This is a genomic window from Halorubellus litoreus (assembly GCF_037081675.1).
Classification (GTDB): Archaea; Halobacteriota; Halobacteria; order Halobacteriales; family Natrialbaceae; genus Halorubellus; species Halorubellus litoreus.
Genome location: NZ_JAZAQL010000004.1, coordinates 173,015 through 288,357 on the forward strand (window position 1 = coordinate 173,015; position 115,343 = coordinate 288,357).

87 protein-coding genes and 5 pseudogenes (1 of these 92 cut by a window edge) are annotated in these 115,343 nt (G+C 59.7%); 64 read left to right on the forward strand and 28 right to left on the reverse strand.

What is annotated here, in order from left to right; translation table 11 throughout:
- Positions 1-192 precede the first annotated feature (192 nt).
- A complete protein-coding gene (locus VYJ16_RS18500; RefSeq protein ID WP_336351804.1) occupies positions 193-1,248 on the reverse strand; it encodes an alpha/beta hydrolase in 1,056 nt (351 codons plus the stop codon).
- 1,347 nt (positions 1,249-2,595) lie between these two features.
- On the opposite strand from VYJ16_RS18500, the gene VYJ16_RS18505 reads away from it, so the two are divergent.
- On the forward strand, positions 2,596-3,975 hold the full coding sequence (locus tag VYJ16_RS18505; protein ID WP_336351805.1) for a Cdc6/Cdc18 family protein: 1,380 nt from the start codon (positions 2,596-2,598) through the stop codon (positions 3,973-3,975).
- A gap of 141 nt (positions 3,976-4,116) precedes the next feature.
- On the opposite strand, the gene VYJ16_RS18510 is transcribed toward VYJ16_RS18505, so the two are convergent.
- From VYJ16_RS18510 to VYJ16_RS18520, 3 genes are all read right to left on the reverse strand, one after another.
- Positions 4,117-5,352: an RNA-guided endonuclease InsQ/TnpB family protein gene (locus tag VYJ16_RS18510; RefSeq protein ID WP_336351806.1), complete on the reverse strand. Its 1,236-nt coding sequence runs from the start codon at positions 5,350-5,352 to the stop codon at positions 4,117-4,119.
- Positions 5,349-5,738: an IS200/IS605 family transposase gene (gene tnpA / locus VYJ16_RS18515; RefSeq protein ID WP_336351807.1), complete on the reverse strand. Its 390-nt coding sequence runs from the start codon at positions 5,736-5,738 to the stop codon at positions 5,349-5,351. Before tnpA ends, VYJ16_RS18510 begins: the two co-directional genes overlap by 4 nt.
- A gap of 257 nt (positions 5,739-5,995) precedes the next feature.
- On the reverse strand, positions 5,996-6,820 hold the full coding sequence (locus tag VYJ16_RS18520; protein ID WP_336351808.1) for an alpha/beta fold hydrolase: 825 nt from the start codon (positions 6,818-6,820) through the stop codon (positions 5,996-5,998).
- A gap of 700 nt (positions 6,821-7,520) precedes the next feature.
- Here VYJ16_RS18520 and VYJ16_RS18525 point away from each other — a divergent pair.
- Positions 7,521-8,582, forward strand: coding sequence for a GNAT family N-acetyltransferase (locus VYJ16_RS18525; protein ID WP_336351809.1), 1,062 nt, complete (start codon positions 7,521-7,523; stop codon positions 8,580-8,582).
- A gap of 122 nt (positions 8,583-8,704) precedes the next feature.
- Here the strand turns inward: VYJ16_RS18525 and VYJ16_RS18530 are convergent, their stop codons facing one another.
- Positions 8,705-12,352, reverse strand: a complete 3,648-nt coding sequence (locus tag VYJ16_RS18530) for a transcriptional regulator FilR1 domain-containing protein (RefSeq protein WP_336351810.1) — start codon at positions 12,350-12,352, stop codon at positions 8,705-8,707.
- 238 nt (positions 12,353-12,590) lie between these two features.
- Here VYJ16_RS18530 and VYJ16_RS18535 point away from each other — a divergent pair, with 238 nt between their 5' ends.
- The 14 genes and pseudogenes from VYJ16_RS18535 (at position 12,591) to VYJ16_RS18600 (ending at position 36,017) form a co-directional block, all read left to right on the forward strand.
- Positions 12,591-14,069, forward strand: a complete 1,479-nt coding sequence (locus tag VYJ16_RS18535; RefSeq protein WP_336351811.1) for an AMP phosphorylase — start codon at positions 12,591-12,593, stop codon at positions 14,067-14,069.
- A 321-nt stretch (positions 14,070-14,390) separates the two neighbouring features.
- A pseudogene (locus VYJ16_RS18540) lies at positions 14,391-14,792 on the forward strand (zinc ribbon domain-containing protein); the annotation flags it as partial.
- Between the two features lie 228 nt (positions 14,793-15,020).
- A complete protein-coding gene (locus tag VYJ16_RS18545; RefSeq protein WP_336351961.1) occupies positions 15,021-17,867 on the forward strand; it encodes a hypothetical protein in 2,847 nt (948 codons plus the stop codon).
- Between the two features lie 392 nt (positions 17,868-18,259).
- On the forward strand, positions 18,260-18,526 hold the full coding sequence (locus VYJ16_RS18550) for a hypothetical protein (RefSeq protein WP_336351812.1): 267 nt from the start codon (positions 18,260-18,262) through the stop codon (positions 18,524-18,526).
- Positions 18,523-19,008, forward strand: coding sequence for a DUF7985 family protein (locus VYJ16_RS18555; protein ID WP_336351813.1), 486 nt, complete (start codon positions 18,523-18,525; stop codon positions 19,006-19,008). The genes VYJ16_RS18550 and VYJ16_RS18555 overlap by 4 nt, the downstream gene beginning before the upstream one ends.
- A gap of 330 nt (positions 19,009-19,338) precedes the next feature.
- Entirely contained in the window at positions 19,339-21,159 is a 1,821-nt protein-coding gene (locus VYJ16_RS18560) for a DUF8186 domain-containing protein (RefSeq protein WP_336351814.1), read from the forward strand.
- 4 nt (positions 21,160-21,163) lie between these two features.
- Positions 21,164-22,072 (forward strand): hypothetical protein, encoded by a 909-nt coding sequence (locus tag VYJ16_RS18565; RefSeq protein ID WP_336351815.1) that lies wholly within the window; start codon positions 21,164-21,166, stop codon positions 22,070-22,072.
- Between the two features lie 3 nt (positions 22,073-22,075).
- Positions 22,076-23,854, forward strand: coding sequence for a TrbL/VirB6 family protein (locus VYJ16_RS18570; protein WP_336351816.1), 1,779 nt, complete (start codon positions 22,076-22,078; stop codon positions 23,852-23,854).
- Positions 23,854-27,624 (forward strand): VirB4 family type IV secretion system protein, encoded by a 3,771-nt coding sequence (locus VYJ16_RS18575; RefSeq protein WP_336351817.1) that lies wholly within the window; start codon positions 23,854-23,856, stop codon positions 27,622-27,624. Before VYJ16_RS18570 ends, VYJ16_RS18575 begins: the two co-directional genes overlap by 1 nt.
- The gene (locus VYJ16_RS18580; RefSeq protein WP_336351818.1) at positions 27,624-31,676 is read left to right on the forward strand and encodes a hypothetical protein; all 4,053 of its coding nucleotides are present in this window, start codon (positions 27,624-27,626) and stop codon (positions 31,674-31,676) included. The genes VYJ16_RS18575 and VYJ16_RS18580 overlap by 1 nt, the downstream gene beginning before the upstream one ends.
- Entirely contained in the window at positions 31,673-32,542 is an 870-nt protein-coding gene (locus VYJ16_RS18585) for a DNA primase (protein ID WP_336351819.1), read from the forward strand. Before VYJ16_RS18580 ends, VYJ16_RS18585 begins: the two co-directional genes overlap by 4 nt.
- A complete protein-coding gene (locus VYJ16_RS18590) occupies positions 32,539-34,068 on the forward strand; it encodes a primase-associated protein (RefSeq protein ID WP_336351820.1) in 1,530 nt (509 codons plus the stop codon). The genes VYJ16_RS18585 and VYJ16_RS18590 overlap by 4 nt, the downstream gene beginning before the upstream one ends.
- Positions 34,069-34,771: 703 nt before the next feature.
- Positions 34,772-35,170: a DUF8030 family protein gene (locus VYJ16_RS18595; RefSeq protein ID WP_336351821.1), complete on the forward strand. Its 399-nt coding sequence runs from the start codon at positions 34,772-34,774 to the stop codon at positions 35,168-35,170.
- Between the two features lie 172 nt (positions 35,171-35,342).
- Entirely contained in the window at positions 35,343-36,017 is a 675-nt protein-coding gene (locus VYJ16_RS18600; RefSeq protein ID WP_336351822.1) for a helix-turn-helix domain-containing protein, read from the forward strand.
- A 71-nt stretch (positions 36,018-36,088) separates the two neighbouring features.
- Here VYJ16_RS18600 and VYJ16_RS18605 read toward each other — a convergent pair whose 3' ends face one another.
- Both VYJ16_RS18605 and VYJ16_RS18610 read right to left on the reverse strand, forming a co-directional pair.
- On the reverse strand, positions 36,089-36,901 hold the full coding sequence (locus tag VYJ16_RS18605; protein WP_336351823.1) for a DUF6036 family nucleotidyltransferase: 813 nt from the start codon (positions 36,899-36,901) through the stop codon (positions 36,089-36,091).
- Positions 36,898-37,821, reverse strand: coding sequence for a helix-turn-helix domain-containing protein (locus tag VYJ16_RS18610; RefSeq protein WP_336351824.1), 924 nt, complete (start codon positions 37,819-37,821; stop codon positions 36,898-36,900). The genes VYJ16_RS18605 and VYJ16_RS18610 overlap by 4 nt, the downstream gene beginning before the upstream one ends.
- A gap of 388 nt (positions 37,822-38,209) precedes the next feature.
- On the opposite strand from VYJ16_RS18610, the gene VYJ16_RS18615 reads away from it, so the two are divergent.
- Entirely contained in the window at positions 38,210-38,581 is a 372-nt protein-coding gene (locus VYJ16_RS18615) for a hypothetical protein (protein WP_336351825.1), read from the forward strand.
- Complete coding sequence (locus VYJ16_RS18620; RefSeq protein WP_336351826.1) at positions 38,578-39,147, forward strand: hypothetical protein; 570 nt, start codon at positions 38,578-38,580, stop codon at positions 39,145-39,147. Before VYJ16_RS18615 ends, VYJ16_RS18620 begins: the two co-directional genes overlap by 4 nt.
- 56 nt (positions 39,148-39,203) lie before the next feature.
- Here VYJ16_RS18620 and VYJ16_RS18625 read toward each other — a convergent pair whose 3' ends face one another.
- Both VYJ16_RS18625 and VYJ16_RS18630 read right to left on the reverse strand, forming a co-directional pair.
- Positions 39,204-39,500 carry a DUF3006 family protein gene (locus tag VYJ16_RS18625; RefSeq protein ID WP_379762811.1) on the reverse strand — a complete coding sequence of 99 codons (297 nt, stop codon included), beginning with the start codon at positions 39,498-39,500 and terminating at the stop codon, positions 39,204-39,206.
- Positions 39,491-40,942, reverse strand: a complete 1,452-nt coding sequence (locus VYJ16_RS18630) for a lamin tail domain-containing protein (RefSeq protein ID WP_336351828.1) — start codon at positions 40,940-40,942, stop codon at positions 39,491-39,493. Before VYJ16_RS18630 ends, VYJ16_RS18625 begins: the two co-directional genes overlap by 10 nt.
- Positions 40,943-41,155: 213 nt before the next feature.
- Between VYJ16_RS18630 and VYJ16_RS18635 the strand changes: the two genes are divergently transcribed.
- From VYJ16_RS18635 to VYJ16_RS18680, 10 genes are all read left to right on the forward strand, one after another.
- Positions 41,156-42,850, forward strand: coding sequence for a hypothetical protein (locus VYJ16_RS18635; RefSeq protein WP_336351829.1), 1,695 nt, complete (start codon positions 41,156-41,158; stop codon positions 42,848-42,850).
- A 106-nt stretch (positions 42,851-42,956) separates the two neighbouring features.
- The gene (locus VYJ16_RS18640) at positions 42,957-43,817 is read left to right on the forward strand and encodes a GIY-YIG nuclease family protein (protein WP_336351830.1); all 861 of its coding nucleotides are present in this window, start codon (positions 42,957-42,959) and stop codon (positions 43,815-43,817) included.
- Between the two features lie 1,159 nt (positions 43,818-44,976).
- Positions 44,977-45,972 (forward strand): single stranded DNA-binding domain-containing protein, encoded by a 996-nt coding sequence (locus VYJ16_RS18645; protein WP_336351831.1) that lies wholly within the window; start codon positions 44,977-44,979, stop codon positions 45,970-45,972.
- Between the two features lie 699 nt (positions 45,973-46,671).
- Positions 46,672-47,349, forward strand: a complete 678-nt coding sequence (locus tag VYJ16_RS18650; protein ID WP_379762772.1) for a nucleotidyltransferase domain-containing protein — start codon at positions 46,672-46,674, stop codon at positions 47,347-47,349.
- Positions 47,342-47,830 (forward strand): DUF8154 family protein, encoded by a 489-nt coding sequence (locus VYJ16_RS18655; protein ID WP_336351833.1) that lies wholly within the window; start codon positions 47,342-47,344, stop codon positions 47,828-47,830. The genes VYJ16_RS18650 and VYJ16_RS18655 overlap by 8 nt, the downstream gene beginning before the upstream one ends.
- An 83-nt stretch (positions 47,831-47,913) precedes the next feature.
- On the forward strand, positions 47,914-48,897 hold the full coding sequence (locus tag VYJ16_RS18660; protein WP_336351834.1) for a replication factor A: 984 nt from the start codon (positions 47,914-47,916) through the stop codon (positions 48,895-48,897).
- An 87-nt stretch (positions 48,898-48,984) separates the two neighbouring features.
- Positions 48,985-49,593, forward strand: a complete 609-nt coding sequence (locus tag VYJ16_RS18665; protein ID WP_336351835.1) for a DNA-binding protein — start codon at positions 48,985-48,987, stop codon at positions 49,591-49,593.
- A gap of 260 nt (positions 49,594-49,853) precedes the next feature.
- Positions 49,854-50,783 (forward strand): transcription initiation factor IIB, encoded by a 930-nt coding sequence (locus VYJ16_RS18670; protein WP_336351836.1) that lies wholly within the window; start codon positions 49,854-49,856, stop codon positions 50,781-50,783.
- A 53-nt stretch (positions 50,784-50,836) separates the two neighbouring features.
- Positions 50,837-51,451 carry a hypothetical protein gene (locus VYJ16_RS18675; protein WP_336351837.1) on the forward strand — a complete coding sequence of 205 codons (615 nt, stop codon included), beginning with the start codon at positions 50,837-50,839 and terminating at the stop codon, positions 51,449-51,451.
- A 126-nt stretch (positions 51,452-51,577) separates the two neighbouring features.
- Positions 51,578-51,922 (forward strand): hypothetical protein, encoded by a 345-nt coding sequence (locus VYJ16_RS18680; RefSeq protein WP_336351838.1) that lies wholly within the window; start codon positions 51,578-51,580, stop codon positions 51,920-51,922.
- 18 nt (positions 51,923-51,940) lie between these two features.
- Here VYJ16_RS18680 and VYJ16_RS18685 read toward each other — a convergent pair whose 3' ends face one another.
- Complete coding sequence (locus VYJ16_RS18685; protein ID WP_336351839.1) at positions 51,941-52,144, reverse strand: exodeoxyribonuclease VII small subunit; 204 nt, start codon at positions 52,142-52,144, stop codon at positions 51,941-51,943.
- A gap of 14 nt (positions 52,145-52,158) precedes the next feature.
- Complete coding sequence (gene xseA, locus VYJ16_RS18690; RefSeq protein ID WP_336351840.1) at positions 52,159-53,403, reverse strand: exodeoxyribonuclease VII large subunit; 1,245 nt, start codon at positions 53,401-53,403, stop codon at positions 52,159-52,161.
- Between the two features lie 56 nt (positions 53,404-53,459).
- Here xseA and VYJ16_RS18695 point away from each other — a divergent pair, with 56 nt between their 5' ends.
- The 3 genes from VYJ16_RS18695 (at position 53,460) to VYJ16_RS18705 (ending at position 55,295) form a co-directional block, all read left to right on the forward strand.
- On the forward strand, positions 53,460-53,726 hold the full coding sequence (locus VYJ16_RS18695) for a hypothetical protein (RefSeq protein WP_336351841.1): 267 nt from the start codon (positions 53,460-53,462) through the stop codon (positions 53,724-53,726).
- 253 nt (positions 53,727-53,979) lie between these two features.
- Entirely contained in the window at positions 53,980-54,504 is a 525-nt protein-coding gene (locus VYJ16_RS18700; protein WP_336351842.1) for a winged helix-turn-helix domain-containing protein, read from the forward strand.
- 5 nt (positions 54,505-54,509) lie between these two features.
- The gene (locus VYJ16_RS18705; RefSeq protein WP_336351843.1) at positions 54,510-55,295 is read left to right on the forward strand and encodes a hypothetical protein; all 786 of its coding nucleotides are present in this window, start codon (positions 54,510-54,512) and stop codon (positions 55,293-55,295) included.
- A gap of 43 nt (positions 55,296-55,338) precedes the next feature.
- Here VYJ16_RS18705 and VYJ16_RS18710 read toward each other — a convergent pair whose 3' ends face one another.
- Together VYJ16_RS18710 and VYJ16_RS18715 are read right to left on the reverse strand one after the other, a co-directional pair.
- The gene (locus VYJ16_RS18710; RefSeq protein ID WP_336351844.1) at positions 55,339-56,268 is read right to left on the reverse strand and encodes a hypothetical protein; all 930 of its coding nucleotides are present in this window, start codon (positions 56,266-56,268) and stop codon (positions 55,339-55,341) included.
- A 29-nt stretch (positions 56,269-56,297) separates the two neighbouring features.
- Positions 56,298-56,579 (reverse strand): hypothetical protein, encoded by a 282-nt coding sequence (locus VYJ16_RS18715; protein WP_336351845.1) that lies wholly within the window; start codon positions 56,577-56,579, stop codon positions 56,298-56,300.
- 323 nt (positions 56,580-56,902) lie between these two features.
- Between VYJ16_RS18715 and VYJ16_RS18720 the strand changes: the two genes are divergently transcribed.
- The gene (locus VYJ16_RS18720; RefSeq protein ID WP_336351846.1) at positions 56,903-57,628 is read left to right on the forward strand and encodes an Nmad3 family putative nucleotide modification protein; all 726 of its coding nucleotides are present in this window, start codon (positions 56,903-56,905) and stop codon (positions 57,626-57,628) included.
- A 215-nt stretch (positions 57,629-57,843) separates the two neighbouring features.
- On the opposite strand, the gene VYJ16_RS18725 is transcribed toward VYJ16_RS18720, so the two are convergent.
- Positions 57,844-59,355, reverse strand: coding sequence for a CBS domain-containing protein (locus VYJ16_RS18725; protein WP_336351847.1), 1,512 nt, complete (start codon positions 59,353-59,355; stop codon positions 57,844-57,846).
- A gap of 260 nt (positions 59,356-59,615) precedes the next feature.
- On the opposite strand from VYJ16_RS18725, the gene VYJ16_RS18730 reads away from it, so the two are divergent.
- The 11 genes from VYJ16_RS18730 to VYJ16_RS18780 all read left to right on the forward strand — a co-directional run bounded on the left by VYJ16_RS18730 (position 59,616) and on the right by VYJ16_RS18780 (position 69,073).
- On the forward strand, positions 59,616-60,482 hold the full coding sequence (locus VYJ16_RS18730; RefSeq protein ID WP_336351848.1) for a DNA polymerase sliding clamp: 867 nt from the start codon (positions 59,616-59,618) through the stop codon (positions 60,480-60,482).
- Between the two features lie 196 nt (positions 60,483-60,678).
- A complete protein-coding gene (locus tag VYJ16_RS18735) occupies positions 60,679-61,548 on the forward strand; it encodes an ArdC-like ssDNA-binding domain-containing protein (RefSeq protein WP_336351957.1) in 870 nt (289 codons plus the stop codon).
- A gap of 520 nt (positions 61,549-62,068) precedes the next feature.
- Complete coding sequence (locus VYJ16_RS18740; protein ID WP_336351958.1) at positions 62,069-63,238, forward strand: pentapeptide repeat-containing protein; 1,170 nt, start codon at positions 62,069-62,071, stop codon at positions 63,236-63,238.
- Positions 63,239-63,597: 359 nt separating this feature from the next.
- Complete coding sequence (locus VYJ16_RS18745) at positions 63,598-64,182, forward strand: hypothetical protein (protein WP_336351849.1); 585 nt, start codon at positions 63,598-63,600, stop codon at positions 64,180-64,182.
- Between the two features lie 75 nt (positions 64,183-64,257).
- On the forward strand, positions 64,258-65,136 hold the full coding sequence (locus tag VYJ16_RS18750; protein WP_336351850.1) for a hypothetical protein: 879 nt from the start codon (positions 64,258-64,260) through the stop codon (positions 65,134-65,136).
- A gap of 177 nt (positions 65,137-65,313) precedes the next feature.
- Entirely contained in the window at positions 65,314-65,985 is a 672-nt protein-coding gene (locus VYJ16_RS18755) for a helix-turn-helix domain-containing protein (RefSeq protein WP_336351959.1), read from the forward strand.
- Between the two features lie 116 nt (positions 65,986-66,101).
- Complete coding sequence (locus VYJ16_RS18760) at positions 66,102-66,692, forward strand: DUF7342 family protein (protein ID WP_336351851.1); 591 nt, start codon at positions 66,102-66,104, stop codon at positions 66,690-66,692.
- A 3-nt stretch (positions 66,693-66,695) separates the two neighbouring features.
- Positions 66,696-67,178: a toxin-antitoxin system TumE family protein gene (locus VYJ16_RS18765; RefSeq protein ID WP_336351852.1), complete on the forward strand. Its 483-nt coding sequence runs from the start codon at positions 66,696-66,698 to the stop codon at positions 67,176-67,178.
- 250 nt (positions 67,179-67,428) lie between these two features.
- The gene (locus tag VYJ16_RS18770) at positions 67,429-67,734 is read left to right on the forward strand and encodes a hypothetical protein (protein ID WP_336351853.1); all 306 of its coding nucleotides are present in this window, start codon (positions 67,429-67,431) and stop codon (positions 67,732-67,734) included.
- Positions 67,735-67,753: 19 nt separating this feature from the next.
- Positions 67,754-68,821 (forward strand): hypothetical protein, encoded by a 1,068-nt coding sequence (locus VYJ16_RS18775; RefSeq protein ID WP_336351854.1) that lies wholly within the window; start codon positions 67,754-67,756, stop codon positions 68,819-68,821.
- A 6-nt stretch (positions 68,822-68,827) separates the two neighbouring features.
- Positions 68,828-69,073 carry a DUF8129 domain-containing protein gene (locus tag VYJ16_RS18780; protein ID WP_336351855.1) on the forward strand — a complete coding sequence of 82 codons (246 nt, stop codon included), beginning with the start codon at positions 68,828-68,830 and terminating at the stop codon, positions 69,071-69,073.
- Here VYJ16_RS18780 and VYJ16_RS18785 read toward each other — a convergent pair.
- Positions 69,052-69,264, reverse strand: coding sequence for a hypothetical protein (locus VYJ16_RS18785; protein ID WP_336351856.1), 213 nt, complete (start codon positions 69,262-69,264; stop codon positions 69,052-69,054). The genes VYJ16_RS18780 and VYJ16_RS18785 overlap by 22 nt on opposite strands.
- 119 nt (positions 69,265-69,383) lie before the next feature.
- Here VYJ16_RS18785 and VYJ16_RS18790 point away from each other — a divergent pair, with 119 nt between their 5' ends.
- The 5 genes from VYJ16_RS18790 (at position 69,384) to VYJ16_RS22255 (ending at position 72,372) form a co-directional block, all read left to right on the forward strand.
- Positions 69,384-69,653 (forward strand): hypothetical protein, encoded by a 270-nt coding sequence (locus VYJ16_RS18790; RefSeq protein ID WP_336351857.1) that lies wholly within the window; start codon positions 69,384-69,386, stop codon positions 69,651-69,653.
- A 26-nt stretch (positions 69,654-69,679) separates the two neighbouring features.
- The gene (locus VYJ16_RS18795) at positions 69,680-70,558 is read left to right on the forward strand and encodes a phage NrS-1 polymerase family protein (RefSeq protein WP_336351858.1); all 879 of its coding nucleotides are present in this window, start codon (positions 69,680-69,682) and stop codon (positions 70,556-70,558) included.
- Positions 70,559-70,629: 71 nt separating this feature from the next.
- The gene (locus VYJ16_RS18800; RefSeq protein ID WP_336351859.1) at positions 70,630-71,664 is read left to right on the forward strand and encodes a DUF6610 family protein; all 1,035 of its coding nucleotides are present in this window, start codon (positions 70,630-70,632) and stop codon (positions 71,662-71,664) included.
- A 97-nt stretch (positions 71,665-71,761) separates the two neighbouring features.
- A complete protein-coding gene (locus VYJ16_RS18805; protein ID WP_336351860.1) occupies positions 71,762-72,058 on the forward strand; it encodes a PadR family transcriptional regulator in 297 nt (98 codons plus the stop codon).
- A gap of 182 nt (positions 72,059-72,240) precedes the next feature.
- The gene (locus VYJ16_RS22255) at positions 72,241-72,372 is read left to right on the forward strand and encodes a DUF8139 family protein (protein ID WP_464379816.1); all 132 of its coding nucleotides are present in this window, start codon (positions 72,241-72,243) and stop codon (positions 72,370-72,372) included.
- Between the two features lie 1,497 nt (positions 72,373-73,869).
- Here VYJ16_RS22255 and VYJ16_RS18810 read toward each other — a convergent pair.
- Positions 73,870-74,019 (reverse strand): annotated as a pseudogene (locus tag VYJ16_RS18810) (IS6 family transposase); the annotation flags it as partial.
- 173 nt (positions 74,020-74,192) lie between these two features.
- Here VYJ16_RS18810 and VYJ16_RS18815 point away from each other — a divergent pair.
- Complete coding sequence (locus tag VYJ16_RS18815) at positions 74,193-74,822, forward strand: Cdc6/Cdc18 family protein (protein WP_336351960.1); 630 nt, start codon at positions 74,193-74,195, stop codon at positions 74,820-74,822.
- An 894-nt stretch (positions 74,823-75,716) separates the two neighbouring features.
- Here VYJ16_RS18815 and VYJ16_RS18820 read toward each other — a convergent pair.
- Positions 75,717-75,998, reverse strand: a complete 282-nt coding sequence (locus VYJ16_RS18820; protein ID WP_336351861.1) for a hypothetical protein — start codon at positions 75,996-75,998, stop codon at positions 75,717-75,719.
- Positions 75,999-76,399: 401 nt separating this feature from the next.
- On the opposite strand from VYJ16_RS18820, the gene VYJ16_RS18825 reads away from it, so the two are divergent.
- Positions 76,400-76,972: a hypothetical protein gene (locus tag VYJ16_RS18825; RefSeq protein WP_336351862.1), complete on the forward strand. Its 573-nt coding sequence runs from the start codon at positions 76,400-76,402 to the stop codon at positions 76,970-76,972.
- 157 nt (positions 76,973-77,129) lie between these two features.
- Here VYJ16_RS18825 and VYJ16_RS18830 read toward each other — a convergent pair whose 3' ends face one another.
- The 4 genes and pseudogenes from VYJ16_RS18830 to VYJ16_RS18845 all read right to left on the reverse strand — a co-directional run bounded on the left by VYJ16_RS18830 (position 77,130) and on the right by VYJ16_RS18845 (position 81,172).
- Entirely contained in the window at positions 77,130-77,804 is a 675-nt protein-coding gene (locus VYJ16_RS18830) for a hypothetical protein (RefSeq protein ID WP_336351863.1), read from the reverse strand.
- A complete protein-coding gene (locus VYJ16_RS18835; RefSeq protein WP_336351864.1) occupies positions 77,804-78,331 on the reverse strand; it encodes a hypothetical protein in 528 nt (175 codons plus the stop codon). Before VYJ16_RS18835 ends, VYJ16_RS18830 begins: the two co-directional genes overlap by 1 nt.
- A gap of 170 nt (positions 78,332-78,501) precedes the next feature.
- Positions 78,502-79,174, reverse strand: a pseudogene (locus VYJ16_RS18840) (IS6 family transposase).
- Positions 79,175-79,768: 594 nt separating this feature from the next.
- Positions 79,769-81,172 (reverse strand): hypothetical protein, encoded by a 1,404-nt coding sequence (locus VYJ16_RS18845; RefSeq protein WP_336351865.1) that lies wholly within the window; start codon positions 81,170-81,172, stop codon positions 79,769-79,771.
- A gap of 324 nt (positions 81,173-81,496) precedes the next feature.
- On the opposite strand from VYJ16_RS18845, the gene VYJ16_RS18850 reads away from it, so the two are divergent.
- Entirely contained in the window at positions 81,497-82,672 is a 1,176-nt protein-coding gene (locus VYJ16_RS18850; protein ID WP_336351866.1) for a PD-(D/E)XK nuclease family protein, read from the forward strand.
- 366 nt (positions 82,673-83,038) lie between these two features.
- Here VYJ16_RS18850 and VYJ16_RS18855 read toward each other — a convergent pair whose 3' ends face one another.
- Together VYJ16_RS18855 and VYJ16_RS18860 are read right to left on the reverse strand one after the other, a co-directional pair.
- Positions 83,039-84,169: a DUF4332 domain-containing protein gene (locus tag VYJ16_RS18855; protein ID WP_336351867.1), complete on the reverse strand. Its 1,131-nt coding sequence runs from the start codon at positions 84,167-84,169 to the stop codon at positions 83,039-83,041.
- A 357-nt stretch (positions 84,170-84,526) separates the two neighbouring features.
- Positions 84,527-89,239 (reverse strand): DUF3320 domain-containing protein, encoded by a 4,713-nt coding sequence (locus VYJ16_RS18860; protein WP_336351868.1) that lies wholly within the window; start codon positions 89,237-89,239, stop codon positions 84,527-84,529.
- Between the two features lie 817 nt (positions 89,240-90,056).
- On the opposite strand from VYJ16_RS18860, the gene VYJ16_RS18865 reads away from it, so the two are divergent.
- Both VYJ16_RS18865 and VYJ16_RS18870 read left to right on the forward strand, forming a co-directional pair.
- On the forward strand, positions 90,057-93,851 hold the full coding sequence (locus VYJ16_RS18865; protein WP_379762814.1) for a helicase-related protein: 3,795 nt from the start codon (positions 90,057-90,059) through the stop codon (positions 93,849-93,851).
- Between the two features lie 160 nt (positions 93,852-94,011).
- Positions 94,012-97,614: an Eco57I restriction-modification methylase domain-containing protein gene (locus tag VYJ16_RS18870; RefSeq protein WP_336351870.1), complete on the forward strand. Its 3,603-nt coding sequence runs from the start codon at positions 94,012-94,014 to the stop codon at positions 97,612-97,614.
- 193 nt (positions 97,615-97,807) lie between these two features.
- Here VYJ16_RS18870 and VYJ16_RS18875 read toward each other — a convergent pair whose 3' ends face one another.
- A complete protein-coding gene (locus VYJ16_RS18875) occupies positions 97,808-98,068 on the reverse strand; it encodes an ArsR family transcriptional regulator (RefSeq protein ID WP_336351871.1) in 261 nt (86 codons plus the stop codon).
- 266 nt (positions 98,069-98,334) lie between these two features.
- On the opposite strand from VYJ16_RS18875, the gene VYJ16_RS18880 reads away from it, so the two are divergent.
- From VYJ16_RS18880 to VYJ16_RS18910, 7 genes are all read left to right on the forward strand, one after another.
- Positions 98,335-98,637: a hypothetical protein gene (locus VYJ16_RS18880; protein ID WP_336351872.1), complete on the forward strand. Its 303-nt coding sequence runs from the start codon at positions 98,335-98,337 to the stop codon at positions 98,635-98,637.
- The gene (locus tag VYJ16_RS18885) at positions 98,634-99,128 is read left to right on the forward strand and encodes a hypothetical protein (protein WP_336351873.1); all 495 of its coding nucleotides are present in this window, start codon (positions 98,634-98,636) and stop codon (positions 99,126-99,128) included. Before VYJ16_RS18880 ends, VYJ16_RS18885 begins: the two co-directional genes overlap by 4 nt.
- Positions 99,129-99,338: 210 nt before the next feature.
- Positions 99,339-99,764 (forward strand): hypothetical protein, encoded by a 426-nt coding sequence (locus VYJ16_RS18890; RefSeq protein WP_336351874.1) that lies wholly within the window; start codon positions 99,339-99,341, stop codon positions 99,762-99,764.
- Positions 99,761-100,711: a hypothetical protein gene (locus VYJ16_RS18895; RefSeq protein ID WP_336351875.1), complete on the forward strand. Its 951-nt coding sequence runs from the start codon at positions 99,761-99,763 to the stop codon at positions 100,709-100,711. The genes VYJ16_RS18890 and VYJ16_RS18895 overlap by 4 nt, the downstream gene beginning before the upstream one ends.
- A 722-nt stretch (positions 100,712-101,433) precedes the next feature.
- Complete coding sequence (locus VYJ16_RS18900) at positions 101,434-102,363, forward strand: hypothetical protein (RefSeq protein WP_336351876.1); 930 nt, start codon at positions 101,434-101,436, stop codon at positions 102,361-102,363.
- The gene (locus VYJ16_RS18905; protein ID WP_336351877.1) at positions 102,360-102,911 is read left to right on the forward strand and encodes a hypothetical protein; all 552 of its coding nucleotides are present in this window, start codon (positions 102,360-102,362) and stop codon (positions 102,909-102,911) included. The genes VYJ16_RS18900 and VYJ16_RS18905 overlap by 4 nt, the downstream gene beginning before the upstream one ends.
- Positions 102,912-103,290: 379 nt before the next feature.
- On the forward strand, positions 103,291-103,971 hold the full coding sequence (locus VYJ16_RS18910) for a hypothetical protein (protein WP_336351878.1): 681 nt from the start codon (positions 103,291-103,293) through the stop codon (positions 103,969-103,971).
- 136 nt (positions 103,972-104,107) lie between these two features.
- Here VYJ16_RS18910 and VYJ16_RS18915 read toward each other — a convergent pair whose 3' ends face one another.
- The 3 genes and pseudogenes from VYJ16_RS18915 to VYJ16_RS18925 all read right to left on the reverse strand — a co-directional run.
- On the reverse strand, positions 104,108-107,923 hold the full coding sequence (locus tag VYJ16_RS18915; RefSeq protein ID WP_336351879.1) for a UvrD-helicase domain-containing protein: 3,816 nt from the start codon (positions 107,921-107,923) through the stop codon (positions 104,108-104,110).
- Entirely contained in the window at positions 107,923-110,982 is a 3,060-nt protein-coding gene (locus tag VYJ16_RS18920) for a PD-(D/E)XK nuclease family protein (protein ID WP_336351880.1), read from the reverse strand. The genes VYJ16_RS18915 and VYJ16_RS18920 overlap by 1 nt, the downstream gene beginning before the upstream one ends.
- A gap of 334 nt (positions 110,983-111,316) precedes the next feature.
- Positions 111,317-111,610 (reverse strand): annotated as a pseudogene (locus VYJ16_RS18925) (IS6 family transposase); the annotation flags it as partial.
- Between the two features lie 172 nt (positions 111,611-111,782).
- Between VYJ16_RS18925 and VYJ16_RS18930 the strand changes: the two are divergent.
- The 4 genes and pseudogenes from VYJ16_RS18930 to VYJ16_RS18945 all read left to right on the forward strand — a co-directional run bounded on the left by VYJ16_RS18930 (position 111,783) and on the right by VYJ16_RS18945 (position 114,591).
- The gene (locus VYJ16_RS18930; protein ID WP_336351881.1) at positions 111,783-112,274 is read left to right on the forward strand and encodes a DUF7995 family protein; all 492 of its coding nucleotides are present in this window, start codon (positions 111,783-111,785) and stop codon (positions 112,272-112,274) included.
- A gap of 3 nt (positions 112,275-112,277) precedes the next feature.
- Positions 112,278-112,640 (forward strand): annotated as a pseudogene (locus VYJ16_RS18935) (DUF7568 family protein).
- A 75-nt stretch (positions 112,641-112,715) separates the two neighbouring features.
- Positions 112,716-113,111 carry a DUF7567 family protein gene (locus tag VYJ16_RS18940; protein ID WP_336351882.1) on the forward strand — a complete coding sequence of 132 codons (396 nt, stop codon included), beginning with the start codon at positions 112,716-112,718 and terminating at the stop codon, positions 113,109-113,111.
- Between the two features lie 85 nt (positions 113,112-113,196).
- Positions 113,197-114,591 (forward strand): GIY-YIG nuclease family protein, encoded by a 1,395-nt coding sequence (locus tag VYJ16_RS18945; protein ID WP_336351883.1) that lies wholly within the window; start codon positions 113,197-113,199, stop codon positions 114,589-114,591.
- A gap of 313 nt (positions 114,592-114,904) precedes the next feature.
- On the opposite strand, the gene VYJ16_RS18950 is transcribed toward VYJ16_RS18945, so the two are convergent.
- On the reverse strand, positions 114,905-115,343 hold the final stretch of the coding sequence (locus tag VYJ16_RS18950; protein WP_336351884.1) for an FtsK/SpoIIIE domain-containing protein. 5,192 nt of this gene lie beyond the right edge of the window; only the last 439 of its 5,631 coding nucleotides appear in the window; its start codon lies off the right edge, out of view; it ends in the stop codon at positions 114,905-114,907.

Sequence of the window (115,343 nt, forward strand, 5' to 3'; positions counted from 1 at the left end):
ACAGATTCTGGAGATGTGAGAGGAAAACTAAGGGGTGACCTATTGCAATCGCTCCGCGCATCTGAGGGCAGCGGCGTCAACTGGGTCGTGTTCGTACGCTACGATCACGACACCGGCGCCGTCGGCGTAGACAGATGAAGCCCTCTCGAAGGGGTCACGTGAGTTGATGGTGGTTCGTGGGTCAGGGCGGAGTCAGTCTACGAGGAACTCGAGGAGTATCGACTGGAAGCGTTCGGGACGTTCGATGTGTGGGGAGTGGCCGACGGCTTCGAAGCGTTCCTCGTGGTAGGTGCCGCCGGCGTCCGCGTAGGCGTCGAGGACGTCGCGGGTCTGTGCGGTCATCGGTTGTGGTGGGTACGCGTCGTCGCCGGGCCAGTCGGGGAGTTGGCCGGCTTGGCCGAGGAAGCCGGCGTCGAAGAACGACGTGTCGGAGACGATCTGGTCGCTGTCGCCGTGCACCCAGAGGATCGGTGGCTTCTGGTCGATGTCGACGAGGTCGGTGGTGTCGAAGTACTTCGGTGAGACGGCGTTGAGGACGCCGTGGTCGCCGGGTGCGACGCCGGGCCAGTTGTCGGACGGTTCGGCGTCACCGGGGTAGTTGTCGTCGCCGACGGCGGTGGCGCACATCGCCTGGACGTAGGCGTCGGCGGTGGCGGGGTCGAACTCGTGGTCCGGGCCGACGTAGAACGATTCCATGACGGTGCGTGGCGACGCGTCGGCGGTGGCGGTGGTGTCGCCGACGGCGAGCTGGTCGACGAACTCGTCGTTCGCGAGACCGCCGCCGGTGCCGGCGTAGTCGGGTTGACACGGGCTCCCGTCGCGGGTGGTGCCGCCGAATCCGTACGGGGACATCGTGCTCTCGAGGCAGACGGCGGTGAGGCGTTCGGGATGGTCGATGGCGTACTGCATGGCGACGCCGCCGCCGATTGACCAGCCGACGAGCGCGATGTCGTCGAGGTCGAGGGCGTCGAAGAGCGCGTGGAGGTCGTCGCTGAAGTCGCGGACGCCGCGGGTGGCGTCGACGGGTTTGGTCTCGGAGTCGCCGTACCCGCGAAGGTCGGGGGCGATCACGCGGTAGGTGTCCGGGAGGTCCGTCATGAGCTCGGCGAAGAATCGCGACGAGGAGACGTTCCCGTGGACGAGGACCAGCGGGGTTCCGTCGGGGTCACCGGCGGTGAGGACCGCCGTGTCGAGGCGGCCTGTCGATACGCGGTCGGCTGTCACGCCAGCTGGGAGGTCAACGTCCATGGGGCTTGATACGGCTGACGGCCTCATCAAGTTACACGTTACCGAGACGCAAGTTCGGGGGTTGGTGCTTGAGAACGGCGTCTGGTTGGGGCGAGGATGGTAGGCGGCGCGGTGGTCGGGCGTGGGTGGATGCCAGCCCGACACCGGATTTCAAATGAATTTGTGCGACGGTGTGCCAAGTTGCTCGTGAGTGACCAGCGGGAAGTTCTGAGACCGTGGTCGAAAGGTCGGTGGGAATCGCTTGGACTGTGTCGGAGGTGACGCTCGAAGTGTGTCGGTGTCGAGGGATTCGGTGGTCGTGTTCTGGACACCCCCACACCGGATTTCAAATGAAATCGGCGTACTGTGTGGCGGTTCTGAGAGGCGGAATCCCCCAGTGATTACCGCCGATATAGCGAGCACGGGCGGTTGGACAGTCGTTTGTCGGGATTAATGGGTCTCGTGGGTAGGCGGGAGTGCTATGGTCGGTTCGAGTGAGTTGTGTGGGCGTTCGAAGCTGGGTGTGGAAGGGGTGTATTTGAACTCGACCGTCTGGGATTCTAGATCGTTCGGACTTGGTCGCTGTGTGGTCTGTACCTTCCCTTTCTTCTTCTTCTTCTTGCCTAGAACCCTAGTTATATAATAACGCGAGTATGGAACCGGGTTCCAGTTGAAGCTAATCGTCAGAAACCAGCAGCTAGATGAGCTATACCGCTGGAATCCCGTTGTAGAAGACGAGCGAAAGCGACCCCCAGCCCGACCCCCTCCCCTTCCATTAGAACCGATTTCATTTGAAATCCGGTGTGGGGGTGTAGTGAGTCATGCCACTCTCCCCCGGCAGTCTGGTGCCACCCGAGATAGCAAGCGTGTCATCGAGTCGCCGTCAGGCCAGCAGGGTGTCGTCACTGGAACGTGCTCGGTCTCGGTCTCGAACTTGGGCAGCCACTGTGTCGTGGTGGAGTGGCGTCTGTGTCGCGGTGGATTTCATTCGAAATCCGGTGTCCGTGACGCTGCGGTCTCGAGAACCAGCCGGGAATTCATTTGAAAGACGGTGTCGGATTCGAGACGGGCCTTTCTCATCCATGCAGCCGATACGGAGCCATTCGACACTGCGTGACAGGCTCCCAGTCCCGGTCCACTCGGCCCCACAACTCCGTTCCGCACGACAGAAATTCATCTGAAATCCGGTGTCAGACGCACGCCCCAACCACTCAGCATACACGGGGAATCATTCGAAACACGCCCCCATCCGCACCACACCCCCTAGGCGACCCTCACACGAGCCTCGAACCCGCGAACAAGGCCTCTACCGGAAGAATAGACGTTCGACGGAAAGAACTAAGGGCATTTCATTTGAAAGGTGGTGGTATGTCTACCGACGGTGACACGCTCGGGGATTTCGCCACCGCCCACGGCGCCGTCGCCCACTCGCGCGCCACCAGCCCACCCCGAGACGACCCTCTCTCAGTCCTCGACGAACCAGACCCCATCTTCACCGACGAAAGCCTCCTCGACCCCAACGTCGTCCCCGACGAAGAGAAGATCGTCGGCCGCAACGAACAGATCGAGACCGTCGCACACCGCCTCAAACCCGCCATCAACGGCGCCTCCGGCAAAGGAACACTCATCCTCGGCAAATCCGGGTCCGGCAAGACACTCGTCACGAAGTACGTCGGTCGGGAAGTCGTTCAACGCGGCCACGACGCCGACGTCGACATCGGTCTCGTCGTCATCGACTGCGCGCAACGCCGCAGCGAAACACAGACCGTCATCCGACTCGCCTCCCAACTCAACGACCCCACCAAGACCAACGTCACCATCCCCCACTCCGGCATCTCCACCGGCGCCTACTACGACCGCCTCTGGACCATCATCAACCAACTCTACGACGCCATCATCATCGTCCTCGACGAGATCGACCGCCTCGCCCCCAACGAAGCCCTCCAGAGCAACGTCACACCCGAGGAAGCCGACGACTCCAAACTCCTCATGCAGCTCTCCCGAGCCGGCGAAGAAGACGACATCGACGCCGGCCTCACCGTCATCGGCATCAGCAACGACCTCAAGTACGGCGACCGCCTCGACACCCGCGTCACCTCCAGCTTCGCCCCCGACGACCTCGTCTTCGACGCTTACGACGCCAACCAACTCCGCGACATCCTCAACCGTCGCGCCGACGCCTTCCGCGACGGCGTCCTCAGCGACGACGTCCTCCCGCTGTGTGCCGCATTCGCCGCCCAGGAACACGGCGACGCCCGTCGCGCCATCGACCTCCTCCGACTCGCCGGCGAGGTCGCGCGCGACGAAGGCACCGAGCAGGTCACCGAAGACCACGTCCGCGCCGCCAACGACGACGCCGAAGTCACTCGACTCCGCGACCTCATCCGCGGGTGCCCCACGCAAGCGAAGATCGCGATGGCCGCACTCGCAGCGATGGAGCACTTCACCGACCGCTCGTACTTCAAAGCCACCGAGATGTACCGCGTCTACCGCGCGTTCGCCGACGCGATCAGCGCCGACGCGCTCGGCCAGAAACGCATCACGGACCAACTCCGCGAATACGAAACCCTCAAAATCGTCGATATGAACCGGACGAGCGACGGCTACCGCGAAGGCACCCACCTCGAACTCTCACTCCTCGACGACCCCAGCCTCATCCTGCAATCCGTCGGCCTCGACGACCGCCTCAGCGACATCCCCATCAACGACGCCATGCAACACCGCATCCAACGCGCCATCGAATCCTGACAGCCAACGCGAACCACTGCACGGACTGATAGAACCGGAGCGAGACCACCCGCCACGAACCGATTGACCTCCTCCCGCGCCTGAAGACGCGGGAATCCCGCCACGGGATTTCAGGCCGAGCGTCTGCTCGGCCCTGTGGTTTCAAGACGCATATGGTCCAAGCGTCTCTTGCGTGGTAGCATCGGCTTGGCTGTCTTGTGGCGCGGCCAAACACGCCCCATCCTCAGCCGAGTCATCGTCGTTCTCGTGTTCTCTGGAACAACTCTCTCCACTGAGGTAGCGGTCTGCGATGTTCACCGCTCCGTTCACGTCCGCTTGATACTCGCCCATCCAGCATGCGTCGTTCGTACACGTGAACGTCGCCTGCTTCGGACGATACCCCACCTCACCGCACGCGTGGCACTCCTTCGACGTGTTGCGCGGATTCACCGTTTCGACGGGGATACCCTTCTCAACGGCTTTGTAGCGTATCTGCGCGTGGAGTTTGGCGAACCCCCATCCGTGGAGACGCCGGTTCATATACTCGCCGTAGTCCATCGACTCCCGTATGTACGTCAGGTCCTCCAGAACGAGGACGGGGTCCTCGACGGACTCGGCGTACTCCACGACTTCGCGGGTGACGCGGTGGAACACCTCGTCTATCCGCTTCCACAGGTCGTCGCCAAACGATTCAGAGATACGCTCACTTCCGCGCGTCTGGAGTCGTCTCGTGGCGGTGAAGTAGGTCTTGCGGAGCCGACGAACAGTCTTGCCCTCGTCGGCCCACAGTTCGGGATCGGTCGGAGAACCGTGCCCGTCGCGGTGACACACCGTGACGAGCGACGCTTCCCCGATATCCACTCCGATGGGCGTCCGTTCTTCGGCGGACACCTCGGAACCATCCTCAACGTCGCGGGTAGCGGTGACGTGGAGATACCACGTCCCGTCTCGCTCGAACAGCCGACCCTCGCCCATCGTGGCATCTCCCGCGTTCAACGCTTCCAACCAGTCACGCTGGTCGGGATTCGGTTGTGCTGGCAGCCAGAGGTGGTAGTCCTCATGGTGCGGAATCTTGACGTACCACTCGATTGCGTTCTCGGGCTTGTGGTCAAACCGTAGCCCCTCGTTCGTGAAGCGAACAGGGTGGTCGTCGTGAAGGTCGCCCGCGTTGTACGTCGTCGTGAGTTGCGGGACGTACTTCTTGAGCGCGTTCTTCGCATATCCACTCAGATCGTAGTTGACCACTATATCGTTCGCTTCGGTCTGTGTGGTACATCCGGCGTCGAAGGCGTGGTGAAGGGCCTGTTGGTACACTTCTCGTGTCTCGCAGAGTTTTCTCCGCTTGTTCGCGTTCGGCTCTACCAGTTTCAGTTCCAGCGTCTTCGTGAGTTCGGTCACGAATCGCCCTCCTTGTGTTGCTGGATATAGTTCTCGACAGTTTCACTAGATACGTTGCCCGCCGTTCCTGCATAGTAGCCTCGCCCCCATCGAATCTTCTCGCCGTCGTGGTCGGCGTATCTGTGGTTGTACTTCCGCGAGGAGATACCCTTGAACCAGTTGGCGAGAAGCGACGGCGCGTGCTTCGGTGGGCTACTGACGAACAGGTGGATGTGGTCGGGTTGTACGGTCAGGTCGAGTATCTCGAGGCCCTTGTCGTCGGCTATTTCGTAGAGGATGGTTCGCACACGGTCTGCGACTTCGTTGACGAGTACCGAGTTGCGGTACTTCGGCAACCACACTATGTGGTAGTTGAGGTTATATATCGCGTGCCGTGTGGTCTTCATCCGTATTGCACACTATAGGTCAAGTTGTGATAATACTGACGGTGAATCGGTTGGAAATCCAGCCGTCGCGTCGTCGCTGAGGGGTACGCTATTGTCCGCTTGACCCCCGCCTAAAGACGGGGGTATGCGCTCGTAACTTTATCAACGAAGCCGACGATGAGTTCCTGGATTTCGTCGTCGCCTCTCGCGAGCCCGGCTCTAGTACTTCGAAACCGATGACACGACCCGTAGCGAGCACCTCGACGACGATGTTGACCTCAATGATTGTCGAACCCGGAGTGGAACTCTTGTAGTTCCTCGATGATGAACTCGGGGTTGTCGACGTGCGAATTGTGGGTCGCATCAGGGATCTCCCTGACACGACACTCCTCGAGAACCGAATCGAGGTACTCAGTATGCCGGTCGATGAAGGGCTCGTTCTCGCCGTACATCGCAAGCACGGGGACGTCGATGCGGTCCCACTCCAATTGCGAACCGATATACGATTGGACGCCCCGCATCACCTTTTCGCGTTCGCTGGCCTGCATTTCCGGGGCATCGCAGGCGTGAGAGTCGCGTATCTCCTCGAGGTCGTCCATGTCGACGGTGGTACTGTCGCGGAAAAGCTGCTCCCACACCCAGTCGATGGTTCGCATCAGCCGGTCGTTCCCCATGATGGGGGTGAGAAGTTTCGCAACGTCGACTCTGGTGAGGCGTTCGCCGAGGGTGAACGTCTGTGGGGTTGGTGCGCCGACCGTGGCTAGTGCCGATAGCTGTTCTGGATAGTTGGCTGCAAACTGATACCCGATCATCCCACCCGTCGACAGTCCACAGACGGTCGGTCGCTCCAAACCAAGTGTGTCGATGAAGGCGGCGAGGTCGTCGGCGTAGCGTTCGATTGTGTATCTCTTGTGTGTCGACCCTTCTGACTGACCATGCCCGCGGAGGTCGTAGACGATTACTCTGAGCGAATCTGTGAGGGGTTGGAGTTGCTCGGCCCAGAGTTGATGATCGCTTGTTGCACCGTGAAGAACGACGAGTGGCGGCCCGTCTCCGTATTCTTCGTAGTACGTGGAGACACCGTTAATCTCGACCGAGGACATGGAAATCAAATCTCTATCCATTTACTTGTATGTTCGTAGACATCATGCAATCGTACATGGAAAGTCGGGAGTCCTGCCCGATGGTGGCACTCGCGGTTCCCCCGAACCGTGAGGCCACCTTGGGGTACGACGAATGGTGGGCATCCTGAGTTGAATGAAATCGCAATGCGACTCACAGATTGGTGGACCTGTGGCTCCAGATTGCACGCATGTGATTGCGAGACTTGGCGTTGCATGGGAGCTCATCGCCGGTGTGCGTGAGCGTCACGTGGAACGTATTCGTGGACGCGGCGTACCCGACGACGTGGACGTCGTACGCGGCGTCGCTGGGCGGGTCCAGCCGGATTTCGCAGTCATCTGCGCTCAACTCGGGCGAGGTGGCTGCACTCGCGGTTGCAGGCAGCCCGCCGAACACGAGACAGAGCACCAGACAGCCCACGATGATTCGCCGATGGCCAGCGTGTCTTGCTCCATACAACGGTCCAAGGTCGATCGACATGCAGTTCGATATAGTGGTGGAAGCCCCCTGGTTTCGAGCCGTGACCCGGTGGCTCAGGGAGTGAGCAAGGCAGGTCGAATCCACGACCCGGGGCTCGATCACCTATCAGTCGGTGTGACGGCTGATCGCTGCTGGCTCGGTCCGTGAGCCAGTGGGTCGTGGGATGATACCTCGGGATTTCCCGACGTCGTTAGGAGTGAAATGTCGATTGATTCCCAACCGGCTGACGATGCGTTCGACGTGCGACCGGCGACGGCTGACGACGGCGACGAGCTCGCGGCCCTCTACGCGAATAGTCCGGATACCGGCGACATCGGGATGGCGCCTCGATTCAAGATCGACCCCTACGTTGCCTACACGGAGATAGACCCGGCAACGGATACGCACGGCATCGTCGCCGAAACGCGAGACGGTGACCTTGCAGGTGCGGGATTCGTCTCCTTCACCGACGCCCGCGTGGGCGGAGAGATTCGGCCGATGGCCTACCTGGTCGGGTTGGCCGTTCACGAGGAGTACCGCGGGCGCGGTCTCGGGAAACGACTCGCTGCCGAGCGCGTCCAGTACGCCGAGGACCACCGTGGCGATGACTGCGTGGTGTTCGCCCAGATTCAGACCGGGAACGAACCGTCGAAGGCGGTTGCGGAAACGTGGGCCGACGGCTTCCCGTATCAGACGGTGATGGTTCCGATGCAACCGCTCGACGAAGCGCCGCGTCGAGACGAATACACCGTTCGACCAGTGACGGACGCGGAGCACGATACCGTCGTGCGGGAAACGGACGAGTTCTATGCGGACGCCGAGCTGTACGCGCCTCACACCGTCGACGAACTACGCCAGCGGTTGGCGGAGTCACCGATAGGGGAGCCGATAGCGGACTACTTCGTGGTCGTCTCGGAGGGGGAACTCGTGGCTGGCGCCGGCGTCATCAACTCGCACAAGCTGATGTGGAACAAGCTCGAGACCCTCCCGCCCGAACTCGAAGACGCGGACGAGCTCCCGCCGGCGTTCCCGGAGAGCCGTGAGATCAAGCCGACCGGTATCGCCGACCTCTGGTATGCGCCCGGTCACGAGGCGGCCGGAGAGGCACTCATCGAATCGATCCGGGCACATCCGGACGTCGGGAATCGTATCGGTATCGGTATCGACCCCGACGGGCCCGTCGGACGCATCGTCGATACTGGCGGCCAAACGTGGGATACCTACATTGCGGTTCGGGGCCTGGAAGACCCCATGGAGGAGACGTTCGTCGCGCCATCGATCTGACCGCAACAGTTCCCGGGCCTTCCGGAGATATCGACTGCCCATCGGTGACGACGCCTCGGTTCGAAATCCCATCGAGTGATGCGAACGGCGCTGATCGGGGACGGAGGAACTGACGAGAGTCGTCACGGGCTATCGGCTGCTGGATTGGTATCAAGAGCGGCGATGTCGTTCCTGATGGATTGAACTCGTTCCTCGTCGCCCAGTCGAGCGGCGATATCGAGGGCTGACTCGAGATGATTCCGGGCACTCTGTGGGTCCTGTCTCGTGAGTTCCAGACGAGCGAGAGCCGTGTGCAGTTCGGCGGTTCGAGTGACCACGCCACTCTCCTTGGCCGCCTCGAGCCCCGCCAGAAGGTAGTCTGCGCTGGATTCGATGTGGTCGCGTTCTAACGCTGTCAGCCCGAGTAGCCTGAGGCAGCCGGCAGCGTCGCTGGTCGTGTCGTACTCTCGGCACCGGTCGAGCGCTTGGCGAGCGTACTCTTCTGCTTCATCCTCCTTCCCACGCGCGAGTTCGAGGCGTGCGCGGAGCCGATTGCACTTGGCGGCCAACAACGGATTGTCGAGCGTTCGGCTCGCCTCTCTACACCGTACGAGGTGTGCTTCGGCGTCTTCGTAGCTGTCCTCGCGGAGCGCGATGCGAGCTAGCGTTCGCGAGACGTCGGCCATCTCGATTGGGGCTGAATCATCCGCTGCCGCTTCCAGGCCCTTCCTCGCGAGCGACTCAGATCTGTCGAGGTTGCCGCGGTCGAACGCCACGTCGGCCAATACGGCGTGGATTGGGGCGACGAGGGACGGAACGCCACGTCCGTGTTCTGACGCGCGCTCGAGGTGGCTCTCGGCGTCTTCCAGACGGCCTTCCAAGTGCGCAACCCGTCCGAGTGAGGCGTGGACTTGAGATTCCACCATCGAGGCTCCGGACGACCGACTGGTCGCCATTGCACGGCTCAGATGGGATTTCGCCGTCTCGAAGTCGTCTTCGACGATTGCGATTCGACCGAGATGGTATCTCGCTGACGCCTCTTCGGGGGTGCTGTCAGCGTCCTCAATACGGTCGAGGTACTCACGCAGTCGTTCCTTCGCCTGTTGGTGAGCTCCCTGCAGAAACGAACAGCGCGCCCCTTCCAATGCTGTCCCCGCATATGTTGGTGACTGGTGCTCGTCTGCCAGTTCTCGGAACCGTTCGTACTGTGCTTGTGCCTCCTCGAGGTTGTTACGCTCGATCTCGACGTGCGTGATGATGGCTCGCGCTTGGGCCATCTTCTTCACGTCCTCCAGTTCCTCCGCCAGCGCGAGGCTACGCCGAGCGTGGTCGATCGCCGTCTCGTAGTCGCCGTTGATAGCGGAGAAGTGCCAGATGCCGCCGTGTCCACGATAGCGGAGCCGTTTCGCTTCACGCTCGGTCAAGCCGTCGGGCGACGAGTCGGCGTCCAGCAACTGTTCTATCTCGGCTTTCCCTCGCCGGAGGTTCCCCTGGAGGCGGTTCATCTCTCCCCGCCAGTAGTGCTGTTTCTGTCGGATGAACTCTGAGCAGGCGTCCGGAACCGCAATCGTACCGTCGTCTGTCTCGCCGTACAACGGTGCGAGACCAGCATTCGTATGGCCGAGCCTGAAGATCCGTTCCACGAGTTCGTCGCCCCACCCGCCAGGGTCAGACTCGATCCGGTGAAGGTGGGGTGCCGTCCGGTTGAGTTGCCGCTCGATGCGGTTTCGTCGATCGGCGTCGTCGGCGAGCGACAACAGCCGAGAGGTACATCGGCCGAATATTGCTCGTGCGCGGTCCTCGGAGAGGAGTTCGAGGAACCGCTCGAGGAACCGCCGCGACCACGTCTCGTGGTGGGTGCGGTACTCCATCCTGGGAGCGGTCACGCCGCGATGCTCGAACAGGACGCGCCCCTCCAGGACGGAGATTGCGGCTTCGATATCGCCGCACCGGTCCGGTTCGGCGATGCCGTAGAGGTACTCGGTCGCGACGGGGATACCAGCGGCATTGCAGAGACTGGCCAGCACAGCGAGCTCCGTCGCGTACTCCGGGTCCGCATCGAGAAGCGACTGACAGGTCTCGCGGACGTCGGCGTCGAGCGCGTTCGGCACCGTACCGTCTGGGTCGGCGACCGTGTCGACGCGCCTGGAGAGGTGTGTCTGGGCGAGCAGGGCTCTTCCGGGAGGCCGCGTATCGGCGGGGGCGGATAGTGCACCGTCCGCCACCGCCGACTGGAGTTCCGTACCGGAGGCGTCGATGTCCTCGGCGATGAGCGACCGGAAGTGATCGACGAACCGTTCGCACCCGTCCGCGTCCAGTTCGGGGACGGGTACTTGCTCGACCGACCGTCGTCGATAGGCGTCGACACGCGGGTCACCCACGAGGTCGTCCGACGCGTTCCACTCGCTCGTTCGCGAGTCGAGCAGGAACGTCACGTCGTCTCGGCCCTTGAGCGACAGCATCACGTCGAAGATGCCGTTTGCTTCCGTCCGAATCGCGTCCTCGACGACGACGAGTGCGTGGTCGTCGGTCTGGCGGAGGTACGCTTCCAGGAGCGATGGCGACGAGAACTCCCCGCCAGCGCCGCGCTCGCGATACACGACCGGCCCGATCTGTTGGTCGTACCACTCGCACGCGACGGACATGCAAGCCGTACTCTTCCCGGCTCCTGGCGGTCCGAGAACGACGTGGTCGGGGCCTGCCTGTAGCGCCGAGAGCATCCGGTCGACGAAGTTCCGGTCCTCGTCGTCGAATCGGTCGACTGCGTGCCCCCCGCGCACTTCCGAGAGCGTGAAGCCAGTCCGCCAACTGACTTCGGGGCGGGCCTGCTCGCGTGACTCGAAGTACTCCTTCGAGAGGCGGGTGAAACCCTCTCGTTCGAGGTCCAGTGGCAGTGCGTGACCGGCGAACCCGCCGTCGCGTTCGAGGTTCCCGGTACGCGAGTCCGACGAGTCAGCCGGCTCGAGGTCCGACGGTCCGAGTTCGACGGCTCCGGCCAGCGCGTCGAACTCGGCTGTCACGGCCGATGCCGAGTCCTTGAGCCGTTCGAACCGGTCTCGCGCCCACTCGACGGCCGAGTCGGAGTCGTTGACGATCGCCCCCTTGACGCCGCTGTCGCCATCGTAGACCACGACCGACGCCGTGGCCGCGCCGCCCTTCGTCGTGAGAAGCAGCGCGTGCCGCGGCCCGTCCGCTGTGAACGCCGAGAACGCGTCCGCCGCGCCCATCTCCGCGAGCAACTGCGGATACTGCCCTTTTAGAAGCGTCAGCAGTTCCTCGTCGAAGAGCCCCACCGACTCCATACCTTCGGCTCGCACCTTCCGGTGCCAGACTCGCAGCAACGACGGATTCACCAGCGTCGGGAGATACGCCTGCACGGAGTCGGCCTCGCGGACTCGGCTCACTACCTCCTCGAGCGGCCTGAACGGCGCGGATTCGTCAGCGAGATACGTCTCGCCGCCGGTGAGGAACGCCGGGTCGAACTCGCTGGGGTCGACGAGCGGGTCGAGGAGCTCTTTCGCCCGCAAGATAGCTCGACTCGCCGCCTCGTGGCGTCGGAACTCCTCGACGGCCATCACACCCGTGACCGTCGCAGCGTACCCACCATCTCGATTTTCGACGAGCCCCGCATCGCAGAGTTCTCGCAGCGCCCGAGTGACCGTCGACCGAGAGTGGGCGAGCTCGTCCACGATGTCAGCTGGATTCAAAACCCCCTCGTCCTCGAGTAACTCGACGAATTCCGCCCGTCGGGCGACAGTCTCTCGCCGTTCTGCCACCTCACCCGGTTCCATACGTTCCCTTGACACAGACGGCGAGTACAAAAATACGGTGGCGGTGGCCGTAACCCCCGAAACCGCTTCCCTCGACAAGCACCGCCGCATCCTGCAATCCGTCGGCCTCGACGACCGCCTCAGCGACACCCCCTCAACGACAGCATGCACCACCGCAGCCAACGCGCTTCGTATGTTGACGACTCGAAGAGTCCCGACGACCGCGTCGTTCTATTATGAGTGAGCGTGACATACTCGTATGGAGCTCGTCGCCAAAGCGATCGATATCGGGACCCGAACGCACACGGTCCTCCTCAACTCGAGCGACGCGAGCGAACTGGGCGTGCACCCGCTCGACCGCATCCGCATCCGACACGATGACCGCGCCAGCACCGGCATCGTCGAGATCACCGACGAACTCGTCGCCCCGGGCACGCTCGGCGTCACCCGCTCGCTCGGACACATCACGGGCGACGTGGCGGTGTCCATCGCACCGCGCCCCGACTCCGTCGCGTACCTCACGAAGAAACTCAACGACGTCGAGCTCGAGATGCACGAGATCGGCGCCATCGTCCGCGACATCAACCAAGACCGACTGAACGACGTCGAACTCAGCGCGTTCGTCGCCGGCGTCTACGCCAATGGCCTCTCTCGCGAGGAGATAATGTGTCTCACCACCTGCATGGTGGACGTCGGCGAGACCATCGACTGGGGACGCGACCCGATCGTCGACAAGCATTCCATCGGTGGGGTGGCTGGGAACCGCGTCACGCCGATCGTGGTTCCGATCGTTGCGGCCGCGGGCCTCACCATCCCGAAGACCTCCTCGCGTGCAGTGACCTCCGCAGCAGGAACCGCCGACACGATGGAGGTCTTCTGTGACGTCGCGTTCTCCCTCGACGAGGTCAAAGCCATCGTCGACGAGACGAACGGCTGTATGGTCTGGGGTGGAGCGGTGAACCTGTCGCCCGTCGACGACAAGATCATTCGCGCGGAGACGCCGCTCTCGCTCGACCCACCCGGACAAGTGATCGCGTCCGTGCTCTCGAAGAAGAAGAGTGCCGGCGCGACCCACGTCGTCATCGACCTCCCTTACGGGGAGAGTGCGAAGGTCGAGAGCCTCTCGGAAGCCCGGGAGATGGCGGAGGACTTCAGTCGCGTCGGCACGAACCTCGGGATGCACATCGAGTGTGCCATCACGCGCGGCGAACAACCGATCGGACGCGGGATCGGACCGGTACTCGAAGCCCGCGACGTCCTCGCCGTCCTCGAAGGCACGGGCCCTCGAGACCTCCGCGTGAAAAGCGAGTGCATCGCACAGGTCTTACTGGACGAAGCAGGTGTCGACGAGACAGCGACCGAACTTCTCGAATCGGGCGACGCGGCAGCGAAGTTCCGCGAGATCATCGCCGCACAGAACGGCGACCCCGATATCTCGCTTTCGGACCTCACTCCCGGACGACGTCGGTCGACGGTTCACGCCTCCAACGGCGGTGTCGTCACGCACGTCGACAACCGCCAGGTGAACGAACTGGCACGACGAGCAGGAGCCCCGAAAGATCGAGCGGCAGGCATCGCGCTCCACTGCCAGCTCGGTGACGAGGTCCAGCGCGACGACTCGCTCTTCACGATTCACGCCGAGAAGGAGGAGAAACTTGAGCAAGCACGCTCGTTCGCAGACCGCTCCCGGCCCGTGCACGTGTTACCCCCGGACGAAGCGCTGGTCGAACAAGTGTGACTCGAATTTTGGTTCCATGGCGGTCGTCAGGTAGTGCTGGTTGAATGGGAACTTTGATGCGGGAACATATTGGAATAGTGATTAATGTCGAAGCCGCCTCGGTTGGTCGTTGATGCGCACGACGAGTGGAAGATTCGCGCGTCGTTCCCGAACCTCGCTACCGGTTCACCCTCCAACCCAGCGCCGAGACACTCCTCCGTGACGAGCTAGGGTATCAGGAGTCAGAGATTGGCCCCTGGCGACCATCCGTCTTTAGCGAAGAGAAGAACCGCAGTACAGCAGTAGCGTATCGAGGCTTCTTTTCGAGAGGAATGCGACTGCCACACACTCTCCAAACACGTCGTTCAGCGGTGTGTTGACGAGGGTGTTGGAACGATTGCCGTGGGCGACCTCTCCGGCATCCGTGAGGACGAGGCGAACGGTGAGTCGAAGAACTGGGTCAGGCACGGCAACCCCGATCTGCACTCGTGAGCGTTCGACCGCTTCACTGACTTCCCCACGTACAAGGCCGAGATGGAAGGGATCTCGGTTGAAGAAGTATCTGCGTGGGATACGTCGAAGTCGCGTTCGTACTGTGGTCGGAAGCGTGACGCAAACCGTGTTGAGCGTGGGTTGTACGTCTGCGATTCGTGTGATACGGTGGCGAACGCGGACGTGAATGGTGATGAGAACATTCGGCAGAAAGTATCTCCGAGTCTCGCCGGTGATGAGGGAGAGAGGAGTTACCGACTGACCCCGCGACCCCGTTCCACGATGAGGCGCCGGTGGCCGTGGCACCCTGCTGGCGTCGCCAGAACGCGGTGCGGGCGCTCGCGACCACGCGGTCGTCGCGGAGCCGCGTGCGCTCGTTCGTCGTTCGAGCCGCGTCCGAGGTCCAGAGCCGGTGGTGCGCCGTTCCTGGAGCCGATATCGTTAGGTGGCTCCCGGGAATATCTGGAACGAAACCGCTGTATGCAGGCGGACACCCGCCCACAGACGGACCGGGACGCGCGCCTCGCTATGACGAACGGAACCGATCGACAGCTGGACGTCCAAACCGCCGTCGCCGAGCTCGAAGCACGCCTCGACAAGGACACCGATGGCGTCCCGTTCACGCTCATCGAACAGCGGGACGCTGTTGCCGAACTCCGGGAGCTGGCACGGACCACCGGATTCACCGTCCAGGAGCCGACGCCACTCGCTGGCGAGCGCGTCCGCTCGCTCGTCGACGCGCTCGTGGGTACGTTCGAGAACGTGCACGGAAAGGGACCTGACTCGCGGGCGACGGCACTGTTCGACCTCGGACACCATGCGAAACAGCTCGAGGAGATGGTGGTTGCGTCGCTGGCGGAAATGTTCCGCAGTCGGGACGGGGTGACGCTGTCGACGCTCGCGGAGATCCCCGACGACCTGACCGGTTCAGTGGTCGGGGTCGGTCGCGTGGTGGCGCCACCGACTGCTGCTACCGTCCGTGGGTCGGCCCGCAGTGACCGCCGGCTGAACGCGCTCGTGGACGTTGCCAGCAGTGCAGTCTCGGCCCCTGTCTCGCCAGTGGCCGCCCGATGCGGCCTGTCGCTGCTTGGCATGCTGAGCGTCGTCGACCCGTGTCAGGTCGGCAACCACGAAGGCGCGTCCGTGCTCGTCCCGGATCTCCTGCGGGCGTACCGTGCGACGGACGAAGCGAGTGATCGGGTCGCGGCACTCAGGGCGGTTCGCTGCATCGTCGAGTACCACGAGTCCAATATTCAGGAGCCAGACACGCTGGTGAGCGTTGTCGAGAGTGCCTGCCAGGCAGAGGACTGTCTCGTCCGCGCCAGCGGGCTCGCCGTCGCGGACGCGGTCGCCGACCGGACGTCGTTCCCTGGCGACGCGACCCCCGCCGTGGCGGCTTCGGGAGTCGAAGCGTTCGTCGACTCGGTCGTCACGGGCCTAGAGTCGAACGAGTTCCCGGTGCAGGCGGCCGTGGCTTTCGCCGACGTGCTCGAGACAGGCGTCGTCACTGCGGTCACGGAACCGATGTGCCAGCGGATAGTCGACGTCGTCGCCGCCGACGAGAAGTGGACGGACGCCGACGATTTCATCATCAAGAAGCGGGAGTCGCGTGCAACCGCCCGTCGAATGGCCGTGGAGTGCATCCGGTTGGTGGTCGAGGCGGACGCAGTCCCGCCGTCGGCAACCCTCGACTGTGCCGGACTCGTGGCGGCGCTGTCGAACCGCAACCAGGGACACGAGACGTACGCGACAGCGCTCGCACGCCTCGTAGAGGGCGGCTACGCTGACCCGAGCCCCGAGCTGAGAACAGACGCCGTCGCCGCGATAACACAGAACGCCCAGCACCGGTTCGTTTCGACGGCCGCGCTTGGCCACCTGGTCGACGCCGGAATCGCATCGAGAGCGGACGTCGAACGGCTCCGCGACCGACTGATCGCGGAGACGGCGGCCGACCCCGGCCACGGGGCGGCGGACGTCCTCGACGAACTCGCTGCCGACTTCCCGCAACTCCCCGTTACCGACGCCATTCCGGTCGACGAACTCGTCGACGACGTCCAAGCACTCCGAGGGTCGGAGTCGGCTCGCGCCGCAAGAGCGCTCACCGTGCTCGTCGAGGAAGGCATCCTCACCGAGCCACTGGACGTCCCACTGGAGACGATCCGACGTGCCCGGCGGAGCGCAGAACTGGAGACCACGGAGGCGGCGCTCCAGTCGCTCTTGTTCACCCTCGCGGACGCAGGTGCGGAGCGTGAGTTCCTCCCGGCGGTCCGCCGCGAGTACGGGCACCTCGTCGGCAAAGATCCCGACCTGTCGCCCGCGGACGGCCTCGCCGCCATCGAGCGGCTGGCAGCCGACGTCGATCGGGCCGAGGGGAGGGTGGCGCTCGCTCGCGCCGCAGCAGCCGTCGTTCCGGTGGCGGCGCCGGCGGCACGCAAGCACGCCGCACGCATTGCAATCGAATGCGTCGGCCCTTCACTCGACGGCGTCGACGGAGCCCGAGTCGTCGACCCACTCGCCGCGGTGATCCCGGAGCTCCCTGCCCATTCGCGGCACGAGTCGTACGAGCTCCTGGTGACGCTCCTTCGGGCGGATTCCGGACGGGCCGACGCGGTACCAGTGTACCCGCTCGTCGACGACGTGCACGAGGGAGGGGGGCCGCGGAACTACGCCGCCGTGGAACTGCTCGCCGTCGTCGTCGACGCCGCATGCGTCGAATGCCCGATCTCGCTACTCGAATCGACGCTGCTGTACGCTTTGAACAACGTACTCGGTGGCAGAGAGCACGCGGTCGACGCACTCGTCGCACTCGCAGAACGGGAGTGGTTGTCGCCGGCCAGAGTCGCAGTCGGACTCGTGGCGGCAGCGGTTCGAGTCGACGAACGACGGCCCGATACGCTGGACGTCAGCTCGCACGCGTTCCGCGGTATCCGTGACCTAATCGATGCGAGGCTGCTGTGGACAGTTCCGGCCGCCGCCCGGGCGGCGCTCGTCGACATCTTCCGCGATGACGTCCACCAGCCGACGGCGAGCCTGCTGACGGCGCTCGTCGACGGGAACGCACTCGCACCGGCCGACCTGGCCGACCAGCTGGCCGTGAGCGACCACGATCGGTCTGGTGGAAGCCGCCCCTCGTGGCTGGAGTCACCGACGAGTGACGCGCTCGAGTTCCTGGAACTCGCGAGCGAACGGAAGCCCGGCGCGTTCGAGCGGTACGCCCCAGCGCTCCGTGACCTGCTCCGAACCGAAGCCCTCGACGGCAACGATCGATTGCTCGTCGTCCAGACCATTACACACATCACCAGGACCGCCACGGCAGCAGACCGGTGAGACGACATCGATTCTCCCCCCCGTCGTCCATCGCTTCGCCGCTACTGCGCTCTCGAGAGAAGTGGCGCTGTGACGTGCACGCTCCGTCCCCGGTGGGACCGACGTTCGTCGCTGAGGGCGGGTATCACGGTTACACTTCGAACACGGAGTGTGCGATCAGTGGCGAGACCGAGCAGACCTTCATAGTCAGGGACGAGTTACACCGTCGAACGTGCGGACGAGTCTGGACCTTGGCTTGCTATTTCTTTTCACGAGTGAATCTAACTAGCGCGATTCTTTGAAACCCGGTGAGGGGAGCGCCTACACATATTTTCACACACGAACAATACAACCAAAAGGGTTTAATGGCAATCTCCGATACCAATATTTCATAGAATGGATGTGAAATAAACATGGGTGGGGTGCCAGACAAGCAATCCACGACGGTCACGATCGACCTTGCAGACTACGTCTACCTCACCTGGGCAGACGACATCAACCGCTCCGGGCTCTTCCGCAACGCCGTCCGCCGACGCATGCGCGACGACGGCATCACACCCACACACCTCCAGGACCGACTCACCGACGCCCTCGACGCCGGCGTCACCAAGCAAGCGCTCCTGGACACGAACAACCAGTACGAACTCGACCGCCTCCTCTCAGACGAACCCAACGAATGACCCCGACACGCTCCACACCCAGTACCTCGAATCGAATCTACACCACAGCACTCATCGCGTGTATCGCACTCACTGCCGTCCTCGCACTCGCCGTCCCGGGCGTCGCCGCGATGCCCGATAGTGACGGCGACGGTGTCAGCAATGGGAACGACAAGTGCCCGAATCAGGCCGGTGCGAAGGCCAACGGCTGCGTCGTCAACGTCAACATCTGTGACACCGGCTTCCTCCCACAGATCGCGAACGCCATCATCCAACTGTGTATCTACGGTGGCGGCGCGGGCGCGTTCCTCACCGTCATGGCAACCAGCGCCATGGAGAGCCTCCCCAGTCTCGGCGAAGAACAACGCCAGAACCTCAAACGCGCCCGCCGGTTCTCCATCAGCGCCGGCGGAAAACTCTTCGCTATCGGTCCGATCTCCATCCTCATCATCGAAGCCACCGGGATGCCCTGGGCGCAGTGCATCAACCTCTTCCCGTTCTAACCAACCACCCCCTCGAACCCTACGCTGCCTGGTCACGCCACTCCCGAAACCCTCCCACAACACTCGACGCCTGGAATGTCATCGACGTCACTAATCGTCCGACTCACAACCGCAGGCAGACTCACCGCTCGAGTCCTGCTCATCGCCGTCCTCCTCACCAGTGTCCTCGCCACCGCTATCGCTCCAACGACTGCGGTCCCTTCCACACCTGAGCCCCCACAGGACTCTCCAGTCGTCGACGCCAACGCCGACGCAGCTGCCGAACCCAAGCTATCGAGTGCCGTTCCCGGGGGTCGTCCTGACGAGAGCTCGAACGAGACAGAGCATCCGATGTGCCAGCATTACGGCGAGAATGGCCTCGCGATCAACGTGTCGGCGGCGTTGTTCAGTCGGGACGTCGACCAGCTCGACGGCCAGGGTTACACTGGAACCGAGTACATCGAGGACTGTGGGCACGAACCAACGTGGGCGACCAATCGCACGCTCGAGTTCGACTACACGAGCATGCAGGCATTCCCGGAAGTAGGAACGTGGAACCGCCGTGACGTCGGTGACGTCCCGTTCCCAGAGCCTCGCGGGCAGGTGAGTCTCCACCCAGAAGGCGAATCGACGTACGACGCGGGCTATCTCAAGGACGCAACCGCGAGCGTCTTCGCCGTCACACCCAGTGTGGCACTCCGAGACGAAGCCCGCGGCGGCACCACCCTCCTCATCCGCGACAATACCACCATCCACGGGACCCAGTCCTACCGCACACAGCTCCCTTTGGGATTGAACGATACGAGTGGGCGTACGCACGTCACCTACGATATCGAACGCCACCGCGTCGTCGGCGCGTGCCTCCTTGACGGCGACTATCGCAGCGACGCCGGTAAGCTGCACGAGAACGAATCAGCGACGCTCTGTCGGAACGAGACGCCGCTCGCGACGGGCGCCGGTCTGAACACTGGCGGCCCCCAGGATCCAGCCGCCCGCCGGAATGCGTCGCTGTCGTTCACGTACACGACCGCGATGAACGACTCGCTGTCGTACGTCGCAACGTTCGAGTTCCGACTCCAACGGACCGAGACGGTCTGCACTGACTGGAACGGCACCTCGAACACGTGTAATGGGACATACGTCCTCGAAGAGTTCTCGGAAACGAGCCAGTACACGTCGGCCATCGACCACCTCGACGTCGAGTACTACAGCCAGCCAACCCCGACCGCCGAGGTCGCCCGCTATCCAGACGACAGTACGGAGTTCATCCTCGAAGCACGCAACACGTACGGCTACCGGCTCGGCTGGGATGGCCTCTTCTCAGGCGTCCGCTTCCCGGCGTCGAACAGTCAGGCCGGGTGGACGTGGCGCGTGTTCTCCGCTGAACGACCAGGGTGGCGCTATCTCATCAATGAGTCTCGAACGACGCGAACGAGAGGGCGGTCGCCAGCGCATCCACTCCAGAACTACGCCATCCCAGTCGCAACGACGACCGAGGACGCGACAGGGACGCGCCTCAGCACACAGGGCAGAATCCGCGTCCAGGAGATCCTTCGGTCGAGTCCTGCGGTCACGACGCCGAGCATCGACGACAACATCCTCATCTCCGCCCCAGAACCCCAGTACCGACTCCCGTACGCCGTCGTCTACGAATCACCACAAGCGCTCAATTTCTCGCAAGCAGAAGTCATCGGCCTCCTGAACGACACGAACACCACCGGCATCTACGTCCAGCGTGCAGTCGACGTCCGCGCGACGAACCTGAGCGCGACCGTCGACCGCATCAACGACACGCATCTACGCACGACGGTCTCGCTCGCCAGCATCCGCGAGACCGCGAACGGCCAGACTGAGACGCCGCTGTCAACACAGCCGACACTCGGATACGTCGTCGTGAACGGTGAGCGCATCCAGACCAGAGCCGACGGCACGGCAACCGTCACGGTCCGGGATGCCGCGTACGTCGACGCCCGCTACAAGCCAGCGGGCTGGAAACAGCATCGTCGCGACGTCGGCTACCTCTCGAGCACGCGGAGCGTTCGCGTCCCTGACCCTGGAGCCGGATTCCTCCTGCAACTCGTGAGCGAGCTCATCCTGCTGTTCTTTCCGTTCCTCCTGGTGTTTGTAACGCTCCGGCATATCGCCAGCAGCAACCCCAACACGATTCACTAACAACATGACCTCACGCTCACCCGAAACGACCGACAACACACACCCACAGACGACGCGACGACGCACTTTCACCACCCTCGCCAGCACAACTACTGCACTCATTGCCACCGCCGGGTGTCTCACTGGGAACACGAGTGATAACACAAACAACAGCAGTGATAGCGACGAAGACACTCAGATTCCAGGCACTCTCGACCGGGTAACTGTTGGCACGTACGAGGTCACCGTCGACGTCGCGAATCCCGAAGAACTGGACTCCATAGCGCTCCGACGACCCACGAGTGGCGTCATCGACCGCCAACAGGTGCAAGGTACACACACGTTCCCGCTGATGGAATCGGTCGAATTGTACGACCCAGGAGAGTTTGTCATTGAGGCGAAGGCTGGCTCAGATGTCGTCGCAGAGCACACGCTTGAGATAGCACCTGATCTCCAGATCACGAAGATAGAACTGCTCAAAGAGAGTGGCCAAGAGAAGTTGACCTCGACGAGAGGGGAGAACGAGGGTACGACATGCGCTGAGAAGCCACATCAGCATCTATTCACGATCGAGAACCGTGGTTCTGGTCCAGCCGCTCTGGGGAAACTCAAGGCAGAGCTTCCAGAGGACATCAGTGGGTATCATCGCAATCGCTGGGAGACACCGAGTTACATCGAGTGCCACTCAAGAGGCCGTAGTGAATGGACTACTGACCCGGTGCTTGCCCCTGGTCAGAGTCTGACGTTCGCTCCCGTCTGGAGCGAAACTGGATATCGGAGTCAGACACCAGGCGACGAATACACGGTACCTATCTCGGTTTTGGAAAATGCTTCAGAGGACTGGTTCTCGCAGGACGTCGAACTCACGTTCATCGAAGTCGGTGATGGGAATCTTGCCCCTGTGTTCGAGGTCATCCAGGAGACCGGGAACTAGGCTATGAGTGAGACACTCACCGCGGTCTTGCAACACGTGATTCTCCAGGTTGGGATTAGCTGGGACTCCGTGTTCGATATCTTCACCGACCAACTCCCGGAGATGTACAAGTCGTTCGTGCGCTGGGGGCTCGACGCAGTTGTTGAGAACTTCTTCGGCAATGAAGGACTGTTCCGGGTCCTACTCCGGACGCCCTCGCCAGAAATGCGGAATGGTGGCATCCTGTTCGGAACACCAAAACAACCGATCTGGAGTCATCTGAAGACGCTGTACTGGAGCAAGTTCCTTCCAGTTGGCTACCTTGTGTTGTTCCTCTCGGTGATGGTGAGTAACTTCGGGAAGGCGTGGGGAGTCGGTCAGAGCAAGGCCAACGAGCGGAAAGTTGGACTCCTCGTCGGACTCTTCCTCATTCCCGGTGGGTGGTATCTAGCCGTCGCATACCTGAAGCTCATGAATCTCTTCGCGTTGAGCGTCCTTCCTGCGCCTGCTCAACTTCAAACAATCAGTGTCCAGACCATGTCGAACGTAGTCAGCGGAGAGATTGTAACGTCGAGTGCTATCGGCGGCATCGCTGTGGTCGCGTATCTGTTAGCGGTTGTCGTTCATATGATTCGGCTGTTCGCAATCTGGGTGCTTGTCCCAACACTCCCACTCGTGATGGGATTCGACCTTGGCGAATTCCCCATCCTCGGGAAGTTTTCTCGACGGGCCTACAGCGCGTTCATCGTCCTCGGTGCGGTACCAATCCCGATCGGAATCGGGACCAGAATCATGCTCTCGTTTCAGGCCATGGCGGACAGAGGCGGGGACGTGGTGTTTGCTGGGATTGCTGATATGATGTTCGTGTTGGTGGTGCCGACGTTTGCGGCGTTGGTTCCCATCTATGTGTTCTCGCAGGCTGCGGACTATGCGACGATTCGTGGCGTATCCGCTGCGCTCTCCATCATCAGTACTCCAGCGAGCATGGCCGCTTCGGGCTGGAAGGCTGCAGGCAAGAAAGGCCTCTCCAAGATGTTCGGTTCAGACTCTACTGATGAGGATGGCGACGATGATGGTGGGGACGATGACGGTGGTGGGCATGGTGATTCTGGGCCTCGCCCATCGAGTGACGACTCTGGTCGTGGAGATGGACACGGCCGGGGTGGGCTCCCGAAACGCCGGCCGTCTGGCGCTCGTCCGGATACACGAGGTGGACCGAAGCCGAACCCAGCGTCCGACATCGACGCTTCGAACTGGAACCCAGGGGCGGGTCGCGCTCGATCCACGACCGTGGATGGCGAGCAGCCTGCACTTCCAGGATACCAGCACACGCATCCTGCGAGTGCGTATCCAGAGGTCACGTCTGCGGAAGCAGACGCAGCCGGCGATCCGCTCGTCGGCGACAGCGCGCGAGCAGACTACGTTGCCGGAGGACCCGCTCGCTCGGATGTCGATTACGTGAGTGACGGCCGGATGGTCGACCCGGAGGTGTCGTTCGCGACGCACGCTGACCGCGAGTTCGCGCGCTCGCAAGTCATCGCGACCGGGGCCGCCAGCCCCTACTATCGAACCCAGGCACCCACCAACCAGGGAACACCCCGCGGGTCGAGCGATGCCAGTGGCGGCGGTATCGAACAATCGGACGGCAGCGAGACGCCTGCAATCGTCGACGAGGCAGCCGCGAGAGCGCGACGCCGCCGCAGGAAGCAGCCAGCCCAGACGAATCGAGCAGTCAAACAGCACGAACGGCGACGGCGCCGGCAAGCCACCCTCCGCGACCAGTACTACGGTGACGATTCCTGATGACAGACACGTACGCGACCGCGACGCTCGATGGTACCGACGAACCAGACATCATCCCATTCCTGGGAATTCCGACGAGTGACCTCTGGCTCCTCATCGGCATCCCTGGCCTCGTCCTGTTCAGTGGACTCGCGCTCGACCAGCGCGTGCTCGGCATCCTGTTGGGTGCCGCCGCCTTCGCGGGGGTTGGCGCCGTCGTCTACGCGACGCCATCGTTCCTGACCACACGAGACTGGCTCAACGTCCTCAGAGCACACTACACGACCGCGAGTACGCACGAGAACCGTGTCGTTCGTGACGTCGACCTCGGGGACCCGGGGTCGTTCTTCGAGCGGTTCCAGACCGACCAGAGCACGCGCAAACTCACGCACATCGAGCACGTCTATCCCGGCCGTGGCGTCGTCGAGCGCGACGACGGCCAGCTCGTCGCCGCACTCGAACTCGACCCGCCGAATCAGGACTTCGCAGGGTCTCGAGAGTGGGAACACGTCGCCGCCCAGGCTGCGGAGTTCGCGAACAACGCGCTTGATTTCGACCTGCAGGTGTACCTCACCACCCAGCAGTTCGACATCGAGGACTACACGAGCACGCTCGCCGAGCGACTCGAGGACGACGAGGTCCGCGACCACGCCATCCTGAACGCGGTCGTCCAGGACACCATCGAATCCCGCCCGCGAGAGCTCGAGGATGCCGGCACGTCGCCAGTTCACGCGTACCTCATCGTGAGTGTCGACCGCACGGACGTCATCATGGACTCCGGGAGCACGGAGTCGAGCGGGTTCGCGAAACTCGGTGACATCCCACTGCTGGGGATTCCGTTCCAGATTGCGTCCTCGATGCGGGAGGGGCTGAGTGACGCTCGCGAGCACGCGCTCATGTTGAGTCGACTCGACAGTCGACTCACGACGATACGGACGGAGTACGTCAACGAGATCGAGGGCGCGGACGCCCGCCAGCTCACGACTGGGGAGTGGCTGGCGCTCGCCGAGACGTACTGGCAGGGAAGCGAGCGCCACGACCACCCCGAGAAACTCGCCCGGAGGAGTCCCGCCATCACCGCCAGTCCTGGGCAAGCCACCGCTCATGTCGACTCGTATTCTGAGGAGGTGGCGTCTGGCCAGCGTCCGAGCGTCGACGGCGACCTCTCGCTGGGCACACCGAACTCGGAAGGCGGCGGCGAGGAAAGCGAGGCGGACACACCCCCTGAAACGAGTAAAACCGGTGATATGTTCGAGGTGGACGAAGACGACTGGCAAGACATCGACGAGGCCGCCACCGACGACGCAACTGACGACCCAGAGGCATCCGCTTCGGAGAGCAAATCAGGCCTGACACCCCTCCCCACTGGGTCGCGCTGGGCATTCCTGCCGTGGGTCGAATCAACCGAGGCCTCCGACGAAGAGAAACTCACAACCGTCGACGACGACCTCGACCGCGACCTCCCACCCAACCCCACTACTTCCAGTGTTAGCGAGACCGGTGACCCCACTGCTTCCAGTGTTAGCGATACCGATGCGGACCCCACGATTTCCAGTGAAATCCCCGCGACTGAAGCACTGCAGGGACGCGAAATCGCGCCCGAGGGAATCGAGCGCGAGTACGACCACGCGAAGGTTGGCGAGCAGTATCGGCGCGCGATGTTCGCGCACGGGTGGCCCGACGAGATCGAACCGGGCGCACTCCGGCATCTCATCGGCGCCACGCCACACCTCGAGTTCGACATGAGTCTCCACTTCGCACCGCGAGACCGCGGTCGAGTACAGAAACAATTGGAGCGGCGCGCGCAGGGAATGTCGGCGGAGTCGAACGCGAACGACGACCTCGTCGACGGATTCTTCGCGCACGACCAGCGCGAGCGCGTCGAGCGGACCGCCGCGATGCGCGACAACGTCCGTGACGGCGAACGCCCATTCGACGTCTCACTCTACGTGAGCGCACGAGCCGACGACAAGGACACACTCGACGACGACACCGAAGCGCTACGGAAGGCCCTCCAGGACAAGCACTCGTTCCTGGGGATGAAGACGGTTACGGGCAAGCAACTGCGGACGCTCGAGTCCATCGCCCCCATCGGCAAGGACTACCTACGGAGAGAGCCGGAGTTGGACCCGAGCCAGCTCGCGCTCGGTGGTGGCGTCGGCGCGCTTCTTGGGTCGCTCACGCGGAGCGAGCTCCTCGAGGACGACGGCGTCGAGATGGGCGAGCACGCGTTCAACGGGACGCCACTCATCAAGGACCCCTTCGAGTCCGAGACGAACTACAACTGGGTCGTCATCGGCGACAGCGGCAGCGGGAAATCCTACCAGACGAAGCTCAACGCGTTGCGGACGCGAGCGGTCAAGGAGAACACGAAGGTCATCATCCTCGACCCGATGCAGGGCTTCAACGGCATCGCGAAAGCGATGGGCGCCAAACGCATCACACTCGGCGGGTCTCGCGGACTGAACCCGCTCGAGATTCGTGCGCCAACGGAAGCCAGCCGGCGCGCAGCCGGCGAGGACATCGACCCACTCTCGGAGAAGATCCGGGACGTAATGAGTTTCTTCGATAACTTCGCGCACCGCGAAGGCATCGACCTCGGCCCGGAACGGATGACACTCACCACCGCCATCACCGAAGCCTACGCCCGCAAGGGTATCACGACGGACCTCGACACCCACAGCAACCCGAGCCCGACGCTCGTCGACGTCCTCGACGTTCTGGAGGAGATGGCGACCGAACCCGAGGAGTTCATCGTCCGCATCGAGAGTGAAGCCGAGGAGATTGCGGCGAATGCGACCGACCTCATCAACCTGTTCCGGCCGTTCATCGACGGCCAGTACCAGAACCTCGCCGAACCCAGCGAGTTCGACCTCCGCAACGAGGATGTCGTCTACCTCGACCTCTCCCAGCAGGAGAAACGCCAGAGTGGTGGCGGGCTGATGATGCAACTCGTGTTCTCGCTGGTGTACGAGCGCGCGAAGGAAACCACGGACAACGTGGTGTTCATCATCGACGAAGCGCGGTTCCTGATGCGTGACGCCGCGAACCTCGAATTCCTCGGCCAGCGCGTCCGCCACAGTCGCCACTACGACACGAGTATTCGGTTCATCACGCAGGAGGTGAACGACTTCTTCGACCACGAGGAAGCGGAGGCGATCATCAACAACTCGTTCGTGAAACTCCTCCACCGCACCCAGGAGATCGGGCAGTGGGGGGATGCCTTCGGCCTGAACAGGCAACAGGTCGGGTTCGTGAAGAACGCGAACACGGGCACGAACGGGTACTCGGAGGCGCTCGCGGAGATCGACGGCACGTGGTATCCGATCCAGTTGTTCTCGACGCCCGCCGAGCACGCGGTGGTCGACTTCGACGAGCGCGAAGATTCCGTCGATGACCTCCCTGGAATGGGTGATGAGACGCGGTCGCCGCTCGTTGAACGCCTCCGGCATACGCTCCGGATGAAGCCCTACGATGCGGTGGACGACCCACAGCGAGTGCCGGCCCCACCGGGGTCGTCGACACACCGGCAGTTCCACGCACTGAGTGACCGCCAGCAAGAGTACCTGTCGTTGCTGTCGGACACGGAGATCCTGAGCGTCCTCGAAGCCATCGACGCCGGCCGCGACCCAGTCGCGGCCATCGCGACGCCGGTGACGGAGAAGCTCAACCGCCTGTTCGGTGGTGTCGACGAACGCGATATCCGGGATGTCCTCAAATCCGCGGGACGTGACGAGGGCTCGCGGTCGGGACAGTCGTCGGATGCGCCGGTCGTGGAGGGTGACGATTGATGCTCGAAGACCGCCCGTACATTCGGGTGACGCCGTCGAACGACACGCTCGACGACGCGGCGTCGCCGCCACCGGCGGCGTTCCGGAGTCTGCACTCGCTCACGGGTGAGGGCAGTCGTGGCTTCATCGACTCTCGAGACCCACCTGCCGTGTTCGAGGTCCTCGTCATGTCGCGTGGGGAGGACGCACCGGTCGAACTCTACTACGGGGTGGATACGAACGCGCACGTGGAGACGATGAAGCGGAATCTCCGCGATATCTATCCAGAGACATTCAAGATCGAGCGCGTGATGCGAGCGCCCTGGAAGCGCGTGCTGACGCCGATTCGACTCAGTAGCGAGGAATTCGTCGACCGCCTCCGAGCCGACGACCTCCTCGTCGACGTTGAGGAGATCGCCGTCGGCTCACCTTCGCCGGTCCCGGACGATGCGGAGCATCCCACTCGCGATGTCGAGTTCGTCGTCGATGGCACGCACGTCGCGGTGTCGCCACCGAGCCAGTTCGAGGGCCGCGACGACGAATCACTGCTCTCGTTGACGTGGCCGACACTCGCGCCCTCGGGCGCCATCTACGCCCGGCCCGCCATCGATACCGTAGACGCTCGCGGTGTTCGGTGGGAGTCGAGCGCGCAACGCAAGCACGACTGGATGACGTGCTTCGAGACCACCACCATCGGGCGCGAGACCGACGACGTCCACATCGACTGGGCGCAATCGGGAACACCGGCGCTGCAGTCGCTCATCACGACCGTCGGCGGCGCCAGCGTCCCCACGGCGGTCCAGCTCGTGTTCGAGCCAAAGGACGACTGGACGGCCGAGGCCGAGTCACGCAAGCGTCGGATCCGCGACCAACGCGACACCATCACCCAGCGCGTCATGGGGACCATCATCCCCTCCGGCGACGAGAACCGGTCCGACACCGAATATCCAGATGGCGTCCGTCGTCGCCTCGCGCACCTGTCGGCGAAGCACCCGAAACGAACGTTCACCCTGAACATCCGAGCCACCACCGTTCCAACCCGACCAGCATGGGAACACGACGACGACGTCGACGATGCGCCCGCGGAAATCCAGGAACGCGAGCGTGTGCTCGACGCACTGGAGACGAGTCTGGACGCGTTCGCCGGCGAATACATCGAACTGAAAACGAACCGCATCCACGAGGAATCCTCACCAACAGCGACCACGCTCACCCGCCGACTGCTTGGTCGAGACCTCGTGACCGCTGGCGACGATGGCCTCGCCAAGCGCGTCCTTTCGAGTAGCCGCCGGCGTGCGGGTATCGTCGTGAACCCGAGCGAACTCGCCCGGCTTGCAACTGTTCCCTCCGGCCAGAATCTCCCCGTCGAAGTCTCCCGGGACGCACGAACGCGCAAACAGGAATCGGTCCCGCTTCCACGGCCGCTCCCGGAGCACGTCGACCCGTTCACCGGCACCGGAATGGCGGTCGGGGACGCGCTTGACGAAGCAGGCCGGCCATGCGAGCGCATCCAGATTCCCGAGGTCGTCCTCTCCCGGCATTACGCGCGCTTCGCAGCCAGCGGTGCCGGGAAGTCCGTCGGGATTCTGAACGACATGCTGACGTTGCACAGCGACACGTCTGGTCCGGTCGTGTTGATGGACCCGAAAGGCGACGGCATGAGTCAGGAATACCTCCAAGCGCACTATGCCGCGTACGACACGCTTGAGGACGTCTACGCGTTCACCATTCCCGAGGACGTTCCCGCTATCGGGTTCTTCGATATCCGTCCCGCACTCGCGGCTGGGCTCGACCGGGCGACTGCGATTAAGGACGTCGTGGAGCGCTTCCACGAGGTGCTGCGTGTCGTCATGGGCGAGGACTACGACCAGGCGTACGTCGCAACACAGATCCTCGGGAAACTCGTGACCGCGCTGTTCGACCCCGAGTACGGCCAGGACGCCTACACGCTCGACGACCTCCTGACCGCAGTCGACGACATGCAGCGCAGTCAAGCCCTCCCCGAGTTGAGCGGGGCGTTCGTGGACCTGGAGCAGTCGCTGGCGGCGCACTTCGAGAAGCCTGACCGTCAGTTCTTGACGACGATGGACGCCGCCCGAAACCGCCTCGAACAACTTGCGGACGACCCCCCGCTGGAGGCGTTGTTCAATCACGTCCCCGCGTTCGACTGGGAGACCGGGACGTACGCCACCGATGGGACCGGGTTCGACTTCCGACGACTCCTCGACGACGATGCCGTCGTCCTCTTCGACATGGGGCAGTTGCGGCCGAAGCCTCAGCGTGGGATGACGCTCGTGCTCGTGAGCGAGCTCTGGTATCGCATCCAACTCGAAGAACAAGCCTACGGTGGCTACGAGAAGCAGACGAACCTTATCATGGAGGAAGCTGCGGACGTTGTCGCGAGCGACCTCGTCACAGAGCAGTTGATCCCGAAGGCGCGGTCGTTCGGGCTGAGCCTGGGCTTGGTGATGCAGTATCCATCGCAGGTTCGCGAGGTCAGCGAGCGCGCGTACCAGGAGATGATGAACAACGTCCAGACCCGCCTCTATGGAAAACTCGCGAACGAAGCGGACGTCGAATCGATGCTCGCCTCCTCGCGCGTCGACCCGGCTGAGGTCCGGGACCGGTTGAATGCGATGCCACGCGGGGAGTGGATTGCTGAACTGCCGAGTCCACGTTATGGGTCCGAGCACCTGCGGCCGTTCTCGCTGTCAGCACTGGATATCCCCGCTGGGCACTCCGAAAGCGACGTACCCATCGATGTGTCCGACCCCGGGTTCGCGAACGCCCTCGACGAGATGACGAGGAACGTGGACGACTCACTGAGTGTGTCGCTCTCTCGATTGGAGACTGAGCCACGCAAGACAGTCACCGCACACACCACGAGCGATACCACAGCGAGTGCGACCGCGGCAACGGACGCGACGGCGAGTGAGTCCTCACGTCCCGATGCCGAGTTCGAAACCGACGGTACCGACTCCGAGGATGGCGATGCCGACGAGGATGATGAACCTGAGGACTGGCAGGAGGTGTTAGCAGCACGCGACAAACTGCGAGAGGGGGAAACCAGAGACACACGTCCCGGCGAGGAGATCGACGAGTCGAGTGAGGAAGCGGCGTCGGATCCACTGGATGGGCCGTGGAACACCATCGGAACCGACACCGACAGTGAGGACGAGTCGACCGCAGCGACCGAGCGCACGCCCAGAAAAGCGGACACGACGCGGTATGCAGCCCCACAGGACGGCGACGACGGCGAGACCACCGTCGACGAGAACGGGAATGTAGAGGCTTCAGACGACGATGAATCGGATGTCGAGGAGGGCGAGCCACCAGCATCGCCGCTGCCGGCGGCATACAGCCCGAAAACCGAGGACGAACTCGACGAACTCGGGCTCACGCGCGACGACGAACACTTCCTTCTGCTCGTCCTGCGAGCGATGAACGGCGACCTCGAGGACTACGATCTCCTCGAGAGCATGACCCAGCTCCGTGACGGCGCTGGCGACCCCGACGTCGACCTCTTGGAGGCCGAAGGCTACCTCGATACGCACCGCGTGCTTCGGAAACGCTACTACACTGTGCTCCCCGAGGGTCGACGGCATCTCGAACGGACACAGACCGTCAGTCCCGGCGAGGGAGATCTCGGCGAGAAGACGCCGCACAAGGTCGGGGTGGCGCTCCTCGCGAGAGCGTTCGAGGACCGCGAGGAGGTCGACCGGGTCGAACGCTACCATCGTGCGTCGGAGGATGTCAAGTACGACGTCGTCGGATTCGACGCAGACGACGAACTCGTTCGCGTGGGCGAAGTCGAGACCGTTAGCAACAATCGCGAGAGCGTCGTGACCGACTTTGAGAAACTTCGGAATGCGGACGCGACCGCCGTCTGGCTCGTTCGCAACACCGACGCAGGCCAACACGTCATCCAGAGTCTCATCAAGAATGGGGACTTCCCCGATGTCCCAGAGCACGCTCGCGGCGGAACCATCCGTGAAACCGTCGAAGAACACGGAATCCAGGGTCTCACCCAACTGGAGACGTATCGCCAACTCCAGAACCGACTCGACACATGATGTGGCGCCAGGCAACCCGCGAGGAGATCCAGACGTACTATCGCGAGGAGTTCACTCAGCACCTCGCTGAACGGCCAGAGCACATTACGGCGACCGGTCCACTGCAGTTCGCGCTGGCGTTCCGGGAATCGTATCCGACACGAACCGACGGCCGCCCGCCACGGGACTTCATCCGTCGGGACACTCGCACGGACGACGGCCACAGCACGCACTTCGACCACATGGGCGACGTCCTCGATTTCATCCGAAACCCGGTGCGGAATGACCCGCTGGGCGACCTCGCCGACCCCGACACCATCGAGCAGCGCGACCCAGTCCCTGACGCCGTCTACTACGCGCTCGACCACTGGTCGCGGTCGTGGCTCATCATGGTCGACATCGACGCGAAAGACATCGCTCGCGACCGCGCCACCCGTCTGCTCCGCGACTCTGGCGTCGACCCCGACGGCTGCACGACCGACGACATACTCGCAACAGCCGGGGTCCTCGACGGCCCACCACTCGACTATCCCTACGAGTTCACGGACATCCAGACTGCCATCGAGCAAGGGTTCGAGGTAGCCGACGTGTTCGAGACGCGATTCAACGCCGAGGAGACACAGGTGTTCTACACGGGCCAGGGCGTCCACGTCTACCTCTACGACGACGACCACCCCCACGCCTGGGATGAAGCCTCGCGTGAGGTCCTCAACACAGTTCTCACCGAACGCCACGGCATCGCGGTCGACGAACAGGTCACATCTGATCGCCGTCGCGTCGCCCGCCTCCCTGGGAGCCTCCACGCCGACGTCTCCCGCATCGTCACACCAATCGACAACCCCGGGTTCGACCCGCGAACCGACGCCACCCCGGAATTCCTCGCATGACCACCAACGCACCAACCGTCACCGACCACTTCGACGCCCTCCAGCGCGCCGCCCTCCCGGGCGAGCACAGCCAGCTCGCCCTCCAGTACCTGTTCGACCACGGCTACACCGCCTTCCACACCCAAGATGGGGACGTCGATGCAGACTCCCTGGTGAGTGCGGTCGAACGGTTCGCGCTCGAAGCGTTCGACCCCGGCGACCCACGCAATCGTGACGGACCGTTCGTCGAGGACCCGGCCGTGCTCGCGACGATCACATCGCTTGCGACTGTCTGCGTCACGGACCACCCAGCACTCGCGGACACGCCCACCGACCGCCTCCAGCTGGTCGCAGACCTTCGGTCGCTCTATGCCGCGACCATCCAAGACCTCGCTGTCGACGCCGGCGACGACTTCGTCCAAGAGCTGGCCGAAGTCATCTACGCGAAGGACCCCGGCGAGCAGGGACCACATCTCGGACGCGTCTGCACAGGTGTCGTCCATAACCCCGAGTTCCTCGACGACGATGGGACGTTCGTGGAGATCCCGATGCCAGCAGCGTCGCCCGAGTGCATCGTTCGCGTCACTGATGATGGAATCGGCGGTGCGTACGATACTCGGAAGGGGACCGTCGACGGCGAGTTCGCCACACGAGTCTGGGATAACAACGTGTACGTGCCAGTGGAGGATTGTCGGCGCAAGCACTGGGAGCGCCTGAAACGCGGGTTCGGGGCGCTCGTCGACGCACAGAACGCGAGTCTCGACGAGGATCAGCGTGAGTGGATTCGGAATCGTGCTGATGGAGTTGGCGAGCGCATCGATCGCTTGCTGCAGGCTGGCCGTGAAGGTCGCGTCTGGAAGGGCTGGGATGGCGATGATCAACTGGTTCAACTCGTCTCTTCGGCGTTGTCTGCATCGGACCTCGATAGGGACGGCGTCTACCCGGCCGATGTATTCTTCGAGGCCTTGCAGCGGTACGAGCCGTCGGCTGGCTGGGAGGCGTCGCTATGCCAGCGCATCTCGAGTGCGAGCACGCTCGAAGCGCGCCTCGTCGACGCCGACAGTAATCGACTAGAAGTTATGGAGAGGAAGGGTCGGCGACTATTCAGTCTCGAGTCGAGAACCGGCGGGAACGAGGTGCTGGTCGAAGCGATCGAGGACCTGTTCGAGTTGCCGTGTATGGGGAAAATGGACGAGCGGCTCAGGGAGCGTGGGCCGGTCCGGAAGGACCTGTTCAATTTCGTCCGGATGGTACTCTGGTTGCCTGAATACGAGTCCGCCTCGGTGGACGAGGTGGTCCGTGATCTGCAGTGTGTGTTCGACCGCTGGCCGTGGCACGACCCGGCCGAAACAGAGTACCAGATTAGGTATGAGTTCGGGAATACAATCAGTGGGGAGACACCGCTGCCGATGAACTGTGACAACGACGACATGCAACGCTACTGCATCGGCCAGGACGAGTGCCCATACTCTATCTGGGGGAGTGTTCCGTTCGCTGAAAGTATGTACGAAGCGGTTGACGCCCCTCATCGTCATCCGGATTACTGACTCGAACTGGCATACCGACCTCCTCGTCTCGCCCACTACAGACTTTTCTTATATAGAATCAAGAATACCAATAATCCGTTCTTGGAACTGGCCAGCTGAACTTGTCTTGATGACTCTGGGAAGTCACGTCTCGCTCAATTAGATGACTCCTCGCTCACTCTACTCTATTTTCCGCTGTTTACTCGGATATATCGAACCCCTGCAACGGACCCTGAATCGGTATCGTTCCTCCACAACCGGGCTAAATTGCCTGAGGTGCCTTATTTCGGTGTCCTCGGACAATATTGGCGCTTCTAGAAACCTCTCAGACAATCTCTCGTCGCTAGAGGTACCGAGGACGACTTTCCGGTGCTTAATTCGTTACCCCGGCCACAATATCAGGTGTGTTTTCTCCAAAGGAGTGGGGGTATCGGGCTGTCGTGGGGGTGTGTGCGTGGCGGTGTGCGTTGGGGGTTGGTGGGTGTGTGGTGGGTGGTGGATACCCGGGGTGTTGTATCAGGTGGGTGATGGTGTATAGGGTGGGTTGGTTTGTTGGTCTCCGGGCGGGGGTGGAGAGATGAGTAGTGATCTTCGTGGTACGGGTTGTGGTGCATCAAGTAGTGAATATCTCAGTTCTGTGACTGACATGGTGGGTGGCCTTTCGGGTGGTGGAGTTGGTGAAGTAGTGTTGAGTTCGGGGGTGTCGAGAGACGGTGTTCGTACGGTGCACGAGCTCCCGTTCGGTGTGTCAGGTGAGAGAGTGCTTTCGCTAGTGGAGCACCTCTTGGTGGATCTCGAGTACGAGCCGGTGGGAGTGGCCTATCGGCGCGGCACGGTGGGTGGTGTGGAGCGGATCGAGTACGTGGCGGTGCCGGGGTCGAGTGGGGAGGTGTTCGAGCGCCATCGGTACGTGCCGCGACATGGTTGGGTGAGTGAGACGGTGAGTCGGGCGACGGTTCGGGAGGATTTGGTGACGGTGTGTCATCGCGACGAAGACGCCGTGCTCGTGGTTCGAAATCGGGAGTCGTTGGAGAGTATCCGTGGTGGGTTCGCGCTCCGGGCATGGCAACCGGGCGGTGGCGACCACGATGGTGACGGGAGCGCTGGCGTGGCGGGAGTGTAGTCGATGCGGGTCTGGTTGTACTAGCGAGAAGCGCGATGCTCGAAACCGCTCGCGAAGAGAAGGTGAGTTCTTGGAATCCATCCATCACGTCGTTGAACCCACTATCTCCTGCCATCGAACTCACACGAATAGTAACTACTTTGAGTGTTGCACAGATATATGCAACTATAGGATGTACGAGGGATGTGGCAAGAAGGAACTCAAGGTCCTCCTTGCGCTCGACGCGGGTGATTCGATCTCGGGTGTTGCGCGGAAGATCGACGAGAACCGGGAGACGATCCGACGTGTCGTGAACCGTCTCGAGGACGCTGGATACGTTGCGTACGACGGTGGTCTCCAGCTCATCGACCGGACTGTTCAAGACGCCGGTCTTGAGTTCCTTGCGGCGGCAGCATCCGTCTCGCGACCTACGATTCCTGAGGCGTACGTCCTCCCGCAGTTCGCGAATATGGAGTACGCGTATACTGCCATCGATGCGGTCTACGTCTGGACGCACGGTGGCTACCAGGTTGCTCGCAACCCAGATGATTATCCGCTATTCATTGCCGTCCACGAGTCCGACCTTGACGCCTGGGCGGCGTTCTTCGACCGCTTCGGTATTCCGACTGCAGAAGAACGCCTGCCCGCTGAGGACCTCGATGGCGCCATCCAGGTCGTTCTAGAGCCACGAACACAGATCGATACCGAGATGGTCGACGGATACCCCGTCGTCCCACTTCAAGAAGCGGTGACGTTTGCAACCGAATACGACGCGACCTTCGAGCCGGCTCTTGAAATGCTCGACCGGATGTACGACGACGTTGATACTGAGGCAACCTATCGGATGGAGTCACCTACGAATGAGTAGAACCGCTCAGAATTAGACTGGACACATGACGAATGCTACGTAGGCTGGCTTGTCTTTCTACCCTCTTGCGGTCAAATATTCGTTGAGCGATGTTCTATGCGTCCATCGGTTACCGCGACAGCGTCTTTCTCTTCCAGACGCCTCACAATCTCCTGTACGTCCGCTGCAGGCCAGTCGAGTTCCTGGTACAGGTCAGTTACCGATTTCGGTTCATCGAGTGCGTGCAGCACTTCGAGTTCCTTGTAGACGCGCTCGGTGATCTCTGCAACTGGGTCGTGCAATGGTGTCGTTACGTTGTGTTGTTCGGTGAGATCGGTTAACGCTTCGTTCACGTACGTCACGAACAGCTCTTGGTCTAGGAGTTCGACCTGTGTCTCGAGTTCTGCTTCGACGATGTCGAACGTGAGACCGGTCTGCATCAACGAGAACATATCTTCGATGTCGTCGACTCGACCGGCGACCGCTTTGAACAGGAAGATGTCTTCTGTACTCACGAGTTCGACCACGAGATTACCCGGGTCAAGGTACCGTTCGCTCCGTTCACGAATGCCTGGAGACAGCATCAGTTTGCCGATCACTTGTCGGTTGAAGATGTCGATGCGACACCCATCCTCGTTCTCGAGGATTCGCTGGGCGCCGAGTTCTTCGTACTCTTCGTCCGGTTCCTGGACGATATCGTATCCCAGGTCGAGGAGCACTGCTTGTAGCTGACTTAGGTCGTTGCCGGAGGAGACGATGAGGTCGATGTCTTTGGTCGTTTCTTTGAGTCCGCGAAACGCCATCGACCCACCGCCAATCAAGAAGACGGTGAGTGGGTTGTCGAGCTGCTGGCCGATGCGCTCGAGTTCTGAACGGATGTACGCGCTATCGAAACGCGCTCTCATAGTGACACCTCGTACTCGTCAGCCAGTTCCTGGAAGTCCTCCCACTCGGGGAGTCGAGGCGTCCGCTGGGCACCGCTGGTGTCGAGATAGGTACAAAGCTCGACGACGGTGTCGTCGACGCCGTACTTGGTGGCTTGGGCTCTTAGTTCGTCGCGGTCGATGTTGACGTGACTGAGCAAGAGTAGACAGTATGACTGCGTTCGTGCGCCCGAATCAATCACGAGCATGTGGCAGCACAACCTCTCCGGGGAGAGCTCATTCGTTGTCTCCGAGTAGAGGTAGTATCGACGGTCACGTGCCAACAGCGGGAGGCCATATCGCTGGAACTGGTCTGGCCCTGTTGGAACGAAGTGCTCCTCGCTGATCTCAGTCGTTGTCTGTACGAGGAACTCGTCGAGGGATTCCCACAGGATGGTGTAGGTATCAGCCTGTTCTTCGACAGTCTGCCGGTGAGTGTGATGGGCAAGCTCGCGAGCGAATACACTCAGCTGTTCGAAGCCGTCATTTAGTGCATACGCACCGTCGTCAGTTTGGTAGATGAGTCCGCGATGCTGAAGTGGGGCAAGCGCACGGTGGACGGTGCTTCTGTGGACGTCGGCGTGGCGTGCGAGTTCGGTCGCGGTCCGTGGGGTATCGAGATAGTAGCACACTCGAAGGGCTGCTCCTGACAATAACTCCGGCCAGTCGATGTGTGAATACTGCTGGGTGAGGTCCGTGAGTAACTCGAGTGCCTTGGTGTCCGACAGTCGAATCTGCTTTGTCTTCCCCCGGCGGCGTGTCTCGACGAGGCCAGCCGTTTCGAGCCGTTCGACGAGTTCTGAGGTGTAGCTGAGACTTCGATTGATATTCGTCGCGAGTTTAGAGACGGTTTGCTCACCGTGGAGAGCAGTGAGGGCGCGAATCTCGCCTTCCGTGAGCATACTGTTGCAAAATACCAAACCAAGATATAAATGACTTCGGTATTATGCAACACAACAGGAGCTTAGAGACGAATACCCATGCCTTCGCATCATTCGACTACAATCGCCACCCCGCTTGTGTTGTGCCTTCTCCGGGAAATCAGTCTCGGCAAGGCTAGCGAGCGCGTTGGCCGCTCACGTTGGGATATGCAGATCGTTCTCGAATCGTTCGCCGTCGACACGTGACAGGGATTGCGGACACTCGAGGAGCCCACTGCGGACGCTGCTGTCGAATTCGAACTCGAATGAGGGTCAGATGTCCTGTGGGTATGCCGCCCCGAATCGATGTGCAAAGCTTGTGCATGCGGACGCAACACCTATGATGCTGTGTGCAATACTTGCACATGAGATGGGTGCGAGTGACGAACCACGACGGGTACACTTCCAATCCCCGGAGTACCTCGTGGAACGCCTCGATGCAATCGCGGATCTCTTCGACAAGGATCGAACTGACCTCCTCGTGGAAGCGATTCGCGAATACCTCGAGGAGACCGCAGAGAGCGAGACGTTCCAGGAGCTCGTGGCGACGAAGTACTACGACGACCAACTCGAGTTCGAGACGGTCAAACAACTCGTTGGCGCCGAAACCGCCCAACGCCTCCGGCTTCTGAAAGCGGACTTGGAGGGTGAACCACTCGACCTCGCGGCACCTGACGACGTCGACATCTATAGCGAGGACGTGACGACTGCTGGTGACGACGATTCGCGGGAGACGGAATGAGTCGGTCGCGTCTCCAGACGGTCGTTGCGGATACGAGTGCACTCGTCAGTCTCGCCGTCCCAAGCGCTGCCCCGAACTACGATACGACGTCGAACCCTGACCCCCTCCAGTATCTATTGACGTCGTGTACGGTTACGGTGCCCCGCGAAGTCGTCTCGGAGCTCGAAACGCTCACACAGTACCAGGATATCCACGCTGCTGCCGCCGCGAACGTCCTCGCCGCCAGTGACTACTACACGGTCGAAGACCCCTACGAACGAGCCGACGCATCAGATACACGCCCGACGTACGGGCTCGACGCCGGCGAGACTGACGGTATCGTCCTCGCGAACAGTCTTGCTGTCGATGGCTTTCTCACCGACGAGTTCGGCGGCACGAACTTCGCGCTCATCCACGCCGTCCTCACCGGACCTCGAATCGTCCCCACCCCTCGACTCATCTGTGACTACGCCCGCAACAATCACATGACGCACGACCACGCCCAGACACTCCTCACCACAATCGGTTCCCACCGGAGCTGGGAGAACAGTCCATACGTCACCCAACTCCGCTCCCTCCTCGACTAGCACTCTCTTGGACTCGCGTCGAGCAGACGCGTCTCTGCCAGGTCTCCGGAGTTTCATTACGTTTCGTCGTCGCTTGGTGGTCGACTCGATAACCGATCAAAGCGATTCTGGGCGGCCTCTTGCCGGTCCTCTGTCTTTGCAGGCTCATAGCTCCAGTCGACGACCGCCTCGTCTCGAACGATGACTGTGAAGAGGGCGTCTGCGTGCCGCCCATCCTCAGGGAGGTCACTCGCCTCCCGGACGTCGCTGGCGACGTCCTCGCCATCCTGTTCGTAGAAGATCGTGGCGAGCCCATCCTCGATCGAATCCACGACCGCCGTGTAGGTGCCGTCATCGAGGTCGATCATTCGTATGCCTCCTCTAGCACGATATCGCCTTGGCTATTCCGCACGATTACGGTGTCGCCACCATTGTTCCAGATTGGCGAGCCACTCCCCCAATAGAGCGCGGCGGTGGTGTCAGCGCCACTTCCTGTGTAGAGGGTAAGCGTCTCCCCTGGCGCGAGCGTCGTCCCGTCGGGGACAGTATACGTGTGACCTGCTGCATCCGCGATCGTCCACCCCGAGATGTCGAGCGTCTCACTCCCGGTGTTCTCGAAGACGAGGTACTCGTCGTTGAGATTCTCTCCATCCGACCCTTCGGCGTCCGCATGCACCTCCCGGAGGACGAGCTCACCGTCAGCCACTGTGGTTGTACCGCCGTCCGTCGCGACCGCCGTCGTCGACGAAGGCTGGAGACTACGCCCGTTGAGGACCGTGCGTTCGACAACCGCACCGCTCGACCCCGGTTCGACAGCGTCACCATCCCGAAGTCGACCTGGGGTCGTGGGCGCGTCAGATTGCGTCCGAACGGACACTCGCTCCCCGTCACTCACCAAGACGATATCGCCGTGTGTCGCGGTCCAGTACGCTGGGATATCTCGCGTGCTCAAGCGCTGGAGCATCTCCTCAGTTGGATGCCCGTACTGGGAGTCATACGCGCTCGAAATGACCACGGTCTGTGGCTGGACTGCATCCAGCAGGCCGGGGCTCGTCGACGACGACGACCCGTGATGGCCCGCCTTCAGGACCGTCGCATTCAGTCGCTCACCGTACTCCTCGACCAGGTATGCTTCCTGGTCGTCCTCCGCATCGCCCGTCAAGAGCACACTCGTCGTCCCATAGGAGAGTTTCAGGACGATACTGTTCTCGTTACGCGCTTCACTCTCCAGATACGGCTCCGGTGGGCCGAACACACCCACATCGACGCCCTCGAATTGAACTGAATCACCCTCCCGTGTCTCATACAACGTCACCCCATGCTCTTCGATTGCATCGAGGTACTCGCTATACGTCTGCGTACTCGCCGCAATCCCCGGATCATAGACCGCTCCGATACCGTCGGCCTCCGTCTCATAGTACTCGATGATCGCCGCATTCCCACCGATATGATCCGCGTCATTATGCGAGACGACGAGGTGGTCGATGCGGGTGATGTTGTGCGCTCGCAAGTACTGGAGGACGTGCTCGCCATCGTCCTGATAATGCCCCGTATCATACACCAACGTCTCTCCCGTCGGCCCAATGACGAGCACACTCAACGACTGCCCAACATTGATATAGTGAACCTCCACCGATCCGTTCACACCCCCACCCCCACTACTATTCGTCCCCACTCCAGACGTCGTCGTCACCGTCGACTCCTCCACAGTCGCATCCGACTCCGTCTCCGTCACCGGCACCGCACTCGAACACCCAGCCAACACCACCACCAACGCCACCAAGAGCACACGGAGCGAGCCGCCCGAATCTTGCATACTCACCCCTACAACACCCACGCATAAGACCCTCAGCCCGCCCTATCCTGTCGACTATTGCAACAGCTGGGGTACCTTGAGGCGGTTGGAATCAAACGAGGAGCTTCGAAGTCGTTGAAGCCAGACACAACAAACTATCAGCTGAAATCCACCGTAGTGCGGTCACAGTGGTCGCCGATAGAGTCAATATTTAATACCCGAATTCATTATATGATGGCAGTTGTTCATGAGTATGTCCCGAATAGTTCGAAATCTGGGTTCTATATTCGGGACGGGTTTGATGGAAAAGTCGTCACCTATCAGGTCTCAGTCCCTGCGGAAAACCTTCTCCGAGCCTTGGACTTCGAGGACGGTGATTCGCTCCCAAATGAGCTCTTTGGTGTTTTAAATAAACTACAGCTGATCTACACTCACCACTCAGGAGTCGAACCAATTGAATCTCTCAAAGAACTCTCTGACCTCGACAGCGAGATCGGAGTGCTGGAAGCAGAAGACCGCGAAGAGATGCTGGAATACCTCCTCAACCATGTGAAACTAGAGGACAACGAGGAGGCTGAGATCCGAGAGTATGCAGCGGACCACGACATTTCTCTGAAAGAACTTTCAACAGCCAAGTCTTCGGATCAGCGTCCAGATACCGACGACGCAACCCCGGGCCACGAAGATACTAGCGACCCCAATCGCTCCGCAACCAAGCCCCCGTCACGGTATTCAGGCAAGAATCTCGGCAGTCCAGAGATCGAGTGTGAATATTGTGCGGCGGAGTTGAACGCTGTCGATTATCTGAATCACGTAAAACTCTTAGGTGGAACTCATTCCGAACCTGGGGAGTTCCCAGATGACTTCACTCCTGGCACGGCCACGGTACTCAAAGACGCTGGAGCAGATATTATTTATCCAGAAGATTCTGATGACGGGTATCGCTACTATCCCGTCTGTCGGTGGTGTGGACAGCGGTTCTTCCGTTTCCCCGCTTTCGAGATTCATCTGGACAGTAATCGCGAGGGGAAGGACTTACAGGTCCATGAGATGAATCCAGAACGCTACTCGCGGCCTGTGTTACTACCCTTTGATGGCGATGACCTTGCAGTGTCTCGCCAGATTCTCGCTGAAGGATTCACCGACACAGCACTTTCAGACATGTCCTTCGCGACTGATTCCTTGGGGCGTCCCCCGAATGATTGGGGTCACGAGACGTGGCGGGCAACTGAGTCCGACACGGAACAGTCCGAGCGTAATGCAGGAAGCCAAGGACCCGCCACGGTTCCTGAGCGACGTGAGGCATACGAGAAACGGTGGCTGTTAGTCGGACTATCGCGGTTCTTAAAGATTCTTAGTAAGTATACTGATGATGAATCGATTCGAACCGAACTTACTCAACAGCAGGAGACAATAATCGACAGACTTCACGAACTTCGAGCAGAGACCGAAGATACCAGTCTCTCACTCCGTGAATACCGTGAATCATGGACTCAGCCGCAGGATGGGTTGAAAGTACCAGATGAACTGCTTGATGAACTCTTACCTGGGAAGTATCGCGGAGATCTGTATGTTCCGCCTGGCTATTGCTATCCAATTGAGAGCGTCTACGACCGAATGGAGCGAGCATGGATTGAACAACAATTCCCAAGCGGAAACGAGAGTTCACCATCCCCACACACGTCTGACACAGCAGTTCCAAACCAAGAACAGAACGGGACCGAAGAGACGGCGGATTCAGGTTCTGTCATGGTCTCACTTGACGTGATTCAAGATACCTTGGAGACCTTTCGAGCACACGAAGACGCTAAACGAGAATCCTCGTGGTTCCACGCCGCTGAGATTCTCCGAAATAATTTAGATCAAGACACCAACAAACAACTTCAGTCCGATTCCGAAGCTACACTCGAATCCGACACATCTCAATGAATCGTCGTAGATGACAGCCCCGGGCAGATTGGAGATTGCCGGAACCAGCTTTGCTCTGTCTCTCCCAATTGCTTTTAATTCGCTATCCGTCTAACCCCGAGTAGAGATGGTGACTGACGCAGGGGTGTACGACGAGGACTGGCTTGATCTTGAGTGGTCGCCGTGGGTGAGTCTCGAACCCGAAGACGAAGCATTAGGCATCTTCTCGACAGACCCAGGGCTCTATCGCGTCCGACACCCAGCGTACGATGGCCTCATCTATATCGGTGAAACCGGGCGCAGCCTCCGTGGCCGACTCCGCGCCCTCATCCGAGGTGTCTTCGACGACCAGATGCCGTACAGTGACCCACATACTGCATCCCCCAGTCTCTGGGCAATCGCAGACCGCCACGGCCGTGGGTTCGAAGTCTCAGGCACCACAACCGAGCACGCTGCGGACAAACACCAACGGAAAGCCATCGAAGAAGCCCTCATCGCACGCCACCGCCGAGACACCAACACGAACCTCATCGGGAACTTCGGCCGCATGCCCCCCGGCTACACCAAATCCAGATCCAGATCCACCGGCGACCGCGGCACCAAATCGCCCGACGCCGACCGAGACTACACCACCGGCGTCGACCCTCTCCCATGGACCAACGCCACCGACGTCCTCGCCCCAGACTGGATGGGGCTTGACTGGTCAAACCCACGCCCGCTCAGCGACGTCACAGACACCGTTCCACCAGCCCCCGGCCTCTACCGCATCTGGAACCCCAACACCGCACCGCCACTCGAATACATCGGCCAATCCGTCACCCTCAAAAACCGCCTCACTACTCACCGCCGCAACCGAGACCCAACCCTCCACTTCTCATACACCCCCCGCCCGGAGAACAACGAGAAATTCCAACTCAGCCAAACCGAATCCGAACTCATCGGCGCCCACTGGCTCGCCACAACCCACCCACCAACCGACCAATTCTAACAACCCAACTACACACTCCCGTCTCAGGGACCCCACGTAGCAAGCCCTCAGCCGGCTCGCGGCCGCTCCGCGACATATCCGCGCTCCCAGCCAATCGCGCGGATAGGGGTCGACGGAGGCGACCACGCCAGGGGCGCGAGCCGGCTTCGCCCTTGCATCCACCAGGCCTGCACGAATTCGGCCGAGCGTGTGACCGCTGCAGTTCGGGTGTGAACAAAGACAGGCCGCCCGGGCTGGCTTTCGTGGGGTTGACCGCCGGTCGGATCGGTTCCGCATCGGCGTTTCCTCGCGGCGGCCGTCTCGCGAGTCGACGCGCACGCGCTGAGCGCGCGCACGGATTCCATGTCGACCCCATGCGGGGTCGTGCCTCGTCGGCCGCCGCGAGCGCTACGCCTCGCACGCCGCCGACCGCCGGGCGGCGTGCTCGCCCACGGCGCGTCCGCCACGCCCACCCATATCCTCCAGGCTTCTCTCTCGGCGCGCCGCCCCGCGGGGTCGCGACAGTGGTCGCGACTGCCGTTGCGTTCACGACGCCCTCGACTCCTCGCCTGGCGGCGAGATTCTCGACCGTCGTGACGGACGGGCCGGCGCGCCGTCGGAGACACCTCACCCGTCCGCCGCGGCCGACACCCGTGGGGTGCTGGCCGCGACGCACGGGGTTGCGGTGCCACTTCGTGGCTTCCCGAGGCGCTGTCGCGCCGGGGGTTCCAAAGAAAACCCCTTGAAGCGGTCGATAGCTCGCGGTCCGCACCGCCCGCGAGCGATTCGCTTTCCGAGCGATCTCGACGCCCGCAGTCCGCCGCGGACCGGACGCGCCCACTACGGGGGCGCGTTGCGCTCCGCCGACGGCCTGCGGGGTCGAGACGACCAGCATCAAGGGGTTTGTCTTTTCGAAACTTCCAGGTGTGGTTCCCGGGGCGAGAACAGCCCGCAGGGGCCGCCAGCAACCACGTGGTGGGCGGTCGACCAAGCGCGTACTCGGCGCGAGGACGTGGTCGGTCGTGCTGCCAGTTTGTGTGCCCCACGGTGGGGTGAGGGGCGACGTGGAAACGCGTGGCTCAGCAGTCGTAGAAACGAGGCGTGGTGATGACACGCCTCAAGCGGAATCCTAAGAGGAATTCCAATGTACGATACGAGTGATTTCGGTAAGACGGTTTCGGTGGCAGAGAGCGAGACTGACGAGTTCACGCGGTCGGTGCACGAGGCGACGCCGCATCTGCGGGAGACGCCGGTAGCGCAACAGGTCGAGGACCCACAGGGCGTGCTCGCGAGTGCGGCAGCGGAGACCGAGCGCGGTGAGGAACTCAGACCCTCGAACGCCCAGGAGTTCCAGGGCGAACGCGATTACGACTGGAGTACGCGCGCTGGTCTGGACCATCCGTGGGGGGCGACGCTCGCCCAGGAGGAACGGCGACTCGCCGAGGAACGGGAACTCAGAGCACAGCGTGAGCGGGCACTCAGAGCGCACGATGCGGGCGTGGACCGTGCGGGGTCGAGTCGCGTGCAGTGCGAGGCGGAGGCGCGTGAGCAGCGAGTGAGGATGATTGAGCGCGGGCAGAGGGACGAGGTGTCGTCGATTCGGGCGGACCCACGGTCAGAGCTCGACGCGGGCGCCATCGGGGAGTGCAACCGGGACGCAGACAGGTTGTCGAGTGCGCGGTCGTGTGCGCCATCGCGAGCAGCACTGAGTCGGATGCTCGCCGAGGAGCGAGCGGACGGGAAGGGAGCGCTCGCAGCCCTCCTGGCGGTCCAAGAGCAGTTGGATGAGATGAGTGGCGTCCCACGTGCCATCGAGTCGTTCGAGTCGTGGATGGGGAACCCGGGATACGACGTGCGGGTGACGGTCGAAGCCCGCGTCGAGACGCTGTACTATCCACACTCGACGAGCCAACAACAGGTCGCTATCCTCGACGATGGAACCTCGAAGGCGAAGTTGACGGTGTGGCGAAGTTCGCTCGAAGACACCATCCTCCGCGAGGGCGACCGGGTGCGGGTGACGGGCGGCCTCGCAGGATGGTACTCGGGACAGGCGCAGGTGGCGGTGGACTCGAAGACGCGCATCAGCGTCCTTGAGCGCGGCGATGGACCAGCGACCCGGCGGAGCGACGGCACCGTCTTCGGCGCCAAGTACCACAAGCGCCAGAACCAGGCATAGACCCACAGCACTCTTTTTTCGCTGTCGACCACCTCCCCGCCCACCGCTCCCGCCCCCTGGCGGGGGCGGCAGCCACAACCCCGACGACCGCACCACAGTGACCGCAGAAAACCCATCCACACACGTCGAGGTCGCGCGCGAAAAAGCCCAAGGACCGCACGACACCACCTCCCACCCGCCTCCAGGTTCCAGGCGACTCACCCACCGGGTAAGTCGCCGGGCTTTCCCTTCCGTCACCACGGCCACCTTTCAGATCCTGACAACATTGGGCGCTGGGTAGAGCGGTTCAGTACAGCACGACGGACTGGTTCTATCCACAGACCTAGCGCTGAATCTCCTGGTAAGTAAGATTGCGAGTTGAACACCGGTCGCGGTCAGGCGTACGCCGAGCGGAGCGAGGCGTTTCACCGCCGGAGCCGTCGGAGACGGCGGAGGCGGCCTTTTTCACCCATGTTTTTGCCGCGAGCGGTTCGCGCGGAGCGCGAACCCGAGCGGGAAAAAGATGGTCTGTATCTACCGCTTTAGAGGACCGAAATCAGGCATATTGGTTTGCTGTTTCTTCTCTGTCTGGGGCGTTGACTCATAGGCCTTCTATAGGTGACCTGCCGTCTTCCTTGTTTGAGATTTTCCGGTGTCTGCTCACCGTCCCCGGCACCACCTTTTTATGCCGTTGCACAGTATCAGACAGTATCCGAAGAGATGAAACAAGGTATAAACATATGCGTAGATGTGCCCTCGTCGAGCGATGGCACGGTCTTCCGGATAGAAGCAGCCGACGAGATACTTCGACTGCTCGCTGACGCCCATGAGACCGAGTTCACGATTCCAGAACTCGTCGACGCAACTGGCGTGACCAGATCGACCGTGTGGCGGGCCGTCGAATTACTCGAGAGCATCAGTGCTGTCCAAGTCCGCGAGACCCCACAGCGAAACTACGTCTCAATCCATCCAGAACGCCTCCAGAAGAATGACCCGCTCTTAGCCATCGAGCAACCGGAGTTCCGCGCGCCGATCCGGGAATTCGTCGACCGAACGGTCGATGCTGTCGGAGCGACCGACGAGGTCGAAGACATCGAGGGAGTCCTCGTCTTCGGGAGCGTCGCTCGCGGCGAGGCTGACCGCCGCAGCGACATTGACCTCTTCGTCGTGGTTCGTGGCGACCGAACAACCGCCAGACGAACAATCACCGACGTCGTGTCTGAACTCGAAGACGAGAGGTTCGATGGCGATCGTTTCGAGTTCGAGCCCTACGTCGAGACTACTGAGAGTGCAACACGGGCAGGATCGAAACTGCAGGAGATCTTCCAGGAAGGCATCACCGTCTATGGCGGCGACGAGCTAACTGACCTTCGGAAAGCGGTGTTCAGCGATGAGTAGCACGCGTATCGACCAACTCATCGACGACGTCAGGGCCGCGTTCGACCGTCGGCCAATGAAAATCGAACCCGGGCTGGATGTCAGCAGCCCTGCGCTCTTGCAACTCCGGAAAGCATGTCGGCTCCTTGCTGGCGCAGACGCACTCCGTGATGCGGAATTCTATACCCTCGTCATCGAAGCGTCGTTCGTCGCCATCGAACGCACCGTCGAATTTCGACTCCTCGAGCAAGGCACCACAGACCCCGACGACCTCCCAGGCACGCACCCGGGTGTCTATGAGGAAGCCGCTCGGATTGGGATTTTCTCCGAGACGACAGCGAACGAGCTTGCGGAGCTTTGGCGGGATCATCGAGCGAAGACGTACTATCAGGATGGGCTTGCTGCTGCTGACCGTGGTGAGAAGATGCACGCACTCGCGCAGGAACTCCACGCCTACATCGTCGGACAGTCTAGCCAGGGCCACGAGTGCATCTGCGAGTGACGATCTACCGATAGACGCCAATTTTTGTTCCCCCGGGTGGGGTGCGGGGTGAGATGTGTGGTGCCCCGCGTGAGTTGATTCCAATGCCTGCAAGCAACTATGCCGAGATGGCTGCAGAGATCTCCGACCAGTTCGACGACGCCGGCGCCGACCTCATGCACAGCGAGCGCGAGATCGCCGAGCTGCTCGCGACCCTCATCGATGACTACCAGGTCCAGCGCGACGAAGCCAAGTCCTCGGTCCAGCATCGCCTCCTCGAGGACACCAATCTCGACGCGACGACGTTCTTCGGCGGGTCCAACACCACGCTCGACGCGGGCGACCTCAGTGGGGCTGACGTCTGGGGTGGCATGGAAGTTCAGGTCCTCCAACTGTGGGACGTCGACCACGACGCCATCGCCCAGAAGGGGCTCATCGGCGACGAGACGGGGACGACGATGTTCACCGCGTTCACATCGAGCGACCTCCCCCGATTGGAGGAGGGCGCGTCGTATCGGCTGACGAACGTCGTCACCGACGAGTACGACGGCGAGTACTCGGTGAAACTCAACTCGAAGACCGGTATCGAGCCCCTCAGTGAGGGCGTCGCGGTCGAAGATGCGTCGACGACGTTGGAGGGTGCGCTCGTCGCGATCCAGTCACCGAGTGGGCTCATCAAGCGCTGTCCCGAGGACGACTGCTCGCGCGTCGTCGGGTCGGGGTCGTGTCCGGACCACGGTGACGTCGCCGGTGAGTTCGACATGCGTCTCAAGGCCGTCCTCGACGACGGTGAGGACGCTCACCGGGTGCTGTTCGATCAAGCGGCGACCGAGGCCGTCACGGGCATCTCGATGAGTGAAGCGAAACAGCAGGCGATGGACGCCCTGGACACGAGTGTGGTCGAGGACCGGATGCGTGACCTCCTTGAAGGCCGGTACTATCGCGTGGAGGGCCGGCAGACGGGGTCGTGGTATCTCGTCGATGGCGCCGACAAGTTCCACAAGGACACGGACGTGGACGCGCTCCAGGCCGAAGCGAGTTCGCTCGCCAACCAACTCGGCGACGAGATAGCCGACGCAGCAGCCTGACCGGTCAGACGCGGCCCGTTTTGTATGCCCCCTGTCGGGGTGGAGGGGTGAGACGAGAGCCCCCGACGCAATCGAGGTTCACTACTTATGGAACGACAACCAGCGGTTCGACTGTTCGCCGAAGAGCTGACTGACTGCACCGACGAGTTCACGGAGTCCGACGAGGAACGAGCACCGTCGTTCGTGACGCTCCCAAGCGGTGGGAAGGCCAACCGGGTGTTCATGGTCGGGACGCTCACGAACGTCGAGGATATCGGGTCGGATTCGGAGTACTGGCAGGCTCGAGTGGTCGATCCGACGGGCGCGGTGAACGTGTACGCGGGCGAGTACCAACAGGAAGCGATGGCGACACTCCGCCAGCTCGAAGCACCGACGTACGTCGCGGTCACCGGCAAGCCCCGCGTCTACGAGCCCGAGGACAGCGACGAAGCCTACGTGTCGCTCCGGCCAGAGTCCATCCAGGTCGTCGACGAAGACACGCGAGAGACGTGGGTGGTGGAGACGGCCGCCGCAACGATGGAACGCATCGGCCGGAGCATCCACCCCGACGAGTCAGAGGGCGAACGCGCCCGGGAGGTCTACGACGACCTCGACGTCGGGGCGTACCACGAGAGCGTCGAGCGCGCACTCGAGAGTCTGGAAGTCGAGGCTGACGCGGACGTTGGCCCGGCGGGGACGCCCGCAAGCGCGGACTGACCACAGCGAGCGCGAACATTTTCGCGAGATAGTTTCGCAACTCCTGTTCGCTGTCTACGAGAAAGCCCACCCACGCGCGTCGAGGTCGCGCGCGAGGAAACAGGCACCCTAGCGCCGCGGCTTCCCCGCCTCCCCACCCTCCGCTCCGTGCTCGCTTCGCTGCGCGCGCAGCCACGACCTCACCGCACCGCCTCACATCGACCGGTGTTTCTCACTCGCCCAGCCAGCACGCGCGAGATTCGCCAAGCGCGTTCAAATCCATGTCTCAGATTGTCTCCGACACTGTCGAGTCCAGCAGTCGAACCGACACCAAGTCACGCTCGTGTCCCGAGTGTGACGGCACCATCGCGACCACCGACCACGAGTCCGTCTGCCAGCGCTGTGGGCTCGTCGTCGACGACCACCACATCGACCGTGGTCCGGACTGGCGGCCCACCGACGACACCGAGAGCAAACGCCACACTGGGACCGCGCGAACGGAAACCCTTCACGACCGCGGGCTCACCACCCAGATCGGCCACGGCCACGATGCGAACGGCAGGAGTCTCTCCGGGAAGAAACGCAGCCAGCTCAACCGGTTGCGTCGCGAGCACAAGCGCGGGATGTTCGAATCCAAAGCCGACCGGAACCTCGCCGAGGGGTTCACCGAGGTTCGACGCATTCTCAGCTGTCTCGACCTCTCGACGAACCTTCGCGAACAGGCCTGCCGGCTCTTCCGAACCGCCCAGTCCGAAGAGCTCCTGGTCGGCCAGTCAATCGAGCGCGTCGCCGCAGCCTGCGTGTACGCCGCCTGTCGATGTAACCAGACGCCTCGAACCATCGACGAGGTCGCCGAGCCCGCGAAGGTCGGCGCCGATACCCTCCAATCGACGTACAACACGTTGAACGCCGAACTCGACATCCCTGCCCCACCCCGCTCGCCAGTCGAGTTCGTCCCACAGCACGCCAGCGCGCTCGACGTCCCGGATCATGTCCGACAGACCGCGCGCGAGCTCGCCACCGTCGCGACGGAGACGAACGTTGCGATGGGGTGTGACCCCAGTGCGTTCGCCGGAAGCTGTCTCTACCAGGCCGGCCGCGACCATTCGTACCCAATCAGCCAGGATGCGGTCGGTGACGTCGTCGGTACGTGCGCGAAGACCATCCGCTCGCATCTTGCGCGGCTGGACGGCCTCGAGGACGACGCGTAATCACTACGCTGCGGTTTGTTCCTCGCCGAGCGAGGTGCGCGAACCTGTTGATCATGTCCACGACAACCCAGACTCCAGATGCAGCAAGCACGGGCACCGAACACGACGCACCTCTCGATTGGAGCGCGTTCACCCTCACGGCCAGCGGGCCAGCCACTCGACTCGCCGTCGACGACGACGCTACGTGGTGCGAACAGACCGAGACCACCCTCCACGTCAAACGCACCATCGACGACTACGACGACCTCCTCGCATTCGTCGACGTCTCTCGAAGCCGTCAGACGCGATACTTCGAATCCAGCGAGACGAACCGTCGCGACGACCGCCACGACGATGTCGTCGACACGCTCTTCGAGGAAGCCAGCGACGACCACCACCTCGGCGACCACCACGCCGAAGACTGGACCGTCCAAATCCAGGCCTCACTCAGCGCCTGGACCGACCTCTACAACAGCCTTCACAAACTCGACGACGCCGTTGACGACACCCACAGCAGCCGACTCGACCGCCTCGAAACCTTCCAGGAACACGACGTCCCCGGCCCGACGCTCGACATCGTCTGCGCCGTCGCCGCCACCCACTGCGGGAACGATTACAAACAGACCGACCACCTCATCGCCTACACCGACGCCACGAACACTAGTGAGCGTCTCACCGTCGCTGAGTGATTACTGTCGAGCGCAGCAATCGCCAACGTCTCTGCCCAGAACAATAATTCTTCTCTCCTTGTGTGGAATCAACTTGTTAAACCGCTATCTCTAAATACGGGGATACTGCAGTCAGTGGTCCGCACAATGTCCACACACGCTGACCCGTCGATTCGCTACGAGTGGTCGCTCGACGCCCTCAACGCCCACCACGGCGCACGCTGTTCGGGTGGCGCCAGCAAAGACATCTTATCCTTGTTGTTTGCGATATGGCTCAAAGACCAGGGCGACGTCTCCGACTGGGAACAGGCACCCGTTTTCGGGAAAATCGTGCATACCCATAGTACGCTTGTCTTGCCGACTATTGCCGTCTGGCTCGGGATCGACCAGAAGACCATCTACGATGCGCCTGCAGTTGGCACACCACCATATGAATTCCTCGGGCCCGATGGCGACCTCCTCAAGCTCGATCGAACCCTCTCTACTGACTGAGCGAGCAGGATAACCCCGCTACTCCTGTTCGAGAACGTCCCCAGACCCGAGATCGAGATCTTCCCCTACCGAGTCGATAATCGCCCGCCCCTCGTCACGGAGTTGCTTTGCGCGCTCAAGTGAGAGCTCACCAGCTTCAATCGTGTCGATGATCTCGTGGACGCGGTCCATCTTCTCGGAGATCGATGCCTCAGGGTCGATATCAGATTCAGCGTCGGTCATAATGGATGTCTTGGTTATGCCAGGATGATGTACGCGAGGAGCAAGAGTAACACGGCGACAAGCAAGGCGATAGCGGCGCGCTGTAGTCGCTGTCGCCGTTCATACTTTGCCTGCACGGCTGCTTCAGCCTCCTCCTGTGTTGCTTGCACGGCTTCCTCGACAGCCGCTTCTTTCGCTTGTTCGTGTGCTTCGGCTTGTTCGAGCGCGTCGTAGGCGTACTCGAGTCGATTCCCAAGTTCGGTCAGCTCCTGACTGGCCTGCGTTTCGAACGCTGCTTCCAGGCCTGTCTCGGTCCGCGTAAGGACACGCTCAGTGTGGCTCGTGTAGACGCGCTCGAGGTCTTCCTGTGCCCGATCGAGCTCTGCCGTTGCGTGCCGACTGAATGTGTCTTCGAGCCTAGCGGTCGCGTCTCTGAGTTCCTGTTCGAGCGTCTGTTTCTCTGGGACGACCTCGCCAGCATGTGTCGGTGTCATCACCCGCCTGTCGGCGACCTCCTCAGCGAGCGTGCGGTCGCGCTCGTGACCGATGCCGACGACAACCGGCGTCTCGGTGTTGAAGATTACACGACAGAGCGGGGTCTCGTTGAACACGCGGAGCGTCGTGTCGGCACCGCCGCCTCGTGTGAGGACGAGCACGTCGACGGCGGAATCGCGATCGAGGACGCTGATGGCCTCCATCATCTCCGTCATTGCTGCGTCTCCCTGCACCGTCGCGTGCTGGACGATGATATCCACGTCGGGATGGCGCGCGTGAATGCTCGTCACCGCGTCCTCCCGCGCATCACTATCCAGACTCGTCACGAGCCCGACTGTCTCCGGATGCTCAGGGAGCGGCTGTTTGTGGTCATCGTCGAGGGGGCCGTCGTCGGCCAACGTCGCCCGATTCTCCGCGTATATCTCGTTGTACTCGCTCTCGCCGAGTTCGATGGCGTCGTCGACCATCACCGAGCAACTCCCACGCGCCTCATAGTAGGTCAAGTCACCACTGACGGCCACCTGGAGGTCATCTTCGAGTTCGGCATCCACCCAATCCCGGCGATACCCGAGCAACACACTGTGAATGCTGTTGCCGTCGTGCGTCAGATCGAAGTGAGCGTTGCCGTTCGCCTCTCGATAGTCACTGACGTCCCCGACGACGTAATCGAAATAGAGTCCGTCACTCGCAGCCAGCACCTCACTGATGGACGAATTGAGCGTCTCAACCGTGACAGCTGTTGATCCATCCAACTCCTCGTGACCAGAGAGAATTCCCTCGAGCACGCTTCAAAACAGACGAAGTACACTCTCCACCTCTAGGGAACTTCCTCCAACCACCTATGCCCAAAACAGACGAAACCCACTCTCCGACTCCTGCTCGACAATACCTCAATCTCGTCCTCTGTCTGGTGGTGGCGATTGTCTCGGACTTGATCGCGGTTAGTTTGAAGTCCGAATTTATCGTCCAGTTCCTCGTAAGCGCGTTTCTCAAGAAGATCTACCAAGAGATCGACGCGACGTTCCTGAAGTTCGTCGATTGTTCTGAAGCTATTGAAGTACTCTGTGAGGTCGTCGTCGATCGCGTTGCGTCCGCCGGTGGTGACTAGAGGAAGTGGTTGGTGGTTCGGAGAGTCCGCCTGATGGGTTGGAGAGGCGGTTTCTGTGGTTCCCATATAAGCGTTGCAATACTGCAACAGTTTTATTACCCGTTGTGTAGAATGGCTATATGTAGACAGAAGAGCAGGGACCAAGCGTAGTAAGTGCAGTGTGAATCAGCGTCCCTCGCAGATAGAGTGAGTCAATCAGCCCATCCAGATCACCAATTTACAAATTATGAGTGCAAGTTCGGACGCGTCACCGTTGCAGCGGTTATTGGGTAGTGATGCACGTGCGGAGCTGGTCACTGCGTTCTTAAGCCGGCCCGGGAAGGAGCTTAGCGTCTCGGAAGTCGCAGACCTGGCGGATGTCGATCGTGCCAGCGTCTACCGTCACGTTGACACCCTTGTCGATGTTGGCCTCGTCAAGGAAGTTGAGGGCGGCAGTGGGAGATCGTTTCGCCTGCAAATGGACGACGAGCTCACCCAGTCCCTGGGGAAGTCACACCAGCTCTTGGTGCAACGCAGCCAGGCTGTGTCACCCCCCGATTCCGAGGAGGCAATTCAATCCGAAGACTCCCTAGAGAGCCTGCTTCCGGGACCACTAACTGTGGATCTCCTCAGACAGCTCTTGAAGGGGTCACAAGCATTCCGGCGTGGGGTAATAACCCTCGCTCAGGAGTGTTACGGAGATACGGATCAGGACGACACCGGAGTCAAAACCACTCTCGGTAACGTGAGCAGCAATTTGGGGGCTGCTCAGAGTCTCAAGAGCCGTATCAATTCGTGATCCCCATGTACGAAGGGGAGAACTTCGAAGAGGCCGTCGAAAACTTATTGTTCGATCTCAATAGTCTTGCCAGTGGTTCGGTCGACTCGACACTTGACCAGAATGGTGATGATCCTCGTTCTATCACAATTCATGTCGAAGAGCCTGAAGGCCCCGATTATTATATCGAAGGCAAAGAGGGAGACCGGTTCTTCTACATCAAGTGTTATTACAACCTTGTCATCGATATCGCGAACACACTAGGTCGCGATCAGATTCGTGACAAGCGAGAAGCTAGTTCATACCAGTATAGTGATAACGACCTATTTATATACCTTCCATCGGAAGTCACCTTAGTTGACGAACAAACAGAGGAGATCTGGAATAAGGACGGACAATCCAAAAACGGTGAGGAAAGTACTGACGAACCGGACGATGACACTGAGTTAGAAGACGTCAAAGTGTGGCGAAAGCGAATCGCAGCTGCACTTGATATTGTCAATGGGGTCTCCGATAAAGAAGAACAGGAGATTATATTCAACCTCGTCGATATCTTCTCCAACGTACCGGTAAAGTTCCGTGTGAATTCGGCAGCCAATGGGGGGCTAACAGGACTCGAAGTCCGTGAACGGATCTTCCCGTACGAGGAGAGCTTTAATATCAAATCACTCGATGAGTCAATTGTCCGGACGCGAATTCCAGCGAATATGGGGATGCTGTTCTTCCAATACATATATGACGTGAATATCCGCCAAGACGAGGATGGGACAATTGCAGAAAATCCCGCAGAACGACCAAACTTCCCGAACTAGCTCATTCCGTCGTCAAGTCCTTGGGAGCGTCGAATACCTGGACTTACTCGTCAAGCTGATCCCGGATGCGTTCTATCCAGTATTGGTCACCCTGCTCCCATGCAGCTATGAGAGATGGCTTTGAAAGGGGGTCCTCCGCATTAAGTCTCTTCGCAGGTTGCAGATAGAGTGTTTCTCTGTCACTGTTAGTCGAGGAACTAAGTGCGGTTTGGTATGTCACCACAAACCCAAATGCGACCTGATCGACGCCGGAATCCTTGGTGAGATCTTGGAGGAGATTTCCCAGTGGCGTCGGCGACTTATGACCGTCCCACTCACCAAGCCCCTTTGAATCAAGAACCGCTTGAACTCGCTCCAGGCAATCAAGATCCGGTGGGCGTTCGATGACTTTCGTTGATGCAAAGAACGTATGCTCTTCCCCGTCTGGACGGATCGAACTCGTCCCAGCACTTGTTTGAGGGCTACCACTAGTTGACAACAGGTCATTCCCCGAACGAAGGAATGTACCGTCATACTCGCCTTCAACAACAAGGAAGCATTCGAGTTGTAGATTCGTAGCCACGTCATTACCAGTGTTCGTGAGGGTAAGCTCAATCCATTCACCACCCGGTGGCGTATCATTCGGGAATTCGTCGTTCAGAGGATGTTCATCAACCGGTTCTGGCTCGGAAGTAGCCTGTACTAACGGCCGGTGTGCAGCTTTTAGAATGTCTGACTGGGAATCGAGGATGCGGTTCTGACGGAGATATACCCAGCCGAGAAAGAGGGTGAGCAAGGAACCCACGATGACGTCAGCGGCCGTTATCACCGTGCTGGCGCTAGGGGTAGAAGATGCAGTGTCTTGGTTAGCGTCTTGTAGTGCAGGTACATTGTCGAGTAAAATCTGAGGGTAGAAGAGCGAGAGGAATCCAACGCTAAATACTGCTAATAGAACGACAGCGACGGTAAGCCGGTTCGAGGTTCTGGTATTCATGTTTGGATGTGATGTAGGGCAAGGAGGTATCAGAACGGAGCACACATCGAGTAATAGTTTTTCGCTCGGTTTCTATTTTCAAGGACTAGATCCCCATTGTCGTAGGTTAGTCCAGAACGATCGCCGGCAAGTTCATCAGCGACATCATTTACGTCTTCGTCTGGGTAGTCAGAGATCGCAGAGCGAATCTCATAGAGCGGCTTCGAGAATTGGGAGTCGGCATGTTCGTCTTCTTGATATGGGATCAGAAGTTCTTCTAAGATGGCCGCCGCTATAATGTCTCGTTTACTGATTCCATCGACATCTGACACAGTCGTTGAAACTTTTCTTCATCAGCAATATAATATTTTGGGTCTCAAGGGACTGTCTAGTTAAGCCAGTTTGAGGAACGAGCAGGTCGTTGAGTTAATCGACCAAGATGCTCGCAGACCTGCTCAGTGAGTGCTATGAGGCGGATTTAGAAGAAGCATAGTGAACACCACGTAAAATGTGTCTCCGAGCCCGACTCTTGGATTGGTTGGACAGAACCGACCTTTGTTATAAAGCCCGAGGATGAATTCAACGTCGGTAGCCCGACAGCAGAGGGTCTCGATGAGATTTTGGACCGCTTCGAGGCGGTTCCCGGGGGAAGCTGATGTCGTTGGTGTTGGTCGGTATCGCCGCCGACTCACAGAACGCGTCGAATTGTCCTCCGATCTTCGAGGACGGTCGATTCGAGTACATCCCGATACCAGAGCAGTACGAAACCACAGAAACTGCGACGTACGCGAGTGAGGGGCACGATGACCATCTCTCATACGTGGTATATGACGGGGAGGAGACGGCGTCATTTGATGACATTCGAATCCACCACGATCCCAACTTCGATGCCCTCACGTTCGGCGACCCCGGTAAGTCTCGAAGCAAATTGCTCACGCTTGCGCACGATGATGTCGTCGGATTCTACTCTGGGCTGACTCCTCCGAGACAAAAACGACCGAAGCACCGATACCTGATTGGTTACTTCGTTGTCGACCGTGTCGTGGATTTCAATTCGCTCGATGAGGAACAAATCTTGGCCGAAGTCGAGCGGAACCGGCAGAACGCTCACATCAAACGCTACTTAAGTAGCATGGATCGTAGCCACCTCGAAGACCTCGTAATCGTCCAGGGCAAGAGGCCAGGCGGATTGTTAGATAATGCGGTGAAGCTGAGTGGCGGCCGGCCTGACGCTTCGAACTACTACTTTGAGACGGAGTGGCTTGACGCTTGGAAACCCTCCACCGAGTATCTGGGAGGCATCAAGCCCGTGATAACCGCTGATATCGGCAAAGCTGATTTCATCGAATCACTTGAACACGTGGCGGGTATGGACAAATGAGAACGGCATAGCGAAGATTCCGCCCAGCACGTTCGTCTCATCCAGAATCGTGATTAGGTCTCGACATCAGCTCGTACGGAGTGGTGGTCGAGGGTCGTAGTGAATACGTCGTCTGTCTACACCGACGACCTGAACGAAGTCGGGGAGATCGATTGAATCATCTCAAGTAGAACCCAAGAACACCTCACTTGGGGATGAAGTGCGGTGATTGGATCCTATACGTAGTTCTGATTTTCAATCGACTCAAGGCAACCGTTCAGCGCTTCATAAATCTCGGTGAAATCCCCCGTTGTCCGTTGCTTCGTCCAGGATGTCGTATCCATGGTATGAATCAGTGGCTGGTAGTGAGCAACAGAGACACGAAGATCGTTGATGGTGGATGGTCGAATCCCCAGGTTCGACTGGTTGAATCCGATTTCCTCCTGTATCATGCTGTTTTCGACAATCTTGATTAGATCAGACAACAGTAGGATGTCAAGCACGTCCTGTGCGACTTCGGATTTCTCACTATACTTCTCGCTGCGCTCCTTGACGTCGTTCCAACTGATTCCAGCGTCCATGAGTGCATCTTCCCAGTCAATACCGTAGTCACGGATGGCGTTCCGCAGCCCAATCTCAAACCGAGCGAACTTCGCGTACAGGTGGAAGTACACCTCCATGCTATTGAGGTCGAAGCGGGTGACGATGCCTCGGACGTCATCTTTCGGTCCGACCAGACAGAACCGCCGTTCTCGTAACCGGTCAAGAGTTTCATCGAACGACGACGTAACGGGGACGAGTAGGCTCTCTTTGATTTCCTTGATATAGCCGTCAGCGAGCGTACCAGTGTCGGCCCCAGTTAGGTCTGCTTTCGACACGAGGCCGAGGCAGACCTTACTATCCCGCTCCCGGACGGGTGCCGCGTCGTAGTCGTTCTTCACCAGGGAGAGGTAGACATCGTGGACGTCGTCATCGGGGTAGAACGACATCGGGCCCTGGGTCATGATGTCCGCGACACCAATGTCATAGGGGACCGTCAGAGCCTCCTGTACACCGTCGAAGTCAACCTCCGATGCGTACTCCGGGTCTGGCTCTGCATGTGCGACGGTCGTAATGACGACATCCAGTTCAATCTGGTCGTACGGCGATTCGACGGGGCTCGCGTCAATGTCCTCGATGTGGAACGTTGTGAGCCGCCTCTTGAGCTCGGGAATCGCGGAGTGTCCGCGCTTGCTCGTGAAGTCGGGGGTGACGAACACCAATCGTCCCTCGCGTGCGAGCATTCCCAACCCCTGCTCGAAGAACGCGAGGTACAGATCCTCGTCCCGACCCGGTTCGTCGGCGGAGATGGTATCGAACCGCATCGCCAAGTCCTCCCGAACCTCCGGAGAAAGATCACGCAGTCTGGCCACCGGAGGGTCGCTCAGGATGTATTCGAACTCCCCGAGGTCGGGCAGACTGCCGAGAAAGTCGAGGTGTCGAATGTCAAGGGGCAGTTCGTCAAACAGTTCTTGGACTTCTTCGACGAGGCCCTCGTTAGTCTCTAAAGCGACGCTCTCGGGAAAGTCGAGATCGTGACGGTCACAGTACCGGGAAACAGCTTCGACGAGTTCACCGCGTCCAACGCCAGGGAAGAGGATGCGTTCATCGGGATCGGGGGTACCGTCTGCAAACAACCGACGAACCATCTCATCGGCAACGTCGGTCGGTACCTGTCCGACGGATTCTGGAGCCTTGGGGTCCCTCATTAGGAGCATCAAGACACTTTGGGACGAAAAAGGTGGACCCTGGCCAGAGGCCGGTAGCTCGTGATGTCACGTTACTGTATACACCCTCTGTATCGAACGATTCGTACCTCGGAATCGTTGTCGGATTCCATGATTGATTCGAGTCAATGGTAAGGATGTCTACTGAAATATCGTACTATTCGCGGAATCAACGGCGCCCGCCGAATGCGCTGTCCGACCGCGTTTTATTGACCCCCTCGTGGGGTGGAGGACGATCAACCATGAGCACGACCGAAAGCACTCCCAGTGACACCGACGAACCGACCACGCCAAACCAAGCGGAAGCAGGCACTGACTCAGACGCGGACGACACCGAGCAGGCGTTCTTCGACACCGAATCGGCCGCTGACAGCTTCGAGGCGACCGTCGAGGCGAGTCTCCTTCAGGACGTCGTGACGGCGGTTCGGGCGTTCGTCGACGAAGCCCGCGTCCACCTCTCCGAGGAGGGCATCGGCATCAAGGCCGTCGACCCAGCGAACGTCGGGATGACCGAAATACGGATGCCCACGATGGTATTCGAGCAGTATGAGACGCCCGGCGGTCTGATCGGGCTTGACCTCGAGCGCTTCGCGGAGGTCCTCGGCATGGCGAACAAGGGCCAACTCGTCTCCCTCTCCCTCAACGAAGCAACCCGGAAGCTCGAAATCAAGGTCGATGGTCTCGAGTTCGAGTTGTCGTGTCCCGACCCCGAAACCATCCGGTCGGACCCCGAGATTCCCGAGCTAGAGATGGACGTCGACGTGACGTTCGCGAAGGCCGAGTTGAGTCAGGCGTACAAGGCGGCGAATCTCATCGCCGACCATATCGAAGTCGCAGGCAGTCCCGAAGACGAGGCGGTGGTGTTCGCCGTCGAGGGCGACAGCGACGACATGCAGTACACCGTCGACGACGAGCTCGACACAATCGACAGTCTCACAGATAGTTCATCGCTGTACAGCCTCGACTACGTCAAGGACGCCCGCAAAGGGATGCCTCGGTCGTGCCAGATTGGGATGCGCTTCGGCCAAGACCACCCCATCGAGTTCACGTACCAACTCGGCGACGCCATCGACGTCCGGACAATGATAGCCCCACGAATCCGCCACTGACTCGCCCACGCCGGTTCTCACAAGGGAGGGAAGCACGCGACGACACCGATTTGTAGCTCCCCTCGGCGAGTGGAGGGACCACGAAATGGCCACGACACCCACCGAACCCGAAGAGTCGACAGACTGCACGTCTGAACAGGACCGAATCCTGCCAGGGAGTGAGTCGTTCACGGACGTCGACGACCGCCGCGACGCAATGCACGAGACGATCGACGCCTGGCTTGACCAGCTCGCCAGCGGCGTCGACGACGCACAAGCGAGCGAGCACTTCCAGCAGTGGCTCGACGTCCAATCCCAGTTCCACGACTACTCGCTCAACAACACGTTGCTGATCTACGCGCAGATGCCCGAAGCGACCCGCGTTGCGGGCTACAATACGTGGCGTGAAGAGTTCGACCGGCACGTCCAGGAAGGCGAGCAAGCGATCTGGATCTGGGCTCCCATCACCGCCGCGAAATGCCCCGACTGCGGGAACAGTCCCTCGTACCACGACAGCATCGACTGCGAATACGACGACGCCCCACCAGCGGAGTGGTCGACGGGCGTGGTGGCATTCAAACCTGTCCCGGTGTTCGACGTGAGTCAGACCGAGGGCGAACCCCTGCCCGAACTCGACACCACGACGCGCGGCGAGCCGGGCGACCTCTTGGAGCGTGTCCGTGCGGTCGCTCTGGACCGCGGGATATCATTTGAGGTCGTCCCGAGCGGGGAGTGGACTCACGGCGATGCTGGCGGTGTCTACCAGCACGATGCGGAAGCGATCGAGGTCGAGGCCCAATCGAACGACGCCGATGAAGCGCGTGTCGCCGTCCACGAACTCGCCCACGCCATCCTCCACGAACCGAGCCTCGACGAGAACGAACGGCCGAGGCGCGAACTGGAAGCCGAAGCCACTGCGTACGTCATCGCTCGCCATTTCGGGCTGGACGCATCGAAATCGCGGTTCTACCTCGCCGCGTGGGCCGATCAGGACGAGGCGGACGTCCGCGAGCGCCTCGACCGCATCCAGTCCACTGCCGCGTCCCTCATAGAATGCCTCGACGACACGCTCGAATCACATCGGTGAACCCCGTTTGGTTCGACCAATTCAACGTTGAAAACGCTGTGAACTAGGTCTGCGAATTTACCACCGGAGTTCCCGCCAGTTTCAGTGGAGATTCGTACCGCCGTGCAAGATACATAACGCGAGTCTTAGCATAGAATGAAGCAACCACGGTCTACTTTGCCAATACCCTTTCAAGAAACCATAGTACCAAAATATTATTATAGTACTTATAGAGATATTTTTTATGCGAGAGCCTCTTTCAGGTCGATGCGGATATACCTGGCCCGAAGACTACGACCCTCAATTCACGTTAACTCCTAATCTAGAACTCGGTATCGGGGTAGAGAGCTGTTGCTATCGGAAATCGCTTCCAGACACCAATTACTGTGCTTGGCACGCAAATCCCAGAGAAACTGAGCATAAAACCGTCGAAAACCTTCGTGAAGCTAGGGCCACACCACATATTCGGGAGTTGAATTCTCCTTTCGATGAACTCTTAGATGGGGCTCAGCTCCCGAAAATGAAGCTCACAGACGCGTTCATGGTCGGCGAAGATTCTCTGAGGAATTGCTCCCTGCGAGAAGGGAACTTCGAAAACGCAGAGTTAGAGTCTTGGGATTTGCATTCTGCACACCTCTCGCGAGCAAATCTACGAGATGTTAGTCTTTGGGGAACCGACCTGTCTGAAGCTAATCTCACCGAGGCAGATCTCACCGATTCCTTCCTATCAGGGGCTCAATTCGACGATGCAATTCTACGTAGGTCAACCCTCACGTCTGCGAATTTAAGAGGGACGCAATTACCTAACGCTGATCTCACTAAGGCAAATCTCACAAACGCAGAATGTAGCGACGCACAGTTGACCCACGCAAATTTAACTAAGGCGACCTTGACAGATGCCTCACTCCAAAACACCAATTTATCGAACTCGAACTTAGAACGAGCTACTATGATTCGTACAGACTTATTTGACGCCATACTGCCAAACGCGAAAATGGAGGGCACTTTGTTCGCTGACGCACGTGTTAATGAATCTACCTTCCAAAACCTCGCCTCCGAGGAAAATCAAAAGAAGGATCGTAAGCTTCGAACCATTTTTCGAAGATTAATTTTAGGACCAGAAGGCAGAGGTGCTTATAGGTGTGCATACGACCCGAAAGCGCTCAAGAACATCGCAGAATCAGATAACTCTGACTACAATAATCCGGAAGTCCGTGCCGGTGGAGTGTATTTGGAACTTGAGCGTCTAGCAGACAGAAATGCCTTACAAAAATGGGAAGGTCGATTTTTTATCCTTCGACAAGATATGCAATTGTATAAACTGAACCGGGAAAGTAGATATTCTGCAGCACTTTATCACTCTATGGAGAAGTCGATATTTGGATACGGTGAACGATTTAGCAGAGTAATTGGATGGTCTATAACCATTATTTTGCTATTTGCGCTAACATATCTTCAAGGTGGATGGATTCGCCCGGTAAAGCCAGGAGGAGCATTAGGTCCGGCTATTTCTTCGAGTCGCTTATCAGAAGGATTGGGAGTCATTTGGGAGAGCATATATTACAGTACCTTGACCTTCACTGCACTCGGGTTTGGTGACTTCCGGCCAACTACTTCTATCGGTCAGTTTTTTACTATAGCCGAAACCGCCCTTGGTGCCGTTATGATTGCTCTTTTAGTGTTCGTAATGGGACGCCGTGCTTCACGATAATCTTCATCTTGATATAAATTTTCCATTTTATGCACATATTAAATCTTCTTTGCTGAATGTGCCTTCTGTATTCAGCACCCGGTTTTGACGGATTCGTGGAAGGTTACCACATAGAGTGATAGATCGTTTACCTGTATCTATCAATTGGCGTTTCCAGGACTCGGAAGTGGAGCGCACGGGATTAACCAACAAGAAACCACTACACGGCCCATTGTTGGTTAACCCAGGGTAAGGCCTCCAGATTATCCTAAGCAAAAGAGAACGCAGCGTCCACAGGAGGCATTCGAAGTCGAATCTGGGGGTGAAGAACGTACTTTATCAGATTTCTCGTGTCCCGTGCGGACTGGGACATACCACAGATGACCGAGAGTACCCACAGTTCGATCGACCAGCAGTTCGCGTTCACTGACGATGGCGAGCTCGAGCCGACTTATGAGTCCGTCAAGACCTCACTGGCAGACTTCGGTGCCAACGTCGACACGCGTGAACGCGAGTCGCGACCTGATCAGCCTACCGCCAGTAGCATCCTTTGTGACGACCGCCCGCTTGACGATGCCGAGGATGACGGTCAGCAGGAGACGTTGTATCCCGATGTCGAAGACGACCAGCAAGCCCTCGACGGTAGCCAGGCCAGCACCATCTCGACGTTCTCGACCGTCGAGAGCGACGAGACGTCGCCCGGCCCACGCTACGGTCAGGCACTCGCCCAGACCGTCGAGATGCGGGGCGTCGATACCGCGTTGCGGGCCGTCGAGGGTATCGGCGAACAGACCACGAGCGTGCTGATGTCGGCGGGTGTCACCGACCAGGTCGACCTTGCACTCGCCTGGACGAACCCCAGCGAGCGCGCCAGTCTCGAACGCGCACTCGAGGCACTGCCAGCGAACTGCCAGCACACCGTCCGCGAGACCGCAGCCAGCCTCTGGACGCACCTCCACCGCTAACTCAGTCTCGCGTTTTCTCCACTAATCCTCTGCCTCATGTTTAAATCCGATTCCGCGTACAGACTCAGTAGCCCGATGGTCACGGACCCGAACCCACACTACGACCCCGAGGATATCTACGGAATCGGTGCCGTCACCGACCCCGTCCTCGACGACCACACCCCTCGTGACGAACGCGAGTGCCCCCGCTACGGCCAGCCGATGCCCACGGACCGCGACCGCTGCGAGGACTGCCAGTTCGACCACAGTACCGAGACTCTCGCCTCGGAATCCCAGTCACCAGCCTACGAGTGGCAGGCCGACCGCGTCGCCGTCGTCCACGTCGACGAACCACTGGCGACGCTCGCCCAAGCGTTCGCCCGGACCGCGATCCGCCGACGTGACCGCGACGGCTCTACGCCCTCACGGTCGAAGCAGAGCGTCCGCCTCCTGGACGACCTCGGCACACTCGAACAAGACCACCTCGGCAGTCCGGATTGGCGCGAAATCGACGCACTCGCGAAGGCGGACAGCGCGGACGCCAACGCCCTGATCGATGCTATTCGCGAGCAGAACACCGACCGGCCTGTCTTCTACGATGCTGACGGCGATCCGCTCGATGAGGTCGGTGACGTAGACAACGGCTGGCTCGTCGCTGGGGTCCTCCGCACGAAGACTCGAACACTGGCGGACTGTCCAACGCGCGTCCTCAAGTGCCACGACTGCGGGCCCGGACCCCATGCCCACCGGGGGCGCGAACGCGCCGACACCCGCGTCGACGACCCACTCGTCACCGGTGCCAACCTCTGGACGTGCAAACGCTGTCGCCGAACGCGAACCGGCCCACCCGCCGAGTCCGAGACCGGGAGTCGTGACCGAGAGTGGCCCGACACCACCGCACAGGAACGCGCCCACGAGGAGGACGCAATCGGCACCGAGATGGTCGAGTACATCGAGACGCATCGTCGCAACTGAACGCAGTTACCGATGTATACGGTGGTTTTCGGCCTCTGAAGGGCTGACAGGCAGTTCACCAACACCGTCCAGTGGTCGATATCGCCGCAAGTTCTATAATCTACTATCTCATTAGAGATAACTAAGAGCAAGCCAATTGACGCGGCTATCTGGAGGATCCAAACAATGATAGAGATGATGGATGCCACCGCTGCGAAGATCGTTTTAGCGATACAGCGTGGTGATTCTATCAATCGTGTTGCGAGCAAGATCGGCGTCTCGTACTCGTGGGTGTACGACTGGGTCGAACGGTTAGCAGAGGCTAATATTATCAGTAATGAAGATAGCGGGCTCCGAGTTGTCGACCATGAGTTGCGCCAGCAGTACGCCGAGATGATGGCTGCATTGTACAGTCGCGAAACCATCTCTCAGGAGGACGCGTACGTCATTCCGCACTTCGCCGGCATGGAGTTCGCGTACACGGAGATCGACGCGGCGTACGTCTGGACGCACGGCGGCTACCAGATCGCCCGGGGCCACGACGACTACCCGGTATTCATCGAAGTCCACGACAGGGATATCGAACGGTGGATAGCCTTCTTCGAGCAGTTCGGTGTCGACACGACGATCAACGAACGCCCGGACGCCAGCGCCGTCGACGGGAACGTCCACTACGTGTTGTTCCCACAGACAAACGGTATCGAAGTCGAGTGGGTCGACGGCAATCCCGTCATCCCGTTGGACGATGCCGTCGACCAGATGATGGCGAACCGGCCAGCGTACGAGCCGGCCTTGGAGATCATCGCCGACGAGTACGACAGGGACATCGACGCCTCACACCACGAGGCCACGGGCGTAGATGGTTCGTAGCTCCCAGTCTGTCATGGAGCTCCTTTCGCCGGGTGTGCGAACTGGTGGCCGCCGAAATCTGAGAGAATATAGTATTACCCGGAAGTCCTATGTTCCTTCAATGTGATTGGTGAGATATGAGGAATCCAGCGGACGCGCCACCATACGAGGACGTCAACGACGCCGTTACGGAGGACTGGGTCGACGAGACGACTCCGTACGAGCGTGTTCGACAGGTGGTCGCGCACACGTACTCTCCAGTCACAGCCGAGACGGTCGCTGACCAGGCCCAGACTGCAACAAAGACTGCCCGCAAGCATCTGGACGCGCTCGCAGACGAGGGCTTCGTCACCACTGCGCCAGGCAAGCATGGCGCGACGACGTACCGTCGCTCGCCCGAGTCACTCGTCGTCGAACAGGCCGCCGACATCCTCCAACACGTCTCGACAGACGAACTCGTCTCCCGAATCACCGACATGCGTGAGCAACTCGAGAACTATCGGGCCGAATACGGCGTCGATTCGCCCGAAGAGCTAGCAGTCGAGCAGACGAATCAGATGCTAACGGATACCGACGAAGAGCACACGAGGATTGAGCCTGAGGTATTACAGGAGTGGCAGACGACGCGGCGTAATCTCGCATTCGCAAACGCCGCATTGTCGATTGCGAACGCTGAACGGTTCGTCGATGGGGACCGACAGCAGACAGACGGCAGTCTCACCGCCTGATCGATGGCGCGAACACCAAGAACAGACGAATCCCACTCTCTGCGCGGCCCGATCGACCGCGCGGCCCTCATCTCGATTCGTGACGTCATCGACCGCGAAGAGCCACTCGCTACGCCAGCACTCGACGACTACCTGAACCCAACGGCTGTCGAGGTCCAGCTGGATGATGGCCTTCGAGCAGCGACGGCGGCGCGCATCGACGTCCAGTGGACTACCAAAGACGACTACAAATTCCACTACACGGACACCGAGGATGTCAACTTCCGTTGGGGCAAACATCACCACGACGGCGACTACATCCACGCTGAGGGACTAGCGCACTATCATCCACCGCCGGATGCATCCTCGAACCCTGACGAGGTGGAGGATTCCTGCATCGAGCAGTCCCTCGAAGTTCTGGTCACCCGTGCCGTCCTGAGACTCTGGCGGACAGCCTACCACCGAGATTCGTTTGAACCCCTAAACGCCGCTAGCAATCCGCCCTGACAGCCACCGTTTCCCATCCATGAGTGACAGATATCGCGGGGATGCTGGACCTTGAGGCAACCCGACGTTCTCGCTCACGAATCCTGTTTATCAGTCCCCTGGCGGGGTGGAGGAACTCTCAGATGGCATCGAATCCACCAGCCGACAGTCCAGTTGCACCTGCTCTCCGACTCAAGCTCCCACCCGCAGTCGAGCATCAACTTGCTCAACAGACGGGCGAAATCTTCGCCGGCGGTCCCCACCAGAATCGATGACGACGGTCGCTATCGACTCCGACGACGACGACGTCACGGTCCCAAGTTACGGACGCAACGCCGAACAGTCGCTCGCGAGTGTGCTGACAGCGGTCCGTGAAGATGTCCTCAGGGCAGACTGCACTGACCAAGACGACGTCGTCGGCGCGACGCTGCGCGCACTCGAACGCCACCTGCCTGGCGTATCGCTTCCAGACATCCTCGAACTCCGGGTGCTCGTCGACACGAACGCCACGGACCCCGAGTCAGTATTCGCCGACACGACCGAACAGGCACTCGACCACCTCGCCACCTGGCACTAGCCTGCCTCGTACTATCTATATGTCCACGCAATCAGACCACCAGTCGACTGTATCGTTCACCACCCGCCACGACCTCACGTTCACGCCGACCGAACCCCCGGACGACCATCGCTCGTTCCCACGAGACACCGACATCGAGGGCGTGGCGTGCAAGCAACTCAGCGGCTACCAGACCGTCCAGGGCCGCAAGCGCGAGCTTAGCTGTTCGCCCGGCGACGGCTACTGGGTCGTCGACGACGCCAAGACCGTCACCAATTACGTCGACGAGTACGGCGACGCGGTGTGGCCCATCCCAGAGACGTACACGGCGTTCGACGGGTTCGAGCGGTATCTCGGCGAGATGGACGGGGCGGGCCGCCGGTACGGCTACGGCATCGACGCCACTCAACTCGAGAAGGCGCTTCGACTCCTCACCGGCGGCGGGCATTACGACCACGACGCGTACACGCTGGTCGCCTGCGGACGGAAGCCGTTCGTCCTCAGCGGGCCAGAAGGCGTCCTGCTCTCGCGTCCCGGCCACATCGCGCGGCCACAGGACGACAGCCAGTGCCCTGAACGTACCGTCACCGGCACGCGTCCACGCTCGGACACCGAGTACGAGCTCGCCGTCGAAGAAGCCAACCCAGTCGTTCTGGATGGTATCGAACGGTTCGTCGAAACGCTCGACTACGTCTACAACTCCCCGATTTCGAGCCACACTGCCGCGCCGCACTCGACGTCCTCGTTCCACTTCTTCGAGACCGAAGCCGAGACGACGGTCAAAGTGAGTGCGGAGACGCTGCTGACGGTCGGCCAGCTCAAAACCCACCACACCGACGTCTCCGTCTACGGGGGTGCAACCGTCGACGCGCCTCACTCCTCAACGAGCGTCGATGTCGAGTGGACTGGCCCGGACCAGTACGTCGGCGACATCCATCGCGGCGCACCGGTCGTCGGCTACGACGTCGACTGGGAGACCCGCGGCGGCCGCCGCCGCTCCGTGCTCGTCGTCCGCACCCATCGCCTCGTCGAACGCGACCAACTCGATACCAGCCTGTACGTCCTCCGGTCGCAGGATCAGGAACTCGGCTGCGTCGAACACTGGTGACCAGGGATGGCCGCCACGACGGACCGGACAACCCCCGGCCAGCCTGTCGCGGTCTTCGACGCCCTCCCACCAGAGACGCTCGTCCAGACCGCGAACACCGACCTCATCCGAGCAGCCGTCGAACTCCTGGACTCAGTCGACGACGTCAAGCGCGTCGTCGCCGCCGAAAACCAGCACCGCGCCCGCCCGGGCGTGCTTCGACTCTGCCAGGAGCGCGCCAGACAACTCCGTCACTCCTCGAGCCCAGACTGACCCTCAACAGTGGGATCAATTCCGTCGGCAAGCCCTCGCAGATACTCCGCCACCACTTCCCGTTCTCTACCTGCAAGGTCGCTCCACACTCGAACTTCGCACACGATTCGCTCCTCGCTCCCCTCCAAGACGGCATCCGGAAGGTACTCCGTCAGGTCAAGCCGGTCGTGATGCCAACCGTCTTCGCTCATACCGATGCTCGTGCCGCTTCCGTCTTGGACCTGTTTATTCACCCCCATGCGCGCTGGAGGCGACGATGTCTCACACCATTGACCCACACCGAACGCCGCCCAGCGACGGGCCTGAACCGTTGATCGACACGACCACCCATCGGCTCGCTCATGGCATCACGCTGCCGGGGCGAACTCAGCGTGCGCTCGAAGAGCCGATGGCGGTGACGCTCTACAAGAAAGGCGGCGTCTATCAGGTCCGAAAGCAAGACAACTCCACGTACCTCGTCGACATCGTCAACGGGACCTGCACCTGTCCGGACCCACACGACCACGACAAGCACCAGCGCCGGGTCGAACGAGAACTCGAGCTCGACCGAGTTCCGACCATCGGTGGCAGCATCCCGTGAACCAGAGAACAGAGACGGCGAGGAATGTGCCTGCCAAGCTGCTGGAGTATCCACAGTGGATCGTCTGGCGCTCGGAACTACGCGATGGGAAGCGCACGAAGATACCGGTCGACCCGTCGACACAGCAACGCGCGAGCGTTGACGAACCCACGCAGTGGGTCGACTACCAGACCGCACGCCGGTCCCTTCGTGTCGACGGCTTCGACGGCCTCGGCTTCGTCTTCACCGACAAGGACCCATTCGTCGGTGTCGACCTCGACGACTGCCGCAACCCCGTCACCGGCGAGCTCTCACCGCTCGCCCACGACATCACCACCACCCTCGACTCCTACGCCGAGACCTCACCGTCAGGACTCGGCGTGCACGTCCTCGCGAAAGCCGACCTCCCGGGAACACGACGTCGGCGGGGGAGGCTCGAAGTCTACGACAACGCCCGATTCTTCACCATCACGGGCCGGCACCTCGACCACACCCCACAGAAACTGTGCGAGCGCGACGACGCCCTCGCACAGGTTCATGAGCAGTACCTCACCGGCGATGACACCACCGGCCAGAGCGACGAGCAGGCTACCATGTCCACTCCGCGGGATTCGGACGACGTCAGTTCCGTCGATGGAAGTGGCGACGCGGTGGCGGCCGTCGTCGCACGTGCTCGGAACGCCGTGAATGGTGGGAAGTTCGACGCCCTCTGGAGTGGCGATACTACGGGGTACTCGAGCCAGTCGGAAGCCGACATGGCACTCGCGTGCCTCCTGGCGTACTGGACGAACCAGAACCCCGCCCTCGTCGATGCCTGCTTCCGCGAATCCGAGTTGATGCGCGAAAAATGGGATACAGTCCACTACGCCGACGGCAGCACGTACGGCGAACGAACCATCGAGCGTGCACTCGCATTCATCGACTAAACTCCCTCTTGCCCTCAGTTCCCGCTCCGACTCACTGCTGTAGTTTGTCAGCAGCCGGGCTGGCTCGACTGATGGCCACCCCACAACAGCCCGCTGGCGGTGCCTCCGCGAGCAAGACGATCGAGCAAGCCCGCAAGGTCGGGTACGTAGCGTTCCTGCAGCGGGTTCCGTTCGCGGTCGACGCCCACCGTCTCGGGTACGCAACCGGCATCTGCGAGGATTACACGCTCCAGCAGTCCCAGTACGCGAACGTCGACGTCCCAGTCTCGGTGCTGGATAACGATTTTCGCGACCCCGACGTCGAGCGTTGGACGCGTGTGTTCGAGCGCCACGAACCGAACGTCGGCATCATTGGCGACGCCTTCACCGAAGCGGAAGCCCGAGAATACGTCGAGGTCGCCCAAGAGCTTCGGCGAGCGTATCCAGAGGCGACGCTGGTGATCGTTCCGAAGTGCGAGGCTGCATTCGACGTCATTCCCGACTGGGTCGTGCTCGGGTATCCGGCTGGGAGTCACGCCGGGAAAGCCGACCACACTCCCGAGGAGTATTCAGCACTCGCGGACTGGCGTGGGCGCAGGCTCCACCTGCTCGGCGGCGCGCCACAGCGTCGCTGGACGCTCATCCAGGAACTCACGCAGCCGACGGTCACCGGCCTCGAACCAGCGAATATCGTGGGAATGGACTACAACGGCTTCTTTGCGAACGCTCTCCGATATGGCGATGTCTGGTATCCCGTCCAGCCACACTGGCGGACCCACGACGACAGCTCGCTCCGCGAGCGCGTCCGGATGAGCCTCGAGCACGCCAAGGCATACTGGCAGCAGCGCGGCGTTTGGGCCACTCACGAGGACCAGAGTGCGGTCCTCTCACCAGACGACCCCGTCTTCGCAACCAGGGGCACACCCTTCGACCCGACCGAAGCAGAGCTCTTCGATTGCGAATTCGGCCAACCCGGTGGCGACGAAGGAAGCGGCGTACTCGTTGAATACGACGATGGGATCGTACTCGCCTACACCAGCCAGAAGCACCGACGGTTCCTCGAGCACCGTACTGGCGTCTATCGCGAACATGGTGACCCACAACGAGTCCGTGCCCAGCAATCTTAGTGGAGAACTGAACTGTCCACAGCTAGAGGCCAAGTCCATTGGTGATTGCTATCACATCTCAGAAGACTCATATCGTTCGATACATCTAGTCCTAGTCATGCACGACCTGACCGGATTCCAGCGCGACCTCCTGTACGTCATCGCTGGCCAAGACGAACCTCACGGCCTCGCAATCAAAGACGAGCTCGAGAACTACTACGAGAAGGAGATCCACCACGGCCGCCTTTATCCCAATCTCGACACCCTCGTTGACAAAGGCCTCGTCGAGAAAGGCGAACTCGACCGCCGCACCAACTACTACACCATCACCCGCCGCGGCAGCAGAGAGCTCGAAGACCGACGCAACTGGGAGACGCAGTACGTCGAAAGCGCCGAAACTTCTGTAACACAATAGGGAGTCTAGTAGAAAGCCAAGAAGAGACCTACGGGAGATACCGTCGAGGAAGACAGTTGGAATCGTTCGGTTCTAGAGTCCGGGAAGCGGAAAACTGATCGAAAAAGAATCTGCGTCAAGCCCCTTAGGGAACGTTCTTCGATTTCGATAACGTGTAAGGTGTTGCTTGAGGGACTCAATTACTGAATGACCTCCATGTCGATGTTCCAGACGAGACCATCCCAGACCACCATTTCCATGATCGACATCGAAAGGCCATCGAGATACTCGAGGACGATGCGCATTCCAAGATGGTGGGCAACCTGATACGGTGATTTACTCCGTTTTTGTGGGTTCTGTATGAGTTCTCAGCCGATGGGCCTGGACGAGAAATGCTACAGAAAATAGTGCTGACAGGAGTCTACCGAGTGGTGCTTCCAATGAAGCAAGAATCGCTCGCGCTTGCCATGGAAGCCAATCTGGCCCCATAGTGTACGAGACGTTGGGATAGGCAGACGAGAACACCTGATTACGGAACTGATACCTATTCTCCCGACTCGACGTTGGTTCAGTCTGTTGGTTTACCCACTGTTCAGCTGTTCCACTCATCGAGAACCCACGGTTGTTCAGGTGAGTGATTAGTGAACCCACAGTCTGGTTTGACTCCGATAGCCGATGGTCTAAGTCTGATAACAGAGCAGCTCCCCAAAGATACGAGCGCTTTGAGGTCGCGTCTGCTTGGTTCAAAGCCGTTCCATTCGGGACCTCGCGATAGCGAGCTAGCATCCCATCATACTCCCGTGGAGACATATATCCGCTCTCAAGTTGGAGCCGAAGTCCGAGGTACTGAGCACTGCCCTCCGTGAACCATTGTAGTCCGCCGGTTACGCGAAAGTCTTGGCGTGTATGAACGTACTCATGAAACCAAATGTTCATCTCCTCAGGTGACCCCGACGAATATTCTGCTGGGGCGATAAACTCATTTGCAACGGCCCACCCAGGATGATCTCCCTGGGGTACTGTCGGTGAGGCGAACACCCGAACGGTTTGGTCGGTTTTACCGCCATGGAGTCGACGTGAGCTTTCGTTCAAGACACTGAGTACAGTCGCTGGTGAAACACTACTCTCTCGGGAGATATTTGGCTGGACGAAGACGTGTTCTTGACATCCAATCATCTGACGCGATACAGAGACGTTCCCTAAATAGACGAACTGTTCGCCAATCGCTCCTGCAGAGGCTGGACGTACCGAAACATTTCCTCCAGCAAGATCAAGAGCAGGCCCAAGCAGCCATCTATCTCCAGATGGATACGACCGATTTGTGTCCCTTGGGTTGTACGTCTGGGAGTCATCTGGGTTAATCTCCACCGTAATCGATGCGTTTCGATTATCTCCATCCCATCGGAACCGAGTTCCTGTCTTACGGAATCCTGTTGAGTTTATGATGGCGCCATCGCCGTTTAGCCCTACTCGGAAGGTGGAGTTTCGGGTCTCAGATATGTTGAACACGACTCGATACTGAGAGGTGTTCGAAGTTCGTTGATAAACTGCAGTCACCGTACTTGCAGTGAAATTGGAATTCTCAAGGTCCGGGAGGAACGTTGGGTTCTGATAGTACCCCTGTTCTTGAGTACACTCTTGAGGGAGACCCTGTCGAGGATATCGCTCTTCAAAAGCTCCAGTTCCCGCTCCGAACGCCGGACCAAGTGCCGCCAACCCAAACAGGACAGCCAATACAACAGATAAAATCAACCGCAGGTGACTACGTTCAATGGCCATACATGACAAGTGCTCGTATCATAGACTGATAGATTCTCTGACTTCGGCACTATCTAGTTTAGCACCTCCGCAGCTGGCGTGTGTCCATCGAGCGCTTGATGCGCTCGTTGGTGGTTGTAGTAGTGCATGAACTGTGCAAAACATTCGTGGACGCTCCACCGACTGCCTACCCACGAGTTATGGAAGCGTTCAACCCGTATCTTGGAACGCCTTCATATAGGGGAAACCCGACGTCGGGAAGACCGTCTCCACACGCTACAAGCTCGACGAACTCATGGCCTCCGCCCAAGAGTACACCATCGCCTGCGACTTCATCTGAATCAACTGCAACGGCCTCACCTCCTCCTACCAGGTCGCCATCAAGCTCACCAACGACATCGCCCCACCCCAAGGCCAACTCCCCGCCACCGGCCTCCCACCGAGCGAAGTCTACAACCGCATGTGGGACGTCCTCGACGGCTACGAAGACACCGTCATCATCGTCCTCGACGAAGTCGACAGCATCGGCTCCAAAGACGAGCTCCTCTACAAACTCAGCCGCGCTGAAAAAGAACGCGACCTCACCGACACCGAGATCTCCGTCATCGGCATCAGCAACAACCTCTCCTTCCGCGACAAACTCGACCCCCGCGTCCAGTCCTCACTCTGCGAACGCGAACTCCAATTCTCCACCTACGACGCCGGCGAACTCCAGGCCATCCTCCGCGACCGCGCCGACACCGCATTCAAACCCAACGCCCTCGACGACGGCGTGATTCCCTACTGTGCCGCACTCGTGGCCAGCGAGTCCGGCGACGCCCGCAAAGCCCTCGACCTCCTCTACGAAGCCGGCCAGATCGCACGCGCCAACGACGCCGACGTCGTCACCGAAGCCCATGTCCGCGACGGCTGGGACGAACTCCGTCGCGAACGCATCGTCGAAGGCCTCGCCGAGTGCAACCAACACGAAGATACAGGACCAGAAGAACGCCACACCCACACCCACCGCCTTCCCGTCGGTCGGTGACCCGGATCCGGACACCACCGTTGCACGTGACCTCGACGCGAGCGCGCTCTCCCGGCACGTCCCCGACGGCTACCAGCCCGCACAGATTCCCGACGAAGCCACGCCCGCGTCGCTGAGCTTCAAGGACGTCGACGACCTCTTCGATGCCGCCGCTCGCGCGCTCGCCGAACACGCCTACGAGGGCCTCTACATCGACGAATTCCGCGAACAAGACTGGTACATCGAGATATGGTCGGAGAAATCCGACGTCGTCTCCGAGGGGCTCGCCAGCGAGTACGGCGCCACCATCCGACCCGCCGGCGGCGGCGAGTTCTCACTCTCTATGTGCCAACAGGCGCTCGACATCGCGGACGCGCGCGGTCAGGACCTCGCAGTCATCATCATCTCCGACTTCGACGCCAAAGGCGCCGACATGCCCGTCTCCGTCGCCCGCAAGTTCGAACTCGAAGGCGCGCTCCGCGGTATCGACGTGGAACTCGTCCACGGCGCCGTCACCTTAGAGCAGGTCAAAGCGTACGGTATCCCGGGCGACCCGGCGAAGACACCCGACGGCCTCGAAGACGACGTGCGTGGCGCGAAGGGCTACGAGACGCACAAGGAGTTGTTCCGCGAGTTCGCCGGTCAGTACCCTGTCGAGATCCGCGCCTTCCAGTCGCGCTACCCGGCCGCGTTCAAGACCGAACTCGAGGAGCGCCTCCAACAGTACGTCGACGACGACCTCCCTGACCGCATCCGCGAACACGTCTGGCAAGCCAGGAGGACGCCTACGACGCCCTCCGCCGCGCCTTCGAGGACGACGCTCAGGACATCGAAGCCGCCTACCGAGCGCTCGACGATGCACTCAGTCGGTATCGGGGCCGCGTGAAGGCCGATGTCGAGGCGACGAACCAGGGGTTAGCGAGACTGCGAGACCGCGAACACATCGTTCGCGAAGACGAGAACATCGAGCGTGCTCGGTGAGAGTTCAGCAAGGCCCTCGGCGACGTCGACGTCCGCACCGCCCCCGACGCCATCGACCTCCAACTCCCCGAGGCTGACGCACCCGGCGACGACGACCCGCTCCTGGACACAGGCCGTGGCCTGCTCGACCAGCTCGCCGCGTACCAGGACTACAACATCCGCGACTAACCCGATCGTTCTTCTCCGCACAGCTGTGTGATCGACGTCGACAGCCACGCCCACTCAAGCCCACGCCTCAGATATCATGGTGAGGGTGGCTGTGGGTAGCCTGAACCACCCCCATGACCCGACCCGACACCAAGGTGTGGGGTAGAATCAAAACTATTTCTTGATGGCGCCGTACCTTATCGGATAAGCCGTACACCGCACGGCCGTGAACTGAATCTTCGGGCCGTGACTCGATAGGATCGAACGGCAATCGAACTTCACGATTTGTGGTGCGAACGTCCTACAAGAATGAGACTGAATCAGGAATCACCTTTTCAGATGAGTATGATACAATCGCGATACTTGGTGACATAGAACTCAGGACGCGAAAATTAGCAGACTGAAGAGGCGGTGTTGACGGAAATATACTTGACCGTAACTATTTTCGTCACGAAAATCGAACTGATAATATGGCTACCCGAAGACATATCGTGACAAGTTTAACAGGTTTCATTGCGGTAAGTACTGGATGTCTCGAATCGGTTTCTGAGGGTCCAAAGCCTGAAGCCTCGGCAACAAAGACCGTTGCTGAAAAGAGATTTACTCAGTTGGAGGAAGAGCCAGCGCATATCGAAGCTCGGCTCTCTGACTTAAAACCAGTAGGAACGACAAACAAAATTACTCCGGCTGATGGATGGGTTCCATCAAATTGGAGTATAAATAAACAAGAACATCTTGAGGGTGTTGATATTGATAATACTATAGATAACTCAGAAGAAGTTAATAAGTTCTTGACAGATATAGGTTTCTCTGAATATTCCTTATTAGTTCATCAGTACCCGATTTTGTCATGCCGGAGTCGAAATCTCGAAACTCTGCAATGGGGCGATCCTGCAGAACAAGGAACTCCAATTAAACTGAACTATTCCCTCTCCAAAAGAGAATGTAATACGAGTAGTGAGGAGCATGTAGAAATGACTATCGTAAGGGTTCCTGCAAATATCCCCTTTGTTGGGTATTTTTCAAGTATGGTAACTAAATAACGTAATTGTCGGCGCTCCCAGTAGGACCATCCATATCGTATGTATACTATTACTTGAGATGGTTATGTTTGATTCGCAATTAACTAAATGGATTAATTAAAAATTCTATGCGTGGCAGCCTCTAACGCTATTCGGAGGTGATGGAATCTCCTACTATTTATACTTGATTTTCGTTAAACATCACGAAGAGTTCATCATCACAATATTGGTGGATATTATATTCACTCTCCTCGACACAAGGAATACCTTGCATACGCCCGTAAAAATAACTTGGGGCGATAGCGTCTCCGTCACTAGGTCTATCCGATACCCACCCCGTAGTTAGTCCCAGAGTAACGTCGTTATCATAAGCCGCCATAGGAATACCCCCATTCCAATACTGGTATTCGGAACGGACTCTCCTGTCATCAAGATAATCTACCTCCCTCTCTAACCTGGGATGGTCGACGTTAGCACTGACCGAAATTCCTGCTGGGACTGAAGCAGAGACAGAGCCAGAAAGTGAAGTCGTTTTTGATTGGGATGGGCTGTAGCTTATGTTCCCCAAATTAAGAAGGTCTGACCGTCTCCAATTTTGAGTTTGTATAGATTTGTCATTCTCCCAGGTGTCTGAGTTCGGTTCTTCTCCCCACCATTCATTTGCGGTAGCCGGGAGCATCTTACTCTGCTGGACCATCCCCCACTGGGACCTCTCTTCATCATTCCCGTTTACTCCGTCATAACGAGATAGGCCAGTGTAATGTTCCAACTTGCCGACTTTCATAGCACAGTCGCCCTCTAAATACCAGAGCGGTTCTTCCTGGCGTAGGAATACGTCGTCATCCCAACTCATTACTCATCACCTCCGAGATCCAGGAAGTCATCGATGTCCTTATGTGAGGTTTTCACATCTTGGTATGACTCTTCTACATTATTTTGAACGCTTGGATGACTCAGTCGTCGAACCGGTTCAGGAACCTTTGACGGGGCGTATTTAACCAGAATATCCGGTGAAGAACCCTTCCAGTTGACCCCGTATCCTACAATTGTCTTTTTTCTTTTAGATTTCTTTTTTTTGGGTCGGGCGTGAACATCAGGAAGCGCAGCAGAGTTCACTCCCTTTTCCTTCATAATCTTATTATGGAGGATTTGAACGGATTTCTTCGTCACCGGAACATTCCGGTTGCCTTTCACATATCCCTGTTTTTTATTTGTAGTAAGAACCGGCTGATCGGGGCCTGCTGATATGGTGCCACGCTCCTCTCCAACCGATTGTGCTTTTGAACCGGCTCCGGTGGAAACTCCAGCCAATCCAGCGAGCGACGAGCTGGTTAATTTCAGTACCTTTCTCCTCGACTGATTCAGATGTTTACGCGCCACATTTGCTCCAGGAAGAGACAGAATAAATATGTGTCGGAATTATATTATTAAAAATATAGCCACGCCTCTTAGAGTATTTTGGATATTTATCTTCTCAAGTTTTCTTGATTAAACTCCTTCTGATAGTAATTTGGACCTGATTGTCCAAACGGGACTGCCCAGTTTGGCACCTATCCGACTGGCGTGCGTCCATCAAGCTCGTGGTGTGATTCGTGGTGGTTGTGGTAGTCCCTGAACTGCGCAAGCAACTGACGGACTCTCCGCCGGCTGTCAACCCAGGACTTTGGAAGTGGTCGACCCGCATCTTGAGCGTGTGAAACCACTTCTCAATCGGGATTCGCTCCGTGTAGTTCACCCGACAGCTCAATCCAAGTCGGGCAAAGGCAGCCCGATAGCCGTACTGGTCGACGAGAAACACCGCCTCCGAGCAGTCGTGTTTCTCCGTCAGTCGTGCAGGAACGCAGCCGCTGGATCAGTGCTGTACCGGCCAACCAACGCGACGTTGAGGATCAGCTTCGTGTCGACGCCTATTGCAGCGTGCAACCAAGACTGGTCGCCATTGATTTTGAAAGCGGTCTTGTCGACGGCGACCCGCGACGGCTGTGCCGTCGGCGGGTCGCAGCCGCTGTCAGCGAGCCGATGCACCCAGTTCCAGACCGCTCCATAAGACCGTTCGACGCCTAATTCCGCGAGAATCGTTGCTGTTTCTCTGACTGAACACCTGGTCTGGTGGAGGCGGACGGCGAAGGCCCTGACGGGCGCTGCCGTCCGCTCGCGCTCCCAAACTTCTTCTAAATCCCCGTCATACGTCTCGTTGAGCAGGTCTGGAGCATCTCTAGACAAGCTACTCAACGAGCTGCTCGTTCCTCAATCTCCACTAACTAGACAGTGCCCTGGCCCAAATCCCTACAGCGAAATTGTTCGGTAGTACCATTGACACGGCCGACAAATTGTCTGACTGGCGGGTGGTGCCTCTGTGCATCCTGCCCACACTTGTTGAGTCACGTCCCCGCCTGCTTGTTCACTCACAAATGCACATTAACCTCACATCCCGTAGCCGGCACTGGCGTTACGGTGATGAGGTTGTGGATGGGTTCGGGAATAGCTCAAGTAGATTTGTGAGTGTCGACTCTACTAGGTCTTGGATTGCTGTTTCGAACGCGTCGTACGTGTCGCCGCCTGTTGGGAACTCTTCAACCCAGAATTCGGTCGGCGACCCACCTCTATCGTTGCTGTGTTCCACTGAGTACCGGCCTGAGATGGTGCCGTCTTAATCTGGATAGAACATCACTGGTGGTGCGTCAGCGTATCTTTGGTACGCGACGACTTGATAGAGATTCTCGTTTGGGAGTGCTATCCTCTCTCCACTTGGCGTCCGCAACCCATACACGGCTGCCACGTTCTAAGAGGGACACGTCCGGTTGCAGCTCTTGTAACTCAGTCTCCACCCACCCGCCACGCATGCTCCGCCACCAACCCTTCACCCGATAACTCCCGCCGCTCGGGACTAACCGAGTGAGTCACAGCGGCCGCCAGATCGCGCGTATCCAGATACCAATATCCATGCGTCGCACAGAAATCACGAGCTGCCTCAGTCAACGGCTGCGGACGCTCACCAGGCACCGCCTCCCGATGCGTCGCCGCGACCAGAACCATCTGCACCTCATTGTCGAAACCAGCAGTCTGAGCTCGCTCCTCCCAGTCTTTGAGTTGCCGCACCTTCTCAATCGCAATCGCATCGTTCTGCCCAGTGATTTCGAAAATATAATCGCGGTCCTCGCCTGCGAGTTCAGCGTCCCACTCCCCATCTCCCGCAGTCATTACTAGCTCGCTTCCAAGTTCCTCAAACGCCCACGCAACCAGTGTTTCTAATTTCTCGCCGGACGCCCACAACAACTCCTTCGCCTGCTGCACCACCTCATAATCAGCATACACTGACTCCAAGCGCTCTTGAACAGCTTGCTCACCGTCTAACTGAACACTCTCCACCCACGCCGGGCGTGTCAGATCACGCTCTGTCGTTACACCGAACTGATGCTCGAGCGTCCCCGCAATCACGTCGGAGGGAGTCCAATCGCCAGCCACTGGCACCAACCCAATACGACCATCCCAGAGTTGCTCGCGAGATTCCGATGCCACTGCTGTGACGGTCTCACGCATCGGTGTCATGTCGACCGTACACGCAATCGTCGCTCCCGCAACTGTCCGTGCAAGCGCCTGCTCACTGGCGCCTTTGGACATGAACACCTCAGCAAATGACGGCTGTTCATCCCCTCTGGCCGGACCCACTTTTTCAATCGTGTACGCCCGTTGGAACGACTCCCCAAAGTACCACTCCCAGTCAGACGCAACCGATCCACTATCCACAGACTCGCCGGAATCCGCAGCCAATGAAATATCCAACGGCAACCACGACAACAAATCCACCTCCCGCATCTCAGTGTCATCACTAGTAGAGACGTACCGTAAGTCAACGGTTCGCTGCCCTGGCATGAGTACAAACAGCCAGTTCCCAGCCTCCACCAGCTCAGAAATATCTCCCGAATCTGGGAACGAGACCGCATTCGATGGCGCACTCCCCGGTGCCGTCACCTGCGAATTCCCCACCAAATCACACAGATTCGCGAATACAACCTCGTAATCCAACAGATTATACTCTTCAGTCCACCGTCTCGACGCCGTTGCCCCACCCACATCAGCCCCAATCACCAACGAACGCATCGTACACCAGCCAAATACGGCATCCCCTCCTTTCCCTCTACCGATCCCACCACCCAACGAGACACAGATGCCCTCCAAAGGAACAACCAGACCGTCCTTCCAGCACCCCCACTCGAGCATATACACCTCACCCCCTCGCTCGTCAATCATCGACTCCACAACCACACAGCCCCTATTCGCTCAGGGGAGCCGCTGCTTCCGCAGCAGCTGAATCGATATCACGAAGCCCAGATTCACCGCCACGCACATCTACCACACACCCAACTCAACAACCAACGTCCCAGCCACCGTGTCGAGGTGTTCAGATTGGTGTGCGAGCAGGGAGAGGTCGTAGAATCAAGCTGTTTTCATCCCCACGCGCAGGCGGCCAGACGACAATACCCGTCACGTTAGAAAGGGGAATCAGCCCGCAGTCTTATCCCAATTCACGACGAGCATCTGGTCGTGTCCGACGGCTCACTCGAAGCGACGCTCCAAACAATCGAAGCGCGGCTTACCGACGTCGAACAGCGTCCCGCAACCACCCTCGGCGTCCTCGGGGAAGCCACCACCGAACGTTACTGGGAGGCGATGTTGGTGTACTTCCTCGACCCGGCCAATCCGCATGGCTTCGGGACAGATGTGCTCGCTGCGTTCCTCGACGCCCTTCGAGCCCACGACGGCACTCGAATCACTCCCTCACGGCACGATCTTGACAGCGTGCAAGTGCGCTCGCAGGTAGCGACCACGGACGGACTGGTTGACATCGTGCTCCGGCAGGAGGATGCGTGGTTCGTCTGTCTCGAACTGAAGGTCGACGCCCGAGAGACGAACGCGCAGACAGAGCGGTACGCGGACGCGTCTGCATTCGGCGACCTCGTCGTCGACGACCACGACGGACTTGGGGAGTACGTGTATCTCGCCCCAGAGCGCGCCCGGGCATCGACCGCTGGGACCTTCGTTGACGTCGCCTGGGAGCACGTCGTCCCGTACTTCGAGGACGTGGTACGCGCCAGTTCCGGCCGGTATCCCGCGAAGAGCCACGCACAGTTCGCCGATTTCATCGATACGATCCGCCGTACACTCACCATGGACGACGAGACCATCATCTCCGAGGAGACCAGACTGTACACCGAATACGCGGATATCATCGACCGCCTCACCGGCGCGTTCGAGGACGACAAAGGGAAGATCTTCACGCATCTCAAGACCACGTTTCTCGCCGACAGCCGTGGCACGCATGAGGAGTGGGCGGTGAACACCCGGCCGAGTTCGTATATCAACTTCTCGAAGGACGCATGGAAGAACCTCCCATCAGGCACGACCATCGAGTACGAACCTCACGTCACCCTCACCCGAGACACCCAACAGATACGGCTCCGACTCGATATTGAGCACGGCGACAAAGACGCCATCCGAGCCGCCCTCTGCGACCGCCTCTCCGAGTCGGAACTGGAGTCGATTCACACGGCCGGCTGGGAGTTCACAGACACCGCCTACGCGTATCTCGCAAAGACGGTACCACTCGACCTAACCACCCCCGAAGCCTCCATCACGAACGCCAGCGACGACCTCCACGCACTCCACAGCATCATCGGGCACCACATCGACGCCATCGCCAGCCAGCGTCGAGACTCCTGAGAGCTAGCAGATCCCATATCATCCACAGCAGTCCTGTCGCGTTCAACTCCCCCAGCCACCCTGTACTGTGATTTGATTGCGGTAATCGACACACGATCACCGACCGCCTAAGGTCGGTTGTGGAGGATGTGGCGACGAATCGGACGTGACGTGATTCTTGAGACCGCATGACAACAGATGACGGGTTCGCTGAGGAGACACCGCGTGGCGGTGAAATCGTCGGGCGTCAGCCACGCGACGCTGAACAAACTGGCGGGGTAATCCCGGGGGGTCTCCTCGACTGGTTTCCAGACATCATCATAGACACGAATACTAACTGGCCCTTTCCTCACATACGAATCCCCAGTGCAAACTCACAAACCAGAATCAATACGCACTGTAGCGTGCCTGACGGCTCCAGCGACGGAGCTGACTAACTGCGAATGTAGACTCCGCCGCAATCGCATACGGGTCCACAACAGCGAGATCCTGAGCAGACTCAATCCCCAGCGATTCAAAATCGTCTGCACGCTGTGCCCCAATATTCTCAAGTGACTCAAGTGGAATCGATTCTTCTGGCAACAGTTTCCGAACAAGCGCCGTATCCCCGCGGAGATACGCTGCCTCCCGAATCCATTTCTTTACCGTCTCAACTCGAGACTCGGTATACTTCGCAACGGCCCCCGGATCAGCGCCCGCTAAATCCGCAACCGTCTCAACCCCCGCAGCAGTCAAGGCCGCAGCCTTCTCCGGCCCAATCCCAGTTATCCGCGTAATTGACCCCCCATCCCAGTCTTGCGCCGCCGAGACCAACGCAGCCAGGCGACTCTGGGACAACGCGAACTTCGAACTCTCCTGTGCAACACCTACGGTAGCGAGGTCCCCAATCGTATGAATCCCCTCTCGGGCCAGGGTGTTTGCGGTATCATCACCCACCCCATCTAGCGCTGTTACTGACTGAAAGCGCCACGCAGCCCCATCTTCGTCCGCCGAAGTTTCGTGATCTTCGTCACGTGCTGGCGGTGCGTGTGGGCCAGTCGGGAAATTCGGGGCCGGTGAGTACAACGGGACTGACCCTTGGTAGCTCGCCAACTCGATCCGACTCCAGTCCTCGGTGGCCAGATACCTGTCGAGAACCCGTTCACACCCCAGTTGCTGGATGAGGTCCGTCAGTTGGTTGCCGTCAATGAGTTTGATCTGGTTGAAGTCAGCCGCAAACTCCACCGCTGGACCGGTGAATGAACTGGTGGTGATAATCGCGACCACGTTCACATCCCGACTCATCGCCAGGCCACTGATACTCCGGACGTCACTCGTATTCAATTTCGATTCTGGCCTGAATCGCTTCACCTGCATATGGACCTGCAAGTCGAGCGGGAACGACTGGGAGGCAATCACGTCAATTCCCTTATCGTGACTGTCTGGCGTGAGTTCTGTCTGCCAACCCTGAATCTCCCAGAGCGCCGCCACGAATTCCTCAAACGCCGTCGGCGACAGCCGCCGGAGCTTCGAAAGCATACCCAACCCCGCGGGGTCAACACCTATTGTTATGCAATGCTGAACCCGTGCTTTACCTGCTGGTCCACTGGCGGACAGCCATCACTCCAAAGTGTCGTGACTACCCGTCTGCAAGTATGGACGTGTTGGGGCGACGCCGGCCACGACCCTCGTTTTGATCTGGCAGTTACGGCAGCGGTCCAAGCAGTTCACGACCAAATTTGAGGACGAACTAACCCAAGAATATTGCCTCCATCTTCGGTGTATACAGACCGTTGCCGTCAATCAGTCGCAGGTGTGGTTCTATTTCTAAGTGCTGTCAACTTCGGCCATCTCCTGACCGTCACAGGCAACTGACCAGCTCGCATCCAGACATAACTACCCGCGGTACACTTCTGCTAACAGGAGCTTATCAATATCTACGTCGCAAGCCCGTACAGTATCTGCATCATCGATTGCACCAATCGAGATAAGATGGGCGATTGCAGCCTCTATCTCGCTCTGAATCCGTTGTCCACGGCGTGACCAGCCGAACTTCCTGGCCGTTTCGAGCACCAGATCATCCTTCGTCATCTCAAGGCCGTTTTCCAAGATGTGGTACGCCGCCTTCGCGAACTCTTCTTTCGGAATCTCATCTGCCGGGCGATTATCCGCACCGGTGTTCGTCCGTACGGACACCTCCTCAATATCCGTCGGCCACAGATAGCCATCTTGCTGGACGATCTCGTCTCCGACGAGGTGCGTGATGATCCCGTTCAGGCTGCGGCGGATTTTCTTTCCAACACGCGAAATGCCGTACTGTTGAACCAAGAGGGTGAAGACGGCGTCCTTCTCAATTGGGCCGTGGTCTTCGACAATTTCCAGGAGTGCACTTCGAACCCTCCTGTTTGGGATGTCCTCGAAGTCGCGATTCCCACGGGACCGCTCTGGCGGAGCTTGATACGGCTCGAAGAGATCAGTTCCCCCATCGGGCTCTGCTGGTTCCGGTACTGCTTCGGCAGATTCAACGTCGACATCGACCTCGTGCTCCGGTTCGAAGTTGTCCGCAAGCAAGTCGTCAACCTTCGACTCTATCTTCTGGAGCTCTTGTTCTTGGTTCGACGCCCAGTCCGGCGACCAGATTCGATGAATCGTCCACCCGAGATCCTCCAATATCAGTTGCCGCGTCCGATCACGGTCACGCGCGGTCTTCGTCGAATGATAGGCCGCACCGTCACACTCGATCCCGAGCAGGTATCGGCCCGGATACTCGGGGTGCTGGATTGCAAGGTCGATACTGTATCCTGAGCTCTGAATCTGGGTTTCGACATCGTACCCACGGTCCGTGAGCGTGTCGTAGACGGCTTCTTCGAACTCCGAATCGAACGTGAGCGTGGTCCCTGGGTCATCGTCACGGACGAGCGCTCGCTCCCCCTGCTTTGCGTACTGGAGGTACGTCTTGAAGTCGTGCACGCCCCGGGCTTGGGTGCGGCTCAGATCGATATCGCCGGGCTGTAGCGAGGAGACGACGACGACGCGCTCCTTTGCGCGAGTAACGGCCACGTTGAGGCGGCGTTCACCGCCGTCATTGTTGAGGGGACCGAAGTTCATTGTTATCTTTCCCGACTGGTCCGGGCCGTACGTGACGCTGAAGAGCATCACGTCCCGTTCGTCGCCTTGCACGGCCTCCAGGTTCTTTACGAAGAACCCTTCGAGTGCGTCGTCCTCGTCGACGAAGGCATCGAGTGCTGGGTCTTCTTTCCGACGTTCTTCGATGGTGTCACGAATTGCGCGTTCCTGTGCTTTACTGAACGCCACAACACCGACACTCTTGTCTGGTTTCTCGGTCGCGTACTCGTGGAGAATATCGACGATTCGGTGGGCTTCGGGCACGTTCTGCCGGGAGCCACCGCGGTCGTAGATGCCGTCCTCGACGAACTCGAAGTCGACGCCGGTGTCGACGGCTGCATCGTTATCTGGGAAGGTGTTGAGACGGCCGGCGTAGTATTGCTGATTGGAGAAGGCGATGAGTTCGTCGGAGCGACTCCGGTAGTGCCAGCGGAGGTGCATCTCTGGCAGTACTGCCGCCGCTTCATCGAGGATGCTTTCGAGGTCCTCGCGGACGTCATCGTCGGCTTCGACGTCGCTGCTGAAGAATTGCGTTGGTGGGAGTTGTTTGGTGTCGCCAGCGATGATGGCTTGGTCGCCGCGGATGAGGCTACTGATCGCATCCTGGGGCATGACTTGGGACGCTTCGTCGAAAATGACCGTATCGAACTCGATTGCGCCTTGCCGGAGGTATTCGGCCACTGCGAGTGGACTCATCATGAAACACGGCTTCAACCGCGTGATCATGTCGCCTGTCGTCGCGAAGAGTTCGCGGAGCGGTTTCCGGCGGCGCTGTTTCTCGATTTCGCGGCGGAGAGTCACTTGCTGTGAGCTCGATGCGTGTTCCAGGTTCATCGACGGGCGCTGTTGTGTGACGCGGTGTTGAATCTCGACCTTCGAGAGCTCGAGTTGTTGTTTGTCAAGGCGACGGAACTCTTGGAGGATCTGCTCGTGGTGGTTCGTGTTGAACTCGCCGAGGTCCGTGCGCTCGTAGATTCCGTTCAGGAAGGCCGTGTAGAACTGTTTGCGGAATCCGGAGACGAGGGCGTCAGCTTCGTAGTCGCCGTCGAGGAAGGCGTCGATGTAGCCGCTTGCGATGGTGTCCGTGGCGGACTCGAGGCCGTTCGAGAACTGAATCCAATCTTTGAGTTTCGGGAGTGCGTCTTCCAGATCCGCGAGCGTGGCTTTCGTCGCTTCGAAAGAGGCGGCGTACAGCTGCGTTCCGTCGGGTGTGGTGAGGTCGTCGACGGCTTGGATGCGCGTGAATTCGTTCGCGGCGTCTTCCAGCTCTGATTGGAGCGTGGTGGCCTTCGTGTGCCAACTCTCGAAGTCGGGAGGAGTGGCTGCCGTGCAGAGCAGCGATTCAATGCTGGAGAGGTCGACTGTGTCGTTCGTGCTGATTGTGCGAACCCACTCTTGTGCGTGCTTGACACGGTCCCAGTCGGTGGCGGTCTTCTCGTAGAGTGGCCCGAGCGTTTCAATGACGTCCTCGTAGTCCTCGAGTTCGCGTTCCAGCTGTGTAATCTCGATGAGCGTCTGGAGGTCGTCCAAGAGCGCCGATTGCCCGGGATTGTAGTCGTCTGTTGCGTGACTGAGGACGCGTTTTTTGAGACGCCGGTAGGAGGGTTGGATGTATCGAAGCAGCCCGTACTGGGCCAGCTCCCCGTGTAGGTCGCTTGCGGGGAGTGAGTAGATGGACGATTCGTAGTGCTCGCTGATGGAGGCTCGTTTCGCGGCGAGTTCCTGGCTCGTCGCCGCAAGTGAGGCAACCTCTGATTCGCCGTCGACAAACGCCGGGTCGAACAGCGCGTCGTGCCAGGACACGTCGGGACGGTCCACCAACTTCGCAAGTGCGTCAATGAACGCTCGGAACTCTCGGACGGAGTCCGGAGCAATCCCGAGTTCGTCGCGTGCTGCAGCGGCGGTCTCTGCCATAGCATCAACCACGTCCTGTTGGGCGGTGAGTGAGTCACGGAGTCGGTCTCCGGTGTTGACCTGCCACGTCGTGGTGGTGGTGTGTCGCCAGGGGTGTGAGTCGTAGTTGGAGAGCTCGTCCGAATAGTTTGCAAGCTGTTCGAGCGTCTCGATCGCAGTATCGAACTCGGTCCTGGTAACCTCGAATGCGGTTGGTGGGGTCCACAAGGGCGCGTTGACGTCACCATAGCTGGCGAGTGCACCGTGGGCGTCGTACGCGGTTTCGTTCAACGCACCGTAGGACTCGTGAAGGATCTCCCCGTATTCGTTGAGATCATCTCGCCGTTGCCGAAGTTTCCCAAGTTGGGAGGCACGCTCGGATGGCGCTTTGACGGTTGGCGCGTTGAGTTCTGTCTCGAGGCTGGACAGAATCGAATCCTTCGTTGCATGTTTGCCGTGGGCTGATAGACAGAATCGACCTAGGTCAACCTCGTCGAGTCGGTCCTTGACCACGTCCAAGGCTGCTTGCTTCTCACTGACGAACAGCACCGTTTCGTTGGCGGCGAGTTTCTCAGCGATAATGTTCGCAATCGTCTGACTCTTCCCAGTCCCCGGCGGCCCTTGCAGGACGAAACTCACGTCGGATTTCGCTGCTTCAATCGCCTCCTGCTGGCTCGAATCGGCCTCCAACACTTGGTGCGTTTCCATCGGGTCCACGGCCTCGTCAAGCGTTTCCGCGCCCGGAACGCTGCTGGCATCAGCATTCAGCGCACTCTGATCGCCGTTCAACGCTCTGACGATGGGATTCGATTTAATTTCCCCGCGATTCTCGTCGAGATCCGTGTACAGACTCAGCTTCGCGAAGTCGAAAATCCCGAGCACGACGTCATCACTAATCTCCCACCGGTCTCGCCCCTGAATAAGCGATTCCACCGCAGACACCGTCACGTCAAGCTCAGCCAGGTCAACCGTCTCATCACCAGGTAGTTCAATACCGAATTCGCTGGTGAGCTTCTTCCGGAGCGCCGGGTTCAGAATGACCTCATCCGTCGAACTGATAACGTAGTCATGACGGTCCGGATCCGAAACCGTCTCTCGCTCAAGTTCGACAGAGACCAGCGCCAACGGCGACCGAAGTTGTTCTTCGGCATAATCAACGCTATACCACTCCAACATCCCGACCGCGAGGTAGAGTGAATCGACACCCTTCTCCTGGACGTGCTTGCGCTGATTCAAGTCCACGTTGTATAGCGAGCTCTCCGTCGCCTCCGGCTCTCGAATCGACACTAGCTCCGTCGCAGGCCGCTCCGTCACAACTGCCCCATCACTCCGCGCACCGCTATCTGCATCCGCAGGTTGCTCCTCAGCGGGTGCGTCACCTGCCGGATCAGACGTCTCGTCAACATCTGGTTTGTAGACGTAGAGATCATCCCCCTCGGCAAGGTGAGTCGTCAATTCGAGCCAGTTATCGTTCTTCGTCGGCAGTGACTTCGTCTTCGTCGCCGAGAAATCGACCATGTTGTTCCGCCGCGTCAAATCCAACAACTGCTCCTGCCAGCTGTCAATCTTCTTGTCCAAATCAGTCCCCATCACGCACTACCATCCCACATTAGTCCGCCACCCATCAGTGCAATCCTAGGGTACCAACAACCACACCCCAATGAAGGTACTGGCCACCACAACACCCGCAATCAGCAACGTGAATCCAATTGACTCCTGCCCCCAGTCCCCACGGTCCGGTTCCACCAGGTCTAGCGGTGCTACCACCTGAATCGTCGGAGTGTGTAGAAACCGTCGAGTTCGTGCGTACCTGACCAGTCTGAGGTGAGGAAATCTCGGGGTGGACGTCTGGATGTGCTTTCAGTCCGCGACACGATCACCGGAACAATCGTTCGACGAGAGGAGCATATCAGCCGGAAGCTCCAACTCGAGTTTGGTGGTCGGAATGGTCTGCGAGATGGTCTCGTGGCGATGGCTGGGCTGGTGAGGTATAGTCGGGCAAGACAGCGTCGCAAGCGTCCCCTCGGAGCGCGGATTCGCTGAGGAGACAGTGTTGGGCGCTGAAATTGTCGGGCGTCACCAACGCGACGCTGTAAGACGCGGCCAGATGATCCAGAGTGGTTGAATCCGACGAAGGCGTCTGCACCAAGATACGCAGCCAGCGACTCGTCACGAGCCGGGACGCGCCGCTCCGGCCCGACCTCGGCGGCGCGGTCGTCAAACAGCTGCCAGAGTCGCGACACCGTCTGACTCGTCAGCTTTCGATGCACGCCACTCTCACCGACCGGCCCACCCAGATACACGCCCAATCGGGTTGTTCTTTGATTGTGGTCAGATTCCGAATTGTGGAGCGTGGCTAGATACTAAAAACAATTAACAGGCCAGACTGTCTGTGGCTACCAAGGAAATGCTCGGTCTTGACCCGCTTGTTGATAATGCAGAAAGCACACTCGAGGATGTCTATCAGGAGTTGCTACCGGAGACGGAAGAGGTGCGTATCGCGACGGGTTATTTCTACCTCTCAGGATTCGACCTTTACAAAGACGATTTGTCAAGCCTGAAACGGCCAAAGGACTCCGAGACGGCGCCTCTCCGAATCCTCATGGGCCGGCAAACGAACATGCAGACAGCTGATGAGATTGAAGAGGGGCGATCACTCCGAGAGCAGTTCAAAGCCGAAGTGAAGGCCGACATCCAGGACCTCAATAACGCCCAGTTGGATCGGCTCGAACGACTGCGCGATTTTATCGCTGATGGGCTCGTCGACGTCCGCGTTCGAAACCCTGAACAAGGCTACTTCCATGCCAAAGGAGCGTGTTTCAGGATGGTTCCCGACGACCCCACTACGCGAAAGGGAGACCGCGACCGACGCCCGAGAGCAACCATCGTAGGATCGTCGAACTTCTCACAGAGCGGGCACCAGAACAACATCGAGCTGAACCTCACCAGTGCAGACCTGGGAGACGCTGAGGAGTTCGAGCGCTGGTATGACAACCAGTGGGCGAACGCTGAGGATTTCAGCGAAGAACTCGTCGACGTCATCGAGAACAGCGACCGATATCAGGAATACAAGGACCAATCCACGGACGACGACACCGAGCTCGGCACGTACATCGAACCGTTCGAGCTCTACAAGCTGCTCGCATACGACGAACTCAACGGCAACGTCAGTATCCGCGATAGCCCCCTCTACTACTTCCAGACGCTCGGCTACGAGAGTGCCAAGGAGAAGCTCGCACAGTACGACGGCTGTATCATCTCCGACTCCGTCGGCCTCGGGAAATCTTTCATCGGCGGCGAACTCCTGCACGACTATCGCCACGCTGGCGACCGGTGTCTGCTGATTGTTCCAGCGAACCTCACCGACCAGTGGCGGGACCTCCTCCAGAACGACACCGACGAAGACGGCAACCCGTACTTCGGGCTCGAGGTCGACGGCACCCACCTCGATGTGATGAGTATCAGCAAGTTCCAGAACCTAACCTACGAGGAAATCCAGGACGTCAAGAGCGAGTTCGAGGTGGTGCTCGTCGACGAGGCCCACCGGTTCCGGAACCACGGCAAGTGGCGTCCCCAACCCGACCACGACGACGATTACAAGGGGACGCGTCGGCACGCGAATCTCCGCCAGCTTCGCGGGAAGACGATGATCATGCTGACGGCGACGCCCATCAACAATTCAGCGACGGACCTCAAGAATCTCATCAGCTTGTTCACGAGTGCTGAGGAGTTGCGGAATAAGGCGTCGCTGGATTTCGATGCGTTCGACGAGTACATCGAGCTCTCTGAGGAGCGCAAGCAGATTGCGGCGGGGAAGGAGGAGGTAAGCGACGAGGAACAAGCGGAGCTGACGAAGAAGCTCCAGCAGCGGTCTGGGGAGATCTCGCGGATGCTGAACGAGGTGATGGTGTTGCGGACGCGGAATCACGTCAAGACCCAGATTCAGGATGGCGAGGACTTCGAGATGAGTTTCTCGCCACCGACGCTCTCGAAGGAGGAGTACTCGCTGCCGCGAGCGTACCAACCCATCTATCGGATGTTGCCGGACGTGATGGATGCGCTGCATCTGCCACATATCACGGTGAAGAATCCGAATGCTGGTGGGACGCTCAAGGCGTTGTACAAGCTGAATCTGTTGAAGCGCTTGGAGTCCTCGACGTACGCGTTCGTGCAGTCTATCGAGACGCTGCACGGGAGTGAGCGCCAACTCCTGAGCGTGCTGGATGGGCTGCCTGAGGACGAGGATATCGACGTGTTGCGGCGCGTCCAGGCTGGTGAAGATTCGAAGACAATCGATGACTTCGTTGAGGGCGCTGATGCGGCGGAGGATCTGGAACAGACCTTGGAGGAGTTCGGGTTCGACACGACGGCGGTTCGCGCTGACGACGCCCAGAGCGAGCCCGAGGACGAACTCGCCGACGCTACCATCGGCGAGGTGAAACAGTACATCCGCGAGGACCTCACGCTGTTGGCGTACTTCCTGTCGCAGTTCATCGGCGACGTCGCTCGTGACGCCGGTGCGGTCAACGACCACGCCGTCGACACCAGACGGTGGTTGCACGAGCACGACGCTGGGACGCTCCCGGAAGTGCCCGAGGACGAACACAATCCGATTCTCTACCCGCGCAGCGACCTAGAAGACGTGGTGGCGGCGACGGCTGAGTTCTACGATGCGGTTTTCGCGCTGCGAGAGTTCCGCGACCCGAAAATCGACCGACTAGCGGACGTGCTCAACGAGCACGATAGGAAGGTCCTGATCTTCACGCAGTATCGCGGGACAGCCGACTACGTGTATCGCACGCTGCGAGACGACCCGAACTCGCCGCTGACGGCATCGAACAGCGCCGTCGTCAAGGGTGGGGACGAGAACAAACAGCAGATCATTCAGCGGTTCGCACCCGAGGCATCTGGCTATCAGCAGACCCTCGCCGAATCTGGGGAATCAGAGTTGCAGTACGTGGTCGCGACAGACACGCTGAGTGAAGGGGTGAACCTCCAGGACGTCCACGTGGTCGTCAACTACGATTTACCGTGGAATCCGATGCGTATCGTGCAGCGAGTTGGGCGAATCGACCGCATCGGGTCGACGGAGGAGAAGTTCGTGCACAACTTCTACCCGGACGGGGACATCGAGGCGGCCATCAAGCTCCTCAAGCGCCTGCAAGCGAAAATCAACGACATCGCGCTCATCGTCGGGAAGGAGAACAACATCCTCGACCCGAACGAGGACCAGATACTTGAGCAGGCGGGCGTGGATACCGAGAAGACCATCGGCGAACTCGAGGTCGAGGAGATAGAGGATTCGCTCCGGCGGAGTCGGGAGGTGACGGACGTGAACGAGCTCGACGACACCTCGAAGAATCCACTCTTGCGGAATGCGGGGAGTGACGAGGACGCGGCGTTCGAGCGGTATCTGTTGAAACAGGAGCTGAACGAGGACTTCGGGCTGGATACCGAGGACTTCGAGTTCGCAGAGGACTTCTTCGACACATCACCGAGCGAACGCGAGCACCTGTACACGAACGCGACCGATCACACCGAGGGCCCGCTCCCCGGCGTGTTTGGCCTTGCACATCTCTGGTTCGAAGACGACGACTCCCCACGGGATGCACCGCTCGGGCGGACGCGGCGGGCGCTCTACTACAAGCGGTTCAGTGGCGACGAGGTGAAAGAGCGTCCCGTCCGACACATCGGACTCACTCCCGGCGTGGGTGGAGAGCCGATTTCTGGTGATGGGGAGCATGCGGTGGCGAACCGTGACCGTATCGGCGCCGTCCTTGAGGAGCGATTGGAGTCCGTTCGTGAGAGCCAAGTCGGTGGCGCGTTCAAACACGGCGAGAAGCTCTCGCCCGAACAAGAGACCATCCTGGACTTCATCGACCAGTACGTCAAACCCAAGTATGGAAATGACGAGGCTCCCGTCGACGCACACGAGACGGTCGAAGAGTGGGCGACTGTACTCGCGGACGATCTCCAAGGGGTGAAGCTCAAGAACACCGACGAGGACCGCATCCTCCGAGAGACGTTCCGCGAGCATGACGACTACGAGTCGTTCACCGACTGGCCCGTCACCGAATTCCTCGAGACCTTGGAGACGTTCCTCGCGGAGAATATCGCGGCGTCCGCCGAGTATCAGGAAACGCTCGTCGACGAGAGCGACGTGCAAGGGCGGCTCGTCTGCTGGGGTGTCATCGACCGCTAACCACCGGCTCCCTGTCGTCGGACAACATTGAATGGTTCACATCTGTAGTTGCTACTGGCTCAGCCGCTTTTGTATGACCTATCGTTTCACCAGAGGAGTGGCCGATTGCATCAGGTTCCCGCACGTGGGTTTTATGTGACCTCCCGGGTTGGTGTGGGGCATGGCTGACCAGATCTCCGCTGGGGATATCGCGGACTGGGATTCGCTCGACGACATCGCGGCTTCGTTTGAGAAACGCGGCTTGAAGCGGTACGACGGGCTTGACGCGGAGAACAAATTAGCGCTGCAGATCGACGACGGCGAGTTCATTGTGTTGGTGGAGGCGGGTGCTGGGGAGTCGGCGAACGACTTCAAACCGGAGAATCGGGCGCGACGGACGAATCTGGTCGCGACGAACGACTACGAGTCGTTCACGTTCCTCACTCGGATCCGGAGTTGGGAGGGCCAACAGCACGGCCGCATCAAGCACCAGAAGCTCTCGTTCACGAAAGAGCAGATGACGAGCGATAGCGGTCAGAAGAACACGGTGCTCCAGAAGCTCAACAGCATCGAGTACGGTAATCCCGACACGGTCGTCGACACGCTCTACGACACGAAGCAGGTCGTCAAGGAGTTCTACGAGGACTTCGAGAAACTCCGCACGGACCTCGTCCAGGAGGTCGCTGGTATCCCCGACGACCGCGGGGACGCGAAACAGCGGTACGTCCAGATAGTCCTGGACCGCATGATCTTCCTCTACTTCATCCAGGAGAAGCGCCTCCTGGACCGGAATCGCTCCTATCTCCACGACAAACACGAGGACGTCGTCGAGGACGAGGGGGACGTGTACGCGGACTTCTATCATCCGTTGTTCTTCGAGATGCTCGCCGAAGGCGTGGACCGCGGGGACTTCGGGAGCCTCCCGTACCTCAACGGTGGCCTCTTCTCGAAGAACCCCGTCGAGGAAGAGTTCGAGGACGCCCGCCTCGGTGAGACGACCGAGCGGACGAACGAGCTGTTCGGGGACATCCTCGACTTCCTCTCGGACTGGAACTGGAACGTCGACGAACGACTCGACATCGTCGACCCGAAGAACCTCTCGCCCGCCATCCTCGGCCACATCTTCGAGCAGACGGTCAACCAGAAGGAGATGGGCGCCTACTACACCCCCGAAGAGATCACCGGGTTCATGGCGCGCCGCACGATCCACCCGTATCTACTCGACCAGCTGAACGACGCCGTCGGCGCCGACTACGAGGATATCGACGAAGTGTTCGCACTGGACGACATCGAGAGTGGGGATGCGAGCGAGGCGCTCGCGGACGGCGGCGCCATCACCGCCCAAGCCCCCACCGACAGCGTCGACACCAACCACGTCGAGACGCTCTACCACGACGTCCTCACCGAGATGAGCGTCCTCGACCCCGCCGTCGGCAGCGGCGCCTTCCTCCTCGCCGCCCAAGAAATCCTCCTCGACATCTACCTCCAATGCATCGAGTACTTCCAACACCTCACCGACACCGGCCACGGCTGGGAACTCACCAGCAAAACCCGCGACGAACTCGAAGCCATCAATTCGAGCTCCGGCGGCCCCTCCCTCTACGCCAAACGCAGCATCATCCTCAACAACCTCTACGGCGTCGACATCGACGACGGCGCCGTCGAAATCTGCAAACTTCGGTTGTGGTTGTCGATGGTCGCCGACATCGAAGACGAACCCAACGAGGTAGAGCCGCTACCGAACATCGACTTCAACATTCGACAAGGGAACTCCCTTATTGGATTTTCGGATTTCATTGAAATCGATAATCAAGGGAATAAGCCATTGTCGAACTGGGGAGAAGGAGTCGGAACTGGCGTTCGAGAATTATTTGAAGACGTGATTGAAGCTATAGACAGTTACAACACCGCTAAAGATCCTGAATCCCGACGTGATGCTCGTTACCTTGCTGAATCACGTATAGATTCGCATGCTGACTCCTTGGATGAGAAGGTCCTTGAAGAATTCCATGAGGCCGGGTTATCATCGTTGGGTATAGAGGACATCCGTGAGTTTGACCCATTCCACTGGGTCCTGGAATTCGCACCAGTGTACGACACTGGCGGGTTTGACATCGTAATCGGGAATCCACCGTGGGAGGTTCTCACTTCGAATCGGGAGGATTACTTCACTCAATTCGATCCAATATTCAGAACGCGGGGGAAAAGTGACAAAGATTCGAAGCAGGAGGAACTCCTCAAAAATACAGCAATAGAGAATGGCTGGGAAGAACACCAGGACCAAATGCAAACACTGTCGACGTACTTTACTAACGGCTCAAGTTTTTCGCTTCAAAGCCCGGAAGTAGGAGGACACGGAAAGCACGATCTCTCTGCCCTCTTCATGGAAAGAGTATTGGACTTAGTAGGGGATCAGGGGTATGTATCACAGATTATACCTGGAAGAAATTTCATAGGCACCTCAGGAAAGGACTTACGAACTCACTTACTTTCCGATACATCAATTGAACATATAGTCTCATTCGAAAATCATGGCATATTCGAGGATATCGATAACAGATATAACTTCGGCATAGTAACGCTACAGAATTTTGGGTCGACGGATTATCTTAGGGGGATATTTAAACAGCATGACCTAGAAGTTCTATCGTCATTTGACAGCAGTTCGTTTAATATATCAAGTGAAATATTGCTAGAATATTCCCCAACAGTCCGGCTCTTCCCGCAAATAGACTCTGAAACCGAAATCGGTATAATTCAGAGTATAATCCAGTTCCCACCCTTGAGTGAAAAACAACAAGAGAATTGGTATATAGATATCTACAAAGAGGAGTTGAACCAGACCAGAGATCGTGACCGGTTCGTAGAAAATCAACAAGAAGGCGATTATCCTGTTTACGGAGGCGAGAACATCTATATGTTCAGCTATGATTCAACATTTTTTGAGGACATCAATTCGCCTTCCCTGTGGAGTGTAGATGAGTCAAAGGATCAAGAGATAAGTGCAAAATATAGGATTCGGGAGAAGAATTTGAGGTCACTTAAAAAGTCTCTCTATCAAGAGTTTGAAGGCACCGGTTCACAGATCGGATTTGTAAATAGCCTTTTGGAAGATCACGGCCGTGGAGAGCTAAATGAAGAAGATGTGTTATTAGATTGTACTGAATATCGGATAGGGTTTAGGCATATATCAAGAGCCACAGACGAACGTAGTTTCATAGCAACAGTACTACCTAAAGGTGTTGTATGTTATGAGAAAGTCCCCGTGGTCCGTCCATACAAAATTAAACCTGCACTGGAAGATCTCGGGGATTCACCACTTCATAGCGTTTACGAACGAGTTTTCTCAGATGAAGAACTTTTCGCAGCAGTTGGTCTACTGAATAGCATCTGCTTTGATTACTTAGTCCGTACTAAGCTTGACACTAGTATGTCTAAGTATGTAATTGAAGAGTCACAGCTCCCACGACTCACTGAGGGGGATGCGTTGTTTAAATACATATCCCACCGAGCCGCTCGGCTTAATTGCTACGGCAAAGAGTTTGCAGAGATGCGTGAACGTCTCGGAGGAATTAATCCTGCAACAAATACCGAGGAACGTCGAGACGTACAGGCTGAGCTTGATGCGGCCGCTTTCCACGCCTATGAGCTTAGTAGGCAGGAGGTGGAATATATCCTAAACGACTTTCACAGGGTTAGTAACCCCAGAATAATGACTGAAGATTACTTCGAGAGAGTCATTGAGAAGTTCGATTCGCTCAGTAATCAAGCTCAAAATCCTTGATTTCCAGTATCCGGGGTGTCGAATAACGTTACGCTTGGAACAACTTAGACCCGAATTTACCCACTCAGATGTTTATTGACTTATACTGTAAGTGGCAAGTCTGGCATCGTCGCTTCGCAGTTCAAATACAGGGTGGAATAATGCTGCGGCGTGAGCCGGGTAAAAGAATCCAATCGTTGGAATCAACTGCGGTCTAGACGCCCTCGTCTTCCAGTTCGGAGACGTCGAGATCGCCAGCAAGGTACGCGCGTCCGTGGTCTGAGAGTCGGTAAATGCCTGCAGCTTCGTCTTGATATTCGATTAGATTGTGGTCACGAAGGAGGACCACGTGTTCGCGGATTGTATCTCTGGCCCAGTCGGAGTTTTCAGCGATCAACCGAGGGGTCAGAACTAGCTCGCGGTGGCCGCCCTCATTTGCGAGGATTTCGAGGATATCCCGGTCTGAGGGAGTCATCCAATTGGCTAACCGGGGTTGCATTAATCATACGCCATAGCGCGCCCCAATTGACTGTTTTCATCAAGAACTTTTTCCACCCTATCCAAAGTAAAAATCACACAATCTCGGGGGTAAAGCGTAAGTATCCGGCTCACACAGGACTGTGTGACGCGAGCTTCATCGCGGACCTGTCGCTCTCCGAGCGTGGGTCCTCACGAGAACTGCGGGCCCCGATGCGTGGACATCGGGCCCGCGTGGGCTCCGTCGAAGTAGGCGACGCAGCCATGAGCAAGGATGCTAGCGCGGGAGAAAAACCTCCCGCACCGACCCGAGACGCACCATCCACCAACCAACCCACTGCGGTCATCGTCGAACAGACGCATCGCGTGACGCGCGACGGCATCACCACCACCACCACCACAAGCGTCACCACCCCCACCCAATCACAGCGGATCAGCGAGGCGGTGGCGGACCAACTCCACCTCGCCTTCGACATCTCCCCCGAGGAGCACGACCTCACCACCACGCCGGCGTGGACGTACGCCGACCACGCCCTCACCCGCCTCACCGGAGGTGACGGGCGGTGAGCGACGACGACCCGGAGTACGGGGTGACGGACGCGTGTCCGCACTGTGACGCGGGCCCAGAGGCGTTGTATCGGCGGGCGCCAGGCTTCTCGAAACCCACACGCGGGGAGGACGCCGACAAGGACTGGTACTGCCGCCGCTTCGAACACGCCTTCGACACCCAGCGCGGCCCGAACGCCAACACCCCGGCGGCTTCAACCATGGGAGCGTCGCCGATCGGCTCATCCAACCCCCACTCAGCGCCGTCACCAGCGAGAACACCCGATGACTCCCTACACTCGATGGACGATCACCGCCGCCACCACGCGCATCGCCCTCGCCACCACGGGAGGACTGCTATGACCCCCACCGCGGTGGTCGACGACGACACCACGCTCAACGCTGGCATCATCGTCGACCACGCCAAAATCGGCCCCCTCCAGGTCACTCACAGCACGCGCGGCTACCCCACCAGGGTCGAATCCGCGGTGCTCGACCCGCCCGGGCGCTAGTGGGTCACCTTCCGCGCCGACCACATCCACGCCGCGTGGAATCAGACCCTCACCCCACGAGCGAGACCAGCCCCGCCCCCGGAGCGCACGCGGAACCAACGTAGGCCCGGATGGCGGATGGCTCGTCGACGACACGCACGACTGCATCCCACGGATCGACCAGACGACCGACCACGAGCGCAGCCAGCTCTGCGGCCAACTCATCGACCAATGACGAACCACACTCCCCCCACCGACCAGACGCACACCCACACAACCGACAACGAACAGAACGAGCGCGACGCCAACCGCTTCGACACCCTCTCCGGTTTCCAACGCGCCATCCTCCGCGCCCTCGACGCCACGCACCCACAGGCGAGCGAGACCGCCACCAGCATCCGCGAAATGCTCCGATCCTACTCCCACTACGACGCCGACGAACCATCGTCGAGTCGCTTCTACCCCACCAAGCTCTGCCTCGAAGACCGCAACTGGGTCTGTATCCAGCACGGCCTCGAGGACGCCCGGCGCCGCCACTACCACCTCACCCGCCCCGCCATCCAAGTCCTCACCGCCATCACCGCCGTCGAACTCGGCCACAACACCACCACCCAGCCAGACACCACCACTGCGGACGCTGGAGGTGATGCGGGATGACCGACCACGAGAGCCTCGAGGAGCGACTCGACGAGCTCGAAGACGACGTCGGCGAGCGCCTCCAGGAACTCGAAGCACGCGTCGGCACCCTCGAAGCCGAAGTTGAGAATCTCGACGAGACCGTCGAGGAGCTTGAGAGCGAGAACGATGCATTGAATCGCGAGGTGGATAGGTTAAGAACGAAAGCTGAGCGAGAACAGCGGAAACGCCGGGGTCTCCAACGCACCATCGCGCACGTCGAACGCGACATCACGGATCGCCTGGACTTCATCACCACCGACGTCTGGGAGCTCGAAGACATCGTCTACGGCGAGCTCGACGGCGCGGCCGCCGACGTCCACGTGCAGAACGACGGCGACGTCTTCACTCGGCTCGAACACCTCGAGACGCGCGTCGAGGAGGTCGCCCACGGCGAGGTCGACGCCGCAGAGCTAGCAGCACAGCAAGCCGGGCCGAGCGTCGAGGACCTCACGCCGTTGCATCAGTTGTACACGACGGCGACGAATCTGGAGCCCTACGAGCACGAACTCAGCTCGAACCAAGAGATCGCCGCGCGGCTCTTCCCACATCTGGCGCAGTATGCAACGCCACATGGCGACGAATTACATCTGTCGTCGAACAAGCTCCAGGACGTCATCGAACGCGAGGTCGCAACGCCCGAACTCGCGAAGCGCCTGGACGTCCGCCATCCCAACCGTAACACGGTGCGGCGCGTGATGGAGTTCATCGGCCGCTTCGGCAAGGACCTCCTCGAGTTCGCACCAGCGAGTGGCGACGAGCGACGGAACGATCGGAACCTCATCATCATCGATAGGGACGCGTGGCACGAGTACACCAGTCAGTTCAGCGAGGCCGACGCTGTCAACGGTGTGACCGCGACGGCCAGTGAGGGCGATAGCGGACAGCAGGTGTTGACGGATGACGGGGGTGATGTTACGGTGTCGTAACCAGCCACGAGCGAACACCGTAACACGCTGATCTGGGCGATAGCCCCAACATATCACACGGCCAAGTAATTCCACCGACGCCGCCGCTGTATGCATCTATTCGCTAGTGGTTGGTGCGTGGACTCGTCCGGGACTCGTCCGGCTAGGGGCAAGTCTCGGACGAGTGGTTGTGCGTTACGACCTGGGTGACGAGCGTGTTACGACGGCGTAACACACGACGGGAGAACCCCTAATATGGATTCTGTGATGCGGGTGGGAGCGAGAAGGCCGTGCCGGCATCGCGGACGTGCACGGGCACCCGGATCGATTTCGGGTGTCGATGCTGGAGGGACTGCAATCGGGCCGGGTGGGGGAGGGAGCACGTTGCGTAGTGTCTGCACGTGGTCGCCCCCGCATGGACAAAGCTCGTGCGTGGAGAGGTTGTGGGTTGGAGAGGGTGACAAGGAGGTGGTTGGTGTGCTGGGGGGCGTGAGTAGTGGTGGGCTGTGTTGCTGAAGATGTTCGGTCGGGGGTGGGAGTCGGTGTGGGGTAGGGCCGGGAGTAGGTCTTTGGGTCTGCAATGCGAGTGGGTTGGGTATGGGATTGGGATGGCTATGAGTGTGGGTGGGAGTGAGTGGGCGGCGATTGATGCGTGGTGGCCTGAGTCTGAGTGCGCAGCATTGGTTAGTGGGCGGTATGCGGGAGATCGCGTCACGGTTGACTCGGAACCCGGGTGTGGGGCTGTGGACGAATGGTGGGCGGCAAGCGAGGCCGGGATGGGGGTCGGTGTTGGTGTGGGGGAGAGCGTGGTGGGTGAGTGCGATGGTGGGTGGTGGGGGTCGGTTGATACGTGGTGGGGTGACTTTGCTGGGGCGGGGCGTGAGACGGCGGGTGCGGTTGTGGCGGCGTTCGAGCGGGCGAATGAACAGTGGGCGGCTGGGGAGGGGCCGTTCGACACCGACCCGTTAGCAGGTGATACTAACATGAGTCGTGGCGAGCGCGGCCCACTCCCCCCAGCCACAGAACCCGACTGGTCAACGTGGCTGGCCCGAACACTCAGACCCTCCCACGCACTACCCGAGACACTGTTCGACACCACACTCAACGACAACCCAACCACTGTCCGAACCGAAGCCGTCCTCCCAAACGCCGACGGGACCGACCGCCGCGCGGACCTCCTCATCTTCCACGACGACCGCGCCGTATCCATCGAAGTAAAACTCGGCGATGAAAACTACGCGAAAACAGCGGAAACCGTCGCCCTCGTCGAACACCACTACCCCAACTACGAGTGGACACACGTCTTACTCCTCCCCGAGCAACAGCAAGACGCGCTCACCGCCACCCTCGACAGCACCACTATCGACACGGATACCGAGCGGCCGCGGCTCGACTGGCCGGGGAAGCCCTCGGTGCGAGTGCTGTACTGGCGGGACGTCGCGGTGGCGTTGCGGTCCTGTCTCGTACGCGGGGCATGTGTGGATGCGTATTGGGCGGCGAATGCGTATCTGTTGTGTGCGAGTATCGAACGTCGTGTCGTCGGCTTTCAGACGGCGGCGGTTGTCGCGGAGTTAGCCGGCCCGACAGGGATCGTGGATTTGTTGCCGACGGCACAGCGGACGCGCCTGTTGAGCAAACAACTACGGTACTTGCGTGAGTGGGTTGAGGCATGAGTGAGGATGTGGTCTCGAATGGGTTGGTGGATGATCGGTACGTGAAGGCGCTCCGGTTGGTCGAAGAGTTCCAATCGCAGGTTGGCGCGCTCCTACGGCAGTTTGAAGCCCAGATGATGCAGGCGCAACCGGAGCTGTTCGAGCAAGGTGAGACTGCACGGCTAAGGCAGAGTGAGAATCCGGGGAGTGGCTTGGCGAATCATCGGATTAATCACTCGTTGTCGGGGCCGGCGGCGCCGGATGGGGTAGATTTGAACGTGCATCTGTATTGGATGCCGCCGGCGGAGTACAACCGGACGGATATCGATGGGGCGCTCCGGGCGTTCGGATACAAGCTCAAAGGCGCCGATACCGGGATCGATGAGTCAGTAGCTGAGCAGACGCGTGCAGGTGAGTGGGAGCTGGAGATGGCGCCGAATCCGTATGATTCGAACACGGTGTTTTATCGACACGTCAGTTCGAAAGCCGAGATCATGGATGCGATGACCGTGTTGGTTGACCACTTTGAGACGTTCGGCGATGCGTACCACATGGAATCCCAGTCGTGAAGACGCCAAGGAGAGAGTCAGCAAGCCCACCACCGGGCCGAGTATTGGTGCCGAGAGAGCCTGTGTGAAATGGGTCGTATCGCTGGGCTGCTCATTGCCCCTCTCCTGAGTTCGGAACTGGGTGAGTGTGAGAAAGCGTAGAGTTGAGACGATACGACAGAGGAGAGTGTGATCGGATTGGAGCTGCTGACCGCCACAACGAGTGTTAGCTGTAGATGTGCCCTTCCACTGGATTGTGGGGCGTGACTGAGGCGGGAAATGATCGACTTGTGTCAGGACGGTTGCCAGCGGGCTCCTCCCGCTGAAGAATCACGACACCGTTATTGACTTCATCCGGCGCCATGGATACACCAATCTCGAAGCCGGCCACGACCCCGTCATGCCCGGCGTGGATGCAAACATCATCGGCTGGCGACTCCCCGAGGTTCTCGACATCGATAGCGACACTGGCACCCAGGATGCTGCCGAGCGAAAGCCGACGAATGGCTACGCCCTCGCAACCGGCGTGAAAGAAGAACTCGACTGGCACTACAAACAATACAATACCCACGAGCTCACGGCAGCGTTCGGCGAGGAGTTCGCACGCCTTGACAACCAACCCGCCGGCGCTAACCGCGAGGGCCTCCTCGGCTTGTACGAGTATCGGCGCCTCCGCACCCACCGCTCTGTCGACATTATCGAATGCAACACCGGCGACGATGCGATTATTGAAGCGTACAAGGCGTACAATCGTGAGAGTCGGAAGACGGCAATCTTGCTGAGTAACGATTACGGGTTCGTTGAACGCGGTCGTGACGCTGGGGTGCCCACCCAACACATCGCCTATCCGGTCGACATTCCACGGAAGGCGACCGGGTCCTGGACACTAGCCACCGAACTACTGTACTATCTCGCCGTGTTCTTCGGCGTGGTTGTACTGCCGAAGGTGACAGTGTATGGCGTTTGGAACGGCAAAGGCGGCCGGAATTGGCAGCATGAAGAACTTGATCTCGATAGTCGCAGCCCGAAACTCGAACCCGTCCTCCAACGCGACCGCATCCTCCTCAACGCAATGCCATAAAAATCCCCAACTCCTTCGTCGTAACGAAGGTACACGGGGTCGTCAAGAACTCTGTCCGCCACCGCAACAACACGATCCCTCAACATCTGAATGAGCAAGACCATGCCAGGATCAGACAGACCGTCAATATTGGCGGTTAGTCTGTTAAATTGATATCGGGCTCTAGAAGCGCCTGCTCAATCTGGCGTTCGACCTCTCCAACATCGATTCCTCCCGGGTACGTCGTGGTTCGTGCTTCGTCGAGTGCAGTGTAGTATAGAGTCGTTGTAATTGAATCGACGTGCGCCGTCGCAGTGAGCATTGCTGCGTACGCGTCGAGTTGCGGCTGGTAGTATGCGGTCTTCTCAGCGAGGTCCTCCGGTTTGTGGTCGCCGGTCTTGTAGTCGATAATGTGGTAGTCGCCATCGTCGACGAGTAGGCAATCGATGAAGCCATAGAGTTCACCATTAGGGAGTTTGGCGGTGAGTTCCAGTTCGTCGTAGCGACGCGTCCTAGGGGTCAAATAGTTCTCTACGAACGTAATGGCGCGCGATGCGTGGGTTGCGACTTTCGATTCATCTGTAGCCGTGATCTCGTGTTCGACATCCATCGCGAGCAGGGTATCTTCGATTACGGCACGCCATGCAGACCGTGGCGGCTGCAGTTCACAGATGCGATGCACTGCCTCTCCGAACACTCGACCACCTAGTACGTCGTCGGCACCACCCCCAGTGGTGGCGTCACCTGTGGATGCTCCCGCACCCATAGTGTCTGCATCTTCGTCTCCGCCGTCGGCCGCTGCAGTGCCTTCGTACTGGATCGTGTTCGTGTCCGCATCGTAGATCAGCTCGCCGTCAGCGTGGTCGCTTGCGAGGTCGGCGAGTTGGGATGGGGCCAGCCGATAGGTTGGCGCTGCGGGGTCGACTTGTGTGAGGTCCGCGTGGAGCGACGACGGGGGCGAGTTTTCGGCCTCCTTGATCGGTGCCGGTCGTGGTGGCAGCGAGATGGTGTACTGTGGGGTGACAGTCGCGCCCTCGCGCTGGAGCTCGCCTGGCAGCGTGCGTGTGAGGGAGCCCGTTTCAGACGCCAGCAGCTCCGAGAGATCGTCATCAAGCAGGAGTGGCTGCACCAGATCACCCCAGGACCCAGGGTTGTCAGGGTCGGCTGCGTCGAGGTTGAGGTTGCCGGTGTCGGTTATCTCGCCACCGTGTGTCCCGGCCAGAATCAAGTGGTCTTCAGCGCGCGTGCAAGCGACGTAGAGCACGCGTTTCTCTTCGGCTTGCAGGCGTTGCATCCGAGCGTCGCGAATCCCCTGTCGCGCCACCGTCGAACACGACTCGAAGGGATTCGCGGGGTCCGGAACTTGCAACCCAAGTTCCGGCTGGCCGTCGATGACTTCGAACTCCAGGCTGTTATTGATCGGGCTCTGCGTGTTGTACGCGTCCATGATGCCGGGCACGATGACGACGGGAAATTCGTCGCCTTTCGCCGCGTGCACGGTCATGACTTGTACACCAGGACTGCCCTCGGGGATGGCAGCTTCTGGACTGTAGTTCGCGTGTTCATGCTCGGCGTCTAAGCGGTCACGAACCGCCCCGAGGGTCGCATGGTCATCGTGTGCAGCGACAAGATCGAGGAAGTGGTCGATATTCGCGACTGCCTGCCGTGGGCGAGCGTCCGCACTCACACTCGCTCGGTAGCCCGTCCGCTCCAAGACCTCTTCCACGAGCGTACTCCACGCGTCAACAGTGGCTGGGGAGCCATCACAACCACCCGCCGTGCGGGCGTGTTCGAGGACGTCGATCGCTCGAGTGATCGCTGGGTCGTCGCTCTCGTGAAGCCGGGCCCAAGCGCTGTCGGCGTCCGCGGTGGCGAGGGCGTGTGCGAGGATGTCGTCCTCGATCCCGAACAGTGGTGAGCGAAGGACCCCATAGAGCGGGATCTCAGCGTGGGGATCAACGAGGACATCGAGTAAGTTCAACAGCGTCTCGACTTCTGGCGTCTCGAAGAACCCATCGCCCTTAACGACCGTGTACGGTATGTCATATTCCTCGAATGCGTGTTTGAACGCCTGGAGATGCGTGCGCTTGCGGAGAATCACCGCGATGTCATCGAACGACACCGACTCGGTATCCACTACGTCTGCGTTCGGCGCCGTGGTGTCGTAGATTTGGGTGTGGTCGTCGACGAGGGTGGTGATGCGGGCGGCGACAGCGTGGGCTTCATTCGATCGCGTATGGTAGGCAGGCTGGGTTCGAAGCGGGTGCGACTCATCAAGTACGTCAGGTGCAAGATCTTCATCTGGCACGAGCAAGTATTCGGGTATGGTCTCGATGTTGGCTGGATTGTCGCGAGCGGCCGTGAGGGGTTGTGGTGGGGCCTCGAAGGGGTCGCGATCCGGCGTATCAGCGTCGAAAATGCCACTGAACAGCGCGTTAATGAATTCCAGGGTCCCAGGGAGGGTTCGGAAGTTCGCTGCGAGTTCGAATCCGGGTCGGTCGCCGGTTCGGACGCGGACCGCAAGGTCCTCGTCGACGAGCGCAGCCAACGCCTGGGTGTTTGCGGTGACAAGCTCAGTTCTAGAGGCTTCGAACACGGCGACGTCGGCGCCACGGAACCGGAAGATCGACTGTTTCTCGTCACCGACGACGAACACGTTTTCGCCACTGTAGTGCCCGCTGTCCGCCCCGAGTCGCGTGAGTTCCCCGACGATCTCCCACTGCGAGGGATCTGTGTCCTGGACCTCGTCGATCATCACGTACTCGAACTGCGCTTGGAGCGCCGCACGGACAGCTCCCGCGCCCGCGTCGGCAGTGAGGAGCCGCTGGGTCGTCTGCACGAGGTCTGTGTAGTCAACGAGGTTCTGGTTACGTTTCCGTTCTTGATACCGCTCAGCAACCGTGTCGAAGGCAGTTGCGAGTGCGAACACGAGCGGTGTCGTCTGGCGGTCCACGTCGAGGTCGACGTCCCCGAGTGCCTCCTGCCAGCGCTCCGCCTCCACGGCTGCGACAAGCTCTTCGACAGTCTCGCCGACTTCCTCGCGAGTCCTGGTCGATGCGTTCCACCCGCCTTGTTTCGGACTGTAATCCGCATACGTACCACCGCCGCTCTTGGTGAGGATGTCGCTCAAGTCAGCGATCAGTCGGCGCCGCGCCGCAGGGGTCTGCGGACCACCGAGTCCCCCGGCAGCATCGATGCACTCGATGACGTCCTCGATCCGGCCGATACTCGTACCCGGGTCACTCGTCGGTGGGTCAGCGAGGAACGACCGTAGCGAGTCCACAGCCGCCCGAAGCGCCGGTTTGGAGAGGATGGCTTGGGCGTCGTCGTCTGGAAGCGGGTGGAACGTTGCCTCGACGTGCTCGATGTACTCATCAGCGGTGTGTTCACTGTCGGCCCAGTACGTGGCCCAGTCGCGGCTGCGTGGTCGTTCACTGAAAAGATCTGAGAGAATGTTGTGGAGACCCGACTCGCTCGTTAGATTGGCATCGAGGAGCGTCTGCACGCAGGGCGGTTGAGCAGCAATGAACTCGTCGATACTGTCGGCTTGGAGTTCAGCCCCCTCGACGTCGTCGACGAGTTCAAAGCCCGGCTGAATCCCTGGTGCGTCGAGTGCGTGCTCTTCGAGGATGCGCTGGCAGAACGCATGCAGCGTATGCACGTATGCGTCAGTGAGTTCATCTAAGACCTGTCGCCAGCGTTCGATGTCGGTCGTGTCGTCGGGATCTGCGCTGGTGATACGATCCAGGACGCGCTCTCGAATGGCGCCAACGAGGTCACGTGCTGCACGTTTCGTGAACGTTGTCACCAAAATCTCACGCGGTCGGAGGTCAGGGTTCTGCTCGAGGAGTGCGACATACCGGAACGAGAGCGTTGTGGTTTTACCGGTGCCCGCACCAGCAATCAACGGATAATTTGCGCGGGTTGTGCCGACAGCGTGGCGCTGCTCGTCGGTCAAGTCACTCGGCTGCATCAGGCATCACCCCCATCCAGCGACTCAGTTGTTGGTTCATACTCCTCGCCACGTGCGGCCACTGGGACGTACACATCTTCCTCTGGGCGGGCGTCAAGTTTGTCGATGAACGCATGCCGGCGATCAGACCGCACGTCACAGATCTCGCTATACTCACAGTACGAACAGCCAGCAGCGTCGGGGTCGTTCACAGTGGGGTGGAAATACCCCCGATTGATGTTCTCGATGATTCGCGTGATCCGCTCTGGGATGGTCTCAGTCAGGAATTCTGTAAACGCTTCCTGTGTCTCGAGTCGCGGCGTGTTATGCCGACGGAGTGGGCTTCCCCCGTGTTTGTGCCAGACGGCCGTCTCGGCACTTGCGAGCACGGTGCTGTAACTCGAGACGTTATTCGGGCCGGCGAGCTGATAGTATGTGCCGCCGAGTGGTGTGTGTTCGAGATCCGCGGTTGCGAGCAGGAGGTAGACGGGGAGTTGGAACGCTAGCCCGTCGAGAACTTCGTCGGCGCCTGGTGTGTAGCCAGTCTTGTAATCGCGGACGACAAACTCGCCATCCGGCGTGACATCCACTCGGTCGACTTTTCCGTGTAAATCGACTCCGTCGATCGTTGCTTGGAGATACCGTTCGAAGTACGCTGGTTGTGTCGTGAGTGGCTCAGTCATCGCGTCTGTCACACCCCGGAGCGTGCGTTCTTCCGCAAGGAAACTGGCCAGCGTCCCAGCAACAGGCTCAGCCATCCCCCATGGATTGTAGTACGGGTTCACGGCGTCGCTGGCGAGGCCCGCCAAGAGCGATCGCTTCCAGCGGTCAGTGACCGCATCCGGATCATCTACATCGGAAAGCACCGAAGTTGCTACCTCGAACAGGTGGGCTTCGAGGGTCTCGGGGTCGTGTGTGCTGAGGTCGATTGGCGTGTCGTCCTCACCCTGGAGCGTCGTGTAGAATTCGTCAAGGATGTCGTGAACGATCGTTCCCTGGTCGGCGCTGGTCGTGTCTTCATCCTCGCGTTCGAGATCAAGCAGATAGCTGGCGTAGTGTTTGAACCCGCACGCAGCGTACGTCTCAATCTCACTCGGCGACATCGCGCCATCGGAATCATCCTTGAGCAACCCGACGGTCTCCGATTCGAGCCACCCATTCCGAGCGCCGGGCTTACTCCGCGCCCGGCTCGTAGCCGTGTCGACGCCACGGGATACCGTCGAACTCCGTGCAGCGGCCTCATCCTGACTCAGATACGTGGTGAGGACATCCTGAGTCGAAGTGTGGGCGGTGGTGAGTGCGTCGCGGCTCTCGCCACCCAGCACGGCGAGGGCGCGCCAGGTGTCACTGCTGGACCCAATCTGTTCCGACGGTGCTGCCTCGCTGGTCAAGTGGTCGTATTCATCAACACTAGTCGACTTGAGGGTGGTGTGTCTGCGGAGTTCCTGCAGGAGGCCAGCAGGAATGTACTCGCTGCCATCCTCGCGCGTTCGTGGGCGAGTGAGCGTCGCCGTCTGCGCACTCGTGATGAGTGAGGCAATGCGGTGATCAGCACGCTGGTCGGGGTTCGTCCGATCAAAATCCCGGTGCGCTTCGTTCAACCGCCGTGTGAATGCCAGCCGCCGCCCACCACTCGGATAGTGCGCTTGCGTAAGCCCTGCAATGTAGACATGCTCAAACGTGCGTTCAGTCTCATCAAGCACACCTACGAGGTCCACACTGGCATGCTTGGGGCCGTGTGTGGTCGAGACGGTCGCGTTCGCGAACGCACGTCGTAGCGCTTGCACCCAGTGGGGGCGCGACTCAAGCATCGGACGTGCTGTCACAACGTCGATCGTACGCTCGACCGTCTCCCAGGCTGCCGCCCCCACCTCAGACGCCGCATCTTCGTCCTCCGGCTCCAACCCGAAGGTTTGTCTGATCGACTGGAGGTCCTCGATGGATCCAGCGGCGACCGCACTGGCCTGTTCTTGCAGCTCCGTAACGAGTGCGGTCGCGTCAGCGTCCAGCTCTGCAACTGCATTCTCCGCGATCGCTGCTTGGAGTGTCTCCCCGAGTGTGATCGCGTCGAGTGCTGGTTCGTGGCTGGTGAGGTCCGTGCAGGGACTGGTGAGAACCGCTGCCAGTGCAGTCGGGTCAGCCGGGTCAGTGAGAAACGCAAGCAAATCAAACATCGCCGCGCCCGGTCGGGTGTTGTCAAGGTCTCGGTCGTGAGTGTACCGGAGGGGGAGCTCGCGCTCGGCCGCTGCCGCAGCAAGCGGCTCAAGATATGTGCCCGGGTCCGTCATCACGATCCCAATGTCTCCAGGGGGAACCGCCTCAGTCGTCACGAGTGACTGCACGCGCCGCAGAATGTGTCGTGCTTCGTGCCCCACGTCCATTGGTGCAACAAGCTCAACTCCGTCGCCGACTGGCACGGGGTCTCTCGTGGTTGGGTGATAGAGTCGCCCGAACACGGTGGGGTCGAGTGGGGGCGCTGTGGCTGTGTTGTCGCTGACCCGGTGTGGGGTGAGGTCGAGTCGTGTGGTGTATGTGTGCCAGAGGTCTTGGAGTGTCCGATCAGTCCCCGTGGGGGTCGCTTCAGTGAAGCGGGTACTGATCGCGTACGTCGGCCGGTCCGCTGTGAGCCACTCGAGGAGCTCGGCCTCAACTGGTGACAGTCGCGAAAACTGGCCGACGATGACGACGTCCACATGAGAGAGATAGTCCGCTGGCGTCTGGCTTGTGACGTGCGCGTATCGTTCAGATCGTAAGGATCGGTCTATGGTGTCGGTGAAGCTGCTGCGAGCGGTTTCGAATGCGGTTTTGAGTGCTTCGAGGTCAGTGGCGAGCTCGGGGAGGCCTTCGGTCTGCAGGCGGTCTGCGATAGCGGTAGGTGAGTGGAGCCCGGCGAACTCTGTGAGCGTGAGCAAGTCATCGAGTTCTGTGAGGTGGCCGGTACTCATCGGGTCGGCAGGGGGTGCGAATCGATGGTCCGACTGGAGCGTATGGAGTGCGGTCTCGACGGCTTGTCGGTGATGGGGGCGAGTGAAGTGCGTCGCCTGACTCGCGATCGTGCTTCGATCGTAGACCTGATCCACGATGGCGTCAAGCCCTCGCGCCGCGAATTGAATTGGGCGGCTGTGCTGACGCCAGTGGTCTCGAAGCCAGTCAGCATCCTTGGTATCTGGCGTGAGGTATAAGACTGAGCCTGGTTGCGGTCCCGCGTGTGTTGTGGCTCGTTCAAAGGCGTGGTCTCGCAGTGTGGTGGCGTCACTGCCAACGAGAATTAAATCAGAGGGTGGGCGTGCAGTCATCGTCCGGTCTCACCGAAGCACTCGTTGAAGATGGTACACCTATCAGCCCAGTCATCAATAATCGTTTGCCCTCAGCAAGGGGTCGTGATCAGATTAGCTGATTCCATACGAAGGCGAATTATTTGAGCCACTCGTCAGCAGTTCCCGCCTCGGTATGGCTGAAATCGTCCGAGAAAGCGGTAGTTCTGCGTTTTACATCCCGAAAGACACGTTCGACGCGATTGCAATTTCCATGGCGTTCGTAGCGAAAATCGAGGCCGTGACGCGTGCAGGCGTCTTTCAGCGGTTTCGCACCATCGATGAGAAACACGACGTCGACGACGCCGTGTTTCTCGGGTAGTTCCGCAAAGAACGTGTGCGCGGACACGTTCGTTGTGGTCGGTTCGAGCTTGGTATGCAGCCGTTCATTGGTTATCGAGGCTGACTACGCATCGGGCGACCTAACCATCACTGTCGAACGAGCCGACGAATCCTGAAAATCCGCCGTCCCGACGAGAGTTTTTCGAGCGCCGGCGATGGGTGCCGGCGCAGTCGGAGAAAGCGAGTAACGAACACCGGTGCGTCGGCGTTTCGAGGTATTCGAGATGCACATGGTAATTTACGCGCTCGTAGAGGCATCGACAAATGAAAAAGCGTTAGCTGCGGGGAAGGCGGTGTTCGATCGATTAGTCGGCGTTGACCCACACGCTGGTGCAGTCTTTGACTATTACGTAACTTTCGACGAGAAAGACACGTCCGTTGCGGGGAAGGCGCGATGGGGAGAGTTGCCGACTGTGACCCCCGTCGACTCTGATGCTGGTCAGGATCTCCTTGAGCATGGCTGGAAGGCAACGAAAGAGGAATTCGAGCGTAATCTAGATCGGGTGAAAGAGGCCATCGACGAACTCTCCGACGAGGAGATCATGCGCGACGAGGACCTCGCCCGGCACGCCTTCCACCAGGTCGGTGCGTACGACGGCCCGACCATCTATCTGTACACCGAACACGCAACAGGGATTCGCCACCGTGGACAGCTTGACAGAGTCCTCGAGGAGAGTGAAGAGCTCTGGATCGTGCCCGCTGACGTCCACTACTGAAGAATGCTCGGCATCATCAACTGGCGACGCGAAAGCCGTTCCTTGACACTCGCGTATCAGAACACCGAGGCCGGTTACCGAGCCATCTTGTATCGCCCGTCCGAGTCCTACTGGTACAAATGGCGTGGGGTGATTCCCGTCGACGGCTAGAGGGTGTGGTCGGGGAGATCGGAGATGAAGGACGCACCCTCGTTCCGTGACGTGCTTCGGGGGCATCCTGCCCCGGAGCTCAGCTGTCCGGAATGGCCAAGCGACGACGGTCACGTCTGAGAGAAGTCAGCAGACGGGGCGACACAGCGGTGGTACGACTGCCCCGACTGTGGGTACCAAGCCCCCTCACGCGTCGTCTACGGCGCCGACCGGTGAGTAGGTGGCCCCCGCTGGCGGCTGTTTTTGTCCGGCCACGAGAGGGTGGCCCGGGACGGCCGGGGTGACCAAACAATGAGTCTCGAAGTACGTGACCGGTATCGTGAGGCACTGTTCGAGTTCCTCTGGTGTCCGGTCTGTGGCAAGGACGTCTTCACTCACATCCCCTTCGAGGGGGTGTTCTGCAAGAACTGCAACACGCAGGTCCAACTCCAGGAGTCCCGAGAGACACGCGGCTACGAGGCCGCCGTGCTCGCCTGCTTCGATACCACCACGACCTGGAACCTCCACGTCGACGAAAAACTGCGTCGCGACTTGCCTGATGGGTCCGCACGCGTGAAGGTATTGGGCGCACCGGGTGCCTATGAGGTTGATTGGTGGAGTCCAAAGCCAGGTGCGGACTGGAAACCGCTGGAGCGCGGCGAGTTCGACGACATCGAAGAGTCAGACGAAGTGTCGCATCTGGCATAGCCCCCCAGAGGTCTTTTCGGAGGGTAACAGAGTGCTGTGGTTCGGCCCAACCAGCTTTATAATCGGATGTTGTCTTCTGCCGACAATGTCGGACAGACGATCGAAAGCGAAGGTCTGGGATGAGTTTGTGCAGAGGACAATTCTCGCAGACATCCAGTCGACTGCAACCCCGGATCCGGTGCCGATGGTCGACGACAGCGGCTCGACGTTGTCGATGACCGACGAGTACGATGCGTATCGCCTCGGGCGGGGGAGTGGTGACTATCTGTATCTGTTATACCTCCTTGACGAACCCGTAGCCGGGCCTGTCGACGTGATTCCGGTGTATATCGGCGAAACAAGCAACGTTGCGAGTCGACTGATGAACCACTTCAGAAAGCTCCGGGACGCGCTCCCCATTTCGGAGTGGGAAGACGATGGGTCGTGGGGGAGTTACGGAAAGTATGATCACATCGCGACCACGTACGAAAAATCGACTTCACAGCTGTACGCGTGGGTAGTCAACGTTGACGACCTAGAGGTCGGTCCGTACGGCTACCCAACGTACCGGCACGAACTCGAAGGGAAACTGGTCGGGCTGGTGCACTCCCTTCCCCGGTACAACCGTGTGTTCGCCAATCGCGACTTCGTCCCCAACCGTGTCCCCCACGAGATGGGGACTGTCGGTCACGAGTGGGTTGACACGGACCTCACATCAATGAATGAGGAAGCGGCACGTCTCGCCGAGCTCTCCACTGAGAAGGCGCCTGCGGAAAGTAAGACGGAACTCTGGTTCGAGTGGGTTGCGAAGACTATCTGTCGAGACATCGCCCACTCCGAGGAGGTCGATCCGATACCCCTCTTCGAGACTGATGAGGACCTCGTTGTCGAGACGAAGGCACTCGGGTCCTCAACGGTCCTCAAGCGAAGCGACGCTATTGACGACCGGATTCGGCGAGAGGGAAAACGATGTGTTCACACGAACGGCGTGAAAGAGGGGGCGAGTGGCTTACTCTACGTCCTGTTTCAACTCAACGCTGCGAATCCCTCCCCCAGAGATGTTGTTCCACGGTACATCGGAAAAGCTGAGGCGTACGGAAAAAAGAACGAACTGAGTGCGAACTTCGAGGAGATTGCGAAAGACCGGAGCGGGACACGGAGTTTCGCTCGGTGGGGAGACGGAAGTTTCTGGCACGTTGGAGAACTCTCGGAGACCGTATTCGGCGAGGACTCGAAGAAACTCAGTTGGGCGAGCGAACTCTTCGAACAAGGCACGCGCCAACTCAAACAGGAGACGTATCTGTGGATTCGCGCCTGGGATCCAGAAGCGTATCCAGGGCCGTACGGCTATCCAGCGTATCTCGCAGAAGTTGAGCCGCTCCTCGTCGGACTCGCATACGAGGCGTGGCCTGAGTCCCTCCTCAATCACAATGAGGTCCCGGGTGATGCACCGGCGAACAGCCGCGAGATCGAATTTCGACCAGTAACTGACGGTACCTGAAGGCTTCCTCATAGCGACACAGCCTCCCTTTCACCATCAGCACCCACACGCTCCGCCAACCGCTCTACTCTCACCGCAGACAACGTGCCCCATCCACTATCCCACTCTACATATCAGAGCGCAGGCAGTAACTCTCGATGCCAGACTACCGGACCAAACGTAGACATCCCCGCCGTCCCCAACTCACCCACTCCCAACTCCTTCAATCCGGGACGAGGGTGAGGCATCGCAGCTGGCAGTCCCAACCACGTGGTGCTTCAACCCCGCAAGGATTCGTGAGTGATGCGCGTTAGATCGGGGGTCGCGGTTACGTTCAGTGTCCGTTCTCGAATTCCCTGTCTCGTTCGTTGACCCAGTCTTTGACCTGGGTTGCGTCGTGGAGTGTGAGTCGGTAGCCTTGGAGGTGGTATTCGTCGCCGGCCTGGGTGCTGGTGATCATGTCACCGGCGCCCTGGAGGTTTTCGGCGCCAGGCTTGTCGAGGATGACGCGAGAGTCCGTGTTCGACGGCAGCCGGAAGCTGATACGGCACGGGAAGTTCGCCTTGATTTTCCCGGAGACGATGTCCGCGGAGGGGCGTTGGGTTGCGAGGAGAATGACGAACCCGAGCGCCCGGCCGACCTGGGCGAGCCGGGTGACGGCGTCTTCGAACGCATCAGCGTCGTCCACGGACATCTTCAGGTCGGCGTACTCGTCGATCACGACCACGTGGTACGGGACAGGGTCGTGACCCAGGTCGGCCGCGTGCTCGTTC

Excerpts from the sequence above, each read along its gene's own strand:
- VYJ16_RS18725 (WP_336351847.1), bottom strand. The coding sequence starts at position 59,355 with ATGAGGGACCCCAAGGCTCCAGAATCCGTCGGACAGGTACCGACCGAC.
- VYJ16_RS18910 (WP_336351878.1), top strand. The coding sequence starts at position 103,291 with ATGCCCGGCGTGGATGCAAACATCATCGGCTGGCGACTCCCCGAGGTT.
- VYJ16_RS18630 (WP_336351828.1), bottom strand. The coding sequence starts at position 40,942 with ATGCAAGATTCGGGCGGCTCGCTCCGTGTGCTCTTGGTGGCGTTGGTG.
- VYJ16_RS18860 (WP_336351868.1), bottom strand. The coding sequence starts at position 89,239 with ATGGGGACTGATTTGGACAAGAAGATTGACAGCTGGCAGGAGCAGTTG.
- VYJ16_RS18665 (WP_336351835.1), top strand. The coding sequence starts at position 48,985 with ATGGAACGACAACCAGCGGTTCGACTGTTCGCCGAAGAGCTGACTGAC.
- VYJ16_RS18520 (WP_336351808.1), bottom strand. The coding sequence starts at position 6,820 with ATGTCCTCGGTCGAGATTAACGGTGTCTCCACGTACTACGAAGAATAC.
- VYJ16_RS18535 (WP_336351811.1), top strand. The coding sequence starts at position 12,591 with ATGGAGCTCGTCGCCAAAGCGATCGATATCGGGACCCGAACGCACACG.
- VYJ16_RS18750 (WP_336351850.1), top strand. The coding sequence starts at position 64,258 with ATGGTCACGGACCCGAACCCACACTACGACCCCGAGGATATCTACGGA.
- VYJ16_RS18675 (WP_336351837.1), top strand. The coding sequence starts at position 50,837 with ATGTCCACGACAACCCAGACTCCAGATGCAGCAAGCACGGGCACCGAA.
- VYJ16_RS18680 (WP_336351838.1), top strand. The coding sequence starts at position 51,578 with ATGTCCACACACGCTGACCCGTCGATTCGCTACGAGTGGTCGCTCGAC.
- VYJ16_RS18890 (WP_336351874.1), top strand. The coding sequence starts at position 99,339 with ATGACGAACCACACTCCCCCCACCGACCAGACGCACACCCACACAACC.
- VYJ16_RS18545 (WP_336351961.1), top strand. The coding sequence starts at position 15,021 with ATGCAGGCGGACACCCGCCCACAGACGGACCGGGACGCGCGCCTCGCT.
- VYJ16_RS18720 (WP_336351846.1), top strand. The coding sequence starts at position 56,903 with ATGTCGTTGGTGTTGGTCGGTATCGCCGCCGACTCACAGAACGCGTCG.
- VYJ16_RS18745 (WP_336351849.1), top strand. The coding sequence starts at position 63,598 with ATGACCGAGAGTACCCACAGTTCGATCGACCAGCAGTTCGCGTTCACT.
- VYJ16_RS18825 (WP_336351862.1), top strand. The coding sequence starts at position 76,400 with ATGGCTACCCGAAGACATATCGTGACAAGTTTAACAGGTTTCATTGCG.
- VYJ16_RS18640 (WP_336351830.1), top strand. The coding sequence starts at position 42,957 with ATGGTGACTGACGCAGGGGTGTACGACGAGGACTGGCTTGATCTTGAG.
- VYJ16_RS18570 (WP_336351816.1), top strand. The coding sequence starts at position 22,076 with ATGAGTGAGACACTCACCGCGGTCTTGCAACACGTGATTCTCCAGGTT.
- VYJ16_RS18880 (WP_336351872.1), top strand. The coding sequence starts at position 98,335 with ATGAGCAAGGATGCTAGCGCGGGAGAAAAACCTCCCGCACCGACCCGA.
- VYJ16_RS18785 (WP_336351856.1), bottom strand. The coding sequence starts at position 69,264 with ATGAGCGAAGACGGTTGGCATCACGACCGGCTTGACCTGACGGAGTAC.
- VYJ16_RS18530 (WP_336351810.1), bottom strand. The coding sequence starts at position 12,352 with ATGGAACCGGGTGAGGTGGCAGAACGGCGAGAGACTGTCGCCCGACGG.
- VYJ16_RS18875 (WP_336351871.1), bottom strand. The coding sequence starts at position 98,068 with ATGACTCCCTCAGACCGGGATATCCTCGAAATCCTCGCAAATGAGGGC.
- VYJ16_RS18780 (WP_336351855.1), top strand. The coding sequence starts at position 68,828 with ATGGCCGCCACGACGGACCGGACAACCCCCGGCCAGCCTGTCGCGGTC.
- VYJ16_RS18550 (WP_336351812.1), top strand. The coding sequence starts at position 18,260 with ATGGGTGGGGTGCCAGACAAGCAATCCACGACGGTCACGATCGACCTT.
- VYJ16_RS18755 (WP_336351959.1), top strand. The coding sequence starts at position 65,314 with ATGGATGCCACCGCTGCGAAGATCGTTTTAGCGATACAGCGTGGTGAT.
- VYJ16_RS18805 (WP_336351860.1), top strand. The coding sequence starts at position 71,762 with ATGCACGACCTGACCGGATTCCAGCGCGACCTCCTGTACGTCATCGCT.
- VYJ16_RS18800 (WP_336351859.1), top strand. The coding sequence starts at position 70,630 with ATGGCCACCCCACAACAGCCCGCTGGCGGTGCCTCCGCGAGCAAGACG.
- VYJ16_RS18610 (WP_336351824.1), bottom strand. The coding sequence starts at position 37,821 with ATGCTCACGGAAGGCGAGATTCGCGCCCTCACTGCTCTCCACGGTGAG.
- VYJ16_RS18905 (WP_336351877.1), top strand. The coding sequence starts at position 102,360 with ATGAGTGAGGATGTGGTCTCGAATGGGTTGGTGGATGATCGGTACGTG.
- tnpA (WP_336351807.1), bottom strand. The coding sequence starts at position 5,738 with ATGAAGACCACACGGCACGCGATATATAACCTCAACTACCACATAGTG.
- VYJ16_RS18685 (WP_336351839.1), bottom strand. The coding sequence starts at position 52,144 with ATGACCGACGCTGAATCTGATATCGACCCTGAGGCATCGATCTCCGAG.
- VYJ16_RS18560 (WP_336351814.1), top strand. The coding sequence starts at position 19,339 with ATGTGCCAGCATTACGGCGAGAATGGCCTCGCGATCAACGTGTCGGCG.
- VYJ16_RS18710 (WP_336351844.1), bottom strand. The coding sequence starts at position 56,268 with ATGAATACCAGAACCTCGAACCGGCTTACCGTCGCTGTCGTTCTATTA.
- VYJ16_RS18615 (WP_336351825.1), top strand. The coding sequence starts at position 38,210 with ATGGGTGCGAGTGACGAACCACGACGGGTACACTTCCAATCCCCGGAG.
- VYJ16_RS18500 (WP_336351804.1), bottom strand. The coding sequence starts at position 1,248 with ATGGACGTTGACCTCCCAGCTGGCGTGACAGCCGACCGCGTATCGACA.
- VYJ16_RS18585 (WP_336351819.1), top strand. The coding sequence starts at position 31,673 with ATGATGTGGCGCCAGGCAACCCGCGAGGAGATCCAGACGTACTATCGC.
- VYJ16_RS18915 (WP_336351879.1), bottom strand. The coding sequence starts at position 107,923 with ATGCAGCCGAGTGACTTGACCGACGAGCAGCGCCACGCTGTCGGCACA.
- VYJ16_RS18670 (WP_336351836.1), top strand. The coding sequence starts at position 49,854 with ATGTCTCAGATTGTCTCCGACACTGTCGAGTCCAGCAGTCGAACCGAC.
- VYJ16_RS18505 (WP_336351805.1), top strand. The coding sequence starts at position 2,596 with ATGTCTACCGACGGTGACACGCTCGGGGATTTCGCCACCGCCCACGGC.
- VYJ16_RS18855 (WP_336351867.1), bottom strand. The coding sequence starts at position 84,169 with ATGCTTTCGAAGCTCCGGCGGCTGTCGCCGACGGCGTTTGAGGAATTC.
- VYJ16_RS18945 (WP_336351883.1), top strand. The coding sequence starts at position 113,197 with ATGTCGGACAGACGATCGAAAGCGAAGGTCTGGGATGAGTTTGTGCAG.
- VYJ16_RS18830 (WP_336351863.1), bottom strand. The coding sequence starts at position 77,804 with ATGAGTTGGGATGACGACGTATTCCTACGCCAGGAAGAACCGCTCTGG.
- VYJ16_RS18845 (WP_336351865.1), bottom strand. The coding sequence starts at position 81,172 with ATGCTCGAGTGGGGGTGCTGGAAGGACGGTCTGGTTGTTCCTTTGGAG.
- VYJ16_RS18730 (WP_336351848.1), top strand. The coding sequence starts at position 59,616 with ATGAGCACGACCGAAAGCACTCCCAGTGACACCGACGAACCGACCACG.
- VYJ16_RS18525 (WP_336351809.1), top strand. The coding sequence starts at position 7,521 with ATGTCGATTGATTCCCAACCGGCTGACGATGCGTTCGACGTGCGACCG.
- VYJ16_RS18770 (WP_336351853.1), top strand. The coding sequence starts at position 67,429 with ATGACGACGGTCGCTATCGACTCCGACGACGACGACGTCACGGTCCCA.
- VYJ16_RS18775 (WP_336351854.1), top strand. The coding sequence starts at position 67,754 with ATGTCCACGCAATCAGACCACCAGTCGACTGTATCGTTCACCACCCGC.
- VYJ16_RS18660 (WP_336351834.1), top strand. The coding sequence starts at position 47,914 with ATGCCTGCAAGCAACTATGCCGAGATGGCTGCAGAGATCTCCGACCAG.
- VYJ16_RS18650 (WP_379762772.1), top strand. The coding sequence starts at position 46,672 with ATGAAACAAGGTATAAACATATGCGTAGATGTGCCCTCGTCGAGCGAT.
- VYJ16_RS18740 (WP_336351958.1), top strand. The coding sequence starts at position 62,069 with ATGGTCGGCGAAGATTCTCTGAGGAATTGCTCCCTGCGAGAAGGGAAC.
- VYJ16_RS18555 (WP_336351813.1), top strand. The coding sequence starts at position 18,523 with ATGACCCCGACACGCTCCACACCCAGTACCTCGAATCGAATCTACACC.
- VYJ16_RS18865 (WP_379762814.1), top strand. The coding sequence starts at position 90,057 with ATGCTCGGTCTTGACCCGCTTGTTGATAATGCAGAAAGCACACTCGAG.
- VYJ16_RS18600 (WP_336351822.1), top strand. The coding sequence starts at position 35,343 with ATGTACGAGGGATGTGGCAAGAAGGAACTCAAGGTCCTCCTTGCGCTC.
- VYJ16_RS18605 (WP_336351823.1), bottom strand. The coding sequence starts at position 36,901 with ATGAGAGCGCGTTTCGATAGCGCGTACATCCGTTCAGAACTCGAGCGC.
- VYJ16_RS18760 (WP_336351851.1), top strand. The coding sequence starts at position 66,102 with ATGAGGAATCCAGCGGACGCGCCACCATACGAGGACGTCAACGACGCC.
- VYJ16_RS18895 (WP_336351875.1), top strand. The coding sequence starts at position 99,761 with ATGACCGACCACGAGAGCCTCGAGGAGCGACTCGACGAGCTCGAAGAC.
- VYJ16_RS18765 (WP_336351852.1), top strand. The coding sequence starts at position 66,696 with ATGGCGCGAACACCAAGAACAGACGAATCCCACTCTCTGCGCGGCCCG.
- VYJ16_RS18695 (WP_336351841.1), top strand. The coding sequence starts at position 53,460 with ATGCCCAAAACAGACGAAACCCACTCTCCGACTCCTGCTCGACAATAC.
- VYJ16_RS18705 (WP_336351843.1), top strand. The coding sequence starts at position 54,510 with ATGTACGAAGGGGAGAACTTCGAAGAGGCCGTCGAAAACTTATTGTTC.
- VYJ16_RS18620 (WP_336351826.1), top strand. The coding sequence starts at position 38,578 with ATGAGTCGGTCGCGTCTCCAGACGGTCGTTGCGGATACGAGTGCACTC.
- VYJ16_RS18940 (WP_336351882.1), top strand. The coding sequence starts at position 112,716 with ATGAGTCTCGAAGTACGTGACCGGTATCGTGAGGCACTGTTCGAGTTC.
- VYJ16_RS18565 (WP_336351815.1), top strand. The coding sequence starts at position 21,164 with ATGACCTCACGCTCACCCGAAACGACCGACAACACACACCCACAGACG.
- VYJ16_RS18580 (WP_336351818.1), top strand. The coding sequence starts at position 27,624 with ATGCTCGAAGACCGCCCGTACATTCGGGTGACGCCGTCGAACGACACG.
- VYJ16_RS18930 (WP_336351881.1), top strand. The coding sequence starts at position 111,783 with ATGCACATGGTAATTTACGCGCTCGTAGAGGCATCGACAAATGAAAAA.
- VYJ16_RS18735 (WP_336351957.1), top strand. The coding sequence starts at position 60,679 with ATGCACGAGACGATCGACGCCTGGCTTGACCAGCTCGCCAGCGGCGTC.
- VYJ16_RS18635 (WP_336351829.1), top strand. The coding sequence starts at position 41,156 with ATGGCAGTTGTTCATGAGTATGTCCCGAATAGTTCGAAATCTGGGTTC.
- VYJ16_RS18590 (WP_336351820.1), top strand. The coding sequence starts at position 32,539 with ATGACCACCAACGCACCAACCGTCACCGACCACTTCGACGCCCTCCAG.
- VYJ16_RS18575 (WP_336351817.1), top strand. The coding sequence starts at position 23,854 with ATGACAGACACGTACGCGACCGCGACGCTCGATGGTACCGACGAACCA.
- VYJ16_RS18655 (WP_336351833.1), top strand. The coding sequence starts at position 47,342 with ATGAGTAGCACGCGTATCGACCAACTCATCGACGACGTCAGGGCCGCG.
- VYJ16_RS18870 (WP_336351870.1), top strand. The coding sequence starts at position 94,012 with ATGGCTGACCAGATCTCCGCTGGGGATATCGCGGACTGGGATTCGCTC.